The sequence below is a fragment of the Vallitalea pronyensis genome (assembly GCF_018141445.1).
Lineage (GTDB): Bacteria > Bacillota > Clostridia > Lachnospirales > Vallitaleaceae > Vallitalea > Vallitalea pronyensis.
This window is the reverse complement of record NZ_CP058649.1, coordinates 493,358-608,700: the sequence shown is the minus strand read 5'-3', so window position 1 is coordinate 608,700 and position 115,343 is coordinate 493,358. Positions and strand designations below refer to the sequence as shown.

The window sequence follows — 115,343 nt, the reverse complement described above, 5'->3', positions numbered from 1 at the left end:
GGTTATACCCACCATACCGGCGAAGTTTTTATTAACGACCATGCATTATATGAGGTACCTACACTTGAACAAGTTCTCAAACCGGAAGAAGGTGACAACCCTGACCCTTGGTTTTCTTATAAATGGTTCTGTCAATCGGATAAAGCCACAACAACCATATGGGCAAATTTCCATGACATGAATCCAAATGAAACACTTGTTGAAATAAGTGTCAGACCCTATTGTTTCTGGCCAGAAAAGACAGGCGTAAACTATATTACGGTGTCAGGTTTCATTATGAAAAATGCTGCAACACAATGGGCTCCACCTACAGCGCTTCAGACCGGCTTAATCGGCACCCATTGGAGTAAAGGTTGGATCATTGAACATAACACCATTAGCAATTCTAAATGCAGTGGTATAAGTATTGGTAAAAAGCAAGACCCTTATGATAACGAATGGTCAAAAAATGCTTCTAAAGGTGGTGCGCAAACCTTTACCGAAGTGGTTTTTAATGCGCTGCGTGATGGTTGGCATAGGGATACAGTAGGAAGTCATATCATTAGACATAATGAAATTTTTGATTGTGGTCAAACAGGTATTGTTGGCAGTAAAGGCTGTATTTTTTCTCAGATATCCAACAATCATATCTATAATATTAATAGCAAAGGTGAATTCAGTGGTGCAGAACTTGCCGCAATTAAGTTACATTGCCCTATTGATACACAAATTATAGGGAATAGGTTACACCATAGTGCCAGAGGATTATGGCTTGATTGGGAAACACAAGGGACACGGATTTCGCAAAATATTATGTATGACAATAACATTCAAGATTTGTATATCGAAGTTTGTCATGGCCCATGTATTGTGGATAACAACATTTTCCTCTCGGAAGATAACCTCCGCTATCAATCCCAAGGAACCGCTTTCATTCATAACCTGTTTTGTGGAAAACTAACCATTTGCAATGAGCTACGCCGTTTTACACCTTATCATTTTCCACATGAAACAGATATTCTGGGGGTTATGGTCATTTTAGGTGGTGATGACCGTGTTTATAACAACATTTTTATGGGTAATCATAGTGATGATTCTGCTTTTGGTACAACAGAATATGATAAGTATATCACCGTTGATGAGTTAAACCAATCAAAAACTGATGATAAGCCTTTGTCAAATGATGTGACTTCCATACCAATTGAAGTGTCTAACAACATTTACCTTAACAATGCCAAGTGTTTTAGAAAAGAACATCATCCTACAATGATTAAAGATGCTCGTGGGTATGTTGACTTGATTGAAGATGCTAATGGTCTGTCTTTTAAAACCAATCTGGGAAACTATATGAAGAAGTCTCAACTAGGTATCATTAATACCGAAGGATTAAAACGATCTTTTCAGTCACAACAATTGTTTGAAAACCCTGATTTAACCCCCATTATTTTTGATCGTGACCTTCTTGGCGTCAAAAGAGATTCTGCTCCAACCGTTGGACCTTTTGAGAATCTTATGGAAGGTGAACATATAATAAGGATACCTTCTGTGTTAGTATAAATGTAATAAGTGGACTTGTGTCGATACCGTAGACACAAGTCCAAACAATTTTATTATATATAATTAATCTGACTATAGTTTTTCTTAATCTAAGCTCTTTTCAATGGGCCATTATATATCTTAATAACTTTAGCATATCCAGCAATCTTGCTTCCTTCATGAATATTAATTATTTTGCCTTCCTAAAGACAATTTTGATATGCTTCTGGAGTAATAAAGGTAATAGTGCCTAACGTTATTATACTTTAGCGTATCTATATTTATCTCTTACTTTCATCACAGGTAAAGTAACCTCTCCCTCTCTTACATCACCTACAAAACAAACGTGCTTTTTATAAACACAAAAGGCTGTATAAGCTGCGATCAAAGCATCTAGTTTATCTGATTTAGCGTCTTTAGACCCCGTAACTAATGTTTGAAATTTCTTAACACCTAGTTTTTTAAGTATATCTATTCGTTCATTTAATCCTCTGTCTGTTTTCTTATTAGCGGGAATGTATTCTAATGTTGTGACAAAACTTGCATGAGGAAAAACTTCTACAAATCCCTTATTTACAGAATTTATGTTTTCACTATGAATGAGTGAATACCCTAGCTTTTCTAGAGCATCATATAACTCAAATCCTTCTAGCATCCAACCATTCCAACCTGTAACGCCCTCTATTTTTCCTGGTGTAGAAAATGGTTGAATGTTTCTTCTGGATAACTCATATTCACATACTTTCTTATTAAAATGCCCCTTTAAGTTTGGTTTTAACTTCTCTCTATAATTATCATCATTCATAAATCCTTTATTGAGCTTATAGGGAGCATCAACAGCAATAATGGATGGAGCTGTTTCCTTTACAACATGCGTTAACTCTTTTCTATCCATAAACTCTATTCTATGAACATCTAATGTATCAGTAATGATTGCCACTGTATTATTACGTAGGTGGACATCAATTCCTATGAATTTCATCTATTTATCCTTTCACACTTTATTCAATTTCCATTTTCCTTCAAGGTTGATATTTTATCCTTAAGAAGACTAGTTATCTGAATACAATTACTACCACAAGCTTTATAAAAATTGAAATAATTATCATTATGCCTAACTTTTTTGATGGTACTCGCGTTCTACAAATTATCATAGTCGGTACACTAAATATGATTAGATCACCAATGATTAAATATGACATTACATTTCTATTAATAAAAAGCAATCCGATTAATGCATAAGATAAACAGCCAAAAAATGTTTCATAATGTTTTTTAACAAAACTCAAAAATTATATCCTCCATTCTTTTTTTATAACTATTAATTCATAATACCTATGAAATTTGTGTAAATTCTTTTGAATGCTCTTTGAGACATAATTAGTATAACATTGAATGACGTATTATTAAAAGATGTAATCTTTATTCTTTGGAAAATAATAAAATCATGGTTATGGATGAGACTTTACTCATCATTACCATGATTTTTAATAAAACTTTTCAATTTGCGAAAAACTTTATACTTTATGATAACAGTTTTCGTGTTTCACATGTTTTACCTTACCCTACAACACAATCCTACCTTCTAAAGCCCTCGATAACGTCACTTCATCCACATACTCCAAGTCCCCACCAATAGGTACACCATTAGCAATCCTTGATACCTTGACATCTAACGGCTTAATGATTTTACTGAGGTACATGGCTGTGGCTTCACCTTCTACGGTGGAATTGGTAGCCAAGATCACTTCTTCAATATCATCTGATGATAGCCTATTCAGAAGTTCCTTAATCTTAAGGTCTGACGGTCCAATACCAATCATAGGGGAAATGGCGCCATGAAGAATATGGTAAACGCCTTTGTATTGCTTGGTTCTTTCGTAAGCAGCCATGTCACGGGGGTCTTCTACCACCATAATGATACGATTATCTCTTTTTGGGCTGCTGCAAATGGGGCACAATTCGGAATCCGTCAATGTACAGCATTGGTTACAGTAATGAATATGTTTCTTAGCATCAATAATAGCTGTAGATAATCGCTCGGCATGCTCTATCGGCATGTCTATAATATGAAAGGCTAACCGCTGTGCTGTCTTGATGCCTACACCCGGTAACCGTGATAGTTCTTCAATTAACTTACCTATTTGATTACCAAAATAGTCCATATTGCCTCCTTACATAGCTCCCATAAACGATTAGCAGTCATGCCTAAGGATAGGGATGACTGCTTTTTCTCATTGTTTTATATGAATACGAGCAATGACGTCTAAATCTCTTAATGATTGTTCAGCGTTTAAAACAATCCTCCAGGCATGTTTAAGCCACCTGTTAATTTGGACATTTGTTGATTCACTTGCTCATCTGCAGTACGCATAGCTTCATTCACTGCTGCAAGAATAAGGTCTTCTAACATTTCAACATCGTCTTCATCGACAACTTCAGGATCAATGCTGACTTTTGTCACTTCTTTTTTCCCTGAAACAACGACTTTTACAGCCCCACCACCTGCAGATGCTTCAAATACTTGGGTATCTAAATCTTCCTGCATCTCTTGCATCTTCTTCTGCATCTTCTGAGCTTGCTTCATTAAGTTATTCATATTGTTAGGCATTCCGCCTCCAAAACCGCCTCTTTTTGCCATTGTAAATCCTCCTTCATAATAATCTTTGATAAATGGTAATTTATCATATATAAGCTATAACATCTTAATTTCTATTGTGTCTTATTCATGGTTACTAACCCACTGTATATTTTACTAATAAACGCAACTGATGACAAGTACTTTTTTACAATCACAATATAAGAGCATCATGCCATAAGTCTTACCTTATGGTTAGGTTGCACATGAACCTACTACAAAACCTAAGCGTATCATAATCATCATCTATTAAATTATATCACAAAAAGGCAAACATATTCCAAAAAGTAAATAATGGTTGACTTTACCCTATACTTTATCCATAATACGCATCACCGAATGTCTACCAAGTAATCCGTATCAATCTTTGCTGATTCAAATGTAACCATATTATTCATCATAGAAAGAGCTGATTCTATGATATGAAAGGCTAATGGACAACCTGTCCCCTCGCCTAAGCGCATGTTCATATGTAAAATGGGTTCTAATCCTAAAGCATCCATACCGCATTTGTACCCAGGCTCTAAAGAATAATGAGACGGAATCATATAAGCCTTTACCAGAGGATTCATGTGACTAGCAAGTAATGCCGCTGCAGATGATATAAAACCATCGATAACAATAGGCACTCTATAATAAGCCGCCCCAATAAAACAACCTACAAGACCAGCAATATCTAAACCACCGACTTTCGCTAATATGTCCAAAGGATCCTTCGGGTTGGGTTGATGAAAATCAACTGCTTGACGAATGACTCTTTTTTTATTCTCCAATGCTTCGTCCGTTAAGCCGCCGCCCTTGCCTACAGCTATATCCTCACTACATCCTGTTAGCACCATCAGTATAGCACTACTGGTACTGGTATTACCTATTCCCATTTCTCCTGTACCTAACAGGTTATACCCTTCATCCACTAATGTTTTGACTGTTTCTATACCAATATGTATGGCCTGAACGGCTTGTTCTCTATCCATGGCAGGACCTTTTGCAAAATTATGGGTGCCATGCATTATTTTTTTATGGATAAGCTTGGGATGTTCCAGAGCACCTTTTATACCCATATCAATGACTCTGATTTCTGCGCCTGCCTGTTGACTGAGTACACTGATACCCGTTAAACCATTTAACATGTTAATGGTTTGAATGGCTGTTACATTCTGAGGGGTGGAACTAACCCCTTCTTCAACTATACCATTGTCCGCTGCCATAACTACGGTACATTTTTTGTTAATGACATTATGCTGTTTACCTGTAATTCCTGCAATCTGGATAGCCATGTCTTCAAGTCTGCCTAAACTTCCAAGGGGCTTTGCTAAGCTATTCACCTTAATCTGTGCATCTTCTAGTGCTTTTTCATCCAGCTTATGAATGGATGCTAAGATATGCTTTAAATCAATCACCTTATATCTCCTTTTTATCAGCCATTAATGTATACCAAAATCAATTGTACTCTTTATGTCATCCCTTATTTTTCCATACCCTACCTACTTGTAATCAATAGAATCTTGTGTATTCTTTCTATACATTCTAAAACCCATACTATAAAATCTCAACATCCAGATTAACCTTTGATGTGATACCTTCATAATTATTCTGTACCTGATCTGTATGGGTGGATGACCCTTCACCACTTAACATCTTGTATTCTTCTGAATCGATGATTTTAAGATCAAATTGTTTATTTCCCATGGTTTCTAATGCTGTGTTTATCTTATCCATGACTTCCTCTTGGGACAGGTACTTTTTACCTACATCATCTTTACAAACAATATACAACCAGCCATCTTCCACAAAAGTAGGTTTAGCATCACGCATCAGCGCTTTGCCAATACCACTAAATTGCTCCACCAGATTCTCCCAGCGTTTAATGGCTTCTTTGATATCTTCTGGAACAGCTTTTGACAAAGGTTTTATGTTAGGCACCGTTTTTTTTTCTGGCTCCTTATGGGCTACTTGATGTTGTGTTTGAATAACCTGGACACCTTTTTCTAGTTTTTCTTCTAGATCTTTAATACGCTCCAGCAAGCCCATAGCCGAATTGTCCATGGATGGCTGACAGAGTTTCATCAGCTCTACTTCCAACAAAATCCGTTTGTTAGAAGCATATTTAATTTTTGCCTCTAACTCGGAAAAAATCTTAATATAATAGATAATGGATTCTTCCGATACATGATCGGCTTGTTCTTTAATGGCTGCCATGTTTTCTTTGGACATATCCAGTATCTGTGAACCATCTGTAACGGATTTCAAGACCAATATATTGCGCAAATGACCAATTAAATCCATGATAAATTGATTGATATCCCGACCTTGCCTAACCATTTGCTGAATAAATTCCATACATGTCTTAGCATCTTTCTGACCAATGGCATCCATCAGGTCGATAAAAATCTGTGTGTCCACTGCCCCCAGAATATCCAGAACTTTATCAAGGGTAATGGCCTGTCCCAGATAAAAGGCAATGCACTGATCCAATATACTAAGGGCATCACGCATGGAACCATCTGCCACTTTAGCAATATAGCGAATGGCTTTATCTTCTATGGTAATCTGCTCTTCCTGCATATAGTATGTCAAGGTCTCTGCGATGGTACTGATGCCGATCCGTTTGAAATCATAGCGCTGACAACGGGATAAAATAGTCGCTGGAATTTTATGAGGTTCTGTTGTAGCTAAGATGAAAATAACGTGACTAGGCGGCTCTTCCAAGGTCTTAAGCAAAGCATTAAATGCACCAGTAGAAAGCATATGAACCTCGTCAATAATATATACTTTGTACTTACCCTCTGTGGGTGTGTACTTGACTTCTTCTCTAATTTCTCGAATATTGTCTACGCCATTATTAGAGGCAGCATCTATCTCAATAATATTCATGCTTCTGTTTTCGTTAATAATCTCACATACAGCACACGTATTACAGGGACTCCCATCCACAGGAGATAAGCAGTTAACTGCTTTACCAAATAGCTTGGACATGGTTGTTTTACCTGTTCCTCGTGTACCGCAGAACAAATAGGCATGGGCGATTTTATCTGCCTTAATCTGATTTTTTATTGTTTGAACGATATGTTCTTGTCCCATGACACCCTCAAAGGCTTTTGGACGCCATTTTCGATATAGGGCTGTATATCCCATATTTACACTTCCTTCTCTAACGATTCAACGGATTCCTATATAGATTATAACACATAATAACTGTGAATTAAACATGTGTTCCCCATCTCATGATTTTCATTATAATCTATTTCTTGAATCAAGACCACCTTTTCCAAAAGCGCAATTTTGTTCATATAAACAGCAACATTGATACTACCAAATCACAGCCATCTTATTATAATAAACCTATAAGAACATGCTACTGGAACATGTGCTTCCACTATGACATGTCTAGAGTACAAAGCGACTATGTCGCGTCTTGCAAAGCAAGTTGTTGCGTTAGGAAAGTTTCCTTGACGCATATGAAAACGCTTCTATTTCATATGCTAAATTCAGAGGACTTTCCTATAAGATAAAGAAAGGATGAACACATCATGGAATTAACTTATCGGTTAGAAGATGAAAGTTACAAATACGTATATGGCAGTTATATGGTACCTAATAAAAAACAGTCTCCCCCCTTCCCCAAACAGTACTGTTGTAAAAACGACTGGGCTGTGGCCCAATTAATTTTACGAGCAGATGTAGCCATGCAAGTCAATGTCAGCGGCGAGGCTTGCTTTTATCCCAAAGGTGCTCTTGATGAAATACGTGTTGCTGTGGATGTACCCGGTATTGACCCATCCCAGATAAAAGTTCAATTGGTTGGACTTATAAAAGACGATGATCACCAATACAAGTCTGATTTACTCATGGATGAAGGCAACATATTTGTTGAAGCAGAAAAAGAACAAGCCATTTGGATTCAAATAAATGTAGGGGAAGATATAAAACCGGCTACTTACAACGCTTCCATTAAACTGTACCATAAAAACCTATTTGAAGATGAGACCTTAATGGGTGAGACATCCTTTGAACTAGACGTATTAGATATGGTACTTGATGATCCTAAGGATTATACGTTCCACTTGGACCTATGGCAGCACAACAGCAATATCGCTCGTAAATACCAAGTACCTCTTTGGAGTGACGCCCACTTTGCGATTATAGAAAACTATGTGAAGTCATTGGCCGAACTTGGTCAAAAAGCCGTTACCCTTGTTGTTTCCGAAGTCCCTTGGTCCGGTCAAGACTCCATGTACGATAAAATCAATCCATCCAATTTCTATGAATACAGCATGGTGCAACTTACACTTGAAGAGTCTGGTAACTGGGTTTATGACTTTAGTGTTTTAGATCGATATCTTGACCTATGCGCTGTTTATGGTATTGACAAAGAAATTGAAGTTTTTGGGCTAATCAATATCTGGTTAGCTGAAGATGCGGGCTTTGGTAAAGTCATAGAAGATGCTTCGGATGCCATTCGGCTACGTTATTACGATGCTGCACAAGGCACCTATCGGTACATGCGGAAAAAGGCTGATTTAGCAGCTTATGTTAAAGCTCTAGAAGGCTTCTTTAGAAAGAAAGGTGTCCTTGAGCGGGTAAGACTTCTAGCTGATGAACCATCTGATCTTGACGTTTTTATAGATAAAATCAACGAAATGAAAGCACTAGCCCCTGGATTCCATTATAAGGTTGCTATTAATCATATAGAATTTATGGGGAAAAACATTCCTCATGTGGTGGATTACTGTCCTTCCTTAACATGTGCCTGCGATAAATATGATGAACTGGTGGATGTACAAAAAAATGTTAATGGTTCAGTCACCTATTACGTCTGCTGCGTACAAGCCTATCCCAACACATTCCTTCGTTCGCCAGCCATTGAATCTAGAATTATACCTTGGATAGCATGGGTGCTGGGGCTGGATGGTTTCTTGCGGTGGAATTATACTGTATGGCCAGATAACCCAATCAATCACTTATCGGTCCATTATCCCAATTGGCCAGCAGGGGATACTAATTTTGTTTACCCTGGAAAAAATGGTTCCCCCATGTTAACCATACGGTATATGAACCTTAAGCGTGGGATAAGGGATTATGAAATTATTCGTCAATACGTGCATCAATACAATGCTCAAGAAGAAGTCAAAAACCTATTAAAAAAAGTTTTCTATTGGGAACATACAGCGGATATGAACCATAAGCAGCCAAAAGACCTCTATGCCTTTGACCAACAAGCATACAATAACATCATTCACCATATGCTCACCAAACTCAGTGCTGACTCTTAATACTTATAAAAGTACCTATGTTTAACCAGCTATTAATAACACTTGCATATCATAGAGAGCTGGACATCCATCGTCTATAATGGATGTTCCAGCTCTCTCTTTAATCGCTCATCTCTCTTCTATATTCAGAAGGTGTTTTACCTGTATACCGTTTGAAGGTTTTGCTAAAATATAGTGGATTCTTATAGCCAATGACATAAGCTATATCGGAAATCTGTACATCAGATTCCACAAGCATCTTCTTGGCTTTTTCAATTCGGATACAAGTAAGGTATTTCTGTGGCGACTGTCCACATATTTTTTTGAATTTGTGTATGAAATAATACGGTGATAGATTGCAACGACTTGCTAATGCTTCTGTTGTATGACTTTTATTATAATGCTCATGTAAGTAAATCATGACTCGATACACTTCTGACTCAAAATTTAGGCTAACCCCTTCCCTTACCCATCTTGAAAAAGATGATATGAGTTGAATAAGATAACCGCTGCATACATCATCATATGCTGTCCGACGCATCTGTAGGTCTCTAATCATCTGTGAAAATAAGTCTTCAATAAGAGGGTGCTTACCCACATAGTATACGTTATCCAATAATTGAAGTTTTTCAAGTAATGGAGGAACACCATACCCGGTAAAATGTACCCAATAAACCTCATGATATACTTTATCGGTATAATATATTTCATGGGGTTGGTGGGGTGGTATGAGAATCATATGCCCTTCTTTTACACGATAGCTAATGCCATTAATTGAACATAAAAGCTGTCCACTATTGACATATATTAAGTAATAATCTTTCCTACCGTTTTTTCGCCTTTGCCAAAAATTCTTATGGTGAAATTTATCATTTCCGCAACAATTAACTAAGAGATATTCTTCTAGGTCTTCATAGCCTGATGGCTCTGTACCATAAGATGCATATCCTGCTTGACTAATCATCCGCATCAACTCCCCGAATGGTGACGGTTTTAAAATAAGGTTCTAGTGCAACACGAAAATCTTTTAATGTATCAACGCTATGTGGATGTAACCCCCTTCCAATTTGTTTATCACTTTTAATATAAGATTGCAAAAAATACCTACCACTGCCTGCTAACCATTGTCCTATTTGAATCATGTCTTCATGAGTATGAAGTTCTTTCACAACGGTTGTCCTAAATTCATAATCTACACCACAACACTTAATATAATCAATGGATGTCTGAATCTGTTTCATATCCACCTGTTGATCACATGTTATAGGGTACTTGCTTTTTGCATTTTTAATGTCCATTGCAACATAGTCAATGAGCCCCTTCTCATAAGCCTCTTGAATAACCTCTGGATGTGTACCATTGGTATCTAATTTTACAAGAACGCCATACCCTTTAACTTCTTCTAAGAAATGTATTAAGTTTTTTTGCAGTGTGGGTTCCCCTCCGCTAATGCAGATACTTTTTACCATGTTTCTTCTTTTATAAATGTGGCTAAGTACCTTCTCGGTTGGCAAGGTCTCCATATCCTTATAATCCATAACTAAATCCTTATTATGGCAAAAAGGACAATTAAAATTACACCCACCAGTAAAAACAGTGGATGCAATATGACCTGGATAATCTAATAAAGTTGTCTTCGTAAATCCTTTTATGATCATCGTCAAGTAGCTCCTATGTCTATATGGCAGAATCTAATGAATCGTCATCTTCCATTTCTCCACTGGTTACTTCCAAAGTTGCATAAATACTATCAAGACTATTTAATAATTTATTTAATTCCTCTTCACTAAATGAAGCAGCGAATCGCTTAATAAAGGATGCATAGTCCTCTTCAAATTGGAACAGTTTGTCTTTTGATTCATGGATTTTTTCACGTACGCTTTGAAGTTTCTCAATCGCATCTTTCTCAATCTGCTGTGCCTGCTCTTTTGCTTGTTGTATGACATTCTTAGCTGAAACTTGTGCTTCTACCAAAGCTTGTGAAATGAACTGTTCTTTACTCTTATATTCAGCTAATTCTTTTTCTAATAGACTGATATATTCTTGTACTTCTTTTGGGTCGTAGCCTTTTTTTATCATGGTAAATGATGTTGCCATAGTAACCCTCCTAGTGAAAAATTATTCCTTCTTATCTTGTATTAACCGTATCTTTAATTTATAATAATGGTAGCATTAACGAAGCAAAAAAGCAAGAATAATAGGTGAATAAAATGGAAAACAAGGACTGTCATTACATGGGCATTGCTCTGGAAGAAGCAAAAAAGGCTTTTGATATGAATGAAGTACCCATTGGTGCTGTTATCGTTAGAGATGATGCCATTATTGCAAAGGCATTTAATAGAAGAAACACGGATAAGAATACATTGGCACATGCAGAAATGATGGCCATTGATCAAGCATCCAAAGTGGTAGGTGATTGGCGTTTAGATGATTGTACTATGTACATCACGTTAGAACCTTGCCCTATGTGTGCAGGAGCTATTGTTCAGGCACGTATTCCAAGGGTTGTTATTGGGGCTAATAATAAAAAAGCGGGTTGTGCAGGTTCTATTATCAATTTATTGGAGGAAGAGCGCTTTAATCATCAAGTGGATGTGACTCGATTTGTTTTCGAGCAAGAGAGCAGTGATCTTTTGAAAGATTTTTTTAAAAAATTGAGAACTTTACCACGAAAATAGATTTAACAACAGTCGTTCCAATAGTAAAGGGGAATATTACGTCAGCAGATTAAACGTCCATGTTTAAACTGCTGAACTCGCCGTCCGTGGCTCGTGGCTACATATTCCCCTTTACTATTTCCACTCGGTATTGTCATCATACATTGTGTTTGCACTTTATAGCGTTTCCTATTAAGAAAAACTAAATAGTTTAATACTAATTACTAAATAATTTTTTCTCATGTTATTATCTTATGAAAATCTTATAGTATCTAACCATCTCTATTGATGGCTGTTTCTTTTCAATATGAATATAAAAGGCATTAAAAAAAGATAAATGCATGTCCATTCTGTGAAAAGATAAAAATTGACATAGAGCCCATTTTATACCTAAAACAATGTAAGGAAATACAGGAAATACTAGTTGACATATTGCCCAAAAAGTTATATACTAGTCGTTGCACATAGTTATTATGTGATGGGTTATACTAGTTATATATGGATGATTTTGTCCAATATCTATACCATATAAAGTGAATAATCATATCTGTTTTTAGATATGAATTATATAAAGTTTCCGTGCAGCCGGGGAGTCAGCGGTGCCCTATACCTGCAATCCGCTATAGCAGGGGTGATGCCAATCGGAGGCAATTATTTTGTAAGGCTGCCCTTTACAAGTGGCGATGATAATTGGGTCTTACGCAACAGGAATCTATGAACCGTGTCAGGTCCGGAAGGAAGCAGCACTAAGTAGAATCTCCTGTGTGCCGTAAGGGTGCCTGATTTGAGTTAACTATAAAGGTAACGCTTATGAATAGTTGTCGAAGTGCGGCGCACGGTTAAATGATGCACTTTTTTAAGGACAGCATGTCTTTATTTCGGAACGTTTTTCGTCTTATTCAATCGGTAATTTGCTGGGGATATGCCTGTTATATCCTTGAATACCTTGGAAAAATAATTACTGTCTTTATACCCTAATTCATAAGCCATATGGGTAATGGCTATCTGCTCATCTTCCAGTAACATCTTTGCTTCTTCCACTCGTAATATATTGACATATGTTTTTAACGTAACACCTGTGTATTTTTTAAAATGATGACTGATATAGGAATTGGAACAGTGACAGTACTTGGCTAACTGTTTAAGTTTAATATCTTCTTTATAATGCTTTTGAATGTAGGCGATCGCATGAGACATGGTGTAGGTCTCTTGGCCCTTCGATACCACAATGCCTTTTTTCTTTGACCCGTGGACCGGTTCATAAGTAAGACTAATATATTCTGCTAAGATGCCTAAACGTTGATATAATCCCTCAGACGATATGCCTACCATTTCTGTACTTTCTTTATAATAATCCTGCAACATGGCTATATCTATCTGAGTATATCTCTTTAGTCCCCTTAATATATCTTCTAGTAACTTGTTCTCTAGGCGTCCAAAACCTACTGTAATGGCCCCTATCACTTGTTTTTTATGGATAATTGGCAACACATATTCCATAATCCCACCATAACATTGCCCTATAAAAGGCTTAGGGTTCTTCATTAATGTCTTATGCAATAATGCTTTCGTATATAAACAATACTTCCACAACCGATGGTTCTCTTTTATGGCCATGCAATAACTGGTTTTATGGATAATATAATCTTGTAATGCACGGTATAATGCCATGTCTTGTTCTAAGAATCCTACAAAATCTTTAATAACCAAATGTAACCCATAATCCATTACTAATGTATCTAAATAAGTTTTGAGCCCCTCATATACATGTTGCTTTTCGTCAGCTGTCATCCTATCACCACCTTCTTTATATGTATTGTATACGATTTTAATCCATAAAACCATACTTACTCCACATGTCATGCATTTTTTTTAAGGTCATAAGCTATTCTTTTAAGGCATCTCTGTTAAAAAACCGTTAAGATAAGCTTATGAAAGACTTCTTCACAAGCTGCTAATTGCATTAGGGTTTAATGCCCTTTTGTGAATGTGCGACGTGTAGTCATTATTCACCCTTGTTGTGACTTCGTCCATACAAGCAAATGGAGTCATAACGCAAAACATGTATAAGGAGAAATGCTATGATTAAAAAAGAAAAATCATATGATGTTGTTGTCGTCGGAGGAGGTATGTCTGGTATTTGTGCTGCCATAGCTGCTGCAAGACATGGTGCAAAGGTCGCTCTCATCCATAATCGCCCAGTTTTAGGTGGCAATGCTAGCTCAGAAATACGTATGCATATCTGTGGAGCAGATACCCATGGCAGCCGTCCTCATGCTAGAGAAACGGGTATTCTAGAAGAAATACTTTTAGAAAACAGATACCGTAATCCTCAGTATTCTTACCCAGTCTTTGATGGCGTACTGTGGGAGAAAGTTTATTTTCAAGATGGCTTAGACCTCTATCTCAATACACACTGTCATCAAGTTCATGTTAACAACGGGCATATTCAGTACATTGAAGCCATCCAACTAACATCTGAAACAACCTTCTTAATGACAGCAAATTATTTTGTGGATACAACGGGGGATGGTACTCTAGCTTATGATGCAGGTGCCGACTATATGATGGGCCGTGAAGGAAGTGATGTCTTCAATGAACCTCATGCCCCCCATAAAACGGACCCCTATACCATGGGTAACACGTTGCTTTTTACAACAAAAGATATGGGGCATCCGGTACCCTTTCATAAACCATTTTGGGCAAATACCTACACAGAAGAAGATCTTGCTCATCGCAGCCATGGTGCTACCGGCTACAACTACTGGTGGATTGAGCTAGGTGGCGACAAGCTTCATACCATTGAGGATAGTGAAACTATCCGCAACGAACTGGTAAAAGCTGTTTACGGTGTATGGGATCATGTGAAAAATGGTGGCAATCATGACGCAGACAACTATGTCCTTGATTGGGTAGGTTTCCTGCCAGGTAAACGGGAAAGTCGACGTATTGTTGGTGATTATGTGCTGACTGAAAATGACTTGGCATCTGCAAGAGCCTTTGAGGATGCTATTGGTTATGGGGGCTGGCCAATGGATATGCATGTGGTGGGTGGTCTTAATACCCAGCTAGAGCCTACGGAATGCATCTATCTACCAGAAGTCTATACCATTCCTTATGGGTCTATCTATGCTAAAGATATCGATAATCTGTATATTGGCGGTCGTGTGATCAGTGCTTCACATATGGCCTTTGGTTCCACAAGAGTCATGGCAACATGTGCCATCATAGGGCAAGCCATTGGTACCAGTGCGGCACTGGCTAATAAGCACCACATAACACCTAGGGAAGCCAGCACCTATATAAAAGACATACAACAACAATTACTCCGTGATGACGCCTATATCCCTCACATTACAAATGAAGATGACAGTGACCTTGCACGACAAGCAACCGTAACTTGTTCATCTGAACAATTAGGTTATGACGCAAACTTTGTCATCAATGGCATATCACGTACTGTGAAAGAAAATAGTAACGCATGGCATTCTGATGGTATGTCAGAAGATGGTGAATGGATAGCCTTGGATTTCACTCAAGCCATTCATCCCACATCTGTTGAAATAAAGTTTGATTCAAACCTTTCCAAACAGATTATGCTATCTGCCTTCCACAATGGTCTTGGTGATCAGGAAAAGATCACAGTACCTATTGAATTGGTGAAGGATTATACCATAACATGTTACCAAGGAACAACTTCTGTATACAAAAAGACCATAGAAAATAATTATCAGCGACTGAATAAAATTTCTATCCCACCATGTCAACCCATTGACCGTATATGCATTCACGTGCATGGCACCCATGGCTGTGACAATACCCATATATATGAAATAAGGGTTTACTAATTGACATAAAGCGGTCATGACTAGACGCCATATGCAATAGCATCCAATAAAAGTAGCTCATCTAAGCATATCTTCATCTTGAATGAGCTGCTTTATTAGCTTTTTATCCCTTAACACTACCTGCTGTGAGACCTTCAATCATGTATTTCTGTCCAATAAGGAATATAATAAGCATGGGAATTAACGCTACCATAGCACCTGCTATAATGAGGTTATCCATTGCCACTCCAGCTTCATCAATAAAGTTTGTTAGCCCAACAGTAAGGGTATATAGCTTCTTATCTGTTAAGAAAATAAGTGGCGCTTCATATTCATTCCATCGCCATACGAAGTTTAAAATAACAATGGTTGCCATGGCTGGCTTAGCAAGAGGCAATACAAGCTTCCAGAAGATTGTTGTTTCCTTTGCCCCATCAATACGTCCTGCTTCTATGATACTGTTAGGGATATCCACAAAGAATTGCCGCATTAGAAATGTACTCAGTGGCGAGAATACCCTTGGCAGAATCAATGCCCAGAGAGTATTGAAGATATGCACATATTTAAACAAGATGAATTGAGGTACCATCAGCACTTGAAAAGGTACCATCATGGTTATTAAATAGATTAAAAATAGCTGATTCCTTCCCTTGAACCTCATCTTAGCAAAAGCATAACCTGCCATAGATGACGTAAAAAGAGTCCCTACTACTGATACGACGGTGGTTATTGTGGTGTTCTTAAAATATAGCATAAATGATGGTGTCTGTTCAAAAAGTACTTCTTTAAGATTGTTTAACGACATGTTTTTCGATATTAACTTCATAGGAAACTCGTATACTTCAGCTAACGGCTTAAAAGAACTAGCGAACATCCAGATAAAGGGGTAGAGTATCATACCTGAGAAGACTAACATCATGATGGTTAGAAGAACTTTTTTTATTGTTTTCGGTGTACCCATCCTCTTTCCCTCCTAGAAATTATTTTCGTATCTTTTTTGTAGTTTCCATTGAAACAGTGTAATGCAGAATATAAAGATAAGTAATACCCAGGCCATTGCCGCAGCATAACCCATTTTATGGTACCGAAAGCCCGCCACATAAATATATTGAGCAATGACCGTACTTGCTTTCCCAGGCCCTCCATCTGTCATAATATTCACTGTTCCAAAGGTCTGAAAGGAACCAATAATGTTCGTAATCATTAAAAAGAAGGTGGTACTGCTTAGCATAGGCACTGTAATGTGTCTAAACATCTGAACGCCATTTGCACCATCAATCTGTGCCGACTCATATAATGCTCTATCGATGGTCTGCAAGCCTGCCATATAGACCACAATATTATAGCCAAGGCCCATCCAAATGCCAACTAGCATCAGTGCTGGCAAAGCCCAGGTTGTACTGGCTAACCAGCTAGGTGGATTATCCATACCAAACCACATCAGTAATTGATTAATCTGCCCTTTGGAAGGATTATAGAGTTTCATCCATACCACAGATATGGCCACGACACTTGAGATATAGGGTAAAAATACAATGGCTCTCATGGTATTCTTCAGGTATACCTTATTATTAAGAATGGTGGCTACAACCATGGATACCATAATGAGGACGGGTATTGTCCCTAGAATAAACAGAAGATTATTTTTCACTGCTGATGTAAACCAGACATCCGAAAACATCTCTTTGATGTTATCAAATCCAACGAAACGCATACCGCTTAGACCTTTAAAAATATTGAAATCAGTAAATGAAACAATCAATGAAAAGACAACCGGGATTAAGATAAATACGATGAACCCAATGTAATTAGGACCTATGAACAGCCATGCTGTCCAATTTATTTTTTTCTTTTTCTTTGTTTGACCCATTATAATGCCCCCTCCATATGTTATTGTGCTGTGTATTCAAGATTTCTTCACCCTTCCTTCCCTGAAACAAAGAGACTAGATGCTATCAGCATAATTAACGTAACAACATTCGTTCCAATAGTATTTTTATCATGTCTTGTATAGGTATTCCATGAGCTTTTCCTATAAGAACAAGAAAAATGGCTGCATCATGAGATTATGAAAACAGCCAATGTCAACCTATTGTTCTACACCTTACTTTAGGGCTTTTTTAATTTCTTGATCTGCACGTTTTTTTGTGTTGCTTAAGTATTCTTCCAAGGTGGTATTATTTAAGAAGTACATTTCACTTTCCTCTTTGTAAACTTCCAGTAATTGAGGATAAGCTACTGTGACTGTATCAATGATATACTGTGAATCAGGGTTAAACATGACTTTTTTATACGCTTCAACGTCAAATAATTGTTCTGCGTTATCACCTAAAATAGCTTTTGTTGCTTCTTCCGGGTCAGCCTCTTTCCATACAGACATCTTACCAGCTTTGTACATGTACTTAGAGCCTTCTGTTAGCCAGTATTTCATAAAAGCCATGGCTTCTTCTTTATGGGCTGATTTACTGTTCATACAGATAAAGTTATTGAGGAAAGCTTGATAGTTATTGGCTACACCTTTCTCCGTTGTTGGAAAGGTCGCAAATGTTGTCACAAAGTCATGTGGGTAGTTTTCTAAGTCTTTTACATAACGCAACATCCATGCTGAGAAGTGTGTCATGGCAATTTCACTGCCTAAATATGCAGGATGAGCATACGTATCTAATTTTCTTGAAAAGACTTCTTCATATGGCATGGCTGCTCCTGCATCCATTAATTCTTTTAGCTTTGCATTGGCTTTGAACGTTTCGTCATCAAAATTACTCTCATCCCCTGATGCTTTATAGAAATGGTCACCACCTAAAACAGCTTGTGAAATATCCAGTGGCAATCCCCCTTGAATAACAATGGATGCACCATAGACTTTTTTACCATCTTTTTCTGTTGTTAGTTGCTTTGCAATGTCCATAAACTCTTCCACAGTCCAGTTATCTGGAATCGTAATACCTGCTTCATCCAGCATCCCCTTATTTAACATGATCCCATATGGCTCTCTCACTGTTGGGATGGCATATAAACCACCATCAATGCGAACCATACCATCACCTTCACCGGCAATATGCTCCTTAATAAAAGCCGTTATTTCATCTGTATCCAAATTCTCTAACATACCACTGTCTACTCTCTTTTTCATTAAGTCTACACCGTATGTAAAAAATAGATCAATCTGCTCACCGGATAAAATGGCTGTATCCAGTTTTGTGTTACCTGTATCATCATTGACAAAACGTACATATTCCACTTGAATCTCTGGATGAGAAGCGTTCCAGGCGTCAACTAAATCTTGAGGTCCTGATTCCCCAGGTACACCACCCCATACAATTAACTTAACAGGGTCTTTATCATCTTTATTGGATGTTGATGCCTCACCACTGTTATTTTCTGTTGATGGATTCTTTTTTTCTTTCTCCCCACATCCTACAAGGAAACTACCTATCATGAAGCATACCATTAACACGGATAATACTTTTTTCATGCTTATACCTCCTCTTTTATGTATGCCCATCATACCATTTTCCATACCCATAATGAATGAACGATATTGAATCATACTTGCACTATTTTGCCCCATAAGAAAAAAATAGTACAAATCTGCATGAATTGTACTATTTTTACCTCTCCATTATATAGCGTATAGATACCTTCTACCTATCATTCTGACGTTGATAGGCTTTTGGGCTCATGCCCTCTACTTTCTTGAATATCCTGCTAAAATAACTTTCACTGTTGTAACCTACCATCTCAGCGATGAGATAGACAGGGTATTTTCCCTCTTTTAGAAGCTGTTTTGCCTTATTTATTTTAAGATGGTTAATATAGTCAATAAAGTTGCTTCCTGTCTCTTTTTTGAATAGCTTACATAGATAATTTTCATTTATACCTACATATTCAGCTACATCCCCTAGTTTAATGGTATCGTTAAAATGCTGATGGATATAGTTAATCGTCTTCTCTATTTCCATACCATACTGTTTTACACGCACACCCTTAAGATAAGACCAGTAGGCTTCTAGAAAAATAAACCAGCGCTCACGCATATGATAAATATTCCTGCTATCTTGCAAAAAAGTAACAGGTAATTTCTTATCACATGTTATTTCTTGGATATTCCCTCCTTGCTTCTTGGCAAAGGAGCTAAAAATCGCCAGTAATTCCTGCCACTCCATGAAGTTCCTTATCTGGACTTGATCTTTTTCAAGTGCATCAAATAGATGTTCAAGGCTAGATATAATCTTCTCTTTGTTTAATTCCACTAAACCGTTCATAATAGCCTTTTCCACACTTTTAGTCAGATAAACCTTAGGTTTACTAAGACTATCTTCTAATGCACCCTCAGAAAACTTGATAAGCTTTTTGCTCTTTTTAATAATGGCAGCCAATTCTTCTGTGCTGAGGGATAGCTTGGGAATATAGTCAACAGCTCCACCAAACTTCATGGCTTGTCTGACATAATCTGTATCGTTAATACAACTCAGTACAATAACAATGGTATCTGGACAATGGGCTTTAAGCTTCTCTATAAGCTCTAGACCATCCATTTTCGGCATTTTTATATCTGTAATGACCAACTGTGGCTCGTGTTCCATGGCATAGGCTAATGCTTCTACACCATTACTGGCTTCCTTAACATCATCAAAGCCAAGTTCATCCCAATCAATCCCCATGGATAAACCTTTTCGAACCAATATTTCATCGTCTACAATCAATACCTTCATACAACACCACCTTTATCCAGTTTATCTTTAATACGTATGGTTACAATGGTCCCTTGGTTGTTGCCAGACTTAATGGTCATACCACAATCATGCCCATAATATAATGTGATGCGTTCTTGTACATTTTTCAACCCGATAGAACTGTATTTGCTCTTTTTTTCATCCCTTAATTGATCCAGCTCAAGATAATTAAATCCCTTACCATTATCTCTTATGGTAATCAAAATATACGGTTCTTCCTCACGCACACTTATGGTAATAAGACCTTTTTCCTCTTTCTCATCAAAAGCATACAGGATACTGTTTTCTAGAATAGGCTGTAATAACAAGACTGGAATCTTTATATGCTTGTATTTTTCAGGCACGTGGTAGAGGACATCAAATAAACTGCCATAGCGCATTTTTTGTAATCTTACATAACTCTGTAAACACTTCACTTCATCTTCAATGGTAATAAACTCATTGAATTTCCCTAGAATCCCTTCTAATAAGATACCCAAGTCAAGGAGCATTTTCTCCGCTGTTTTGGCTTCTTCAATAACGCATAGCCATTTGATACCATTTAAAGTATTCAAGAGGAAATGGGGATTAATCTGAGCTTGTAAAGCTTCTAACTTAACTTGTTGACGAAGTTCTGATTCTTCTTTGATGGTCTTAATCAGGTCATCTATTTTATCCACCATGGCATTAAAACTATCGCTTAACATGTTGACCTCATAGCTACCTGTCACATTGGATTTTACAGAGAAATCCCCCTGTTGAACACGGTGCATTAAACGACTTAAATTGCGTATAGATTTCGAAAAATGTTCGGATATGAAAAAAGCTAGCACCACGATAACAACTAAGAAAATCACATTAATGGCTATGGTGAAATTTCGATAATTAATCTCTTCTGCCATCACCGATCCATAGGGCACTGTCTCGATAAGATACCAATCTGTTTTGGCAATAGGGTGTGTCAGCATGATCTTATCTATGCCATCAATGGTCACATGTTGTTGGTTGTTATTGAGATCATTTTTTAGTCCATTGGCATAAGCTTGAACATCTTGTAATTGACCTGTGTGTAGGATAACGTCTCCTTCTTGATTAAGTAATAGCTTATGGGTACCTTCCAGGGCTTGTTCCGATTCTAGCAGATGTTTCACTTTCTTCTCATTATAAACATGTAGAATCATGATACCACACGATTGGTAGTATCCTTTTCTTATGAGTCGCACCAAAGTCATACCATCCGCATTGGTATATGCTTTGAAATACGTGTCTGTAGGCGCTAACCATTTGAAGTGGCCTTTGGATTCAAGTGCTTCTTGGTACCACGTTTCTTGTATGACCTGGTCATAGTCATAACGTTTTATATCTCCTGTTGTATAGATATTGCCATGAAAGTCAATGAGTGTTGTTTCAACATTATAGGGGTAGAGGTTGCCTGCCTCAACCACCCTTAACTTAGACTCAACTTGTCGCATCTTATGATAGATCGCCTTCTCCTTATCCAATAATAAATCAATGATCGCCTCATCCAATACAATCACATTTGATGCAATAATCATATCATCAATGACATGGTTAATGCTGCTGGCAATTTGCTCCAGATTCTGATTCGTTAAGGTCACAAGTTTATCCTTGATAATTCTACTGGTATAAAAGTAACCTGTCAACGGCAGTATTAATAGATAAATAGCAGTGGTTATGAATATAGCTGCCAGAAATTTGTCCCGCATTTTCAACTGCTTTTTCATGTTATTCACCTCGCTGGTCTTTGGACCATACTTTCTTGATTTTTACATAAAAGAGGATGAATCAATAGGTATAATCTTTATTGTATAGACGAATAGCAGGTGTTTTTAATTGTCTCCAACATTTATTTCTTATCAATACCAACTACTTTATACTCGTAATCCTGATACACAAATCGTTCCTCTATTCGTCTGCCTAAAAGGTCTTTACAGAAAGGATTCATGGTATCTTTATGATAAGGATTAGGCTCCATTTCAATCTCAAACATTTCTTTGGACATGTTATCTTGAATGTAAGCTTTGTCCCCAAACCATATGGTCAATTCTGGATGAACAGGGGTTACCGCTTCCATGGTTGTTTTTTCTTGACCCTCTAAGGGTATCTTGTCAGAATGGGGTATGTCTTCATTCCCTAACTGCTCCTTGATCGCTTCTAACCCATCTTTAATATTCTGAATGACTTGTTCCGAATCTTTCCACCAATCAAGACTCCATATACGCATCAAATGCCAACCCCTGAAAGCCAAGAATCGCTTGCGATGAATATCCCTTTCTCTGGTAGAGGATTGTTCTCTATAGGATGTACCGTCACACTCTATGCCTAACAAGTAGCCACCCTTGTCCTCATCATACAGGGCTAAGTCAATTTTGTAATCCGATACCCCCACATGTTTTTTTACTTGATAGCCATCCTTTTTCAATCGTCTGTACATCTGTTCAATCAAACCATCTTCATGGAGGCCGCTTTCTCTCTTTTTATCTGACAACACTAATTGCTCCAGTACTTGTTTGGATGCCTTCTCGTCTCTTATAGCAATTTCTTTTGCATATTGCAGATACTGTTTGAAGAGCTTTGCTCCTCTATTCTTCGTCTCTTCAACCTTTAATGCCTCCGGCTCAATGGATGTGATGACATATACTTTTTGCTTAGCACGACTAATGGCTACATTCAGTCTGTTTTCGCCTCCATCTTGAGATAAAGCACCAAAATTCACAGATAGACGTCCTTCTTCATTGGGCGCATAGCCAATAGAGAAAATAATAATATCCCGTTCATCACCTTGGACATTTTCAATGTTCTTAACAAATAAACTGACATCTTCATTTCCTTTTTTTCTGTTAATTTCTTCTTGATAGCGTTTTCTAAAGTCTTTGTCGTAATTACCTCTTGCATCCAATAGATCACTAATCAAGTCTTTCTGAGTCACGTTAAAGGTAATGATGCCGATGGTTTCATCATGTTTTCTTGTTCGAAGAATGTCATCTACCAGATCGACAACTTTACTGGCTTCTGTGTTGTTTTTACGTTCAATCCACTTACCCTCTACTTTGATCCGTTCGATAGGTGATGGCCTATGGGTGCCACTGTTCTCAATGTTAGGGGATATGTTTAACTGGCCATTGTAAAAAGCATAATTGGAGAAGTTAATAAGTTCTTCATATCTGGAACGGTAGTGATAATTCAAGTGGACATCGGGATAATTCACTTTTGCAAGATCCAAAAGGCTTTCTTCTTCAAAAGCCGCCGCTGTTTCAATGGTGGTCATTTCCTCGTCATAATCATCATAACGGGACATAAAAGCGGCACTTGGTTTTAACTGTTTATCATCACCGGTAACCACCACTTTTTTACCTCGATAAATAGCAGGGATAGCATTTTCCACATACATCTGAGACGCTTCATCAAATATAACCATATCAAACATACCTTCTGCCAACGGCAAAATGTCTGACACCGTTTCTGGACTTAATAACCAACAAGGGAAAACGGTAAGCAGCAGTTCACGAAATTCGATCACATATTTACGAATAGGCCATAGCTTACGTTTTTTCTCTGCCTGTCGTTTAAATTCTTTGAAAACAGGTGTATCAATAAAAAGTTGTAACTGGTCATTCCACTTGCTTTTAATCAGCGCACTGGTGAGTCCGTTTTTCTCTTCCATCAGGTGATTAATAGCGCTTACCATATCGTCATACATGGAGAAATGGAGATAAAATTCATTGTATTCTTTCGTTTTTTCCACTTCATGGATAGCCATTAAAGTAGAAAATTCTACGATGTTCTCCAGTGTATCTTGTATTTTATCTTCTAGGGCTCTGCCATGTTCTATCTCTTGATCCCTTGTATTATCAGGGTCTTGTTCTTCAAGAACTTTTTCTTGGTCATGGATAAGCATGGCATAATCAAGCATCTTGACTTCAAGATGGGATAGACTGTCCACACGATTTTTTGAATGAATGTAGACGTCAAGATGCCCTGCTGCTGCTTGTACATCCTCAAGGGTCTTTGATATATCCCATTCTGTCACAAACCGATGGCGTAGCGTATTGAAGTCTTCTTCCCGTATCATGGCTTGAAGGGGCATCCATTTTTGTATGATAGCATTGTTCCACTGACCATACTGGCTAAACCGATTGGTCAATACGTCTTGATGTGCTGCATACTGCTTTGCGTTCTTTTCTCTTGTTTCTTTGATATCTCTGTGATGAAGCCAGAATCCTGGGTTCCACCACTTATTATCCTCATCTTCTTCCACCAGATGTCCATGCCTTTTATGATTCACGTCCTTGGCGTACTGTTCAATGTCTTTCTGGCTAACCTGAAAATGCTGCTGTTTATACAGTAAACCTAAGGTTTGATAATCTTCCATATCTATGTCGTCTTTATGCTGGTTAATCATGTCCAATATATCCATGATGTGATCTTGTAAATCTTGGATCTCCACAAAATCTAATAAACGATCAAAAGCAGCGTACATGGGGTTCTCTAATCGTTTATGCTGATAATCCATGTAAGCCTTAATATTGATTGTGTTCTGTACAAGATGGCTCTTGGCTTCATCAAGTTCATGAAAGGTATAGCCTTGGAATGGGTTTTCTTTTCGATACAGACGGTAGTCATGATAACGTGGGTCTTGGGTAGACGTAATGGCTTGGGTCTTCGTATACATCTCATAAAGGGATATACCAAATGCTCGTTCTTCATGAAGTGTTCCCCCAATCTTCTCAAGGTAGCTAACCTTCTCATCAATAGCTGTTGCTGTATCATCTATTTTTAGATTAAGTGATGGGTCATAGTCCATGGCTTTATGATCCACGCAATCGCATACTTTCTTATAGAAGTTCTTCTTATCCTTATTATGGTCATGAACCAACGCAATCTTCGTGTTGATGTCTGCTAATCGATTATAGATGACATCTAAAGCTGCTCTTTTTTGAGATACCATAAGGACTCTTTTACCCTTTGCCAGTGCATCACAGATAATGTTTGCAATGGTTTGGGATTTTCCGGTTCCAGGGGGTCCATAGATGACCATGTGATGTTGGTCGTTAACGCTCTGAACTGCATTTTCCTGGCTATGGTCAAGAGACGATAAAAAATAAACTTCCTTTTCGGAGATAGGTTTTGTCTTATTTTCTTTCATCCCATCTGTTTGGGTTTCAAAAGCTTCTGCATCTTTTACTTCCTTTTTGTTCATTAGCAATGATTCTAGGGCATGATTATACAAATCCTCCTGCTCCATGATTTGATAATCGGTATAGATGGAGTTGGATAGAGGAAATTGCCCCATAACCATATAATTTTTTAACTGCAATTCTCCTGCTTGGTACGTAGGGATGGTTGCATTGGTATAGTCCTTGAACGTTTCAATGGCTCTTGACCCTGAATTAACGATATGTATTTTGTTATCATCTAAGTAATGCAATAAGCCCGTTATCACATCTTCTGTAAAACATTCCAGTGAGGCGTATTCTGTCTCTATGTCTGTCACCTTTACATCATTAAACTTGGCATATGCAAAGATAAACACTTTATTAATCAACACTTCCTGCTCCACCATGTTGGATAATTGCCACCTGTTACTGACTTTTTCTAGCTTAATAGGAAACAGGAATAAGGGTGCTCTTACAAAAGATTGGTCGTTACACCGTCCCTCAACAAAAGGATAACCAAGGTACAACTCATATTTCCCTGTCTCTTTTTCCACTGCATTGATTTCTCTTAACAAATAATTAATATGATTGGAATAGGCCGTCATGGTATCAATCTTATCATCTAATGACTTCTTATCTGCAATCAGGTCCATATCATATTTTTCTTGAATGGCTTGCTTTCTATTTTGTAAAACTTGGTGTTCTTCTTCTGTCGCATCTGTTAAACCGTTCATGGTCTCCTCTAATGCTAACATTTCCTTTTTTCGTTCCTCTTGGTTACGCTTATCCAATGCTTTTAATGCTTCGTTTCTCACACGATAAGGATCTTGTAAAATAATCTTCTTGTTTTTTTCTCGATTCAGTAAGAAATCAATTAACGTCTTGTCCAAATCCTCTATAAAAGGTAACAGTCTTCCTAAGTCAAAGGATCGTTTCTTATGTATTTTACGTAATACAAGACTTCGATTGCGACCACTTAGATTAATTAATCGATCTCTATAGGTTTGTAATATAGCTTTCATGGTATGTACCCCCTATAATAATGTGACATGTCCCTTAATTTTCGACACTTCATATGTTTTTCATTATATCAAAATTTAAAATGAATACAATGTAAAAATATGAAAAACTGCCATATGTTAGGGATTGTTAACATTTACGATAAAAAGAATTCATAGTCTTTGTTAACCATTAAAAAAATGGTAATAAAACACACAAATTCATAAGATTGGATTGAATAAGGTATTGTCATGGTCTAGTTTATTCTTCCTTAGTTGAAGTTACTAAAAAAAGATTGAATAACCGCCGGATCATAAGATCCGCATTATTTCAGCTATGTATGGCTAAATTCTTTCATAGAAACAGACATAATAGGTGTCAATATGGTTAAACTAATGGTAGACGAACTCATATTTTAAGCTTTTTCTTCTAATATACACAGCCATCGGTATCTTATCAATTTCTGTGAAAGGGAGATGATTTATGCTCAATAGCATTTTTGAGACACGCACTCGCTTAAAAGACGGCTATCACATTTCATTATCTTTGCCAAGGGACGAATATCAACTTATCTACGGAAATCAAGTCAATAACACTGCTGCTAAGGATATTTTAAACGAGTACTTAGAATATCGTGATGATGACGGACGACCAGACTACATCAAAGCCTACGACCATGATATCAGTAACATTGTCGAAATTGAAGCTCACCTCAACTACGAGGGAAATGAACACAGGGATTATTCAACATCGCCTATTGGATTGTTTGATAGTTTACGAAGTACTGAAGGATAACATGAAAAACCGCTTAATAAGCGGTTTTTCTGTTGTTACCATATTTTAGTTTTTTTTTGATTATTTTAGGGCATGTTTATTTAAGATTTTAAAGAATATGTTTATTATGATATACTTTGTTTGCAAATAATGGAACAAGTTTGAATCCATATCCGTCTAATCAATCAAACATATTTTTCTTTCTTATGGAAGATATCCAAATAAAAGATTTAGGAGGGGTTGTATAAATGAAAAAATATTTAAGCATCCTTTTGTGTGTATTTTTATCTGTTAACCTAACATCATGTATAGGCAATCAAAAAACTTCTATAAACAATAATGAAAAAGGTCTGGTTGCAAAAGCGTTATACCCTAACAGTGTAGCATTTGACGATTTTGATGCAAATAAAAAAATACGTGCTGACAATGAAGTCAGTATGGATTATATAGAAGCTATTCAAGACTTTACTTATCACTCCACCTCTTCCATATTCCATACGAACAATCACCATGAGAATATGGTGTACTCACCCTTAAGTTTATACATGGCATTAGCTTTATCCGCGTCCGGGTCTAGGGGTCAGACCCAAACAGAGTTTCTATCGGCTATGTATATAGACAAATTAAGTATACAAGAACTCCAGAGGGAGTCTGGTAATCTTCATCGCTTACTTTATACGGATAACACCATTGGGAAGCTGTGGTTAGCTAACGCATTATGGTTAGATCAAGATATTGTTTTTAAAGAGGACTACATAAACAATGCTTTAGAGCATTACTATGCATCTACGTATTCCGTTGATTTTAGTGAAGAAGAAACGAGTAAGCTCATGTCAGATTGGGTGTTTGAGAATACACGAGGGACTCTTAATGTAACCCTTCCTATTAAGTCTAATCAACTCATGTCCATTATCAATACGCTATATTTCTATGATGAATGGCAAAGTAAATTTGATGAAGATAAGACTAAAGAAGACGTGTTTTATTGCCTTGATGGTACAGAGGTCACCTGTGATTTTATGAACAAAACATACGCTAGTCACCGTTTTATTGAGGGAGATGGTTACACAAGTGCAAGCCTGAATTTCAAAAATAGTGCATCCATGACCTTCTATTTACCTGACCATGGTATAGACATCTACGACCTTGTTTCAACAAAGGATAAAATTGCCTCACTTTTAAGTATAGATAGCTCATCTAAAGTTGTTAAGAATGGGGAAGTCATTTTCCAAGTGCCAACATTTAGCTTCGGGTCCACATTACCTTTAAAAGAAACGCTTATATCCATGGGCTTAGAGAAAGCTTTTGAATCAGATGCTGATTTTTCCAATATAACTGACGACATGGCTTTTATTTCAGATGTCTTACAATCCACACATATCGCTATTAATGAGAAGGGTTGCGAAGCTTCTGCTTACACCCAAATAGATTATTGTGGCAGTGCACTCCCAAAAGATAAAGCTGAAATGATATTGGATAGACCTTTTCTCTTCACCATCACATCCCAAATGGGTGTGGTATTGTTTATTGGTATTGTGAACAATCCTTTACTTTAGTGAGAAAGCCTTGTATGTTAGAAAAATGACATATGTTTATCATTACCTCTACTATTCATTCACCGTAATAGTAGAGGTTTTTTATTAAGAAATGATACTTGTCATGATGACTTTCTAAAAAAGGAATATAATTCCTTAATGGAGTCATAATAAAAGTAATCGTATTCCTAATAAACGCATGATGATCGCAAAAAAGAAGGGTCTAAAATATGTTTAGAAAATTGTCAAAGGTATATCATTATTATCGATTAAGGTTAGAAAATGATAAGCAAACACATGACGAAGATAATCTTAGTGGCGTTTCTAATATCCCACAAAATATACCCACTTCACTGGAAGAACTCATAGAGTATTTAAATAAAACATTTGAAGATTATGGTGATCTGGTCTTAAGAAAAGTTCAATTAGGTGATGACGCCAATAAAATTGTTGTGGTCTATATTAATGGGTTAATTAATAAGCAAAGGTTAAACGCCGATATATTAAAACCCATTATGATCTATTCAAGAACAACAGATTTGGATAAAACTATTAATCAACGTACTTTACCCCAGATATTAATGGAAAACTTACTTCCTACCTTTCAAATCAAAGAAGTTACGCATTTGGAACAATCAATTAATGGTATTCTTGATGGGTATGCATTGATATACATTGAAGGAAATGCCATGGCTCTTCAAGTAGATACAAAAGGATGGAGTGAAAGAAATGTTGATAAACCCATTACAGAATCAACTGTTAGGGGACCCAGGGAATCCTTCATTGAATCATTGGAAACCAATATTTCTCTGCTTCGCAGAAAGATTAAGAACCCTAATTTAAAAATTGAAAATTATCGGATTGGGGAGCAAAGTCATACCAACGTTGTGATTTGTTATCTGAAAGGTATTGTTGATGATAACATTATAAAGACTGTAAGAAGTCGATTAAAAAAGATTAAAATCGATGCCATATTGGATTCAGGGTATGTGGAGCAATTTATTGAAGATAATCCTTTTTCAATCTTTCCAACGATAGGGAACTCGGAAAAACCGGATAGAATAGCAGCCAAAATATTAGAAGGAAGAGTAGCTATTTTTTGTGATGGGACACCTACTGTTCTAACTGTGCCTTATTTATTTACAGAAACAATTCAAGCCAGTGACGATTATTATTCAAGATTCTTTTTAGGATCCCTTAATAGAATTCTTAGAACACTAGCCTTTATCATCACCATATCTGCACCAGGGGTATATATAGCACTCATCACCTTTCATTCCAATTCAATACCATTAAAACTGTTATTATCCATAGCTGCTTCCGTAGAAGGTCTACCTTTCTCACCGTTCATAGAAGCACTATTTATGACAACAGCTTTTGAATTATTAAAAGAAGCAGGTATTCGAATGCCGCGACCATTTGGACAATCAATCAGTATTGTTGGTGCTCTCATTATCGGTGAAGCTGCTGTTAATGCAAGCCTTGTAAGCAATATAATGGTCATTATTATTGCATTAACAGGTATCTGTAGTTTTATTATACCCCCTATACAAGATTCTGTGCATTTGATTCGTTTAACCATCATGCTTGCTGCTAATATATTAGGCTTTTTAGGCATTATTATCATACTCATGCTGCTGTCTATACAAATGTGCTCCATAAGTTCATTTGGTGTACCCTATATGTCGCCTTTAGCACCTTTTCATAAAAATGAGTTAAAGGATTCCGTGATTAAGTTACCCATATGGATGATGACTAAGCGGCCCAAGTCTCTGATTGGGGATAATCCTAATAAAACACGCATGAAAAAACGTCAATAGAAAAAGAGGGTTCATTATGCATAATACGTTTAAAAAGTTACTATTACTCCTTATGATTCCTTTTCTTATGTTCATGGTAACTGGATGTTGGGATAATGTAGAATTAACGGAAAGAGCTTTTATTTCTGGGGTAGGGCTGGATAAAACTGCTGATGATGAAATAGAACTTACATTACAGCTAACCAAGCCTTCGGAAGTGAGTCAAGAACAAGATAGCAAAACAGGTAAAGAACCCGTATGGACCAATACTTCCAGAGGTGAAACCCTTCATGAAGCCGTTAGGAATCAATTTACAACAGTCAATAGAAAACCCTATTACAGCCATATTCAGATAATCGTTATTGGTGAAACACTGGCAAAAGATGGCATCAAGGATGTACTGGATTTCTTTGAAAGAGACCATGAAACAAGCTTAACACCAATGGTTATCATTGCCAAAGGAACAACTGCTAAGAATATTATCAATGCCAAAAGCGATCTAGAGAATGTTCCAGCATCTCATATCCGACAAATCGTTGAGGCCTCCAGTGTCAATCTTGCCATTCTAAAATCCCAGTTAATCGATGTTCTAAAACAACTTAGTTCAGCAGGACATGATTTAACCACAAGTGTGATAGAGATTGTTAATGAAGACACAGACCTTAACATAAAAGATATGAAAATAGAAGGCGCTGCTGTTTTTGAGAAAGATACGTTGATTGGATGGCTAAGCCCTTGTGAAACGAAAGGATTGAAATACCTACTCAACAAATCCGGAAGCGGTATTATCAATATTGAGAATCCACTTGATAGAGAAAAAATGATAGCCATTGAACAACTACGAGCTAAAAGTAAAATAGATGTGCGCATAAAGGATGAAAACACCTTACTGTTAGTAGAAGTAAAATCAGAAGGAACCATTGGAAACCAAGAAGGTATTGGGGATCTATCAACCCAGGAGATGATTGATATCTTAGAAGAAGAAACCGCAGACGTCATTAAACAAGAAATACATCAAGTGATCACGAAGGCACAAAAGGAGTATAAAAACGATATTTTTGGTTTTGGAGAAGTTGTTCACAGGAAATATTTAGGTGCTTGGCGGCAAATAAAAAACAATTGGGATGAGGTTTTTAGCACCACCCCTATTAAAATAGAGGTTACATTTAAACTAAACAACACAGGTATTATTGAAAAAACTTTAGAAGTTAGATAGAAAGAGGTTCTTCCCATGACAATCATCATGATTATTTATTTTATTGTCCTTATAGTCGATATCGTAGAATTAATGAAATCTCATACACAAGGTAAGATATGGATTACTTATATCTTTCTGCTCGGTATAGGTTTATCCATTATACAATTGCAAAGGTTAGATCAAACACTCAATCCATCTAGAGTAATCGAGAATATCGTACGCGTCTTTTTATGAGGTGATGCCATGGTTAAAAACACAAAAATATCCGGTTATCAATTATCCATGTTAATTGGTACATTCATATTTGGAACGTCACATGTTATCAATATAAGTAAGCATGTCTATCAAGATGTATGGATTTCTTATCTATTAGGATGGGCAGGAGGTTTTTTATTAATTAGCATATATGTTGCTATAAGTGTATTACATCCATCCAAGAACCTTATTAACATCTTAAAAGATACTTTTGGAAAATATCTAGGCAGTGTTATCGGCTTATTCTATATGGGTTATTTTATTCATCTAGCAGCTCTTGTGCTTCGAGACCTTGGGGAATACCTAACCAACATAGATTTTCATGAAACACCCCTTATTTTCATTGTCTGTTGTCTAAGCATACCCGCTATTTATGCTGTAAAAAAAGGGCTGATCGTTATAGCTAGAACCAATCAACTATTAACCTTAGCATTATGTATTACCCTTGTTGTTTTAATCATCATTCCTTTAAAATACCTTGATTTTAATAATGTTTTACCCGTTTTTGAAAGTAACTTTTCTGATATTACAAACATCGGTTTTTTATATTTAACCTATACGTTTGGTGAGACCGTCATCTTTTTAATGATATTTGATAAAGTCAATAAATCAAAATATTTATTTAAATCCTCGTATATCGCCCTTGCAATAGTCGGTCTCCTTTTATTCACGTTGCTCTTACAAAATCTAATGGTACTGGGGCCAGACAAATTTTCAAGGAATATATACGCCATTAATACAACAATAAGCCGTGTTACAAATCTATCCATTGGCCCACTTATTTTAATCACGTTAATCATTGGAGGAACATTTAAATATATTATATGTATATACGCATCTGTGAAAGGAATCGCTCAACTTTTAAATGTCGATGACCACAAGCCATTTGTATTACCATTGATTACAATCGTTGTACCATTATCGATATGGTTACATGAAAATTTGCTGGATAAGCTGAACTGGACGACGGAGATATACCCCTATTATGTTATCCCTTTTCAGATTGTCATTCCTTTGGTATTGCTCATCCTTTCATACAAGAAGTATGGGAAAAAAATCAAAGTTCATCATAAGGAAAAATCCCTTGCATAACAGAAAAAAATCCTCCCTAATATAACAGGAGGATTTTTTTATATGTATATTTTTATAGTAGAGGAGTAAGCTATTTAATCATCCAAAAGCGTTATTTCAGTGACATTTGCATCATCACCTACAGTCACTTCTGTTATCTTAACATCATCATTAATAGCGATGTCATCAATGGTTATTGTCTCATTTGAATCTTCTCGCTTCATGACCACGTCTTCGCCAACGGCAAAGGTTTTTTCCACGTTAGCTACACGAATGGTTATAAGATATTCCGTGGTTGTCTCTGCAAGGGAAATAACTTGTCCTTCATAGTATTGGGTAACAGGTTCTTCCACTTGTATTTCAATTTCTGTCACAGTTACGGCATCATGGTCTTCCACTTCTGTAATTTTCACAGTATCGCCAATGTTGATGTCACTGACTTCAACGGTTTCATCTTTACCTTCCACTTTAATCACCGTTTCATCCTTAATGACAAATGTTTTTTCTTTATTATCCTTTAGAATGGTGATTAACTTATCGGTTGTTGTTTCAGTCAAAGCATACACTGGACCTTCGTATACTGTGGTGATAGGTTCACTCACTTGTATTTCAACCTCTGTAATCATCACATGGTTTCCTTCTGTGATTTCAATGATTTTTACCATGTCGTTAATTTTAATGTCACTCACTTGTAACACACCGCTGTGACCTTCTTTTTTAATCACGGTTTCATTACCCAATACAAATGATCTAGTTACGCCATCATCTAGAATGGTTATGATGCTTTCATTGGCAGCTTCTACCACCTTGATAACATTGCCATCATACATCTGTAAAATCTTATCCGTTTCTTTCTCTATGGTTTCTATGTAAACCACTTTATGGTCATAAAACTCAAGTTGTAATGTAGAACCCACTTGAAGGTCACTAATTGCAATTTCTTTGCCATCCATATCATAAATCAGCACATTCTCACTGAGTAAATAGCGTTCTTGTCCGCCATCCTTTGTGATTGTGATAATACCATTGACAACTTGTACATATTCACCCATCTCTACTTTATCATCTTCACTTTCTATTTTATCATCTAATCTAGAAAAAAGTGTTGCCATCTCAGCTCTTGAAAAAATAGCATTAGGTCTAAATTTGTTTTTATAACCTGACATTAATTCCAGCTTACTAATTAAGTAGATGTAACCACTGTTTCCTAGTGGTATGGAACCTGCATCTTTATAGTCAAGGGGTTTATCCATACTCGCTAGTGCTTCTTCTTCCATCCCTAAAGCTCTTATTATATATTTTGCAACCACATAGCGTTTAATGGATTCATCAGCATTAAAAAACTCAATCTCAGCATCATTAATGAGGCCTTTTTTGTATGCTAAGACAATGTATCCAATGGACCATTTAGGTACTTTTAAATGTTTGAAACCATCTGGAAGTTTTTTAATGGCTTTTGCCTCATCTTCCCATCCCATAATACGAATAATCATGGCAATGGCTTCAATATTTTTGGTTGATTGATAGGGGTTAAATCTACCGTTGCCATCACCCATAATAAGATTTTTGGCAGCCATTCTTTCAATGTATTGATTTGCCCAATACTGCTTGTCCACATCATCAAATCTTTTTGTATTCTTGTGTTCCCACTTCTTATTCCAACTTGTATAACTACTCTTATCTCTTCCTTTGTTGTCGTCTCTCTTTGCCATGGCTACATTTGATAATAGTAATGACACTACCAGTATCAATCCAATTATTCTCATGCTTCTAAACTTCTTCACTATAATACCTCCTAAGTTTTTATGTTTGGGCATTATATCTATTCGTACAATATTTTACCAATATAGGGGTATTTTTATATTTTATTTATTTTTTTCTCTTTTGGTGTCTTAATCCTTTTTTCTCTCCTGCTGATTCTGTTTGTTTCTGGGATTTCTCTTGTTGCCTTTATTGTATCTGGTTTTTATATGATCATCATCTTCATGATCATCGTCTTCATGATCTTCCCTATCTTCTTCCCACTCTTCAACCCTTTCTTTTCTTCTATTATTGTCTTTACTCTCATTATATTTACTGTTTTGCTTTCTGTCTTCTTTGGTGTCTTCATCATCATCTTCTTCTTCATCTTCTTCATCTTTCTCACGGACTCTTTTACTTTTATTCTTATCCTTTCCTTTTTCTTCTTCATCTGCTCTTTCTTTGAGACGGCTATCTTTTTTAGATTTTTTATTACTTTGCTCTAGGACCTCTTTTTTATCCTTATCTTTATCGTCCTCATCATCTTCACTAAACGCTTTCTGGCGTCTATTAGGTGTCTCTATTTCTTCTAATATATCCTCTGATTCAACCTTTATGGTATCCTTAGCCTGCTTATTTACTTTGTTTTTATCCGTTTTTTTATCCAAACGTCTACTATCTTCTTTCATCTTTTCCTTAGATTTATCTTCTTTCTGCTTATTAGGCTGAGGCTCAAGAATGGATTCTTCTTCCATGGTGTCTTTTTCCTTTTCAACAATATCCTCAGCTATTTCAATAAGTGCTTCTATTGGTTTCTGCTCCAATTCTTTTGGTTCATAATCTGTATGATTTCCCATGATATTTTCTATTAAGATAGCTTTTCCTAGTGATTCTCCTCTATTTTTCACTTCTTCATAGTCATTGGTTGACATCCTTATTGTATGGACATCTACTTGACTATCCTCTTCTAAAGCCTCTTTCAATATATCCATTGTATGATGGTCCATGTGATCATAGGTGATGAGGACATGACTATCTTCTACCTGCTCTTCTTCAAAGGTTTTATGGATAATTTTACTCATGGTGTCTTCCACTTTTGTATATTTATAGCGGGTCATGTTATTGACAAGATTTTTCCCATCTTCATTTAAGCCATTCATCTTCAATACCCGATTAAATCGATTATAGATGATTTCAATGTTAGGGTTTATATCCAGATTAACATAGCCATAAGGTGTATAATATGCATAGGCACTAACACCCAATCCGCTCATTAAGATGACAATAACAAGAATGGCTGCTATTCTTCGAATATTCTGCTGTACCCCTACTGGAAGGGTTATCTCCATACCGATGATAAGGTTCTCTTGAGGCTTCTTTATTTTCTTGAATTGACCATCACGGGTCATGACGATAACATGTTTATCTTTTATTTCCATGACAACGGCTCGCATATTGTCACCTCCTATATGTATTCTTTTAACAATTGGTAGTCCCCTACTTGGATGATGATCAGGGCTATTATATATATTCGACCACGTTCTACTTTCTTTCGGTGTACTTTCATTTTCTCTACGATTTTTTGTATGGGTAAGCGTTTATGATGATGTATGTACGTCATGAGGGTGGAATCCAACGTGACGTATGCTGCTATGTCTTTATACAATCTTCTGGTCTTTTTATGTTTAGGTGAGTGCCGAACCAACTGTTCAAAGTCAATGCCCCACCGTTTTAATTCTTCTTGGTACTGGATAATTTCTAATTGTCTTAATTCGTTTTGTGATTTCATGTTATAGGCTTCTATACTTTTCTGATTGTATACATCAATGGCTGTTGGCATATCCTGTTTTTCTAATAGAATCTCACCATCTTCATGGTGTTTTTTTCTTGCATAGTCAATGAGTCTTCGACTAATGACCAGTTTGCCAAAGGAAAGAAAGCTGCCTTTACTTGTATCGTAACTGTCAATGGCTTCATTAAATGCCATTAAAGCAATGGATAATTCCTCATCCCTGCCATATGCCACATAACGGCCTATTTTTTGTTGAACAGTTGAGGCTATAAAAGGCTTATATTGTTCAATAAGTTCATTTCTTATATGTATATTTTTTTTTGCTAACATTACAGATTCATCTAACGACTTATTATGTTCCAATATAATCACCTCCCCATTTATAGTATAAGATTCTTGAGGGTCTATCAAATAGTAATATTATCCTATCTTATGGATTAACAAAGAAAACAATTAAAAAACCATATCTTATCATATTTAATTAAAATAATCTTTTATTTGTTTAATTTAAAACATTGTTGACTATTGCATATGGACATTTGGTTCATTTTTGTATATAATACATGTGTATTGTAGCAGAGTAGATATTGCGCGTTAAGTGTTAGAGGATGGGAAGTTGCCTCTAAACGAAAAGCAGTAAGCTTGCGGTGTAATATTGCTTCCGCTGTTGCATAGAGAAAAAGATGATAGAACCTTTTTTCTTTTTATGTAACCAATACGATTATATAAAAAGAAGGGAGGTTTTTTGTTGATGCATAAATATACAAAAAACGATGTGGTGTTGCTCCTTTAGCCGAAGTAGCTTTATTGAATGACATTAAAAGGAGGACATATCATTGAATAAAAAATACGCAACACGCGATTTGATTGCTATTATCGTACAGACAGGTTTACTTATTGCTATTGCTCAAGTTGTTAAACTGATTAGCAGCACTTATATTTATATAGCCGGTGCACCAGCTATCCGCATCAGTTTCTCTGGACCATTTACTGGGATGCCAGGTATCTTATTCGGCCCTTTAGTTGGTGGTATTGCAGGCGGTTTAGGGGATATTATTGGGTATTTACTTAGACCTCAAGGGGCATATATCCCATGGTTTACTGTGACAGCTATCCTTGGTGGTGTTTTAACGCCTATTTTTTGGATAACCTTTCGAAAAGTTAATGTGAAGCGTTTACAGACAACCTGTATCGTCCTATTTGGTGCTATGGGTATGCTTGGTATATTTAATCATATCATGGTTACTTTCTTACCTGATAACGGATATGCCAGCTATTTACTTGGTTTAGGTAAAAACAAAGCTTTTACCACACTAGGACTAGAAGTAACTGCTGCTGTGGGTTTCTTACTTTTATTTGTTGATTATGTGATGAAAAAAAAGTTAACAGCTAATTATGTGCACGATAATTTTCTGAAACTGCTGATATCTGTTGGTATATCAGGTCTTATCGTCACAACCCTTAATACACAGATTCTACGGATATTTATACCAGCATTATCACAAAAAGCATTTATAGCATTTTGGATTCCACGGGTCATTGAAGAATTATTTATGTCTGTCTATATTGCTTATATGCTTTCATTCTTGCTTCATTTGTACCATAAGGTTTTTAAGCCTAATCGGTTCATGTAATACCAGCCCCTTTAACATAATAGACATGTTAAGGGGGTTTTTTAGATAACGGGGCAGCTAAATCTTTTCAATTATGGAAGAATATACTATAATAATATAATAAATCTGTACATGAAGGGAGAGAATGGTACATGGCAACTATACACGATATCTCTAACACCTTGCATCAGTTAGAGGTAACATATAGCCAGTTATCTTGGGTGGCTTATACAACAGGGTTTGATCAAGGGGTAAACGAAGCTTATGAAGCGATTGTGAAGCATTTAGAAAACAAGGCTCATTATGACACCATCCTAAAAGCTCTTGAGGGGGAAGTAACACCAAAAGAAAAACGGGAACTGATGTTGTTAAAAAAAGAATTTCAGCCCTTTCATCAATCGGAAGCTGTTAATGCTTTACAATTAAAAATCAGCAAGAAACAAAATGAGCTCATGCAGGTCATCAATACCCATAGAAGTGTTTTAAATGGCCGTGAGATATCCAGTGTGGAGATTCAACAGATACTCACCACGGAAGAGGATCGTGAGAAAAGAAAAGCCGCATACATGGCTTATAATCAAATTAACGAACCCCTCTATGAAGCTGGCTTTTTAGACTTAATCAACATGCGGAAAGAATTAGCCTCACTCAATGGTTTCAAAGATTTTGTTGATTATAAATTGGATGAATGTGAACTGGAACCAACCTTATTTGATAGTTGGCGAGAAGAACTAAACGAACTTCTACCAGAAATCAAAAAAAATCGAGAAGACATGGCTAAAAAGTATCTAAAGGATACCGTCATCTACCCATGGGACGAAGCTTATGTCTTATCAAAGATTGCACCAACCCTTAATACACCAACCAATATGACTCACTTTTATACGCATTTGGTGAACTTCTTTGATAAGTTTGGTATTGACTTAACGTCTTATAACATCACATATGATGTATTTCCTAGAACGAATAAATCGGAATGGGGTTATAACTTTCCAATCGAAACGGGAAAGGATTCCCGTATATTAGCCAATGTAAAAGATAAATATAATGAATATAATGTACTATTACACGAAACAGGTCATGGTATTCATTCTTTCTTATTAAGTCCAGATGACATCATGCTAAACCGAGGTGTCAGTGGCATTATATCGGAAGGTATTGCTAACCTGTTTCAGGGCTTTATTACGGATAAACTATTTTATGACGATTTATTAAGTCAAGAAGGTATTGAAGAAGAATTCCATGGACTAAAAGCCTATAATAGACTTAATAGATTTAGAGATATTTTTCGTATACTTTTTGATCAGGAATTTTATCGTTCAGAATTGACATCTCTTCATGATATATACGGTATGTACTGGCGTATCTACAAAGAGTTGTTCGATGAAGAACCATTTATGGATACGCCACCTTGGGCTTATATCATCCATTTTACATCACACCCTATCTATCTTCACAATTACTTCATGGGCGATGTGACATGTGCCATGCTGAAAAAAGTATTTAAGAAGCGATACGGTGTTAAGAACGTTGCAGATAATCCCAAAGCCTTTGGTGAATTTTTAAAAGATGAAGTCATATCCCCATCAGGACGTTATCCATACGGTGAGTTATTTGAACGTATTAGTGGTGAGAAGTTTAGGTTAAGTTTTTTATTGGAGTCATGAGAGGAAAGATATGAAAAGAATATATGAAACCGACCGACTAATTTTAAGAACCATTGACACAACGTTTACAAAGCAAGTACTGAACTATTATTCTCGTAATAAAGAATTTTTGAAGGCCTTTGAACCAGAGCGCCCTCCTGTTTTTTATGAGTCTATCTATCACAAGAAATCCATAAAAAAAGAAATGGATCTGATCAATGAGTTGTCCATGCTTCGATTATGGTTGTTTAAGAAAGAGGATACGCTGTATCACAAGACAATTGGCACACTTGCCTTTACTAATATTGTGAGGGGCTGCTTTAAATCATGCTTTTTAGGCTATAAACTGGATAAGGATGAGCTGAGAAAAGGGTATATGACAGAAGCACTTCAAAAAGGCATCTCTATTATATTTGATGAATACAAACTTCACCGTATTGAAGCCAACATTATGCCAAGGAATCTTCCTTCTATTGGTTTAGTAAAAGGTCTGGGCTTCGAGAACGAAGGGATATCCAAAAAATACCTTCAGATAAACGGTGTATGGGAAGATCATTGTCACATGGTGCTACTGAACAAAGACTTAGAATAATAGGGAACGGGTATATGAGATATCTGTTAACATAAAAGCTTTACCATTGTTTGTTCACATAATGTTAACAGTATCAACATGTCTTATACATATTTTTATATTATTATAGTTATTGTAAGATACCTCTTACATATAAATACTCCCCCCTCATCCTTTATATAAGCATCGATATACACTATATCGATGCTTTTTATTTGGCCAACCTCTAGGATGATAGGTCTACAATTTTTCTAGACAATTTCCTTATAAAAGTTAACATAAAGCTTCGCTCCCTCATGTTTGAAGCACCTTACTTTGAAAAAACAACCTCAAAAATGGAACGATAAATGCTGAATTTACAAAAATAGATTGACAGACCCCATTTCATTCTGTATAATCTTTAATAATTCAACTCATTAACCCAATGAAGGGTGTTCAGCTTGATGACACAGCTGGTGAGCATGGATGTATTTCGTGAGCAATGAAGTTCACGCGTCATAGAATGACGTGTGGACTTTTTTTGTTGTATGGCTAACATGTCTAAGACATATGACAGATTGTATACATGATTAGGTGGTTGTATTCCGGAGACAACCGATTGAGATGCAGTAACTCGACATTTTATTTCGAAAGGATGACTATTAAGATGGATGTAACGTATATCATAAACTCCATGTGGGTTCTTGTTGCAGGTATTTTTGTATTTCTTATGCATGCTGGTTTTGCTATGGTGGAGGTAGGTTTTACCCAATCTAAAAATGCGGTCAATATCATCATGAAAAACTTTATCACCGTTTCTATTGGTGTTCTGTGTTATTTTATTATTGGCTATGCCATTATGTTCGGATCAGATGTAGGCGGTATTATTGGCTCTGATATGTTCATGCTCATTGGTCGACCTGAAACCATAAATGGTATTGCTTTTGAATCTTTTTTCTTTTTTCAAGCCATTTTTGCTGCTACTTGTGCTACAATTGTATCAGGAGCTATGGCAGAAAGAACCAAGTTTACCTCGTATATTCTCTTTTGTTTTGTAGCTACCATTGTGATTTATCCGCTCATTGGCCATTGGATATGGGGTGGCGGTTTCTTATCCCAGTTAGGCTTTAGAGATTTTGCAGGTGGAACAGCCGTACATACAGTGGGTGGCATGAGTGCTCTTATAGGTGCTTATATGGTTGGCCCTCGATCTGGAAAATACAAAAAAGACAAAATCATTGCCATACCTGGTCACAATATACCACTAGGTGCTTTAGGGGTTTTGATTCTCTGGTTTGGCTGGTTCGGTTTTAATCCAGGTAGTACCTTGGATATTACAGACGGTACCACCATCCATGCTGCCATAACAACACTACTCAGTGGTGCAGCAGCTACTTTTTCCAGCTTAGTCTTTAGTTTAATACGTTATAAAAATCCAGATGTCCCTCTTACCCTTAATGGTGCTTTAGCCGGTTTAGTGGGTATTACGGCAGGAGCTAATGAAGTCTCTTATATTGCCAGTATTATTATTGGTATAACAAGCGGTGTGGTCATGATTTTATCCGTAGAATTTTTTGAGCAAAAGATGAAAATAGACGACCCTGTTGGGGCAATATCCGTGCATGGCATATGCGGTGCGCTGGGTACCATTGCTGTTGGTCTATTTTCTGTAAAGGACGGTCTATTCTATGGTGGTGGGTTCAGTCAATTGGGCATTCAAGTGATTGGTGTTGGTACAAGCATCGCTACTGCACTTATGCTTTCCTTCATTACCTTTAGTGTTATTAAGAAACTCATCGGTCTGAGGGTAAAAGAACATACAGAGATAAACGGTCTTGATGCTATGGAACATGGTATTTCAGCTTATATTAACCTATAAAAATCAGCTTAAACAATGAAAAGGATGATAAGGAGGTAGTACCTTGAGTAACATGACTAAGATTGATATCATTACACGACCATCAAAATTTGAAGAATTGAAAGATGCGTTACATGACATTGGTATAACAGGCATGACCGTAACACACGTCCTTGGCTGTGGTATGCAAAAAGGTATCACTGAAACCTATAGAGGCGTTCCACTAACGGTGAATTTGCTTCCAAAAGTAAAAATAGAAATTGTGGTGTGCGAAGTACCTGTAGAAGATGTGGTTGATACGACGAAGAAGGTACTTAAGACGGGTCAAATAGGTGATGGCAAGATTTTCATCTATCCTGTAGAAAATGTAATAAAGATTCGCACCGGTGAAGAAGGCGTACAAGCGCTATAACCTTAACATGGAGATGGGTTGTCTTATGAAACATAGAATTAGGGATAGTTTCTTAACGTCGTAAGATGACCCTTATCTTGTTAGGCTAGTCACCAAATTCAACAATATGTTGGCGATACCGTACAGGTACAAATTGCCGCTGTAATCTTAGATTTTCTCTTTCTTTAATACTGATATGTTCAAAATAGCCCTTCCACATGTCCTGGAATTGCTTCTCCCGCTCAGATACTTTCACTTCTTCTTCATAAGTAAATTCTGTAATAAACCATGCCTTGGTATTGTATATAACGGCTTTGTTCCTTTTTCGGTCATGAATAATGAATTGCTCATGTTTCAAGCGGTCTGCAAAATGACTAGCTAATAATTCAATGATGTCATGATCTGGAGCCAATGGTGCATAGAGGCCTTTACCCACTTCTTGAAAACGTAAAGTACCAAGAAAAAGGTGCCGTTCTTTTGTGACTTTTGCAGACAATTTATGAACCATGATCACATCTTGATGGGTGCGATGGTAATCAATCTTATACCCCATCTTAAATCCTAATTGAAGATATCTTAAAAGATAACAATCCTTATGATAGTCAGAGGATAAAAAAGTATGATAGACATGACTCATAGCCTCATCAGAAATCTTCGTCATAATGGCGTTATAGACCTTCTTGGCCTTATCTACATCTGTCACTAGACGTTTCTTATCATCAACGAGGCTTAGTTCATAAGTCCCTTCACTATAAATGCCTTCTGCTGCTTTATCATAATAATGGGCATACACACACGTTAATAACCCATTAAATGTACCATCATGCAAATAGATCATGATTATCCCATCCATTCATGTTATCAATCTAATCATAAGCGTGCTAACGTCTTATGGCAGCTGTAATTGTAGTTGCTCAAAAGGCTGAGCAGGTCTTAGGATCTCTTTTATAGAATCGGGTTCCATACTCTTAACACCATAGAACTGACCATTACAGGTGATGAAAAACTTTGCACGTTTTAAAACAACGCCAATTTTCTTAAGGTCGTCATAGGTAATGGCACGTACCTTACGTTGTTTGAAAATACGTTTAGCTGATGTCATCCCAAGACCTGGTATACGCAGTAGTTCATTATAAGGAACCGTATTAATTTCTTTTGGAAATTCATGAATGTGGCGTAATGCCCAAATCATCTTAGGATCAAAATCCAAATCAAAGTTGGGCTCCCTTTCATCGAGCAGCTCCTTTGCGTCAAACTGATAAAAACGTAATAGCCAATCTGCTTGATACAACCGATGTTCCCTTAACATAGGAGGTGCTGTACTTAATGCTGGCAGATTACCTCCCCGATTAACAGGCACATAAGCAGAAAAATACACCCGTTTAAGGGAAAAATTCTGATAGAGTTGGTCGGTGATGGTAAGCATGGATAAATCGCTTTCATTGGTAGCACCCACAATCATCTGAGTGGATTGTCCAGCAGGAACGAATCGTTTGGCATGCCTAAAATGCATGCGTTCTTCTTTTGACTGTGTTATTTGATCTTTTATCTGTTTCATGGGTAGAAACATCTTTTTCATGGACTTCTGAGGGGCTAATAACTGAAGCCCCTTTTCTGTAGGCAATTCAATATTGACACTCATACGGTCCGCCAGCTCCCCAGCCTGTTGAACCAATAATTTGTCCGCTCCTGGTATAGCCTTCACATGAATATACCCTGAAAACTTGTATTGATGCCGAAGAATAAGCAGCGTCTTTACAATCTTCTCCATGGTATGATTAGGATTCTTCTCGACTGCCGAACTTAAAAATAACCCTTCAATGTAGTTGCGTCGATAGAATTCAATGGTCAGCTCAGCTACTTCTTCAGCGGTAAAACTGGCTCTAGCCACATCATTACTCAATCGGTTAACGCAATACTCACAATCATATACACAATAATTCGTCAGTAATATTTTAAGCAAAGATACACAACGCCCATCGGCAGACCATGTATGACAAATACCTGCTGCTGATGAATTGCCTATTGTACCTGTATTATTCTTACTAACACCGCTTGATGCACAAGAGACATCATACTTAGCTGCATCCGCCAAAACTTGTAACTTTCTTAAAACATTATCTTTCATTAATATCACCCATACCAATTATACCAAATGAACAAAAAGAATGCAAACATATGTTCGCATTTTCTTGAAATCATTAACATCTTATGAAGCTTGTAATATGAAAAGCCTCCTTATTGCTACATCATGTCTATCATACTGCTGGTTGATTTTTTATTGCAAAACGATTATTTATTTTTAGAATGGCTTTCAAGTTGTTTATGTTAACTATTATTTATTTTTTTCCGTATTATATACAAGTTTTCTTAAGACTTTTTACATGAAGTCTAAGGTTCTAGAACAAGCTTAAATCTATCATCACTGACTCCCATTAAAGCTAGTCATATATCTACCTCATTAAAGATTGCTTACCCTAATGATACAGATGTAGTGTAAATACACTTGGGTTTGATGCTTACCTAACTTCCTCATATCATCACCACATGAACAAATAGAACTTTGACCTTGACAAATAAAATAACTCTTGATACTATAACATTATCTTGAAAAAAGAAAAGGAGAATAAGATGATTAATATATTTTTAGCTTAGTCAGATGAACTGAATATAAAATTTCTTGATAGAAATTTTGAAAATGTATACACGCTTATCCTAGTCTTATATCGGATTATAGGTATGTTTGTGCATGCATGGCTAAAAATAATGAATGGAAATCATCCTACATCGTATCTTACGGTGACCCTTAATATTGGCATATTACGCATATCCCTCCAAGTGGGATTATTTATAGAATAATAAGCTATAGGTTGACTCGATCAACTTATGGCTTTTTTTAATGGTGAGGTCTGTAAATGCTGTATGATTAGCCCTGTATGTCTACCATCAAATACTTGGATAAGTCATTGTTAGGAGGAAAACCATATGTCGTTATTATTAAAAGCCAATCATATTAAAAAAGAATACCAAGACCGTCTCATTTTAAAAGACGTGAATTTTCATATTGTAACAGGTGAATGTGTGGGGATTGTTGGAAATAATGGGGCTGGTAAAACAACCCTTGTGAACATCATAGCTGATGACATATCCATGGATGATGGCCAACTTATGTGGCACGATAAAACCCATACTATTGGGTATCTTCGTCAATCATCCTATTACACGGAAGAATCTTTCAATGCTTTAGTGAACGCACATGATGCCAGCCATATTCAGAATTTCTTTGAAACCTCTCATAAATTGGGGATGGATACAACCATGGACATGAATCAGACTAGACTATCCAAACTGAGTGGTGGCGAAAAAACCAAACTGGTGCTCTCTCAGATTTGGGCAACCAACCCAAGTGTCCTAATCTTAGATGAACCCACCAACCACATGGATTATGATGGGGTACAATGGCTGATTAAAGCCCTTCACCAGTTTGTTGGAACCGTTATTCTTATATCCCATGACCGCTATTTTATGGACCAGGTTTGTCAAAGAATCATTGAAATTGAAGAAGGGTTGACCACATCCTACAAAGGGAACTATACCGCTTACTATGAAGAAAAGAAGTTCAGACGTGAAAGCCAGCTTCGTCAATACCAAGAAGAAGAAAAATACCGAAAAGCCCTTGATCGGGATATTAAACAATTACATGAGTGGGCCGAAAAAGGTCATCGGGATTCCACGAAGAAACAAAAGAATAGTACCTCCTCTAAAATGGGATTAAAAGAAAAATTTCGTGCACGTGCTAAGAAAAAAGATAAAGCCGTTAAATCCCGTGTTAAAAAACTCGAAAAATCTCGGGTAGAGGGTGTTGTTAAACCAAAGGAAGAACAGACCATTACCTTCCATTTTAACCCTACATCTAAAAGTGCAAAAGTTCTTGAAGCAGATAATTTAGCCATGACCTTTCATGACAAAGTCCTTTTTTCCAATAGTTCATTTTATGTAAAATCCGGAGAAAAAATTGCACTCTTTGGGAAGAATGGCTGTGGTAAAACAACGCTGATTAAGCTTATATTAGATGAGATAGTACCAACATCAGGTCATCTTAGGGTAAATCCAAATCTGAAAGTTGCTTACCTCAGTCAAGATGTGGGTGACATGGATAAAGATCTTAGGGTTGTTGAGTATTTTTCCTACCATAACAATAAAGAACAAGGCTTAACAAGAACCTTGCTCACCAATATGGGTTTCACCAAAAAAATGATGGTTACCAAGGTAAAAGACCTGAGCGTGGGCGAAAAAACCCGTTTAAAAATTGCAAGTATGGTCTTATCGGATAATAATATCCTTATACTGGATGAACCCACTAATCATCTGGACCTACACACCAGGGAAATGCTTGAAAAGACTCTTAGTGATTACAACGGTACCATTATCATGGTTTCACACGACCGCTATTTATTAGAAAAACTATGTGATAAGGTGCTCTACTTCAAAGATAACCGCATCATGCGTTCAGAGTACACCTTTAAGGCATATATGACCCGCAAAGAAACCAAAAGCATACCCCAAGAACAGATAGACCAAGACTTAACAAAACGGCGTATGATTATCGAAAATCGTATCACCACCATCTTGGGTGAATTAAGCCACTTGGCCTCTGATAGTGAAGCTTATCAAAACCTTGATAAAGAGTTCAAACGCTTAATCAAAGAAAAACAGAGCTTGAACCCATAAGCTGATATGTGATGCTTGGGCAAATAAAAGACCTACTCTTTTCTTGTGTGGCGAAGACCTCTACATCAAAACACTATTTCTCATTTTGTAAAGTGAATTTATCGGTAGAAAGTTTCCTTAGCTCAAATGAGAAAGCTCCTACTTCATTTGTTAATTTGAGAACTTTCCTAAAGGACAAGAAAAGAGTACGGTTTTAACGAGTAATATAACATTTAGATTTGTTTCACCACTATGATGGACGATAACTTACTAACTTCCAACATTCCCATCTTATTATCTGCTTATAAATGGGGTACGTTCGTTGCATATAATTTCGTATTATGCTTCAATTGCAGCCTTCTGCTGGTTAATTTCTTTAATAATCTCTGGATCAAATTTCGGCTGCCTATGTGCATAGGTATACAATCCATTAACTTCTTGCTCCACATCGTACAACTGGGTGTAGCAGAAAGCACAAACACCTTTATTGAATAATAATGCTTCTGTGAGGCCTTTGTATCTTTCAATAAATGCATCTTTTGTTTTGGGTGCATCACCGTATCCCCATCCATTATCTTCACCTACAGCCCACTTTATGCCTCCGTACTCACTCATAAAAAATGGCATGCCTGGCTTATACTGTTGTTTTTCTCTATTTTCTTCAGGAATACCGTCATGGTTTAATGGCTCAAGAAACGTCTTAAATATTTCCACATCTTGGGTATAGTCATGGACATCATAGATATCGGTCATCACATGATGCCATCCACTAGTATCAATAACAGGTCGTGTTGTATCATACTGTTTGGTCATCTTATACATGAGGGCAACCACATCATCATCTTGGTTGTTTTCGGTTTCATTATAGAAACACCAGCCTATAATTGATGGATGGTTAAAATCTCTTTCTAATGCTTCCATCCACTCACCTAACGAATGTTTAAGCCCCTCTCCAGAAGATATGTCTAGACCCCAATTAGGGTACTCTCCCCATACCATATAACCCATACGGTCTGCCCAATATAAAAATAGGGGTTCAAAGATTTTTTCATGTAAACGTGCGCCATTAAAACCCATATCCATGGCTATCTGTATATCTTGTTTTAAATGATCTTCTGTAGGGGCTGTGTAAATACCATCTGCATAAAAACCTTGATCCAATACCAGTCGCTGAAAAACAGATTGATGATTAAGATGTATCTGATTTTTTATAACGTCTATTTGCCTCAATCCGAAATAACTAAACACTTCATCCACTACTTCACCATGGTTTACGATCTGAATGGTCATATCATAGAGACGGCCATGACCGGGTTCCCACACATGTTTTTCTGACAAAGGCACATCTAGCGTAAAAGTGGAACCGCTAAGACGCTTTACTGCTTCCCCTACTTCTTTGCCTTCATAAGAAGCTTTGACTCTTATTTCCTTATCCTTACTCATACCACATATGGTGCCTTTAATCCCTACACATACGTCATGAACATTGGGGTATACTTTCATCCCTTTTATATACGTTAGGGGTACACATTCCAACCAGACGGTTTGCCAAATACCTGTTGTCCTTGTGTAAAAGCAACTAAAGGATTCGTAATAAGCACTTTGTTTTCCAGAAGGCTGAGTCTGTGATCTTGTATCGTCTTCTACGTAGACCATCAGGTCATTATCGCCTTCTTGTACATAATCGGTTATATCCCATGAAAAGGAACTGTAACCGCCTTTATGTTTTCCAACTTTATGACCATTAACCCAAACCTGTGTGTCATAATCAGCAGCTCCAAAATGTAAGATTACCCGTTTCTCTACCCATGCCTCTGGTAACACAAACTCCCGTTGATACCATACGGCAGGGATAAAATCCGTATAACCTATTCTTGATAAAGGGCTTTCTGGACAAAAAGGTACTGTAATTTGTCCTGATAAGCTTTTACTTTCGTATTGTTTTCTATCCATGCCACTTTTACTAAAATCCATCTCAAAACCCCACGTACCATTTAGATTCATCCATTGCTCCCGCTTAAAATCAGGTCTTGGATGCTCTGGACGAGGTACTTTTTCCTTTAAAGTCATGGTATAACCTCCTTTTATAAACTTATTAGTTCATTAATTAATGTTTTAGTTATGCTATTATCATAATATGAAACCATGGATTTGTCAATAAAAATGTAAAACACGTATCACCTCTTTCATCATAGGCTTCTTAACTCTATTATGCTATAATGAGGACATGTATGCGCTACGTAAACCATATAAAAAAAAGATAACACGTTGTCACCATTACGGTAGCAAAACATCTGTGATACGTCTCATAAATTGACGTAAAACCATCTGCGTCATATAATAAGTGCTATAGGATGTTAAGAAAAAGGAGAGCCTTATGAAGATACATGTTTCATCCAAGAATCTAAAATTTTTTCAATGTTTTTCTTCTGAAACAAAACTAAAGATCGTGGAATTACTGGCTATACAACCAAGAAATATTGGGGAGCTTGCTTCTATGCTGAGTGTTTCATCAACCATTATTACACGGCATATTAACGCTCTAGAAGATGCCCATGTTATAAAAAGTGAGTTAAGTCCAGGCAAAAGAGGTTTGCAAAAAAAGTGTTCCCTTGCAGTCAATGAAATATCCCTTCTTTTTGATTCAAAAGAGAAAGCGTCCATGCCCACATCATCCATAGCCATACCTGTAGGCCAATTCACCAACTATCAGGTGGCACCTACATGTGGCATGGCATCTCCAGAACAACTTATAGGCATGGTGGACGATCCCCGATACTTCAGCGATCCTAATCATGTCCATGCTCATTTACTTTGGTTTGCACAGGGCTTTGTAGAATACACCATACCTGGCTATATCTTCTCACACAACAGTCCCGTGACATCCCTTATGATATCACTGGAATTATGCTCTGAGTTTCCTGGGTATAAAGCAGATTACCCTTCGGATATTTATTTCTATTTAGATGATGTATCCCTTGGTTTCTGGACAAGCCCTGGGGATTTTGGCGGTAAAAAGGGCATCTATACACCTGATTGGTGGACAAGAGGAACCGAATATGGTTTATTAAAAACCATCTGCATTAATCAAACAGGCACTTATGTTGATGGTACCAAAATGTCTGATGTTACGTTGGATGCTTTGCCTATAAGCGCTAACCATAACCTAACACTACGAATAGCTGTTCCTGAGGACGCTAATCATGTAGGTGGTATCACCCTTTTTGGTAAAGGTTTTGGCAATTATAATCAAGACATCATGGTTGAAGTGACTTATAACAAGTAAAGTATAGAGAGTAACTATTTCTAAAAAACAATACAAAAGGTACGCGATAAAAGTTATCCTTCTATCGCGTACCTTTATGCTACATGACTATTTAATTTTCAACTTATGGAAAATGATCTATTATATTTCTCTATAACACAGGGCTGTCGTTTCTAGCCTTTAATCTTTCCCATCTTCCATCCACTTCTTGTTGGATTTCTTTTAGCAGTTCTTCATATTGAGGCTTCACTAAATGCTTGGTTCTGCCCATCATCTTGAAGAAATCACCCATAGGGATGCGCTTATCCTTATCTTCAGGGTTATAGGTAATGGTGGTAATACCATTCTCAATTTCGTAAAGTGGATGATAACAGCTATTTACACCGGCTTCAATAACACTTCGTTCATAACGAGGTTCGTCACCCCAATTGAGTGGACAAGCGGATAAAGCTTTTATAAATGCTAGGCCATGCTCGGTGGCATACTTCTGAGCCTTAGCTGCCTTTTTAATAAAATCAGCTGGCAAGAATTCTGCAACGGTAGCCACATATGGAATACCCGTTGCTGCAAAAAGCATGGGTGTATCTTTATTGGTAAAAGATTTCCCTGCTTGTGCAGGCCCCACATGGGATGTGGATGTCTTAGCACCTTTTGGCGTTGAGTAGGACAGCTGGTAACCTGTATTCATATAACCACCATTATCGTACTCCATAATAATCATTCTATGGTTACGAAGTGCTGCTCCCAGGGCTGGTCCCATACCAATATCAAGACCACCATCACCACTAATCATGATAAATGTGAAATCATCACCTTCTGGTATTTCGCCCCTTCTTTGCTTCTCATGGAACATTTCAACAAGTCCAGATAATGTTGCACCACCATTTTGGAAGAGGTTGTGAACATAACTTACTCTAAATGCTGTCTGAGGATAAGCCGTTGTAACAACCATACCGCAGCCTGTTTGGAACAGCAATACCACATTGCCTTCAATACCTTTTAGTAATAAATTAACATTAACGGGAATACCACAACCTGGACATGCACCATGACCTGGTCCCCATCTTTTTGGCATCTTGGTAGCATTCTTTGGCACGCCGCCTTTTACTTTGTATTGACCTGTCTTTTCATCTTCTATGACGGTAGTCACACCAGGAGAAGACTGTTCTTTGGTAATGGGGTCAAATAACTGTGTAGGTTCGTAATCTTCTTTCCCTGGATAGTTCCCAAAATAATCAAATCGATTTTCTACTTTCTGACTCTTGGCTATATCCAGTGCACGATTGAGCATATCCACAGCATCTTCTATATAGAAATCTTTACCACTTAGACCATAAACCAATGTTGCCACTTCAATATTGGATTTAAAATCTTGAAGGGTTGCTTTTAACTCAATAGATAAATTTCCACCATTACCACCATAACTATCTTGACGATCCGCTACGACGATGGCTTTGGTGTTTTTCACCATATCATAGATGTCCTCTTTGTACCAAGGTCTTAGGGCATTAACTGCAAATACACCTACTTTTTTACCTTCTTTTCTTAGCTCATCAACAGCAGCAATGGCTGTATCATAACTGGAACCTATAATAAATAATGCGGCTTCTGCATCTTCCATCTTATAGCCTTCAACAACGTCATAGGCTCTGCCGGATAGTTCGCCGTATTCCTTAAGTACGTCTTTTATGACACCTCTTGCTTCTTCCATGGCTTCATGCAATTGGAATTTATTATTAATCAGGTCAGGCTCATTCATGTATGAACCCATGGTAACGGGTTTATCAGGGTCAAGCAAATGATGTTCTGCATGGTATTCACCAATAAACTTTTGCACATCCTCATCATGAGCAAATACGTTTGCTCTTCTTTTCTGATGGCTTGTAAAGAAACCATCGAAAGCAACGATAACAGGCAGTTTTACTTTTTCAGCAATTTTTAATGCACAGATATTCATGTCGTACACCCTTTGAGGGTCTTTTGCAAATAGAATAACCCAGCCCGCATTGAGGGTATACATAATATCGCTATGATCACCTTTTATAGAAAGGGGACCGGACACCGTCCGACATACAACGTTAAGTACCATGGGTAATCGTGTACCTGACTGTACAGGTAATTGCTCCAAAGCATATAATAAACCATTGGCAGATGTGGCATTAAAAACACGTCCACCACCAGCAGTAGCACCATAACAAATACCTGCTGCACCATGTTCACCATCACCTGGTATCATGACAACCTCATGCTCGCCTTCTGCTTTTAATAAATCAAGATGTTCTGCAATTTTTGTTGATGGGGTTATGGGATAATAACCCATGACATGGTAATTTATCTGTTTAGCAGCATAAGCCGCCAGCTCATTTCCACTATCAAAAACAATGTTCTGTTCTACCATTCTTGGATCCTCCTTCATGTATTATCTTATTCGATTCACTAGCTTTTATCCATTATCTATCAGGTATCTTGCTTAATTGCCGCTTTCCGTATTCACGATGGAATTCGCCCCAGTATCTTCAAATTCCATGGACTCTACAATCAAATCTTTATTTCGCACATGTATGTTCCATATATCGTGGTCTCTCTCCAGTTCTGCTGTAAGGGCAGCTGTTGGACAGACCTCAACACATCTTAGACAGCCTTTACAATGGTGATAATCAGGACCTTTATTCACCATGGATGGTTTTCCCCTGTACTCGCCTTCTACAAATTGATATACCATATCTGGACATGTGGTATCACATAGACCACAATTGATACATTTTTCAACGTGGAATAAAGGCACATACCCTTCACGACTAGCGGTTAAATCATTGGATGCTGTGCTGCCGGGTACGGTATTCACACCGCCGATGGGTGCATTGGCATATCCCCAATCTCTTTTTACTTCTTCATATTCTCTATAGGGATACTTGCCATCATTGTCATATTTGGTTAAGCTTAATTCTTCATAACCACGTTTCACACCAGCTAGATTACCTTTTAATGCTGCTGGGTATTTTTTACCGATGGTATTTCGAACGGCTTCCTCAAGCACATCTAAAGGAATGAATCCAGCTACTTTGGCAATGGCACCTAACATCACCATATTAATTCGGGTGTTTTCTTCCAATGCAATTTGTAAAGCATCAATACAAGCTAATGTGCCTGCATGCATTTTAAGATGATCCCTTACGTAATCTGGGTCATCGTTGGTATTAATCACCACCATTGTTTGTTCATCAACACCTGCCATGACTGGTATTTTGCCAGCTAATCTTTCATGAAAGATACCCAATACATGAGGTTTCTCCACAGGACTGTTGATTCTTATTACTTTTTCTGGATCGCAATATCTTACAAAAGATTTGACTGGTGTGCCTCTTTTTTCTGAGCCATAGCTTGCGAAGTTTGAACTGTTAAGTCCAAGATATAGCGCCCCTAGCTCACCCAAAATTTTACCGCAAAGATTGGCTCCCAAACCGCCAATACTTTCAAGCCTAAACTCAAAAAAGCCATGATCGTTTGTAACAGGTAGATTTACACGCATCTTTTTTCCTCCTTATGAATTAGTTCATTATTTACCATATATAGTTAACGCAATATGTTACACAAATCTAGCGTGTCTTTGTTATCATCATGGGACAATATACCAAAAACACCTACAACAATTATTATAACATGATAATTATTATTATCAAGTATTAATTGTCTATTATTTACTGTTTTACTATTTTTTATCGGTCGTACCAATTTAAGTATAAGTAAAAGCATCTTAGAATATACCGTTTAACTTAAACTCCATTTATTTTTTTATTTTCTAGAACAAGGCGACTACGTGGCGACTTGTGAAGTAAATTGTTTCGTTAAGAAAGTATCCTTGCCACTATCTCATTTATTAAATTAAGAACGATCCTATAAAGTAACAAAAATACCGTGCATAGCACGGCATTTACGGCTTTTCAGTAATTGTATGCCTATCACTTAAGACATTAATTCTTTGATAACATCATCAAGAAAATCCTCATCCATTACGGATTTATTGGCTCTTTTTTTTGAAACTTTTGCACTTGGTCGTAGATATTCAACCCGAGAGTCGCCATGTTCATGGCTAGTTTTAAGACCTTTAAAAAGCCCTTTGCGAATCTTACGAATCTTTTTATCTTTCTTATTTTTACCATAACCTTCATTAGCAATCTTAACTCCATCCATAACAATTTTTAACTCGTTATCAAGATGATTACACATGTATATGGTAGCAATTTCTTTCTTATCTTCCAACCGACATACCATACGAACACCTAATAACAAGACTCCTAGTATAAGTCCTACTATACCACATAACAGCACACTTTGTAACTGCTTAACTTCCATTTTACTCATCAAAGCTATTTCCAAAAAAGTAAAGGTCAACCCAACTAAGATTGTACAATAGAGGGTATTAACAGCTAGATCTTCTAGAATATAAATCGGTACTTTATTCACCTTAATACCATAAAGATTTTTCTCAACAAAAATCTTAGTATTCAGCGGCTTTCTACCTGATACCACAAGATGACGGTATGTATGTTCAATCATTAATACATCCTTGTCCATAAATTTTCCATCAACCGTTTTGAGTATGCCATTGTATTTATTATTTGCCGTTAGACAACTAAATACCCCCACAAGAAATATGACTAGTAACCCTATACATACAATATTGTTAATTAATGTATACATGAAAAGATCCCCCTCTTCCAATTATTTACAATTATTATACATCAAACTTGTCCTATTGGAAAGGGATATATGTAAATTTTTTACAATTATAGTAAATGAAGCATGCCTTCGATCATTTTCGTGGAATTATGTACTGCTACCTCTACAAATTCGGCATAATTCATCTCTGCTGATTGATCCGCTTTATCCGATATAGAACGTATGACCACATAAGGCATCTTATTAAGATAGCAAACTTGACCGATAGACGCACCCTCCATCTCTGTGCAAAACCCTCCAAAAGTCTTAATCAGAGCTTCTTTTTTATCTGAATCAGAAATAAATTGATCCCCCGTTACAATCCGTTCCACAAAAACATTAGTCTCCGTATCAATGCTTTCCGAAGCCTTTTGTGCTAACGCAACCAAGCAAGCATCTGCTACAAAACAACTCTCATCCATACGGGGGATTTCCCCTAGCTTATAACCAAAGCCAGTGGCGTCCATATCATATTGCAACGTATCTTTTGATATAACAATGTCGCCAATATTTAATGTATGGCTTAAGGCTCCTGCTACCCCTGTATTAATGACCATATCCACATTGAACTTATCAATCATAATCTGGGTACATATGGCTGCATTAACTTTCCCAATACCACAACGTACCACAACAGCTTGTTGTCCAAATAATTTACCCACGTAGAAGGCCAAACTGGCTTGTTCCTCAATGCACGCCACTTCCATTTGCTCCTTCAACACATCTACTTCCTCATCCATAGCACCTATAATACCAACTATTCTCATCACTTTCCTCCATATCCTTCATGACACGGGGACGTTTCCCTTGTCATCAAATTCCTTCTTTCGTATGACACGGGGACGTTTCCTTTGTCATCTTATATTCCTTCTTCTACAAAAAAAATATGAATATCTACTCTTCATTTATATGTAGTCATTATGCTCTAATACCAAAATATGTACTTCGCCCATGACACAGGAAACGTCCCCTTGTCATTTTTATTAGTCGTACCTATATTATACTACAGTTGGGAATTTTTTTATATTGACTTTTTCACTAGTCTCCAAACGACTCCTTATCATTTAATTGATTATTTTGATGGGTGGTATACGATAGCTTTTGTACATGTATAGCCATTGATTATGACAAGGGTATGATGACAAGGGGACGTTTCGTTTGTCATATTACTCCTATTTCTTCAAATAATGAGTATAGTTTTTTTATTATTAATAGTACGTTTTGCTTGTTATCCTTTTCCCTCTCCAGCAAAAAGATTAGTATATCTAGTTATTAGCTACTTAAATATAAGCATTATGTTCTAATACCATGATATGTACATAGAATATGACACGCGAAACGTCCCCTTGTCATGCTACTTCTTCAAAAAACAAGTATAGTATTTTTATTATGAATAGTACGTTTTGTTTGTTATCCTTTTCCCTCTCCAGCAAAAAGACTAGTATATCTAGTTATTAGTTACTTGAATATAAACATTATGTTCTAATACCATGATATGTACATAGAATATGACGCGCGAAACGTCCCCTTGTCATAATGGGAAACACACGCTTAACTTGCTTACCATTAACCACAACATTTAATAACCTACCAAAAACATGACAAACGAAACGTCCCCTTGTCATTTGATTGATTATGGGGATGTGTGGTATACTGAATTGATTTTGAATTGGATGTAGCAGTGGATTAAGTAAGGAAGGACGATACATATGTATGAATATAAAACATCAGGAACATGTGCTAAGCAAATCGCATTTGAAGTGGAAGACCGTAAGGTTAAGAATGTTCAATTCACGGCTGGCTGTGCAGGTAACCTTTCTGGCATCAGCAGCTTAATTGAAGGAATGGATATTGACGACGTCATCAAGCGTCTGGATGGTTTATCCTGTGGGCCAAGACTCACTTCATGTCCAGACCAATTAGCAAAAGCCCTTAAAGCATATAAGGATAAGCATATATGATTAGCTTCATAGACAATTGAAGCTTTGAAAAGAAGTTCATTCATGATGGCTAGAAAGTATGGAGAACAAAGCGACTACGTGGCGTCTTGCGAAGCAAGTTGTTGCGTTAGGAAAGTTTCCTTGACGCATATGAAAACGCTTCTATTTCATATGCTAAACTTAGAGGACTTTCCGATAAGAATAAAAATAGCCCACTGTAAGTTTCTATTAACTTACGTGGGCCTATAAAAAAATGGGATTAGGTTGGCAAATTCAGAACAAAATAATTAACACTATCTTATTATAACCCTTTTGCAACATTTTTGAAATATATTTTCAATAAAAATATAATTTTTTAATTTTTTATTTCTTCAAAAATTGACAGTCTTTAACATTTATTCCCTTTTTCGCTAAATATTCCCTAAAACCAAATTTAAATGGTTATTTAAAATGAGTATATGATTTTAATGATTACATTCCATAATTAACAAAAAACCCTTCTACAATATCGTCATATGATATCATAAAAAGGTTTTTAGCAAGAGAAAATTTTACTTTTTACGCCTTATACCTCTTTCCAAATAAGTTTACCTGTGCGCATACCTACTTCGGAACCCATGATACAATCTTCTAATCCTTCGAACTCAACAGATATATACCCGTCATATCCGGATTCTTTGATTGTGGCTAATGATTCCCATAGGTCCAAATCCCCTTGGCCAATAATGGCACCTCTTAAAAGATTACCGCAGTAGGTCTTGAACCAATGACCGGAATCACATCGGAATAGGCCTCCCATACCTGGCATCCTAGATACCTTTCTTGTATAAAAATCTTTTAAATGAACCATCTTGGCATAATTTACTGCTTTCTTAACCCCCACTTCTGAGGGTTCATCCACACAGAGGAAATTGCCTACATCAAGGGTCATACCAAAATTAGGTCGATCAACGGCTTCAATTAATCGTATCACCCGGTCACTACCATTCACATAAAAACCATGGTTTTCCACTGTGGTTGTTATACCATATTGTGCGGCATAATCAGCAATTCGCCTGCAAGCTTCAACCATCCTAGGGAAATCTTTTTCAAAATAAGATACCGTACATGTATCAAGGGGCCGTCTAAAGGATGAGACATCATGGCGCATCAACTTAACCCCCAAACGGTTTGCAATGTCCACTTCACCCATAACCCGAGCAATCTCTTTTTCATAGGCTTCTTCTGTTTCAGGTACTAAATTCGCTAAAATAGCATAATTAGAAATATCAATACCTACTTCTTTCGCTTTTTCACGTATATCGTCAATAAGGGATGGGTTGTTCACAAGGTCAAAACCAAAAGGTACGATTTCAACATGCTCACCCCCATGAGCCCCAATCCAATCAATGGCTTCTAGAATGGTCATCTCCCCACTATTAATTAAAGAAACTAAACTATAACTACTTAAACCGATTTTCATATTTTCCCTCCAATTTTTTACAGTTAACCCCTATCTTGTATAACTTAGGATAAGAATAATAGACAGTGATACGTAACTCTATCCTGTTATCCATTGCTTATTTCTATAACCATCATGAATAAACTTTATGTTAGAATGATGATTTTCTTTATAATAACGTTATTTTATCACATACTGGGATAAATAATAAGCTCTACCTCATACAACAGCACGATTCTCCAACCCTTTAGCAATTATTTCTTATATGGTCAATGATATCGTCCACGTAACCATAAGCAATGGCAGTGGATGTATCTGCTGCACCATAATAGATGGCGATACGATTGGTGTCCGAATCAACCAAAGCCGCACAGGGGAAGGTTACATTGGGTACATCTCCCATGAGCTCGTATTGTTTCTGAGGGGACAGCAGGTATGCCTTCCCTCGAGCAAGTACCTTCCATGGCTCATCAAGATCAAGTAAAGCGGCTCCAAAACTATACACATAACCATTACAGGACGTTAAGACACCATGATAAATCAGCAGCCAGCCTTCTGATGTTTCGATGGGTACGGGGCCTGCTCCAATTTTAGTACTCTCCCAAGCATGTCGCCTTCCCATCACATGCCGGTGTTTTCCCCAATAAACCATATCGGGGCTTTCACTATAGAAGATATCACCAAAAGGCGTATGTCCTGTATCGCTGGGTCGGCTCAACATGGCAAACTTACCATTGATTTTTCTTGGGAACATGACACCGTTGCGATTATAAGGTAAAAATGCATTTTCTAGCTGGTGAAAGGTCTTAAAATCATGGGTATACGCTACACCAATGGTAGGTCCATGATAGCCATTGCACCATGTGACATAGTAACGGTCTTCAATAAAACATACCCTTGGGTCGTAGGCATACTGGAAAAGACCTATTTCAGGGTCATCACATTGGAACGTAATGGGTTTCTCATCAATGTCCCAATGAATACCATCCTTACTTCTACCACTATGTATGCGCATTTCCCTGTTGGTATTATCACATCTGAACACACCTGCATAGGCACCTTCATAGGGTACAACAGCGCTGTTAAATATACTATTGGATGTTGGCAGTAAGTCTCTTGGTATAATGGGATTATGAGGCGAACGCCATATAACACCTTTTTCACCTTCTGGACGGTCTTCCCACGGTATATTCCTTAAAGCACTGCCTTTGATTTGATATTTCATTGTTTCTTCCTCCTCTATTATCAATCAGGTTGCAATCGTTACTGTTATTTGAATGTGTCAACCCTTAATGCCTGATTTTTCAATACCGGTTACAAATTGTTTTTGAGCAAATAAATATAGTATAAGTAATGGCAAAACAACCAGCAGAATGGCTGCATTGGCTACCAAGGACTCTAAAACAGGGCTTACCTTCATATCATCTCCCACGACAATCTTAAGAACAGACAATATTGCCCCTTTTAAGTGTGTGCCAAGCTTCCCAAGCTTTAAAGAAAGTAAATTGCCTTTACCATAAAAGAGGGAAGAGAAGAAGGTATCATTCCATTGCCACACAAAGGAGAATAACATGACCGTTATGGCAGGGGATTTGGCGCAAGGTACCATGATGTGAAAAAATGTTTTGACCACGCCTGCTCCATCAATTAATGCCGCTTCTTCAAGGGCTTTTGGTAAGCCTTTAAAAAACTGCCTGAAAATATAAATGTACAAGCCCGATTTAATACCCATACCCGTCATGGCCAAAACCACCATGGACCAAGGTGAATTAAGCAGGTTCACTTTTGATCCTGTAAATAATTGAAATAACCCTAATATATCAAAGTCCTTAAAATTCAAATACATGGGTAAAATAATGGTTTGAGGCGGCACCAATATGGTTGCAATGACACCAGCAAACAAGAGATGGCTCCCTCGAAACGTCAACCTGGCAAAACCGTAACCTGCTAACCCACAAATAATGGTCTGTAACACCATCATCACCAATGAAAAAACAAATGTGGTGGCTAAGGATGTAGGATAATCCAATATCTCCATGGCCAGTTTAACATTGGTTAAGGTTAAGTTCTTGGGAATCCATATAATCCTTGGGTTATTGGCATCTCCTAAATCCATAAACACTAAGGATAAAAGCTGAATCAAAGGATACATGATGATAAAACATAAGCCTATGAGAAGGACACCTCGAATGATATTGACCAAACACCTTTTGATGAAGGAAAGTTGACCAAACTTCCTCATGAACCTCTTTAACTTATTCATCATAGAACACCCCCTTGGATAAGATGTACATGACGATACCTAATAAAATGCCAATAGCGACAAAATAAATCCAAGCCATGGAAGCACCTAGCCCAAAATTACTGCCAGAAAAAGCCGTATTCTCGATGGTTTCTGTTACGGTGCTTCTTACAAATAGTTCAACAATGGTAAAAACCGTATTGGTTAATATCAAGGGCGACACCATGGGTAACGTAATCTTCCAGAAAATTTCATAGCTGGTTGCACCTTCTATTCTAGATGCTTCATACAACTCTGGCGATATGGCTTGTAAGCCTGATAAGAAAATTAAAATCTGTACACCCGAGTATGAAACCACTTCATGTATGGTATCCACCACACTTTTTAAGAAGTCAATAAACAGATGGGGCATACCTGAACGTATCAAGAATTCACTCATCTGAAATATACTGGACCCTGAGCTTGATTCGGACATAACACCTCTCAAAAACTCGCCGCCACCGGACAAGGTTGTGGCAACAGAACCTGAGGTGATGATGACAGGGATGAAGAAAATGGCTCGGGCTATACCCCTCCCTGGAAACTTGCCATTAAGAAGCACAGCCACCAGTAAACTAAAAATAAGAATGACAGGCAGGTTCACCAGTACTTCCATGATGGATTCCACTAACCGCCGGTTAAAATCCACATGTTCAAACAACGCTTTCCCATAATTCCCCCACCCAATCCATGTGATATCCATACCTGATGTGGAGGGGTTAATGACTGAAAAACTATAGATAAAGGATTGGATCATGGGCTTCACAAAGAAATAAATAAAGCCTAGAAGCCATGGGGCTACAAAGAGCACACCCCACAACTGTTTCTTAGTCCGATATGGTAATGCCTTGATACGACTAATCATGTGCCCCCTCCTTTCCTATGATTTTATATGCTTTTGACTTAATGGTGTGTCCATTATATGTTAATGGTTGATGGGTATAATTAAACACAATGGCTGTACCATCCTGATACACGGTCATACGTAAGCCATTATCTAACAAACGATGTTCTTTTAGCCCTGTATCCTGTATCTGATCCATGACGGCTTCATATCTGCTATATAAATCTACAGCTTGATCAAAAGACTGTTTATAATAGGTTGAATGATACCTATTAAAAGCCGTTTGCTTTAATGCATGGGTATTGTCATATGTCCATGTAAAATGCAACCCAGAACCGGACTCCAAACATCGCATAAAATAGGTGTCTATAGGTATATGATTGTTCATATTGGCTGATGGTGCTGCGTAAGGTATATAACCGTTAATCACCAGTTGATAAAACGGAATATCCGCATCCACAATATTAAACCCGCTGCTCTTAAAAGGGATATTCACCCCATACTTGGTAAATGGAAGGGCATAGCTATTGGGATAATCCATTAAGAGATTGAACTTATGACTTAATTCCTCCATAGCATCTTCATCCACGGCTACTGATGCATCCCTCAATCCATCCTTATTTCTAAAATCCGTATGTAACGCACGGCCTAAATCCCTTAACGCTAGGTTCTGGATTTTTAACTTGGAAAATGCTTTAGTAAAACCATCGACTACGTTGCCTATGATCCTAGGAGCAATATACCAAAAAGCTTCCCCTGTAGGGTCTTGATACTGACTGGCTAGGTTATAGGGATACCCCATGGCAATGCGACCGTCTAAAAATCTCGCCCCATCTTTTCTTGGACTAAAGTACCAATTATCATGATAAACAACTTTGAAAGCTACATCGGGATAGATAGTGGTGCCATGTGCTTGCCCATAAGCCAGAAGGTCTTTCAAACCTTTTGTACCTCCTAAAACACGGTCCACCTTCACCTTCTTAGGCATGGTATGATGCATGCCTTTATTAAACCATCCCTTATAGCGTAAAACGATGTCTTCAACACCTTGGTCCGTTAATTGTTCTAATAGGCTTTTCGCTTCCTTAAACGTTGTCAAGGATTTTACCGCTTGATAGGGAATACCTAAGAAGAATGACTTTTTCGTATAGGAACCAAGGATATCGAGGAAAAAAGGCGGTTTTGTCTGTTTCTGGACAGGCTGCAAATGATGTTCCTCCACCAAATACGCCTGATAGACCTTAGCCATCTCACTATAGTTGGCCTGGCTGCTATCCAAGAAAAAATAGCGTAACTGGATGTCTTGCTCATAGGTTTGCTTACTCCAAACAAATAATTCTTGCTTACTTTCTTTGCCGACTAAGGCCATAATACCCGTATTTTTATAATGAAACTGGCTGGATATCCTATTGCATAAATCCAAACGCCCACTTACATCTGCATGGATGGTCGCCATGGAAGCGCCTTGTTCAATCACACCTAGAAAGCCACCTTCGGTTGTACATGTGCCGAATATGGGAAGGGATGCCTTCTCTGTTATAGGCGCTTTTTCTGGTTCATCCAGCCCTTCATCCACACCAAAAAGCTTCTGACTGTAACGGCGTTCAGTGGATTTACCATTATTCAAATAAATTAAAGCACCTGAGCCATCGGGTATAACCATATACCCTTCATCGGCTAGGGTCGTTGCGCCAAAATAATCCAGTAACCCAATGGACTCTATGGGATACTTCTCATCAAAAGTGGTCTCTTGGTTAAGGACACGGACCACCAGACCTTCATCGTCTAATATATAGGCCAGCGTTATGGTAAACTGGGGCCTGCTTGGTATGGCTTCTTCACCATGTTCTATATTATCCTTCGCAAGTTCTTCTAGGGTATAACCTGCTCTATCATACATGATGGCTGATAATTTCTTAATTTCTATCCGAGACATGGTATTCACTTGCTCACCGGTTTTACGGGCATAATATCTGTCTTCCCCTTCGTCATAACGGTATAAACGATGGATGTATTTCTGATCTTTTTCATCCACTTTATCCAAGATAAGTCCTCGCATCCGTTCACCTGACATTTTCTTTGGGAAAGAGTCAATGGTTTTATTATGGTCACCAATGGCATAACGTACTTGAACACCACCTGGAATAACTTCATAGGTAAACTGTTTGCCTTTCACACTATAGGTATAATTATCAATGGGAATGACCTGGCCTTTATCCGTCAGATAGTTGATAATCACCTGTGACTTCATATAATCAGCTGCTTTACCAGAAGGCTTCTTGCCCGTATACTCTGGATTGGAATACCAGCGGTAACCGCTTGCCTTATGTTCCACCACGATTTCTGTCGTTAGGGGATTAAAATATAAACGTACGGATGCATTACTGCCCACCTCCATCATCGGTTGAAGGGATTTCTCCTTTATCATGACTTCTTGTTGGGTATTATCACTACCATAAGCCATCATTGGCATGGATAACATGACCACCATGATGATACATAGGGCCGTCATACCCCGTTGTTTCCATCTCATATGTAAAACACCTTCTTTCCTTCCTTGACTGAACATCCATCACCTCACATGGCCGCTACATCCTTAATGTAAGTTCTTTATAGATGGAATACATAAAACCTTGGATCTGCTGAATGACACTAAAGAATAAAAGTGCCACAAATATAATCACAGCCATGGCAATTAAAGTCAGTATTACCGTAACCATTTCCCGCTTTACAGTAAATTCATGAATCACCATGGTCCCTGTAAATAATAGAAACAGCATGATGCCATAAGCAAATGTCCTAAAAAAGTAATAAAAAGCGGCTTCACTGGGGGTAATAAAATTACTGTAGACCATGTTCAGGATGGTCACGATGAGATATGGAAATGCAGCATAACCAACAACCATGACGATTTCTTTAAATTTTCCTTTTCCATCCACTAACGTTGTAATGGACCAATTACCGATACAAAATAACAGCAATGGCATGATGGTATAGATAATCTGCATGATACTGTTCATAAAAAAGGGGTTATAATGATTCACCATAAAACCTGTGTAGAGAAGCCCGAATATATTCACCAGTGCCATGAGGCCAATGAAGGTTAAAGCAACTGTTAAACGTCCCTTTTTTTCAAATTTCATGTCATAAAAACCTTCAATGGGATGGGTCACAATGTACCATGGAAACTGAATAAAATCTTTTAGCATTGTCTACTTCCCCTCCTTTTAAATAGCCGCCATAACAACCCTAGCAAAATCCCAAGGATAACCAGGGTCATAACAGGTCCAAACCATCTTCTAAGCACTTCTTTTCGGTACTTCTGATAGGCCATCCCATAATACTCTTTTTGACTGCCCTGTTTAAAATAGTAACAGGCTTCCTTATATTGCTTATTGCGGTATAGGGCTTTCCCTATGCCCACATAAGCTAAATCATAATTCGTATCTAAGGCATTCACTTTTTCCCAATAGGAAGCCGCTTCTTCATAATTGCCAACATATTGGTGACGTGTGGCTGCATTGACATGTAAACCAAAGGCTGTAGGCTCAAAGACGGTTATGGTATTGGACGTACCATCCATAACAAGGATATCCTGCCCATGATAAGCCAGTGCTACAGGCCGTGTGAATGTACCCATCTGATTGCCTAAGCCCCCAAATATGTATAATAAATTCCCATCATCATCATAGGTGAAGATACGGCCTCGTGTTGCATCTAATCCACTATAACGACCAGAATCATCCACAACCACGTCAACAAAAGATGTCATTTTCTCCGTACCTACATGGATATCACCCACAACCCCTACATAACCTTCTCGCCTCAGCACGTCTTCCCCTTTAGGATTAATCCGTTTAATGGGGTCTTTAGTTATTGTTTTTAATTCTTCTTTATTAGGTAAGGAAATGGTATAGAGAAAACCCGTCGGGTCAATATCGATATTTCTAAATTCTGTGGGTATGTATAAGGCCATCTGTTCCTTCTGTTTCTGGGTACCGATTACTTTCCAGAAATAATCCACAGGATTAACGGATACTTTATTCACCCCTGTAAATCGGTTGAATGCTCCTCCTGAATCAAGTTCAATAATACCCTCATAGATACCTTTTGCAATGACGTAGATACGGTCTGCTTTATCCACTGCCAATTTTGTCGGCACAAAGGGTAAGTCTTCTAAAAAAGAGGACGGCGGTTTCCTTATCTCATGTATAACATCAAAGTTTTCGTCAAAGATGAGGATACGCTCATTGCCTGAATCCGCAACATAGATTTTATCCTTTTGTGATATAAAAATGCCCTGAGGTTTATTAAAGGAATCGCCCCCATCCTTACCAAAGGTCTTAATCTCCTTCACCATTTGCCACTGATGGTCACAGATGATAACCCGATTGGAACCTGCATCCACCAGATAAATCTTTCCATCTAAAACGGCTACATCACTCAGTTCTACAAATGGCTCCACACCTATATCTGCACCTCTTAGTATGCGAGAGGGTGTATACGCCGCTGTGGACGGCATGGCCCTTCCCCAGAAAGAATAAATGTAGGTATCATAAGTTGTTGCATAGGCCTCCATGGTTGTTATGAACAACAAGAACATCATGCTAAACGCCAACATTGCTTTTTTTGCCCTGCTCACTGCTTTCACCTCTTTCTCTATTCTTTCATACCTGAAGTACTCATGGTTTCAATGACTCGACTCTGAGATAACACAAATAAAATCATGGGAATCATGATCATGATTAAGGCCGCCGCAGCTACCACGCCGGAACGTGCAACGCCCCCTTTACCCCCAAGGACAATCTGACCAAATATATAACTCAAAGGTTTTAACTGCTCACTATATAAAAACTGATCCCCTGTACTGCCCCACAACTGTTGAAAAACTAAGATAATCAGTGTCAACCAAGCAGGTTTAACAAGGGGCATAATCAACTGCCAATAAATACGGTACTCACTTGCGCCATCAATTTTCCCCGATTCAATAAGGGAGTCGGGTATCTGCTCCATAAATTGCTTCATTAAATACAGCCCAAGAGGGTATGCGAAAGCTGGCAATATAAGGGCAGCATACTGATCAACTAAACCTATTTTAGACATAACGATATAATTGGGTATGCCTGTTACCCGATTAGAAAACATCAAAGACAGTACAATCATACTAAACAGTAGCTTATGCCCAGGCATTTTATGTTTAGCCAGTGGATACGCTGCCATGGATGCTAAAAGAACATGGCCAATAGTGCCGCCCACTGTAATGATGAGGGTGTTAAACATGTATCTGGAAAAAGGCACCCACGAGCTTCTCATGATTTGTCCTAAATCCGCAAAGTTATCCCATGTGGGGTTCTGAACCCATAACTTAGGCGGAAAAATAAATATTTCACTTAAGGGTTTAAAAGCATTACATACTGTAAAAACAAGGGGCCATATACTAAATAACCCAAAGAGTATTAAGATAAAGGTTAGAAAAATGGTGCCTGCCTTGGAACGATTTAATCGTTTCTTTTTTCTTGATCGAAGTACCACTATGTGCCCACCCTTCTTAATATTTTTTGTACGAGAAGATTCGTTAACAGCATGGCAAAAAACAGAACGGTAGCTATGGCGGAAGCATACCCCATTTCAAACCGAATGGTGCCATAATCAATGAGATGAGTAACAACCGTATGTCCTGCGTATTGAACACTTGGAAATCCTGCCAGTTGAATGGATACATCCGCTATGGCTAATGACGTTGTAATCTGTATAACGGCACCAAATAACAGCTGAGGCCGCATGCTTGGCAAAGTAATGAACCATAACTCCTGCCATCGATTACGTACCCCGTCAATTGCGGCAGCTTCATATAAGTTCCGGTCCACGTTCTGAAGTCCTGCTATAAAGGCTAAGAAACTTACCCCTAAGCTGAGCCATAACTGAACGAGAATAATAATGGGTAGTACCCAATTGGTACTTTGCAGCCATTGAATGGGCTCATGGAGAACACCGATGCGCATGAAGAAGGCATTGGCATAGCCATACATGTCTCCTGAGAATACCAGCATCCAGATAAGGTAGGCATTACCTGATATAGAGGGTGCATAGAAGACCAAGGTCATGACTGCTCTCACTTTCGGGGATAACTCATTAATCAGCCAAGCAAATAAGAAGGCTAATAAATAGCTGACAGGGCCTGTTATGGTGGCTAAAAGAAATGTATTTTTTACAGCAATCAAGAACACATCATCTTCTAAAAATAACCGGATATAGTTATACCACCCAATAAAACGTGGCGATTCCAAAATATTAAAATAGGTAAAGCTTAGCACCATGGACATGACAACAGGTACCACTGTAAACATAAAGAATAAAATCATGTAAGGTGCCATCAACACATAACTTTGCTTATGCTTTTTGATTATTGCTAATTTATCCTTGAATTTTTTATGGATAGGAAGGTTTTTTTTCATCCTGTTAATCACCTTTCTCCAAATTCTTTTCGCTTAATCACCATTTCGGTGTTAATCATATCCACATATTCGTATAAACTATCTCTTGGATTCGTTCCTTCATCAATGACTTTTTTAAGGGCATTATCCACATAGCGACCTGTGAGATACCCACCAGGTACTTCTGGTATACCTTTTACCCATTTCCATTGCTCATTAAGAGCTTTCAGGTCTTTTGCCGGCCAAGGTAATTCTTGTAAAGCCTCTACATTAGCCGTAGGATACCTTGCGGCTGCTCCTAAGATGCCTTCCATTTCTCTACCAAAACGGACTTGTGTATCTTTCTCTGTCCACCACTTCATAAAGGCCCATGATGCTTCTTTGTATTTGGAATGCTCTAATAAAATGGTGCCTAAACCACTACCGCCTATGCTTCTGTCTATCTGCCCATTAGGCTTTATGGTACCCGGTATCGGTGCAAAATCCCAATCGCCTCTAATATCTGGTGCGAACACCACCAAACTATTGTAATAGGAATAATCCACGATACCGATGGGTATTTCCCCTGTACGGAATCGGTTATAGAAGTTGGCTTGGAGAGGCAGTTTATAACTGGTATAGAAATCTGACCATTGTTTAAAGGCTTCCATGGCTATTTTTGAATCCAAAGCACTCTTTCTAGCATCCCCTGTATAGAGGTTGCCTCCATGTTGATAGAGTAATGCAGAAAATATGCTGTTAACAGGCAATACCATCATTTGCCGCTGTACCCGATCCATATCGGATTCTAATTGGAGGGCAATCTCCAAGTTATTCTTTTGTAATGCAGGAATCAGGTTGATGAGATCGTCCCAGGTCTGTGGAATGTCAATGTCTAATTCCTCTAAAATGCTTTTGCGATAGAATAACATAGGAAACCATTGCTGATCCGGCAAGGCATAGACGCCGTCTTTATAGGTATAGGGTACAAGACTGCTTGCCAGGAATCGCTCCTTCACCTCATCAAAATCATCAAACTTGGAAATATCATACACCGCTCGACGCATGGCATAATTGACAGGAATATCATTGGTTAATAACATGGCTACATCTGGTCCTCTACCACCTAAGGTAGCCGGTAAGAGTACCGTTTGGCCTACCAACTGCAAATCCACTTGAATACCCGTTACAGGTGTAAACATTTCATCAATCATAAGCCGTAATATATTGGCTTGGTCTCTTCCGCCACTCATCCATACCTTAATCTTCTCCTTGGACTGTAATTCTTTCGTTAAACCGAGCGCAGTATAGTCCTCTGAAAAAGAAGCAAAAAAGCCCATCACCAGATGTTTGGCCTTTTCCCAAAAAGTGGCTTTGGTACGAGGCATCTCTTGTTCTGGGGAAGAAAGCATTAAGTAATCAATTTCAAGGGGCTGTTCCTTGGCACTAACCACCCAAGCCCCAAGACCTGTTATGTTATTTTTAAACACATCCAATCGTGAAGGAATACTGTCAACATGCTCACTAAAATCCTTGGTTTGATAGTGAAGTTTACTGAGTATGACCGTTTGATCACTTTTTTCTCCCGTTACCCGTTCCAGTTCAGATGTGATGGTATGCAGGGCTTCCGATTGTGTTTTGAGGGTTTCTACCAGCTCAGGAATCTGTTTATCTAATTGATAATCTCTAAATTTATCCGGCACATTCCCTGTAATCATGATAATTTTGCGATATAGCTCATTCAGCTCTTCAAGGGAATGTTCTGCCTTCTGAAAGATAAGCCCCAGATCACCTAATCCAATGTCTAATGTCATGTCATGCGTACCCTTGGTTAGGTAGAATAAATAAGGCTCTTCTTCATTTCCAAAATGATAGATGTCCCAATCTTTTTTATAATAAAACTTAAATTGTTCGGCTTCTTTAAAAGGCTTTTTGCCATCAATCATTAAACGTCTTGTAGCATAAATACCTCTTAGAAAGTTTTGACGACAACGCATAGACAGCTTATAGAGTCCGTCTTTAGGCACTTCTACTTTCCAAGTCATCCAATCCCCTGGAATACGCCAGTTATAGCCGCCTATTGTATTCATTCTTATCTTTGTATGATGATAAGGGCTGGTCAGTGGACTGGTGCGATCGTTTAGGGGGTACAGTGTTGGGGAAGATTTCTCCACAGCAGATTCCCCTTCTATGACCATATGCACATCTTCTACCGGCTTATAGCCCATTTCCTTATAATCAGCTGCTACTTCGTCATAGCTTTTAAACTGCTCTAATGGTTCAAATACCATATAATCAATTACCATAGGTTCTCGGATTGATTCTAATGTCATGTGATGCTGACCTTTCGTGAGATAAAACACATAAGGTTCTGAATAATAGCCTTGTGTATCTTGCACATAAGTATCACGCCAACGGGGTTTTTCTATCTGAAGGGGTCTTAGATCATTATTGTTAATGTCTTTTACAATGGTATCAGATTTATTGCCCCATACTCGGCTAAAGATGATGTTACCGGCTTCTTTAAATGGGATTTTACCATCAATACGTAATTGTCGTTCAATGGATGCACTTTTTCCTTCAATGGGATAATAGTGAACCCTTAGGGCATATAGGCCATCTTCTGGCACAACAAATGCCCAGTGGCCATTACTGGTTGCATCCATTAAAATGGCTTTTCCTGTAAGACCTCTATATTGATGCAATACGGTATGTCCCCTTGAAAGTTCATCTTCACCCTGAATGGTTATGGATGCAGAGGCATGGGGCTTCTCTTGATGTGCTTTTAAATAGTCGCCATACGTCACGTTCTCCGCCGCATGACTTGTTGTGCCTATACCCATTAGAAATAGTAACGCTAAAAACCCTATTAATGTTTTACCCACCCATAACGACCTCCTTATATTATTAAAATGGACCATTTGTTTTAAGAAAACAGGGCTGTCTTATCAAAAGCATAGCCATGATAAAACGCGAACCAACGATTATGCTTCTGAGACAGCCCTTTTCATCTGTATTACTGTTCACCAGTTGCTTGTTTGACAACGGATTCTACTTCACTTGCAATACTCTCTAACGTTGATCTGACGGATAAACCTTCTTCTGCAATACCTCTTATTGATTTTCCATAAAAGCTATAGGCACTTGTATCTGCCGTTCTAAACATGGTGATCCGTTCAATATAAGCCCGTTCCCTTGCCCAATTCATGGCTTCAATGGATTCTTCTTCTGGGAATATGGATTCATTGTTTAGAGCGAATTCTTCTTTTGCTTCATCTAATGTTGGATAATGGTCTAGCCACATTAAATCGTGCCAGATTCTCAATACCATTTCAGGGTCTTTCGAACCTTTTAAGATAACCTTAGCGCCGCTGTCAAATACCGCTGTATGGTAATTGCTAAAATCAGATTTTACGTTAGGTCCATAGGGGAAAGGTACATAGCCCCATTCATCTTCTAGGTCATTGTTATAGCCATATGCCGCTTCCCAGATGTGACCATGGGTGAATACGGATTGACCTTGTTTAAAAGCATCTCTTGGTCCACTCCAGTAAGATTTCTCCCCTTCAGCATCTGTTGGAACAGGCATAACCAGTCCTTCTTGATAGAATTTCTGTAAGTATTCAATGGCTTCGATGGACTCAGGACGTGTAAAGGCCACTTCATTTGTATCTGGATCGAGAATGGAGCCACCATTAGCACCCACAATGAATAAGCCAAAATATGCAGGGTCCATGCTGATGGGATGGATATCTTCTGGCAGTACTTGCTTTAATTCACGTGCGTATTCCATAAAGGTATCAAATGTCCACTCACCACGTTTATGAACCGCTGTGGGATTTTCAAGACCTGCTTCTTCCACTAATCGTTTATTAAAAAATAGACCTTGGTCCCCACCCATAAATGCTGTATCAAAACCAAAATGTTTTCCTTTAAAGGCACCTACCTGCAACGAAAAATCCGGTAGCTGAATATCATCTAAATAAGCGTCAATAGGCTCTAAGAAATCACCTGCGGCTAATTGACTCACATAGTAGGAGCTGATTCTTGCAATATCCGCAATGGGCTCACCGGCAAGAACGGAGGTCATAATTTCTTCTGCTCTTTCTTCTTCTGGCTTTTGATAGGCCACATATTCAATCTTCACATTATATTTTTCTTCCACTTGCTTATGTATTTTTTGTCTGTTTTCAGTATCCTCATTTTGTGGCGCTTCCTCATGGAAAGGGTTATCTTCATTTAGGTTTTGTGTGACAAAACGGATAACACGACCACCTAAATCATAGGTTTCTTCAACGACTTCGGGTTCTTTTTCTTCTTCTTGCTGGTCATCCTTTTCTTCCTGTTTATCATCCTGTTGCTCTACCTGCTGATGATCACCCTCATTATCCTTGGCAGGTGTATCTGTCTTCTCTGCCTTACTGCATGCGCTCAATACAGCTACCATGGCTAGTATTAAGCATAGACACATCATTTTTTTAACGCATTTCATGTAAAACCCTCCCTTTGTTTTTCATAGATTGACAATTACCCTCTTCTTTTTACACATTATCACCATATTACCAATATGTAAAATAGTGATAATTCATTAGTACGTTATTGATTTTACCATATTTTTCATGAATGGTCAATATGGATTTCCCCGTTTTTTACCAGTACAAGCTATTTTTAACAGCCTTTTTTGTGATATTTGTTTAAATAAAATAATGTTTAAATGACTTAACATGTAATGCATTTATGTATTTTTCACCATATTACACATAATATTATTATTTTACATGATTTTATCTTTATAATTTTTGACAATGTGATGGGTAAGCTTGATAATATGTTGGGTAAAACACGCTAATAAAATCTATTTTTGCACATAAAAAAGCCATATAGGGTTACAAGCACTTTTGGCCACTACCGTTATCATGTTATAACATGGTAACCATCTGACAAGTGTCTATCACCCTATATGGCTTTCTGTTTCAATTAGCAAATACTTGACTTTCTAATCTTCACTTTTGTATGCATCCGAATCACTTCGTAGGGATAGTTTGGATTCTTAATGCGCCAGATTAACTCATCCATGGTACGTCGACCCAAATCCCGTTTACAGATATTTACTGTGGTCAAAGAAGGTTCTATAATTTTGGCTTCATCTATGTTATCAAAACCAACAATGGCAACATCTTCCGGTACCCTTATGCCTTTCCTTTTAATATCTCTGATGACATTAATGGCAACACGATCATTGGCGCAAACCAACGCCCTAGGCAACTTAACCATCTTCTGCATCTCTTCTTCAACAGCTTCTCGATGTTGATAGTGAAAAGCTTCATTGTGAATAATACAGTAATCGCTGTTCACAGGCACATTGGCCTCCTGCATGGCTCTAAGAAAGCCTTCCCAACGTTCTCGAAAACTCTTAGAATAGGTAATATCACCAATAAACCCGATATCTGTAATGCCTTGCTCCAGAAGATGCTCTGTTAACATCCTTGTACTTTCTTCATTGTTCACCATGATGATATCCGCCCCTATTTGACCGTAATATTTCTCTGCAAAGGTGTCAATGAGAACCGTCGGTATGTCGCCACCAATAACCTTCTTTACATAATCCTTTTTTAAGGACCCCATTAAAACAATGCCATCAATGGCCCCGTTGCTGACGCAATTAGGTAATATTAAATGCTCCTCATCCTCTTCGCTAATACTACCTAAGATCACGTTGTACCCCTGTTCTCTTGCTACTTCCTCGATCCCGTTTAATATGTGGGACCAATAGGAACCTTCTACTTGAAGACCATAGCTCAGAAAGGCAATATTTTTATTGATATCCTTCTTGGCTTCTTCTTCTCTTTGTTTCTGTATATGTAATTCTTTCTTCTGTAATATCCCAATCTTTTTATATCCCAATTCTACCGCCGTGCTGTATATTAATTGTTTGGTCTCTTCAGCAACATCCGCGTGGTCGTTCAAAGCTTTTGACACAGTATTCCTAGATACTTGCAACTTATCGGCTATGGTCTGTAAGGTTACCTTACTTTTTTTAGAACGTTCCATGGTTTTCCTCCTAAGTTTTTCTCTCTACCATGGTATCACTTTATGAGCATTTCGTAAAGTGCAATATGTAATTTTACATATACGTATATGTACTTTTCATCATCCAAAACCCAACCCTTTATTAAAGGACCAATTATTTTTATTTATTAACAAAAATATAAAAATCCCAAGGGCCAAGTTGAAGGGTCTTACCTTCTTCAAGTACTATTTCTTCTTCATTAAAATAGTTGGTATAAGAGCCGCTTACATCCATCTTTTTTAGAGAGAACGTGTTTTCTTTGCTGGTAAAGTTGCCGATAAATATCACTTTATTCTTGCCCTTTACCCTAGCGTAAGCAAGAACAGGTTTTTCTGTTGTTTCAATAAAGGTTATATTTCCCCCTGCCGAACCATTCCATAAGGCTTCATTATCCTTCTTAAGGGTGACCAGCTGCTTATAAAATTCTTGTTCTGTAAGGTCAGACCAATCAATGTTATCTTTTTCAAAAAATTGCAGTCGCTTATTGAGTGAAGCCTCTTGTCCTGAGTAAATAAGCGGCATACCTGGAGCGGTAAAAATAAGTGCATTCATCAGGTCTTTAGCATCGCCTAGCCTTTCTTTTGTTGTGCCATTCCATGAATTTTCATCATGATTTGTAATAAAATTCATGGGAAATGAGCCTTTTGGATAAGCCGATACCCCTCTTCTTATATCTGAACGAATACGGCTTACGGTGCTGCCTTCTTTAGCCGTTTTATTGATAGAGCCTAACAAATGCCAGTTATAATTAGCATCAAAGGCATTATCCATTAGTGAATAATCAGCTCCATCTTCCGCTAACATAAATACAGGCTTTATTTTATGTAAAGCTGTGGATACATCTTCCCAGAAGTCCACAGGTACACTACCAGCTACATCACATCGATACCCATCAATATCTAACTCTTTCACCCAGAAAACCATGGCGTCTTTCATGGCCTTTCTCATCTCTTTATTCTTATAATTAAGATCCGCTACATCGGACCAATCGGTTCCAGGGGGCTTAATAATCCTTCCATTGGATTGGGTATACCATTCTGGATGTTCGCTAATCCACTTATTATCCCAACCCGTATGATTGGCCACCCAATCAAGTATTACTTTGAACCCCATATCATGACATGCTTTTACTAAGTCCTTAAAATCTTCCATGGTCCCAAACTCCGGGTTAACAGCCTTATAATCTGTAACAGCATAATAAGATCCCAATGTCCCTTTTCTTTTTGTTTCAGAGATAGGATGAATAGGCATAAACCATAAAATCTTTACACCTAATTCTTGTAATCTTGGCAAATGCTCCTGAAAGGCTTCAAAGGTTCCTTCTTCTGTATATTGCCTTAGATTCACTTCATAAATCGTCGCATCGTCTATCCATTTGACTTTCTTGTTATGGCTACAAGCTGTCAATAAGAGGTTCATACTTAATAAGATAAGAAAACTTTTAAATATGTTACTTGCTTTTATTGGCATCTTTTCACTCCTAACCTCGATTCTCTTACATAACCTTTATCCATATGGGTTCATTGATAAGCTGGATGACTTGATTTTCCACGGCTATATCTTCCATGGTGTAATAATTAACATAAGATCCATCTTCTATAACAGGTAAGGGCATATGGCTTTCCTCTTGACTTACAAGTTTTAATTGACCTGTTTTCAGTCCAACATTAAAGATACCAATGGCCCACTCATTCTGTTCAACATAGGTGACGACAATAATATCTTTTTTCGTCATTGTGTGAATCTTATAATGTCCATACGCAAATATGGATTCTTTTTTGAAGGTGGCTAATCGACTAAGGAATTGACTAAACTCATGGTCAAGACCTTGCCAATTAATCAGCTCCCGATCAAATAACGACTGGGATAGATCTTCTTTTGCTTCTTGACCCCCATATAAAAGTGTTGTACCCTTCTCAAAAAACATAAAAGCAGTCCACATCTTCAATTGTTGATCATCCTTTATAAGAGAAGCAATTCGTGGCTGATCATGATTTTCTAAGAATCTTAACTTCACATAATTATCTGGGTAAATATACTCCTGCATACGCTTTTTTTCTAGAAGTGATTCTAAATCAATGTCTCCTGAGAGATATTTTAAAAATTCACCATGTGTATCATAATCATAACAGATATCAAACGCTTCATAGGTTTCACTATCCGACGCAATGGGGAATCCTTGACTTCTTACATGTTCTATAAAATGAGGATGGACCGTTTCCGCAAGTAAGATACTCTCTGGATTAACCTGCTTAATTCTTTTTCTTGCTTCCACCCAAAATGCCATGGGCACTAAAGGGGCAACATCACATCGAAAGCCGTCAACACCTAACTCCGTCCAATATTCAAGTGCCTTTATTTGTTCTTCCCACAGGCTTTTATGTTGATAATCAAGGTCTATAATGTCCGACCAGTCCGCTATTTTATTGCCTAATTCACCATCTGCTTTTCGGTAATAATATTCTGGGTATTGGTCCAAATAAACACTATCATGAGCCGTATGGTTATAGACCACATCCATCATGATTAACATATCCAGATCATGAATCTTTTCAATCAGCCTTATGAAATCTTCTAAGCTGCCATATTCGTCATTCACTTTTCTATAATCTGAGATGGAATACGGGCAGCCAAGAGGTCCTTTTTTATTTTTCTTGCCGATAGGATGTATGGGCATAAGCCATACAACGTCAACACCAAGCCCTTTTATTCTCTCCAAATCATGCATTACATCATCAAAATTACCATGAGGGCCATGGCTTCTTACATATACTTCGTAAATAACCTTGTTCCTAAGTGTTTTTTGTGTATCGATTGCCATAACTATCACTTTCCCTTCCTTCATTTAACCTTTATTCGCACCTGCTGAAAGTCCTTCTACTAGATATTTTTGTAAGAATAAGTATAAAATTGCAACAGGACCTGCTACAAGAACAGAGCCAGCGGCAAACATGGTGAAATTGTTATTGGCCTGGCCATTAATGAGCTCATACAAACCCACGGCAAGCGTTTTCTTATCGCTGGATGTAATTAAGAAGCTGGGGAGAATAAAGTCAAACCAAGGCACCATAAATTGTGTCACAGCTACAAATGTCAAGATGGGGAACATCACAGGCAGAATAATTTTAATATAGGTTTGAAGTTTATTGGCACCATCAATATAAGCAGCTTCGTCTAGAGATAGAGGTACGTTTTTAAGATATCCCTTAACCAGCCAAGTATTATAAGGGATTTGTCCTGCACCATATATAATCACCAATGCTAATGGCTGGTTTAATAACCCAAAATTCAAAAATAATACGTATATAGCAATAAGCCCCATAAAAGAAGGAAACATCTGCAATATAAGAATGGATAAGAGTCCAAACCTTTTACCTGCAAATTTTAACCTTGCAAACACATAACCCATGGTACCTGTGAGTATCACCGATGCAATCATATTAAGCACGGCTATCATTAACGTGTTCATGTACCACTTTTTATAGTCTGTTTCTTCAAATAACCGAACAAAATTATGTAATGTTGGATGCCTTGGTATGGCTGTTGATGAAGCCAATGAAGAGCCTTCGTTAAAAGCAGACCCGACAATCCAAATCACAGGATACAAGATGGCTACTGCTACCAACAATAATAACATGTATATGCCTGTATATAATATTATTTCTTTTATCCGTTCCATATGACCCATTGTCTTCCATTTATATATTCCCATCCTTATTCCTCCTTAAATGCATCGGTTCTCATAAAGTTCCAAGTCGAAATACCACCTATGATTAAAAAGATGAGGATGGACATTATGGATGCCATGTTGTACATCTGGAAGTCTTTCGTCATTTTATAAATCCACGTAATAAGAATATCCGTGTGGCCAGCATATTCATAAGCAACATTTCTTGGACTGCCATTGGTTAAAAAGAATACCGCACCAAAGTTATTAAAGTTGGCAGCAAAAGACATAATCAGTAAAGGCATGACTTGAGACAAGAGTATGGGGAAGGTGACCTTCCAGAACATCTGTTGACGATTAGCACCATCCACTTTTGCTGCATCGTAAATGGTTTTATCAAAACTGGTTAATATGCCTGTCATTAACATCATAAAGTAAGGCACACCCAGCCAAAAATTAATGGCGATTAGGGTAACCTTTGCTAACATGGGATCATTCAACCATGGTATATTAAGCCCTAGCATTTGATTAAGAGGCCCATAAGTCTGGTTAAAGAAGTTCTTAAAAACTAATAAGGATACCATACCGGGTATTGCCCAAGGTAAAATAAAGATGGTTCGCCAGATTTTCTTACACACAATGCGATGATTATTGACCAAGACCGCTAGAAAAAGACCTCCAAAAAAAGTAGTAAAAGTGGCCAAGGTAGCCCAAATAATGGTCCACGATGCAACCCCAACAAAGGTTGTTCGCCAACCTGGAAGATTCACTATTTTCCCAAAATTAGCGAATCCCACCCAATCGATTAAATCAGCTGGTGGACTATGATAAGCATCATAATTGGTAAACGCTATGAAAAAAGCAAAGAAAATAGGCATAATCGCTACAAATAGTAAGAGTATGAGTGACGGGGTACTTACCACATAAGCAAAGCTTGACTCACCGATTTCTTTAAAATACGCTTTTGAAGATTGTCGCTGACCTGTCAAGTTATACATCAATGCGGTGTTATTAGCGTCTTTCACATTATAGATCCAAATAAACACCAAAAAGCTCAGTAACAAAATAGCTATGAGTCCTTCAATCATAAGTACTGGCGAATTATCTCTAAAACGACCACCTGTTGTTTCTCCAAGGGTTATAAAACCCCAAATCCCCCTCATAAAAAATCCATATCCCCATGCTCTAGGCTGACCTTGCAGGCTGCCTTGCACCAAGCTGCTGGTTAGAATCTCAACCATGATATACGTCAGTTGAATGCTGAGAAAGAGAAAGCCTTTTCCCTTTTGTCTGTTTCTAAACTGACCAAGCCCCATGACAAAAACGGATAACCAACCGGCTCTACTCATTTCATACCCTATGATTTTTTGCCGTCGTGTAGCATTCTTTTTATAATATAAAAGTTCCATGATCTGACCTCCTTTTATGATAAAACACGTCATAGATGAACTGGTATTGAAGTCCTATCCCCAATACCAGCTCTACGATGGATTCCCTTATTTTACTCTTTAATTTGTTTGCCTGAATCTTGTAAAATACGTTCATAATCGTCTTGTGCTTTTTTTTGTGCTTCTTCAATGGACATGGCTTCATCAAAAATATTGGTCCATATATCCCTGAGAGGGTCCCACATATAATTACCTTCTTGAATGACAGGCATAGGATGGGAATAAGCCGCTTGTGATAAGAAGCCTTGAGAAATAGCATCTGCATTAAGCCCAGGTATATGATCAGAATTTTTTACAGCTGGGATTCTACCTAGAATTTCATAAGATGCTTTCATGACTTCTTCACTTGCAAGAAACCGAAGGAGGTTCATGGATGCATTGGGATAATCCGTATAGATATTGAGACCTGTTACTCTTACGCCTGAAAAGGTGATGGGGTTTTGATCGTTACTAAATTTAGGAAGGATTTTAACACCGTAGATATCCGATATATCCGTGTCTTTTGTTATACCAAAACGGCCTTCTTCTTCCCATGTTTTCCAATTTGATTTAATATCTGACATGACCCAAGGTCCTGTAATGGTGATGGCCACCTGACCTTTTTGAAAACGAGAAGGCCCTTGATCCCATACCATGTCTTGAATGGTTGCAAGTCCTGGGAACAGCTTGGATTCTTCTTTGTTGCCATACCAATCCCCTGTAACGGCTTTAATGGAAGACGCAACTTCCTTGGATATCATATCAAATCGTGCTGGGTCATTATTATCCTCACCAAAAATCCGATACCCATCCCGTGTTAACAAGGGGTAATTGTGGTAAGAGTCGTATAACTGCCATGCTAATATGGTGTGCTTATCTTCAGACCCTGCTTCACCTTCTACTTCAGCCGTATAAAAGCGGTCTTCTAAGTAAGGAATCAGTACGCCTGTTCCCTTATAGGTATTGCCCCAATCAGCTACCCCAGCAAACAGCTCTTCTAAGTAAATCTCTTCCTTTTCAATTTGCTCAAGCAGATTAGCTGCATCTGTACTAAGGACCGTTGGTAGTGCTGGCAAGGCTGCTAATACTTGTTTGTTATAGGCTAAAGCGATATTTTCAACGGAATCGGGTACAGCGTACATATGCCCTTCATACATGGTTACTTTGTAAGACGATTCTTGCATGATCGCCATGAATTGCTCTTGGTCTCTTTCTGGTAATTGAAAGAGTATACCTGCTTCTCTTGCATCAACCACTGCATTATGAGGCATATAGAAAACATCCGCACCAAGACCTGCTGGTCCGTCTAATTTCAGCTTGGTTACATTTTCATTGATATCTGTTTTTTCATACGTTAGCTCAACCTCTGGGTATATTTCATGCCAAAGCTCAACAAGTTTATCGCCATAATCCTCATTATCAATCCATATGGAAAGTGTTGCTTTTTCTTCATTGACATAATGCCCTTTTTCTTCATCCCACTTTAAATCTTCTGTGAATTTAGCTGTCACAGCAGTCTTTTTACAGCCTGTTATGGATACAGTCATCATGAACACGATGATAATGATTAAGATTTTTTTCATCTTATTCCTCCTACAATTTAGAAATAGTTTCATGCTATAACCCCTTAGAAATTTTTATGTAGTGGCTCTTTTAATCAAATTAACGGATACTTTTGCTTGACTTCCCCATGACTCATGATTATATAGGGTATCCACTGCTAACTCCCCTTTTTTGATGACATTCTGATTAATGGTCGTCAAAGGCAGCCAATTTTCTCTACTCCGACTCATGTTGTCAAATCCTATAACACCCAAGTCTGTAGGCACCTGAACGCCTAGACTTCTAAGCCCATCAATAAGTCCTAAGGCTAGACTATCCGAGGTACAAAAAGCACCATCGATGCCCATTGACTTCACTTCATAACTAATATCAAAGCCCTCTTGATAGTTGGTTGTACTGACAACAATAAGGGATTCTTCATAGCCTGCTTGCTGCACACCTTTCTTAAACCCTCTGTAGCGATAATAATCAACGGTTTCTTCCGTAATGCTGGATGTTAGAATACATAAATGTTTATAGCCTTGTTCTAATAGATGCCTTGCTGCAATAAGACCTCCATATTCATCCATGGTATTAATATAGTGAATATTCTTTAGTTTAAAGGCGGTATAATTATCAACCAAGGCTATGGGCATATTTAACTTATTTAAGCCCAAAATAAGACACTTGCTAATTTCACCTACACTGACAATGCCGTGTAAACATCTGCCTCTTGCCCATGCCACCAGTGCTTCTACTGTTTCATTTGCTTTAATAAACCGGATAATGATATCAAGCCCTCTTGCATGGGCTCCATTTTTAATGCCGCTAATGAGATAGAAATAAAAGGGACATTCCTGTAAGCTGCCATAGGTATAATGGGGTAAAAGAACCGCCATCATATTCGGCTGCTGTGTTGCAAGGGCTTTAGCAGCAAGATTTGGTTCATAATTTAGTGCTTCTGCAATTTTTAGAATTTGTTGCTTTCTTTTTTCGGAATAACTTGTAATATTTTTATTATTCAGAACGTTAGAAACGGTTGTTATGGATACGCCAACCTCATTTGCTATATCTTTCAGTGTTACTTTATTCATCCTATCATTCCCTTTAGTCAAACGTTTAACTGTAATAATTATAATACTGTACAGTTAACAAAATCAATGGTTTACTGCATTTTCATGATATTACTTAGTTTATTTTTGATTTTTTTGTGCACTTTCAATAATTGAATTTTTACCTTTATTGACATCAATTAAAAAAACTACGGTTTTCAATCTATCAACCTGTCCCTCCTTTCCTATGAAATAAGTTCTTAATAATAAGAAGAATTCCTTGAAAATTATCAACAAAAAAACGCTTGATAGGACGAACCCTATCAAACGTTATGATAGATGTGCATAAGTACACTAACATGTAACCATCATGCACCATAAAAACTAAAAAAGTTTAATTTTAAACACTTGCTGTTTGAAAAGAAATATAGTAATATCTTATTAGACAATTACCTCATATATCTTAACAGATATATAAGATGATAGAATAGAGGAGAAAGGCGGGGTGTAACGTGACGTTGAAATTTGATTTAAAAAGTATCGTACTCATCTTGTTCATTATGAGTATTTATATCTATAAGTATCCCATGATCAACCACATAACCAATCAAGGAGTTACATCGGAAGTTGATTTAAATGAGCTTCTCATGACCATCATGGGCTTATTTATTCTTCTATCAATCTTACCTGTCTTTGATAAGAATAAAGTGCTCATCAAGCGAATAAATGCCTATAACGATATTGTTTTTTCCGTCATTCTTATACTGGCAACACCATTTTTGCTCATACTTATTCGTAGTACAGGTACCCACATTAACCCACAACGATTTTTCGGTCTCATCATAGCTGTTGCCTTTATCATCATGAGTAATTATTTACCCAAGTTAAGCATGAATACCATTGCAGGTATTCGCACACCATGGTCCATGACAAGTGAAGCTGTTTGGAAGAAAACCCATCACATAAGTGGTATTATTGGTGTTATCCTCGGGGCTATACTTTTTGTCATCCATGCTTTAGTTGCTAACAAAGAACTGCTGTCAATGACCATCTATGTCATTGTTGGCTGGTTAGTATTAACTGTTGTGATATCCTATTTTGTATGTAGGCATACGTCATCAAAGTAAATATGAAACATGTAAAAAGCCGATAAGACCTCTAAAATCCTATCGGCAATACTTTATTTATATCAACTAACTTATTTCTAATAATACGTAATCTTTTACCATGTTCTTAACCAATATAACGTAAAACATTACATATTTTTCTCAGCAACTTTTGCCAGTGGACTACGTTCTACTCGCTTCAATGCCACATGTCCGGTAATGGTAAAATCTTTCATCTTCTCGACGGTATACACAAGCCCATTGGACTTGGAGTCCACATAGTTGTTATCAATTTGATTATCGCTGGGATCACCTATAAATACAAATTTAGAATGTTCACCTGCTCTTGTCAGCATTAACTTAGCAAGATGAGGTGTCATTTCCTGAGCTTCATCAACAATAATAAGTGCATTGGTAAAGGTTCTTCCACGCATGTACGTAAACGTCTTGGTCTCGATAACGCCCCTTTGACGAAACTGTTCGATAAAATCTTCTACGGTAAAAGTAGGTTTTCCGCCATGGTTTTTCCCTGACTCTTTGATGTCCGATAAGTTTTCTATGGCATCATAGAAGCTGCCCATCCATGGTTTTAATTTTTCACGTTCTGTACCAGGTAAAAAACCAATATCGTTGCCTGCGGCTACCACTGGTCTTACAAAAACAATCTTACGGTATTTATTGGTCTCGATAACATTCTGCAAGGCTGTAGCCGTTGCCAGTATGGTTTTACCGGAACCTGCACCACCTATAATGGTAACAAAATGGATCTCTGGGTTCATTAATAATTCAAAAGCCATCTTCTGCTCGCGATTGATAGGTGTTAGACCCCATGCACTATCATGTACATATTTTAAGGGCACAAGCTTCTGGCCATCGTATCTTGCTAGAATTTCATGGGTCACTTGGTCTTTGCTTTTGATGTGGAAAAACTCATTAGGGTAGATAGGTTCTGTCATCTCAGGTACTTCCAGTCCACCTTCATAGATTTGGTCAATGTCTTTTGACAAAAGATGAATCTCTGTATATCCTTTGTAAATGGTATCGATATCAATGCGGTCACTCTGGTAGTCTTCTACCTCAATACCTAGTGACCTACCTTTTATAGCCATGTACAAATCTTTTGTTACCAGTATAACACGCATATCCTTGTACACTTTCTTGAGACTAAGTACAACCGCCAGTATCCTCGAGTCATTTTTATGCACATCAAAGCCATTCGGCAGCTCATTGGTATCCATATGATTAAGTTCTACTCTTAAGACGCTTGCATTCGGCAGCGTAATACCTGTTTCAATATCACCTAGTTCCATCAATTCTTTAATCTCTTTGGCTACACGTCTAGCATGAAATCCAACTAAACCTTCTCTTTTTTTAAGATTGTCAAGTTCCTCTATACAAAGCAACGGTATTATAATATGACTATTTGGAAAGTGATGCATGAATTCTGGATCATGAATCATAACATTGGTATCAATAATATAGTTTTTAACCATATAGCGCCTCCTCTAAGAGCTTTATTTCTCTATGTCTATGAGTCACCAACACCTCCTATGATTAAATGTCACCCTATAATTAAATGTTACCCTATAATTTATTATATTCTCTACTCCTTTATAATAACCCATAATTTATATAAAATCTTGGTCATTCAGGTAAAATTATTGTAAAATTATTGCACCGTCTGCAATTAATCGAATAGCATGTTTGATCATCCCTTTTACAATAGGGTGCATATCCGGTACCTTATTAAAAATATAGTATTTCATGGCTTCTATATCATCTATTAATGGTATCACATATTCCCCTGTTCCTTTTGTTTGATACAAGCCTATGTGTGCATGAATGGTATCGCCAATAGCTACCCTTCCTCTTGCATAACCACCAATGGCTATCTCTCCAGCTATGGCACACCCACCAAAAGCCATATACCCTCCTATAGCTACGCCACCACAAGCAAACAGCCCTGCAATGGCTATGCCGCCAAAGGATATGCCACAAGATAGGCCAATGGCTCCAAGGCTTATTAAGAGTCCTAAACATAATACGCCAAGGGATAAAACGCCTACTGAACATAACCCCAAGCTAATTATACCAATGGCCACTGGACCAATAGCTATAATGCCTTTTGCTACGCCAAATGGGTTTCGATTAATGTGTACAAGGGGTATCCCAAAAAGCTTTCTTTCAGACTTGTATTCGCCTCCTCTATTCATACCACTTTTTACTTGTATTAACGGCATTCCCAAAAAGGTATTTTCAGATACATAGGCATACCTACTATGGTATACATCATCCATGTTATCCATAAACTCATCTGCTACATCTTCAGGCTCCCCTAGCAATTGATAAGGGTCCATCTCATGAAGTTCTGAAGATTTTTCTTCCAGCATGCAGTAGAGGTCATAGCGTATGCGTTTTTTTACTCTAGGCTTACATGGTATTCTTCTTAAAACCTGGTTAACATATTTTTTATACGTCTTATTCATGGCCTATTCCTCCCCTATTCTCAAAATTTTATTGGTCACATGAACAAATTCTTTCCAGCCACTTATATAACTCTGTATCTGGTTAGCTCCTGCTTCTGTAATACGATAATATTTTCTTGCGACTCTTCGTTTACCTTCTTGCTGATACGTATAACTCTCAATCAGTCCACTATCCTCTAATCGATAGAGAACCGGATATAGCGAACCTTCCTTTAAGGTATAAAAGCCATCGCTTGCTTGTTCTAGCTTTTGAATAATTTCATAACCATACATCTCTTTTCTATTAATAAGGCTTAGAATAATAATCTCTAAGGTACCTTTTTTTAATTGTTTTTTTATGCGGTCCACAGAAGTTTCACCCCTTTACTAAGTATTTAGTATTACTAAGTATATGATAACGCTAGGTATATATTTTGTCAAGTCTATCCCTAGAGAAAGTGTTGTTAACTTGTGATAATGTCACCTTAAGATTAATTTTAGAAAATGTCACCTTTGAACACACTCTAATTATGAAAACAGGAATGATTACATTGTCACAAAAACAATTGAAAACCTATAAAGTCATAAATAGCTTTATTGACAAATCCATTACAAGACAGCAAGCTGCTGAGCTTTTGAATCTTTCTACACGCCAGATCTCACGCTTAAAGAAAGGAATGATTGATACTGGTGCTGAATCTCTGATTCATAAAAATACAGGTAGAAAGCCTCCTCATGCTTTTTCAGATGAAAAGAAGGAAATGATTCTTGGAATCCACTCTTCACAAGAATTCCAATCAGTCAATTTCCTTCACTTTAAAGATATACTAGCAGAAAAGTACAAGCTCCACATCTCATACTCTTCTCTTTCTAGTATACTCAAAAATGCAGGCATTCAAAGCCCTAAACGAAAAAAAGTTTCTCCACGTACCCATAGACGCAAACGTAAAGCTCATCCCGGAGAACTTATTCAGATCGATGCTACACCTTATGAATGGTTTGGGGACAATAAAAAATATGCTTTACATGGAGCAATCGATGATGCTACCGGACAAATCGTTGGGTTATATATGACGCAAAATGAATGCCTCTATGGCTACCTTGAAATGATGCGCCAGTGTTGTTTGGCTTTTGGGGTTCCTCAAACCATCTATTCCGATAACCATACCATCTTTCGTTCACCAAAGACTGGAAAGCTTACTGTAGAAGAGCTAATAGCTGGTAAATCCGTTAATCTAACACAGTTCGGACGCTCTATGCACGAGCTTGGTATCGATATGATTTATGCCAAAACACCTCAAGCTAAGGGACGTGTGGAACGCTTGTGGGTAACTCTACAAAGCCGTTTACCCGTTGAGCTTGCAATGCGAAACATTACTACTGTTGAAGCTGCTAATGAATTTTTAAACCATGAGTATAAGGCTATCTTTAATTCTAAGTTCAAAGTAACATCTGAAGCTCATTCGCTCTTTATACCTCTTAAAGATTCTATTGATATCGATACTGTACTATGTGTTAAACATACACGTAAAACAGATAATGCAGGGGTATTTTCCTTTAAAGGCAGATGTTTTCAAATCTTGAATGAAGGATACCCTATTGTTTCAGCTAAAAAAATATCAAAGTCCTTATCAATCCTCGATATGGCATTAAAGTACAGTGTAAAAACAAGATATTTGATACTATACGCTACTTAAAACCAGCAAGAAAAGATGCCTCAAAAGCGATTAGCAAAAAAGCGATTAAAAATGTTAAACCCCACCTTATTCATAGTTCAGAGGCATGGAAAAAAATATGGTGGGCTGAAGATTTCAATCAATCACTCAAGTTTCTTTATGAAGTCTTCTTCCAAAAACAACAATCTGCAATATAAATACTTTAGGGGTGTACACAGGGTGCAGAGTCCACAAGAGTCAATAGAATCGTGGAATAAATGTGCTCCATAAAAAAGGGACATTTTGTCACGATAATAACTACTTTAAAAAGGGACATTTTCAAAAGTTATTGACAGTCTATCCCTAGAGAAAGATGATGTTACAACTTTACCCATATGTTAATTGAGAACTTTTTCATCAAAATATAAGGTAGTAAACAGGCTTTTTACAATCACCTCTCTGATCGTTGATTATACGTTGTCCATGACTTTTTAAGATAAAAAAATCAAGTCCTTAACGTATTTTTACGAAAGCACTTGATTAACTATCAGTTATTCCATCAACTCTTTGGTATATATATTTGCCCACCAACTATCCCTACTAGCATCATGGAACAAAAAATGGCTAGTATGATTGAAAGCAACCAGATAAGGGCTTGCCTATGGTAATTATCCATGTCATTTTTTTCTTGATAATACATCCAATTTTTCGGAAATAGTGGTAAACGGGTTGCATATTTTTTATTGATTTTATATCGCCCTAATGCATAAAATATCATGGCAAATAAAGGCGTTCCCAATGCCATTATGGTGATTTGAAAATCATTCATTTTTTCTTACTCATTTCTTCAACTTTATTTGAGGAATGGCATGTATAATGGCATCGATAATCTCTTCAACGCTTTGCTCCTGCCAATTAACTTTTACATCATGATACTTCTCATATAAGGGTGAGCGTTCTTCAAAAACATCCCTTAATGAATACCCTTTCTTTTTAGCAATGCCTCTGGTTGTTATATTCTGTACCCTGCGCTTAATTTCTTCATAGGGTACATGAAGATACACCATGATTCCATTTTGTTTTAAATGTGCCATGGCATCTTCTCGAAACACCACGCTGCCACCAGTAGCAATAACCGCTCCTTCATTCTGTATGCTTTTAATACTCTTTCTTTCGATATCAAGAAATTTATCCATGCCTACTTCATCAATGAGATCTTGCAACAAACGATTCTCACGATGTTGAATGATGAGATCCGAATCTATGAAATCCATACCTAAGGTTTTGGCAAGAACAACACCAATGGTACTCTTTCCTGCTCCTGGCATGCCAATTAGTACAATATTTTTCATTTATTTTCTCTCCTAGTTTATAATGATTTAAGTTTCTTCAACAAAATATTTTATTCATCTTTATACCTTTCTATTATGCTCTATATTATATTAGATAAGAATAGGTCATTCGATGCATAATTTCAAGCACTTTTATTTATTTAGTAGATTCTCTTTATGGATTTGATCATATTTTTAGATACATGTACAACCTTATAAAGCAACTGCATAAAAAAATAAATCTATTTTATATAATATTAGAAATTGATTAAATATACCAAATAGTATTTACAATACAATGTATGTTATTGTATTATTTTATGTATACATTTTTATTATAAGAATTATTTATAATTAAGTACATCATATTCCTTATTAAAATACAAATTATCTTCGAGTCGATAATAGAATTAAAATCTTTTAAAATAAGGCTTAAAAGATTCTAGAAAAATAAACGTTTAGGTAGCTTTAGCATTATTCCGAAAAAATTTTTATAAGAAAGGAGGAAATTAAATGAAATTGACAAATTTAGCCAAGATATTAATGATCCCAATACTAGCTGTAGTATTAACCTTAAACATTACCAGTACATATGCTGCCTCTACTATATCTGACAGTGAAAAAGAAAACTATTATGCACAGTATGTAAATATTGCTGCTGAAGTTTCTGAGGAAACTGGTCACAAGGTTTGGGTTCTACCAATTGATGAATTTACGGATAGCGATTGGGTAACTACAAGTAAATTTAGAGAACAGGCATTTGCATTCGCAAATTTACAAGTGAAACCAGTAGTAAACGATGGTACCATTAGTCGATCTACAGGTAGTGATACCAACCAAACAACTATTACTGTAGGTAGTATTACAGAAACTTTATATATTTATGGTTCCTTTGAAACTCAATATAATTCATCCCACGACCGTCAAATATTCTCAGGCGTAAATGTAATAAGTTCATACTTATCTAGTAGTAGTAATGGTACTTGGAAGCAAATTGACTATGACCATGATTTGTTAGATGGAGGTAGAACATACTATATTACAGTTTCTGGTACATATACAAGACTTGGGTTAGCTACTAATTTATATGCATCAACTTATTTTTATTGTAGTTCAACTGGTGGTATTTCTTAGATTTAATTTAACAACATTTTACATTAAATAGGAATATTTAGTGAAGTACCTATTCATATCATCATATTTTTTTAAGCCTTATTTTAAAAGTATTTTAAACCTATTATTAAATTACTGATACCTAATGATTTATCCATTTTTTATGAACTATATAATAATGCCATTTATATATGTTCTTTTTTTTTGAGCATTATAGTGAAATACGTACAAAAGAGTTTCTGTTGGAAAGTAGACAATAACTTATTATCTAACTACTAAAAATTCAGTCTACTCTTTGTTAATTTATACTTTCCATTATTTCCCATTTACTGGCAAAAAATACCCCTTTACCTCGAACATGTGTTCGTGTATACTTGATTTAGAGGTGTTATTTATGGAACGTACAATTTTTCATATTGATGTTAATTCGGCTTATCTCAGTTGGTCCGCAGCTTACCAGTTACAACAGAAAATATCGTGTATCGATCTTCGTACCGTACCATCCATTGTTGGTGGTGATGAGTCGAAACGTCACGGTATTGTGTTAGCCAAATCCATCCCTGCTAAAAAATTTGGTATTGTTACAGGAGAATCTCTGTTTAGCGCTAGAGGAAAATGCTCATCTCTTGTGATTGTGCCGCCTAACTACAAATTGTTTATGCAGTGTAGTGACTATATGGTAGCTATTTTTAAAGAGTTTTTTCCATTAGTGGAACGCTATAGTGTGGATGAATGTTTTCTGGATTATACCACCATGGAACATCACCACGGCTCACCTGTACAATTTGCCCATTATCTCAAAAACAGAATTGCCAAAGAGCTAGGTTTCACCGTTAATATTGGTATTTCCAGTAATAAACTTCTTGCCAAGATGGCATCCGATTTCCAAAAACCCGATAGAGTTCACACTCTCTATCCTCATGAAATACAGAAGAAAATGTGGCCTCTGCCTGTTGGGAACTTATTCATGGTTGGTCGTGCTACCAGAAGAAAACTCCATGCACTGGGTATCTATACCATTGGTCAATTGGCTTGCACCGACCCGGAGTTACTTCATGGCCATTTTAAAAGTCATGGCTACGTCATTCATGCTTTTGCTAACGGCTTAGATGATTCTACCGTGAAACCCTGTGCACCAAAGGCTAAAGGCATGGGTAATTCAACCACCATTGCTTTTGATGTAGAAGATGCCCGAACTGCTAAATTGGTCCTTCTCTCATTAACGGAAACCGTTTGTATGCGCCTACGAGATGCTCAAATGCTGGCTGGCTTAGTAAGTATCAGCATAAAATCCAATGAATTTGTTGCTCTTTCTCATCAAATGCAACTGCCAGAAGCCACTGCCATCACCCATAAGATTTACCAAGCCGCCTGTAGATTATTTGATGAAGCTTGGAACAAAGAGCCTATACGTCACCTTGGTGTTCGGGTATCTGCTCTTGTTTCCAATGAAAACACGCAACTGAGTTTATTTGATTTTGAAAAACATGAGAAACTGTCTGCACTAGATGCATCCATTGATGAAATACGCCTCAAATATGGCAAGACTTCTGTGATTAGGGCGTCCTTTTTACACAGTGGGCTTAGACCTCTTAATGGCGGTATGCCTGAAGAGAATTACCCCATTATGTCGAGTCTTTTATAAAAAAATGAATGTTGTTTTAAAGCAAGGAAGGATGATTCCATGAAAGTCATTATGGAACCCGTAGAAATGATTGGCTGGTTTGACTTAAAAGGTGTGCTGATGCCTATTAAATTCAGACTAGAAACAAAAGATCACGAACTAAAAACCGTAAAGGTAAATAAAGTCTTATACCATACAGAAGAAAAAATCGCAGGTAATCCCATTAGAACCTTTGCTTGTACCGTGGTGGTTAATGGTGTGGAAAAATCTTGTGAATTAAAATACGAACTAGGTACCTGTAAATGGGTACTGTTTAAAATATAACCGTAAGGGGTTATCCTCATGAAAACATGCTTTATTGACTAATGTTTAGTCCCTAAACAAGTATATGTTTTCCCAGGATAACCCCTTATTATAGTAGAGTATACTACTTACTCTAAAATAGTATGCTTATAATATTGTTATTGAGATATGTACTTACGCATCTTTAGGAGGCTCTGTAAAGCAGTGATAACAAACAGGCACGTATTTTTCAAGTCCGCCAATATCAATGGATTCCCCTTCGTAAACTGGGTTCCCATCTACCAGCTTTAGATTATGGGTTGCTTTGTGATTACAGTACCAGCAAACCGTTTTAATCTCTTCTAATTTGTCCGCAAGTTCAAATAAGCGTTTAGACGCATCAAATAACTGCAAGGTATAGCTGACACGAAGGCCATAACAGATAACAGGTGTATGATACACATTAACGATTTTTCGAAGCTGATCAATATGCTTGGGTAACAGCATGTGACACTCATCCACTAGAATACAGTCAATCTTTTCCTTGTGTTTAAGATATGCTTCGTACAGGTCAAAGATATCTGTATCATCATTAATTAACTCTGCAGGCATTTTAAACCCAGCTCGGGTGGCAACATGTCCATCACTACGGGTATCAATCTCAGGAATTAACAAGATGACTTCTTTTCCCTGGGTTTGATAATTATGTGCTGTGGCAATTAGATTTAATGATTTTGCCGAAAAAACCGTACCGTACTTAAAAAATAACTTAGCCATATGTATTCTCCTAACCATTCATTCAATGATGTAATAGACGGGAGCCTATTTGATAAAAGCATCAACCGCTCCTGTCTCATATAAGTCATACTTCTATTATTACATACAATAATTTGTAACTCAATCAAATTATGTTAGTTCATGGGACCTGTTGATTATGTGCAATATAGGTCTTTAGTACTAATTTATATTTTTTTTCATTTTTGTGTAACCTTTTTGGGTGTTTTACATCTTATATAATAGAGGGAGTATTTCTAATACATACTCATTAAATTTTTATATACATTAGAGCAATTGCCCTTGCTCTTGGTACCGCTTAGGTACACTTTATTTGAAGCAATACATATATTGCTATTCCAAAATAGAACCATGAGGTTGCCCTGCCTCATGGTTCTATTTGTAGATTAATAAGAAAAGGCTTTGGGAGAATGCATCATGAACTCATTCTCCAACAGCCTTTATTTTAATAATACGTATTTACTTATAATCAACCCATGCTGACCCATTATCCGCAGAACGTACACAATTCTCAATAAAACGTACACCTTCTAAGCCCGCATGAATATCTGGGAACCATGTGTTCTCTACGGTTTCTTTGTCGCCCCCAATCATGGCATCAATAGCAATCGCGTAACGTTGGTAGAGATTAGCCCAGGATTCAAATAAGCCTTCTGCGTGGCCACAGCCAATCCGGTCACATGTTACAGCCATATCGTCATGGTATAAATAGCCATGACCACGATCCAGTAGCTGCTTTGGTTTTCCTTGCACTTCATACACCAATTGATTGGGATGTTCATCCCACCACTCAATGGAGGCCTTAGAACCGACAACCCGAATTCTTTGTTCATGAATAGCTCCTGCATTCACAGCTGATACCCATAGATTGCCTACTGCTCCATTGTTAAAATTCATGAGGACAACAGCATTATCTTCCAAAGGTGCTCGTGAAGCAATAAAGCTCTGTCTTGAACACATTAATTGTTCTATTTTAAGTTCTGGCATCATCACTTCTGCGAGATACAGGGCATGTGTGCCGATATCTCCTAATACATATGTTGGACCTGACTGTTCAGGTGTCACACGCCATTTTAATCCTGGATCATTCTTCTCAACTTCCTCAGAATGCCAGCCGTGAGCAAAAGACATGTTAATGATACGAATATCACCTAAGTCGCCGTTCTCAATCATTTTTCTTGCTTGGTGAATCATCTGATAGCCTGTATAACCATACGTCACACCAATAATAAGCTTGTTTTTTTCAGCAATGGTTTTTAATGTTTCTGCTTCAGCAACTGTAAAGCAAAGGGGTTTTTCACAGATCACATGAAGTCCTGCTTCTAGTGCAGCTTTTGCCATCTCATAATGGAACTTGTTAGGTGTAGCTATGGATACAACTTGTATACCATCATGTCGCTTAGCTTCTTCTTCCAGCATCATTTTGTAATCTGGATAACATCTCGCCTTGTCCAGACCAATATGGGTTCCAAAATCTTCACATCGCTCTGGGTCAATGTCAAAAGCACCTGCAACCAATGTAAATAAACCATCTCTTAAAGCCGCTGACCGATGGATATAGCCAATCTGACTGCCTCTACCGCCGCCAATCATGCCCCAACGTAATGGTTTTTCTAATCTTAATTCTTCATTAAACACGATAATCTCCTCCTATATGTCCATTCTATAAACCATAACCACGCGCATTCAGATAAGCGATACTTTTCTTAGCATCCTCTAAACTGCCATCCGCTAGTAAAGGGTCTCTTTCCTGCTCAATGGTAATCCATCCACGATATTCAATAGCGATTAATGCTTCTCTTACCTTTTCATAATCAACAATGCCTGAGCCAATAGGGCACATGACACCTTGTTCACACCCTTTAAAAAAACCTGTATGGCTCTTTAGCACTTGTGTATATACTTCTTGGTTAATATCTTTAAAATGGACATAATCCAAGCGATGTGCATATTTCTTTAACCATGCATCAGGTTGCATGTTTGAATAATAAAGATGTCCTGTATCCAAGCATAAACCTGCTTCATCTGCTGATATATCTTTCATCATACGATCAATTTCATCGGCAAATTCAATATAGCCTCCTGCATGAGGATGGATAACAACCCGTACACCATATTCTTTAGCTACAACACTAATCCCTTTAATATGTTCCACTAACTGATTCCAATGTACATCATTAAGGCGCTCAGCTTCCTCTGGATGTCCTGCAACGGTATCACGGCGTTTATTAACTGCATCAATGACCACCAAATAGGGGGTTTTATAACGTTGGCCTGCCACCTGTTCCGCTTTAGGTAATTGGGAAAGGAGCTTACAGGTAATACGGTTTTTTTCCATGACCTTTTCTACATTTATTTCAGAAACCAAATCATCATATAAGGTGCCTGCTACAATGGTCAGCTTCCGCTTCTCCAGTGCCTCTTGTAAAGCATTGATCTCTTGGGGTAAATAACCATAAGGACCAAGTTCAATGCCCTTATAGCCAGCCAAAGCTGCATCGTCTAAAACTTTTTCATAGGGTGGGTTATGGGGATGATGGGCATCTTCAACACCCCATGCGCCTGGCGCGCCTGCTATCTTCCAATTCATAACCTATCCTTCCTTCCCCAAATAATTATACTGCATATTTTCAACAATAACCGCTGAGCCTAGACCACCACCGATACATAATGCAGCCACACCGTATCTTAGATTCCTTCTTTTTAAGGCATGTAGTAATGTCACAAGAATACGTGCACCTGATGCGCCTATGGGATGTCCTATTGCAATGGCTCCTCCATTCACATTGACTTTATCTAAATCAATGCCTAACTCTCTTATAACAGCAATGGATTGGGAAGCAAATGCTTCGTTAATTTCAAAAAGATCAATATCCTCTATGGACAAGTCGGTTTTCTTAAGTGCCCGATTGATAGCGCCGATAGGTCCAAGTCCCATCATCTTAGGGTCTAATCCAAAATCACCATATCCGATGACTTTAGCAAGGGGTTCTAATTGGTTTTCCCTGGCGTACTGCCATGTGGACAGCAAGAGTGCTGCTGCGCCATCATTGATACCCGATGCATTACCAGCTGTCACTGTACCATCTTTTAAAAAGGCTGGTCGCAGTTTTTCCAATTTACTGATATCCGAACCATGTCGTAAGTATTCATCTTGGTCAAAAACGGTGACAGCACCTTTTCGTCCCTTGATCTCTACAGGTACAATCTCTTCGTTAAAATACCCAGCCTTTTGGGCTTTTTCTGCTTTGTTCTGGGAATATACAGCGAAGGTATCTTGCTCTTCTCTGGTAATCTGATAGGCTTTCGCTACATTTTCAGCTGTAACGCCCATGTGATAATCATTCATGGCGTCCCATAGTCCATCCCGAATCATGGCATCAATCATCGGTTGATGTCCCATACGGTACCCGAACCTTGCACCTTCAAGCAGATATTTACCTTGACTCATGTTTTCTGTACCACCGACAAGGACAACCTGATTGTCACCTGCCTTGATGGTTTGTGTCCCCAGACTGACCGTTCGAAGTCCTGACCCACATACTTTGTTGATGGTCATGGCTGGTATAGCTTCAGGTATACCTGCTTTTAAGCTGCATTGTCTTGCTACATTCTGTCCCAGCCCGCCTTGTAAAACACAGCCGAATAAGACTTCATCGATATCTTTTGAAGGAATACCTGCACGCCGAATGCTTTCTTCCATGACAATCTTTCCTAAATCCGAGGGGTGCATGTCTTTTAATGCGCCGCCATAATTCCCAACAGCTGTACGCACAGCTGAAAGTATTACAATCGATTCCATTTAGCTCTCCTTCCAGATTTTCACATCATCATCTATGATCAACTTAGCTTCTGTTAGCGCTTTTACGTCCTCTATGGTTGTGCTTTCATGTACTTCTAATAACTTCAGACCATCCTTGGTTACTTTCATAACTGCTAATTCTGTAACAATGGTATCTACTTTACCTGCTGCCGTTAGAGGCAATGTACACTTTTCTAGAATCTTTGCTTTTCCTTTATTGGTGTGTAATGTGGATATAATGACTCTTTTTGCACCCGTTACCAAATCCATAGCACCACCCATACCTGGCACCATTTTCCCAGGTATAATCCAATTGGCAAGATTACCGTATCCATCCACTTGCAATGCCCCTAGAACACAGACATCAATATGACCTCCTCGAATCATGCCAAAAGACATGGCACTGTCAAAAAAAGCCCCATGAGATAAAACACTGGCATACTGGGCACCTGCATCGACAATATCGAAGGTTTCGTAACCTTCTTTTGGTGATTTACCCATACAGATCATGCCGTTTTCCGATTGGAAAAACACCTGGGTACCTTCTGGTATATAATTGGCTACTTTGGTTGGTAACCCGATGCCTAGATTAACCACATGGCGGTCATGAAATTCTCTGGCAATACGTTTTGCAATACGTTCTTTCAATACGCTTGTGTTAGTAGACATTATCTCCACCTCCACGAATAATATAATCCACAAAAATACTGGGTGTTGCAATGCTTTCTTTATTCAGTGCTCCGGCTGGTACCAATTTTTCTGTCTCAACAATAACCGTTTCACCAGCTGTAGCCATCATTTGATTAAAATTGTTGCTTGTTCCTCTGTAAATGATATTTCCATAGCAATCGGATAAGCTGCCACGAATGAGGCTCACATCTGCCTTCAAGGGCTTTTCTAATAAAAATTCCTGCCCATCTACTTCAATAATAGGTTTTCCTTCTGCAACGATGGTACCAAGTCCTGTTGGTGTTAAAACGCCTCCAAGACCAAATCCGCCTGCACGAATTCTTTCCACTAATGTACCTTGTGGTACTAATTCAACATCTAATGTACCTGCATTCATTTGTTTTCCTGTCTCTGGGTTCAGACCAATATGGGAAGCATATAATTTCTTAATTCTATTGGCTACAATTAAACGACCAACGCCCCGGTCAGTGGTTGCCGTATCTGTGCATATGAGAGTGATGTCTTTTATACCCATATCAAGTACCATATCAATGAGCAATTCAGGTGTTCCACATCCCATAAAACCACCAACCATTAAGGTCATACCATCAAAAAAACAATGTTTTATTTTCTCCTGATTAACCACTTTTCTCATAATAGACGTCATAAGCTGAGCTTATGAAAAACACCACCTTCTGTTTATATTCTTCATGACCAGCCAAGAAGATTGTATTTATCACGAATGACTTTCTTCATTTCTTCCATTGGTTTTTGTACCAATTCTATACGATCAAATACATTGGGGTTTTGTATTGTAAATTCTCTTAAAGTATGACCAAAAGCCATACGAACGGCTGTACCCACATTCATTTTGCCAATACCATACTGCCGCATCTTAATAATCTGTTCATCGGGTATGCCTGTGGTGCCGTGAATAACTAAGGGTACATCGCTGACGTCATAGATATTTTTTAACCTTACAAAATCAATGACCGCCTTTTGCTCTTGCATTTTGTGAACATTACCCACTGCCACAGCAATACCGTCCACTTCTACACCCTCAATCATTTTTTCCATGTCTTCGACTTCTGTCAAGCGTTCTTCCACTTTTAGGTGAGGCTCATTATAAGAGACACAACCTACTTCCACTTCAAGGGATACGTCACAAGCCCTACAGATATCCGCTATTACTTTTGAATGTTGAATATTCTCTTCTATGGGTAATGCGGACCCATCGTACATCACCGATGTATAACCAGCTTGTATGGCTTTTACCACTTCTTCTTTTGATTTCCCATGATCTAGGTGTATACACACCTGAGTGGTGGATTCTTGGGCCATTATCTTGTACAATGCGCCATAATATTTTAAATCCATAAAACCAGCTGCATCTCTGTTGGTCATAAGAAGAGCAGGTGCTCCAAGCTCTTCAGCCACCTCTATCACAATCTTAGCATCTTCATAGCCAAATACATTGAAACCAGGGACAATCTGCTGATTAGATGCTGCATCACGCAACATATTTTTCATATTGACTAACATCTAATCCCTCCCGCCTCTATAACTAGCAATAAAATCATGTATCTCTTTTTCTGTGGGCATGGCTTCGGAACAACTATTTTTCTGTACAACGATAGCCGCTGCACCTGCTCCATAACGCATGGCCTCTACGATATCTTTTCCTTTGATTAATGAACTGATAACGCCTCCAGCAAATGAGTCACCAGCACCTTGGGTCTTCAAGGCTTCTACTGGAAATACTTCACCTACAAAAGATTCACCAGACTTCAAATAGGCTGTAGAACCTTCACGGCCACGTTTAACAATGATTAACTGTGGCTGCTCTGCAAGCCAATAATCAGCTGTCACTTGGTCATCCTGATTATCTGGTATATCCACACCTTCAATCACATCAAACTCTTCACGTGTACCGATAATCACATCGCACATACTGGCTGCCATGGAGCAGTACAGTGATGTTTCCTTCATGGAATGCCATGTGTAAGGCCGGTAATCCACGTCAAATACGGTAATGGTTTTGTGTTTTTTAGCAAGCTTTATGGCTAAAAATACCGCCTCACGTGAAGGACTTGCTGCCAGTGCTGTTCCAGATATGACCAATGCTTTTGTTTCTTTAATATAATCTTCACGGATATCATCCATGGTCAATTGTAAATCAACAGCCCCTGACCGATACATAATAATATCACTATCATTGGGACTTTTTATCTCAACAAATGCAAGACCTGTTTTGTGATGATGGGAATCAACAACAAGACCACCTGTATCGATGCCTTTTGCTTTAAAATATTGAACAATATATCGTCCAAATGCATCGTCTGCAATTCTTCCGATAAAACCTGTTTTAATACCATAGCGGGAGGTTGCCACAGCAATATTTGCAGGGGACCCTCCTACTGTTTTTGTGAAAGTCAGCGTGTCTTCCAATGGTCGGTTATATTCATTTGGGTTAAGATCAATCCCTATCCGACCAATAGCAACAACATCCATCTCCCGGTTTTCTTGAAATATGATTTCTTTCATCACACATAGCTCCTTTTCATATTCACTATAAATTAATAAGCATTATTTTCCACCCTTTTGTCGATAGGAATCAAGGACAACTGCACCAACGATGATAATTGCTTTAATGATTTGCTGCCAGTCAGGAGAAACACCTACCAATGTGAGACCATTGTTTAAAACACCAATGATTAACGCACCAATAATTGTTCCAGATATGTAGCCTACCCCACCTGTCAAACTGGTTCCACCAATAACCGCTGAAGCAATGGCATCCAGCTCATAAGATAATCCTGCTGTTGGGTTACCAGAACTGACACGAGCAGTAAGGATAATACCGGCAACTGCTGACATTAAGCCAGCAAAACCATAAACAATAATGATGGCTTTTTTTACATTGATACCACATACCTTTGCTGCTTGCTCATTACCGCCAATGGCATAAATACTTTTTCCAAATCGTGTTTTTCTTAGAAGAATATGCGTAAGAATACCCATACTTAAGAAAATAATAACGGGTACGGGGATAATACCAACGGTTCCAGAACCTATTGTTAGAAAAGATTCCGATAGATTACTGACAGGTCGACCACCTGTGAATAAAAGCGCTGCCCCTCGAGCTGCTGTCATCATACCCAGTGTGACAATAAAGGGGGGTATACCCGTCACTGCTAGAACCGTTCCATTAAACAACCCACAAGCGGCTCCAATAAGCAATCCAATAAGTACTGCTATAAAGACATTTTGACCAGGAGCTGCGAAGGATGCTGTAATAACACCTACCAGTGCAACAACAGAACCTGATGATAAATCAATACCACCTGTGATGATAATTAATGTGACACCAAATGCAATGGTTCCAATAACGGATACCTGCCGAAAAATATTGATGATGTTAGCCGATCTAAAAAAAACAGGCTTAACAACTGTAAAACCAACTACCATTAATAGTAGAATTAATACCATACCATAACGTTTTAACAATTCGCCGTTTCTACTGTAATGAATCAAACGAGCTGCTCTTGATCTCATGCTATACCCTCCTATATACTACTTTGTAGCATATTCCATTATTTTTTCTTGTGTTGCTTCAATACCAGCTACTTCACCCGTCAGTTTACCTTCATGCATCACCATAATTCGATCACTCATCCCCATGACCTCTGGTAATTCGGAAGAAACCATGATAATGGCTTTCCCATTCTTAGATAACTCAGACATAATCTTATGGATTTCTGATTTAGCACCTACATCAATACCTCGGGTAGGTTCATCGATAATTAATATGTCTGGGTCCATTAATAACCATCTTGCAATCAGTACTTTTTGCTGATTACCACCACTTAGATTATTAATGATTTGTTGGATACTGGGGGTCTTAATTTTTAAAATCTCCCTTTGGGATTCACAATTATGATTAATGCGCTTTTCATCTAGCAGCTTAACCTTGTTATCATATGTTTTTAGATCAGACATAATGGTATTGTCCGCTACAGATAATGGTAGAAATAAGCCCGTTCTTTTTCGATCTTCTGTAAGAAATCCTATACCATGATTAATGGCATGTTTGGGAGAATTAATCTCTACTTTCTTACCTTGTATATAGATGTCACCGCTTGTTTTGGGTGTCATACCAAATATGGTTTCCATGACTTCTGAACGTCCTGCGCCCATTAGCCCTGCAAACCCAAGTATTTCGCCTCTTCTTACTTGAAAACTCACATTCTCAAACTTACCTTTGCAGGATAAATTTTTAACTTCTAAGATCACATCGCCAAAATTATTATGGTTATCTTTCGGGAATATCTGATTCACTTCACGTCCTACCATCATGGTAATGAGGTCTTGGCTTGTCAGATTCTCTGATTGCTCGTTACCCACATAATGGCCATCACGAAAGATCGTGCATTCATCTGTTATCTCAAATACTTCATCCATCTTATGTGTAATATAGATAATGGCTACACCTTTTTCTTTTAAGTGTTTTATCATCTTAAACAGCTGAGCTACTTCTCGGTCCGTAATGGCAGAAGTAGGTTCATCCATAATAATCAAATCTGAATCGTATGAAATCGCTTTTGCAATCTCAACCATTTGTATATAGGCCGTACTCAAATCCTTCATCTTCGTATGGGGATTAATATGAATCTCTAAATCTCTTAGTAATTTTTCTGTTTGCTCATATAACCGTGCCTCATTCACAATACCAAATCGACGGGGTTCTCTTCCTAAAAAAATATTTTCAGCAACGGTCATCTCTGGTATGGGACTTAATTCTTGATGAATCATTGAAATACCAGCATTTAAAGCGTCCGCCGTGTTGTTAATATGCAAAGGTTTTCCTTTGTACTCTATGTCGCCTGAATCTGGTTGAAAAATACCAATAATAATCTTCATCAATGTTGACTTTCCAGCACCATTCTCACCCATAAGCCCATGAACGGTACCTTTTCTCACTTCAAAATGAACATTATCCAGCGCTTTTACACCAGGGAATGTTTTCGTAATGTTTTTTAAACGTAAAACAACTTCTGAATTCATAGACCTGCTCCTTTAACGATGCCGGGTTGTCAACCCGGCACAATTTTTTCAAAACTGGAAAGTTCTCTTATTTCCTTGGTTATCTCATCCTAACCATGACGCTTATCTACTTCCATATTTCCAAATATTTATCCACGTTATCAATGGTTACTTTTTCAAAAGGTACATCAACGTATTCAGGTACTTCTTCACCATTAATTAATTTAAGTGCAGACTCAACGCCTGTGCCACCTTGACCAAATGGACTTTGGAATACAGTTACTTCTAACGTACCATCTTTTACATACTCAAGGGCATCAGGTGTTGCATCAACACCGGCAACAATCACATCGTCATTTTTATCAATGGCTGTTAAAGCACGAATAGCACCAATAGCCATCTCATCATTATTGGCTACGATAGCATGAATGGTTTCACCGGATTGTAACCAGTTCTCAGAGATTTCCATACCTTTTGCACGGTCCCACTTACCAGAATCTTGGAAAACAACTTTTAGATCAGGGTAATCTTTCATGTATTCTGTGTTTCCTTCTGTACGTTTGATGGATGAATTCTGCCCAATCTCGCCTTCTAGAATGGCTATGTTTCCTTTTCCACCTAAGGCTTCAGCTACATATTCCATCTGAATATTACCAGCTTTGATGTCATCTGAACCAACAAATACATCTGCTCCTTCGAACTTTCGATTAACAGCTATTAATGGAATACCTGCATCATCACAAGCTTTAATAAATGGTGCTGGAGCTGATGGGTCAACCATAACGATAAGTACAGCATCCACACCCTCAACAATGAAATTCTCAACATTTGCTAATTGCGTCGCTGGGTCATTTTTACCATCACCAAAAACAACTTTAATACCAAGATCTAGACATTTTTGCTTAACTGCATCATTTAAATATGTTTGCCATTTGTCTGAGAAACTATTGGATGCAAAACCTATAACGATATCTTTGTCACTGCTTTCCTCTTGTTTTTTTCCATCATCTTTTACCTCTCCTGATGTATCATCCTTTTTTTCACTACACCCTGCAAACAATACGGTTAACATCATCATAACCATTAAAAATGATAAAATCTTTTTCATGATATGCCTCCTAGATAATCGGATTATTTTCATACGTATCTTGTATAGACATTAGGTTGGGGAAAAACAAACTGGTCAATTGTTTTTTCTTACCTTGTAGAAACTGTAAAACCCTCCATACAGTTTTAATCTATCAAAGGTTCGTTATGAATGGTTATATTATATTCCGTTTAATTACATTTGTCAATATTTTTTCGATTTCTTTTAGTTATTTTGTATATTATTCCTCAAATATTTATTTTAATATTGACATTTTAACAAGATGCGTTATACTATTCATAAGTAAACGTAACTATTCATAACAGTTTCGTAACCATATAAATTAAAAAAGCAAACCATTTTATTCATATTTTAAGGAGGATTCTTCATGAAAACAAAGCGCTTAACAATGGCTCAAGCTCTACTTGAATTTCTTGATCATCAATATGTAGAGATTGATGGCGTTGAAACGAAGTTTGTCCAAGGTGTCATGGGAATATTTGGACATGGTAATGTGGTGGGTCTAGGTCAGGCACTGGATCAGTATAAGGATCGTATCAAATATTACGCAGGAAAAAACGAACAAGAAATTACACATGTTGCTATCGCTTATGCGAAGCAAAAGAGAAGAAAACAGATATTTGCTTGCACGGCATCTATTGGACCCGGTTCATTAAATATGGTAACAGCTGCTGGTACAGCTACGGTTAACCGGATACCCGTTCTTCTATTACCATCAGATGCTTACTCAGACCGTCAGCCAGACCCTGTTTTACAACAGGTTGAACAATCTTATGACCCATCCATAACAGCTAATGATGCTTTTCGTTCCGTGAGCAAATACTGGGATCGTATACAGCGACCTGAACAACTGATGTCATCTGCTATTCATGCCATGCGTGTATTGACAAGTCCAGCAGATACGGGTGCTGTTACACTGTGTTTACCTCAAGACGTACAAGGGGAAGCTTATGATTATCCTGTTTCCTTCTTTAAGAAGCGGGTACATCGTATAAGAAGAAGAGAGATAGACCCTTATGATTTAGAACAGGTATTGTCCATCATGAAAGATAAGAAAAAACCTTTGGTCATCTGCGGTGGTGGTGTACGTTATAGTGACGCTGAACAGGCGTTAGTGGACTTTTGTGAAACATTTAACATCCCCTTCTCCGAAACCCAAGCAGGTAAAGGTATTATCCCTTGGACCCATGATTTAAACCTTGGGGGCGGTGGTGTCTGCGGTACTCTAGCTGCTAATCGTTTAGCTAAAGAAGCCGATGTCATCTTAGCTGTTGGTACAAGATTAAATGATTTTGTGACCTCCTCTAAGTTTGCTTATCAAAACCCTGATGTGACCCTTATCACATTAAATATTAATGACACGGATGCTTATAAAATGGAAGCTGTATCTGTTGTTGCTGATGCCAAGAAGGGTCTTATACAACTTAAAGAATCCTTGTTGAAAAACCACTATAAGAGTACGTATGGCCATGAAATCAAACAAGCCAAAGAGGATTGGCAATTAGAGCTTGATAAGATGGATAACGCTACCTCAAAAGATGGCTTCTGCCAAACAACAGCACTGGGTATCATCAACAAAATCATTGATCCAGATGCCATTATTGTATCTGCATCGGGCAGTTTACCTTCTGACTTGGAACGTGTGTGGCGACCTATTAAGCCCGATACCTATCACTTAGAGTACGGTTTCTCATGTATGGGCTACGAAGTAAGCGGCGCTCTTGGAACTAAATTAGCATCACCAGATGTAGAGAGCTATTGTTTTGTAGGTGATGGGGGCTTCTTAATGGGCCATTCAGATTTATTTACGTCTTTACAAGAAGATCAAAAAATCAATGTTCTCTTATTTGATAACCACGGTCATCAATGCATTCATAACTTACAACGTTCTCAAGGCATCCACACCTTTGGCACAGAGTTCAGGTATCGTAATGACGAGGGTAATGCTTTACTTGGTCAATATACCCATATTGATTTTGCTAAAATTGCAGAAGGTTATGGTGCTGTTGCCTACCGTGTAAGCGACGCTGAAGAACTCGTTGCAGCCCTTGAAGATGCCAAGAAGCAAACACGCTCTACCCTCATTGATATCAAAGTACTGCCAGGAACCATGACCGATGGTTTTGAACATTTCTGGCGTGTAGGCACTGCTCAAGTTGCTACAGACTCAGCCGTTGAAAAAGCAGCAATTAACATGAACACAACTGTAAAAGACAAATGCTTCCCTTACTAATAAGTAACGGTAAGAAAAAAATATAGACCCATAAAAGGAGAATGGAACAATGAGAAAAACAGGAAGTAATATGGACCTTAGCAAACACTTTATTAAGCTTGGCTGTGCACCCATTAACTGGACCAACGATGACTTGCCTGAGCTCGGAGGAGAACTGACTTACCAACAATGTCTGAGCGAAATGGCATTAGCAGGATTTGAGGGCAGTGAAATTGGTAATAAGTATCCCACAGATGTAGCCACATTAGCTTATGAATGTGATATACGCAACATGCAGATTTGTAATCAATGGTTTAGTTGTGAGTTTACAACCAAGCCAGAAGAAGAAACCCTAAAGCGATTTGAAACCCTTACTAACTTCTTATATGCCTTAGGGGCAAGAGTTGTTGGTGTATGTGAAACAGGTGTAACCATTCAAGGAGATATCACCAAGAAAATGTTCGATGATGCCCCTATTCTAACGGATGAGCAATTCCATAAAATTGCGAAAGGTCTTAATAAGTTAGGACAGATGGCCAAGAACAAAGGTATGAAAATAGGGTATCACTATCACATGGGGACAGGTGTACAATCCATGGAAGAATTTGAAAAACTCATGTCTTTAATTGATCCCGATTTAGTTGGTGTTCTGTTTGATACAGGTCACGCCACTTTTGCTGGAGAAGATGCTGTTGAGGTTTTAAGAACATACATTGACCGTGTGGTGCACATCCACCTAAAAGATGTACGCAGTGACGTCTTAAAGCGGGTAAAAGAAGAGAAATTAAGCTTTTTGCAAGCTGTAAAAGAGGGTATCTATACCGTACCTGGTGATGGGGATATGGTTGATTGGGACAATATCTTCAAAATCATTAGTCAGAGCAATTATTCTGGATGGATTGTCATAGAAGCCGAACAAGACCCAGCTAAGGCTAATCCTCTTGAATATGCTAAAAAAGCTCGCCGATTTATTACTGAAAAAACAGGGCTATAATACACATTTAGGTTGGAACAAAGGTACTACATGGAGAGTCAATCAAAATAAATCATAACACGATAAAAGTAAATAAAACAAAAAAATATTGAACAAAGGGGTTTTTTTATACTATAATAGAATAAGAAAAACCGACATGATACGATAAAGGAGATTATCATGAAAATAAAACAACCTGGCGATTTTTTAAACGGTGTGAATAAAATCGTTGATATTAACGGTCCTCATCGGGATTATCTGATGGACTTTGAGATACTAAAACTCAATCAAGGTGATACGTACAGCAATAAACAGCCATTGGAGAGAGCTTATCTGCTCATTCAAGGTGAAGTGACAGCATCCTATGCAGATGAAACCGCAACCATGACACGTCCCAATTACTATGATCACAACCCTGTCACACTACAATTGGCTCCATCTACACTTGTGGAACTCCTATGTACGGAAGATGAAACAGAAATAGCTATTTTTAAATCTGAAAATGATAACCTTCAACATAATTGTTTGAGAAAGCCAGAAGATACCGTTGTAGAAGAACGTGGAAAAGGTTTCATGAATGAGTCTGGAACACGGATTACCCGTACCATTATTGATAAATCCATTGATCCAGATTCCAACCTGATGTTAGGTGAAGATATGCACTACCCAGGAAAATGGGCGGGGTTCCCTTCCCACCACCACCAGCAACCAGAAATATATTTTTATAAGTTTCATCCCGTGAATCAAAAAGGGTTTGGTTTACTTAAGCTTGGGGATGACGCTATTCTCTTAGAGGAGAATGATACGGTGCTTATTCCACCAGGTATGGATCATCCTCAAGTAGCGGCACCAGGTTATGCCATGTACTTTATCTTTGCCATCCGCCATTTGGAGAATAATCCTTATATTCGCCCAACATTTATTGAAGAACATCTCTGGGTAGAAGAGCCTGACGCTATCTTGTGGCCGGATAAAAAGTAACTTTGTCACCTAAAAGATGTCAAAGAAAATAAAAATGAAACTTTCTCACACAATAAGAAATAATTGAATTGTAAATCCATAAGCTTTATGCTAAACTATCAACGAATATAATAATTAGAAGGTGCTAATATGTTTGCTATACAACGTTCAGAAAAAATTCTCGAATTACTTGAGAAAAAAGGGATTGTCCATGTGAATAATCTTGTTGATCTATTCCAAGTAAGCGATGTGACCATTCGCAAGGATCTTAATAAACTGCAAGAACAAGGTCTTATAACGAAGACCCATGGTGGAGCTGTGCTTAATAAGAAGCATAACACCTTGGTGACACCACCTAAAAATTCATCATCCCCTACAAGCATCACATTGAAGAAGGAAAAGCTGGCTGCAGCCGCCTATCCTTACATACAAAAGGGTGATACCATATTTTTAGGTTCAGGCTATACCTGTGCTGCTTTAGCAAGACATATTAAAAGAAGCGATGATATCTCAGTCATTACCAATAACCTAGAAGCGGCTCTTATCTTAAAAGAAAAATGTAGAACCTTGATATTAATGGGTGGTGAAGTCATTGTCTATGATAATTACACCTTTACCACGAACCCACAAATGAGTGAATATCTTAAAACTTTTAATATCAATAAGACCATTACCAGCTGCTCCGCTATTGATAAGAACTTTGGGATATCTGTCTCAACAGAAGTGAATCATAAGATTATTACTTCTGTTCTTGAAGTGGCTTATAATTGGTACTTATTAGTGGACGAATCCAAATTTAATCAGGTATCACCTTATAAGGTAGCAGATGTCAGCAGTGTAGACATGATTCTTAGCGACATAAAATCTGACGAATATAGCACTTTTAAGAATATAATAACCATATAAATAGGGTTATCCACATTTTCCCTGTTGATAACCCCATTTTCTTGGGGATAACTTTATTCACTATCCACAAAGCTGTCGTATCCAGCATTCAAAAAATGTATAAACCTTTTACAGGTGTTATTTTGTCATTTTTTGAAATGTGGATAATCATTTTGTGGATAAATGACCTTTTCATTTTTTACCAGTATAAATTTCCCGCCATATTCCAAAATAATAATGGAGTTTATTATGGAAGGAGAAATATTTCATGAAATTTTCAACTGGTATTATTTTAGGTAGCGTTATTGGCGCGTCTTCTTTAGCGCTTATGAACATGGATAAGCGAGAAGTGCGTAAAATGCAACGAAAAGGGAAAAAAATGATGCATAAAGCAGAACGTCTTATGGACGATCTAAAAGGTATGATGTAACGACAAAGGAAACTCCGTGGAGTTTCCTTTTTTTGAATTCCTATTACGCCTAATCCTCTTTGTCCATCCCTCATATGGATTCAATAGACGTAATAAGCCTTATTATATTTTTATGATTCCTGCATATCCATTTGCAGCATTTTAATCAGGTAACGATAGATGGTCTGCACATTCTTCTCATCGTCATCAATGGCAATATGTTGTGTCTTTACAAATTCATCCACACCAGAAAATTCAAATGCAAGGGTAACCAATAAGTTCTGCCACACAATAAGAAACATCTTATCATGGGGTTTCTTAACAATGCCTTCTTCCTGGCCTAAGGTCAAAATAGCTTCTAGTATATCAAGTAATTTTAACCGAAAGCCCATCACAATACTTTTCACTTTCACATGGGCATTGATTTTATTGCCTGTTGGTTTCTTACACTCACTCATCATAAACAGATAATGGCTATTACCTTTTCTAATACCTTTCATCACCAGTTTTATAAGGGTTTTCATGGTGCTTTCAAAATCCCGATGACTTTCCAAAAGGGTTTTCTTGATGGTATCCATATATACCTCACCCACATATTGAACCGTTTGCTGAATGAGCTGTTCTTTGTTTTCAAAGTATTCATAAACTGTGCTTTTACCAATATTAGCTTCTGTGGCTACTTTTGCTATGGTAATACCATGAATGCTTTCACGATTAATAATAGCTGCTGCTGCATCTAATATATTCTTTCGTTTACTCATTTCTATTCCTTCTCCAATTATTTTATTTGCCCATATAAATCTAATTACTACGCTTTAATCGATTCTTTAAACCATAGAATAGTGAGTAAATAACCGGCACAATAACCAGTGTTAGGAACGTTGACATGAGTAATCCACCGATGACGGTAACACCAAGTGGTGCAATCATCTCTGCCCCATCCCCCGGAACAAGTGCTAATGGTACCAGCGCCAAGATGGTTGTCAGGGCTGTCATAAGGATTGGACGTAATCGAACACTTCCTGCTTCTATGATCGCATCTTTTAGGGATTTTCCAGCAACTATCAGCTTATTCATATAGTCTACCAGAACAATGCCATTATTAACAACAATACCTGTTAATACAATCATACCTAAGAATCCTACAATACTCAGGGGTGTGCCAGTAATGAATAACGCTGCAAAGGCACCTGTAAAGGCTAATGGCACACTAAACATAATGACAAATGGATATAAGAACGACTCAAACTGAGATGCCATGATCATATAAACCAGAACCACACCTAGTAGTAACGCTAAAAACAAACTTCTGAAGGAGTCTTGAATTTCTTTATTCTCTCCAGATAGGTCAATTCTGTAACCATCTGGCACCTTAATATCCTTTAATTTTTCTTCCAGTATGTCGCCTACTTTACCACTGCTTTTACCTTCTTCTAATTGAGCAGTAACACTGATGATACGTTTTTGATTGTTCCTATTAATGGTGGAATATCCAGCTGTTTCTTCAATATCTGCAATGTCTGATAGTACCACTTCTTGACCTTTCATAGAAGGGAATGTTAATGCATTCAGCGCATCCACAGTAAGTTCCGTATTGGATGATTCATTGATATAGACATCCATTTGCTGCCCATCCAGTTCAAGGGTTGTGACCTTTGTATCTTGTAATCTTTCTCGAATGGTTCCTGCAATCTGACCTACCGTTACACCAAGAGGTCCTGTGATGGCATTCTCCGTTGTAATGCGAATTTCAGGGGAACCCTTTTCTATACCGTTATCAACCTCTACGGTTCCTTCTATACTCTTAACGGCTTCTTCCACTTCAAGAGCTAAGCGTTCTAACTCCTCAAAGTCTTCACCTGTTATATCCACTTGCACCGGTACGGTACCAAATGCCATTCGGTTAGAGGATACAGCGGTTACTTCAAGGTCAGCATCTATTTTATCTGAAATACGTTCTCTTAAGTCGTCTGTCATTTCTTTTGTGGTTTTATCCCGTTCATCTTTTGGTACAAGAACCAGGTTTATTCTTCCTGAGCCAGCGCCACCGCCGCCCATCATACTGGCAAAACCATTGCCGCCACCAACAGAAGCACTGACGGTTTCTATTTCTTCATAGTCTTCTAAAATAGCTTCAATTTCTTTTACCATATCTACGGTTACTTGGAATGTGGCTCCTTTTTTAGATGCGGTAATTTCAATTTGACCTTCATCCGATGCTGGAATAAGCTCTGTTCCAATGGTCATGGCACCAAATATACTGGCGAAAAATAGAATAATGGTTAGTACAAGTACCACAAAACGATGACGCAAAGCTCCTTTTAACACACGGACATAAAAACGGTTGAATGAATCCATCAGTTTATGATGGGTGCTTGTGTCTGGACGCTTAATTAAACGTGATGACATCATGGGCACTAATGTTAAGGCAACTAATAAACTGGCAACCAATGTTAAGGCAACCGTTATGGCTAATTCCTTAAATAATTGAGCTGTCATACCTTGAACAAAGATAACAGGTAGAAAAACAGCAATGGTTGTAAGGGTGGAAGCTGTTACTGCACCTGCAACCTGCTTACTCCCTATAATGGCAGCTTCAATTCTGCTTTTACCTTCTTTTCGAATACGATAGATGTTTTCTAGAACAACCACCGCATTATCCACCAGCATACCAATCCCTAGGGCTAATCCACCTAATGATACCACATTAAGGCTTATGCCGCTTAGCCAAATAAACGTAAAGGCTACTATAATACTAATTGGAATAGCTACACCGATAATCACTGTTGGACGAACATCTTTCAAGAAGATAAATAGGATGACAATGGCAAGGAGTGCGCCAATAAGGGCATTTAAACTCACAGAAGATACCATGTCTTTTATATATTTTGATTGATCAAGGGTCGTAATGATGTTAATGCCCTCATAATCTTCTTTAATATCATCAATGGCTGCATTTACTTTATCGGCAACATCTGTTGTATTGTATTCAGACTGTCTTTGAATCATAATGGATATACTGTCTTGGCCGTTTACTTTTGTATAGGTATTGGCATTTGCTTCCACTTCATTGACAGTAGCAATATCCTTTAATTTTATGGTCATCATGGAAACAGCACCTGGAGTAGGGGTTTGACCATCTGTTGCTGCTGGGTTCGGATTATCCGTCGTTGCAGCAGGATTTTCACCAGCCTGTGGGTTTTGATTGGTTGTATTCGCTAAAGGATTTTGGTTCGTTGTGCCTTCACCTGTATTCTCACTGTCTGCTCCTGGCATTTGAAAGTTTGCACCTGGCATCGGTACAGGTATTTCCATGAGAATAAAATCTTCTAATGCCTCAATACTATCAATTTTGGCTGTTGTACGGATGGTATAATCCTTATCCTTATCTGTTATACTTCCGATGGGCATATCTAAATTAGAAGCTTTTATAAGATTGGCTACCATATCAGGTTCTAAGCCAAAACCGCTAATTTTCTCAGAGTCTAGGGTAATCTCAATTTGCTTCTCGCTGCCACCAGTAATGGTTACAGAGGCAACACCTTCTATTCTTTCAAGCTTTGGTTTAAGGGTTTCTTCTGCGAAATCGGTGATTTCACTCATGTTACTGCCTTCTTGTGTAACGGAAAATCCCATAATAGGCATCATGTTGGGATTAAACTTAATAATCATAGGTGACGTAACGGATTCTGGTAAGAAGCTCTGTATCTGGTCAAGCTTCTCCCGCATATCCATCATGGCAGCATCCATGTTGGCGGATTCCACAAATTCAACAATGACAAGGGAATGATGTTCTGATGAAATGGACTGTATGTTCTTAACATTCTGTACCGTTGCAAGAGCACTTTCAACTGTCCCAGTCACCATACCTTCTACTTCTGCAGGGCTAGCTCCAATATAGGTGGTGGATACTGCTGCATAAGGTATATTCATATCTGGAAATAAATCCATGGTTAATTTTGAAGAGGATACTGCTCCAAATATCACAAATATAAGTACAATCATCACAATAGTAACGGGTTTTTTTACACTAAATTTTGATAGCATGTTTGCTCCTTTCTTGCGTCTTGTTTAGGTTTCACACACCGACCGAACGTTCGGTCGGAGCTATTATTTATCATAATTTCTTTTATCTTATTTGTCAATAGAAAAAAAGCAGAAGATACTTATTTTAGAAAAGTTTTATAAATTGTTTATAATTTGTTCATTTTTAATGCTATACTTTTCAGCATCCCTATTTTTTAGGGATGTTATACCATTATCTTGATTAAAATAGATAGAAACATACTAGCATACGTAAAAAGGCCATCACATCAAAACAATCTATCCATTCATGGTTTTAAAAATAGGATAACTTCTTCCATTTTCTATACCATGAAAGTTTTTTTGACATGATAGCCTTTATCATTATTTATTAATCATTAACTTTGAAACTGGAGATATTCTCCAACAACGCATCGGCCATATGGGCTAACTGATCCGCTGATTTAGCGATTTCTTCGGATGTTGATGTTTGCTCTTCTGTTGTCGCTGTTACTTGCTCTGCACCTGCTGCTGATTCTGTAACAACTTCTACAATATTGCCAACAGCTTGGGATACCTTGGTACTGGAACCCTTTGTTTCTTCTATGAGCGTCACAACATCTTGTATGTACTGACCCACTTCTTCAATATTTTCGTTAATGGTATTAAAGGCCTGCTCTGATTCTTTTACAGATTGTATACCTTTATCCACTTTCTCGTTTTCTTCAAGAATGAGTCGGTTAGCTGTAGCAATCTCGCTCTGTATTTCCATGATTAACTTTTGTATACCTTGAGCAGATTCCCCAGATTGGAAAGCTAGCTTTCTAATCTCTTCTGCTACAACTGCAAAACCTTTCCCTTGTTCACCTGCCCTTGCAGCTTCTATGGCAGCATTCAAGGCTAAGAGGTTGGTTTGTTCTGCTAATTGTGTAATGACTTCATTAATGCTACCGATTTCATCGGATTGTGTGTTAAGGGCTTCCATTACCTTCACTGTTTGTTCTGAACTTAACTTGATGCTATGCATATGATCAATGGTATTGGTGATCACTTTTTGTTCTCTAATGGATGTTTCTTGAACATTATAGGCTTTCTCAGCCATCTGCTGAGTAGCTGAACTGGACTGACTTAGCTTCTGGTCCATCTGTTCTACAAGTTGATTGGTTTCCGATACATTGGTCACTTGGGTTTCTACCCCATCTGTCATGGCTGACATATTTTTTGCAATTTCTTCAGCTGCAACACTGCTTTCTTCCGATGCAGTGGATAACTCCTGGCTGGACGCTGATAGATCTAAAGAAACCTTTTTAATGTTCGTCAGCATTTCTTTAAGGCTGGAAACCATGGTATTAATGCTTCGGCTAATCTGTTGAAGCTCGTCACCCTCAGACATTTCATAGACATTGCACTTGGTACACTTGTCAATCTTAGATATAATGCCTTCCTGCATTTCACCATCACATAAAGTATCTGGCATATCCCAACATTTTAGATTATCACTTTGATAAGCTGGACAGTCTGCCTTATTACATTTTTTGACTTCCCAGCATTTTTTCATTTTTCCTTCATCTAAAGTGACGGTTAAATCACCTGCTGCTGCCGTACGAATTGCCTTTTTCATACGGGTAATCTTTCTTACCATTCGCACGCTATTATACCCACCAGCCAATAATCCGATTAGGGTAAAGATCGAAGCATACAAGAAAAGATTGTTCTGCATGTCCTTAACAGGTGCTAAATAAACATGCTGACTGGCATTAATGGATAGGGACATGTCACCTATAGGCATATACATATTGAGTTTTGTTATACCCTCAAAATTATAGATAAGCTTATCTGTTTTTCCATTTGCCATGGCTTCTACATGATCATTTAATTCAGGGATATTAAACGCTGTAACATGTTGACCCACATAGGAAGTATTCGTATGGTATAGAATGATACCTTCTTTATTTAATAAATAGGCCGTGCTACCATCTAATAGCTCTACCTGATCCAACATCTTTTTATAGACCTCAAACTTATTACAAGCTGCAAGAACGCCTATTACTTGATTATTTCGGTCTTTTATGGGACTACTTACCACTTGTACTTTATTACCTGTAAAAGGAGATTCCTTCACTTGACTCATGTATACATCACCTTTTAAACTGGCTTGAAAATAGTCCTGATCGGATAAATCTTTTCCTTTACTATTAAGCACATCATACATAACCTTCCCATTGGCATCCAGAATATACGCATTTTCCAAGTGGTTTTGTTGTTCTATGTATTCTTGTAAAAACTGTTTTACCGTATAATCATTTTCTAATAAAACACCTTTTCGTATGTTATTCATATGACTCATTAAGGTAATCTCTTTTGTAATATTTTCTTGTTCCGTTAATATGGACCGACTAACGCTTTCTAATTGGTAGTGTAATTGTTTTTCAATTTCAACGGTTATGGCATCTCTACTTTGATAAGTACTTATACCCGTTAGTAGTATGGCTACTAAGATAATGAGAAGTGAATT

Annotated in this window: 89 protein-coding genes, 1 other RNA gene, 1 pseudogene and 1 riboswitch (2 of these 92 running past the window's edge); of the genes and pseudogenes, 29 read left to right on the top strand and 62 right to left on the bottom strand. The window is 37.7% G+C overall.

Annotation, left to right across the window (positions count from 1 at the left end):
• Positions 1-1,536: the 3' portion of a right-handed parallel beta-helix repeat-containing protein gene (locus tag HZI73_RS02530; RefSeq protein WP_246552331.1), read on the top strand. Its footprint begins 354 nt before the window's first position; the window shows 1,536 of its 1,890 coding nt (coding positions 355-1,890); its start codon lies off the left edge, out of view; it ends in the stop codon at positions 1,534-1,536.
• 238 nt (positions 1,537-1,774) lie between these two features.
• On the opposite strand, the gene HZI73_RS02525 is transcribed toward HZI73_RS02530, so the two are convergent.
• The 5 genes from HZI73_RS02525 to dnaX all read right to left on the bottom strand — a co-directional run bounded on the left by HZI73_RS02525 (position 1,775) and on the right by dnaX (position 7,288).
• Complete coding sequence (locus tag HZI73_RS02525) at positions 1,775-2,497, bottom strand: DUF429 domain-containing protein (RefSeq protein WP_212696690.1); 723 nt, start codon at positions 2,495-2,497, stop codon at positions 1,775-1,777.
• Between the two features lie 583 nt (positions 2,498-3,080).
• Positions 3,081-3,680, bottom strand: coding sequence for a recombination mediator RecR (recR, locus tag HZI73_RS02520; protein WP_212696689.1), 600 nt, complete (start codon positions 3,678-3,680; stop codon positions 3,081-3,083).
• A gap of 128 nt (positions 3,681-3,808) precedes the next feature.
• On the bottom strand, positions 3,809-4,156 hold the full coding sequence (locus tag HZI73_RS02515; protein ID WP_212696688.1) for a YbaB/EbfC family nucleoid-associated protein: 348 nt from the start codon (positions 4,154-4,156) through the stop codon (positions 3,809-3,811).
• Positions 4,157-4,485: 329 nt separating this feature from the next.
• Positions 4,486-5,553: a nicotinate-nucleotide--dimethylbenzimidazole phosphoribosyltransferase gene (gene cobT, locus HZI73_RS02510; protein ID WP_212696687.1), complete on the bottom strand. Its 1,068-nt coding sequence runs from the start codon at positions 5,551-5,553 to the stop codon at positions 4,486-4,488.
• A gap of 139 nt (positions 5,554-5,692) precedes the next feature.
• On the bottom strand, positions 5,693-7,288 hold the full coding sequence (dnaX, locus tag HZI73_RS02505; protein WP_212696686.1) for a DNA polymerase III subunit gamma/tau: 1,596 nt from the start codon (positions 7,286-7,288) through the stop codon (positions 5,693-5,695).
• Between the two features lie 395 nt (positions 7,289-7,683).
• Here dnaX and HZI73_RS02500 point away from each other — a divergent pair, with 395 nt between their 5' ends.
• Positions 7,684-9,426: a DUF4091 domain-containing protein gene (locus HZI73_RS02500; RefSeq protein ID WP_212696685.1), complete on the top strand. Its 1,743-nt coding sequence runs from the start codon at positions 7,684-7,686 to the stop codon at positions 9,424-9,426.
• A gap of 100 nt (positions 9,427-9,526) precedes the next feature.
• On the opposite strand, the gene HZI73_RS02495 is transcribed toward HZI73_RS02500, so the two are convergent.
• From HZI73_RS02495 to HZI73_RS02485, 3 genes are read right to left on the bottom strand one after another with little or no spacing between them, the layout of a single operon-like run.
• Positions 9,527-10,369, bottom strand: a complete 843-nt coding sequence (locus HZI73_RS02495) for an AraC family transcriptional regulator (RefSeq protein ID WP_212696684.1) — start codon at positions 10,367-10,369, stop codon at positions 9,527-9,529.
• On the bottom strand, positions 10,362-11,063 hold the full coding sequence (locus HZI73_RS02490; RefSeq protein ID WP_212696683.1) for an anaerobic ribonucleoside-triphosphate reductase activating protein: 702 nt from the start codon (positions 11,061-11,063) through the stop codon (positions 10,362-10,364). The genes HZI73_RS02495 and HZI73_RS02490 overlap by 8 nt, the downstream gene beginning before the upstream one ends.
• 19 nt (positions 11,064-11,082) lie before the next feature.
• Entirely contained in the window at positions 11,083-11,502 is a 420-nt protein-coding gene (locus tag HZI73_RS02485) for a DivIVA domain-containing protein (RefSeq protein ID WP_212696682.1), read from the bottom strand.
• 113 nt (positions 11,503-11,615) lie between these two features.
• Between HZI73_RS02485 and tadA the strand changes: the two genes are divergently transcribed.
• Both tadA and ffs read left to right on the top strand, forming a co-directional pair.
• Positions 11,616-12,083 carry a tRNA adenosine(34) deaminase TadA gene (tadA, locus tag HZI73_RS02480; RefSeq protein ID WP_212696681.1) on the top strand — a complete coding sequence of 156 codons (468 nt, stop codon included), beginning with the start codon at positions 11,616-11,618 and terminating at the stop codon, positions 12,081-12,083.
• 556 nt (positions 12,084-12,639) lie between these two features.
• Positions 12,640-12,901: signal recognition particle sRNA large type (ffs, locus tag HZI73_RS02475), an RNA gene on the top strand.
• 34 nt (positions 12,902-12,935) lie between these two features.
• On the opposite strand, the gene HZI73_RS02470 is transcribed toward ffs, so the two are convergent.
• Positions 12,936-13,853, bottom strand: a complete 918-nt coding sequence (locus HZI73_RS02470) for a helix-turn-helix domain-containing protein (protein ID WP_212696680.1) — start codon at positions 13,851-13,853, stop codon at positions 12,936-12,938.
• 275 nt (positions 13,854-14,128) lie between these two features.
• Between HZI73_RS02470 and HZI73_RS02465 the strand changes: the two genes are divergently transcribed.
• The gene (locus HZI73_RS02465; RefSeq protein WP_330619749.1) at positions 14,129-15,910 is read left to right on the top strand and encodes an FAD-dependent oxidoreductase; all 1,782 of its coding nucleotides are present in this window, start codon (positions 14,129-14,131) and stop codon (positions 15,908-15,910) included.
• Positions 15,911-16,013: 103 nt separating this feature from the next.
• Here HZI73_RS02465 and HZI73_RS02460 read toward each other — a convergent pair whose 3' ends face one another.
• From HZI73_RS02460 to HZI73_RS02435, 6 genes are all read right to left on the bottom strand, one after another.
• Positions 16,014-16,850 (bottom strand): carbohydrate ABC transporter permease, encoded by an 837-nt coding sequence (locus HZI73_RS02460; RefSeq protein WP_212696678.1) that lies wholly within the window; start codon positions 16,848-16,850, stop codon positions 16,014-16,016.
• Between the two features lie 12 nt (positions 16,851-16,862).
• On the bottom strand, positions 16,863-17,759 hold the full coding sequence (locus tag HZI73_RS02455; RefSeq protein ID WP_212696677.1) for a carbohydrate ABC transporter permease: 897 nt from the start codon (positions 17,757-17,759) through the stop codon (positions 16,863-16,865).
• 234 nt (positions 17,760-17,993) lie between these two features.
• A complete protein-coding gene (locus HZI73_RS02450) occupies positions 17,994-19,364 on the bottom strand; it encodes an ABC transporter substrate-binding protein (protein WP_212696676.1) in 1,371 nt (456 codons plus the stop codon).
• Between the two features lie 169 nt (positions 19,365-19,533).
• The gene (locus tag HZI73_RS02445) at positions 19,534-20,604 is read right to left on the bottom strand and encodes a response regulator transcription factor (protein ID WP_212696675.1); all 1,071 of its coding nucleotides are present in this window, start codon (positions 20,602-20,604) and stop codon (positions 19,534-19,536) included.
• Positions 20,601-22,349, bottom strand: a complete 1,749-nt coding sequence (locus HZI73_RS02440) for a cache domain-containing sensor histidine kinase (RefSeq protein ID WP_212696674.1) — start codon at positions 22,347-22,349, stop codon at positions 20,601-20,603. Before HZI73_RS02440 ends, HZI73_RS02445 begins: the two co-directional genes overlap by 4 nt.
• Before the next feature lie 122 nt (positions 22,350-22,471).
• Positions 22,472-26,803 carry an AAA domain-containing protein gene (locus HZI73_RS02435; RefSeq protein WP_212696673.1) on the bottom strand — a complete coding sequence of 1,444 codons (4,332 nt, stop codon included), beginning with the start codon at positions 26,801-26,803 and terminating at the stop codon, positions 22,472-22,474.
• 523 nt (positions 26,804-27,326) lie between these two features.
• Here HZI73_RS02435 and HZI73_RS02430 point away from each other — a divergent pair.
• From HZI73_RS02430 to HZI73_RS02405, 6 genes are all read left to right on the top strand, one after another.
• A complete protein-coding gene (locus HZI73_RS02430) occupies positions 27,327-27,575 on the top strand; it encodes a hypothetical protein (protein WP_212696672.1) in 249 nt (82 codons plus the stop codon).
• Positions 27,576-27,802: 227 nt separating this feature from the next.
• Positions 27,803-29,110, top strand: coding sequence for a serpin family protein (locus HZI73_RS02425; protein ID WP_212696671.1), 1,308 nt, complete (start codon positions 27,803-27,805; stop codon positions 29,108-29,110).
• A 209-nt stretch (positions 29,111-29,319) separates the two neighbouring features.
• Entirely contained in the window at positions 29,320-30,909 is a 1,590-nt protein-coding gene (locus HZI73_RS02420) for a spore germination protein (RefSeq protein ID WP_212696670.1), read from the top strand.
• A 16-nt stretch (positions 30,910-30,925) separates the two neighbouring features.
• Entirely contained in the window at positions 30,926-32,104 is a 1,179-nt protein-coding gene (locus HZI73_RS02415) for a Ger(x)C family spore germination protein (protein WP_212696669.1), read from the top strand.
• A 15-nt stretch (positions 32,105-32,119) separates the two neighbouring features.
• Complete coding sequence (locus HZI73_RS02410; protein WP_212696668.1) at positions 32,120-32,320, top strand: hypothetical protein; 201 nt, start codon at positions 32,120-32,122, stop codon at positions 32,318-32,320.
• A gap of 9 nt (positions 32,321-32,329) precedes the next feature.
• Positions 32,330-33,433 (top strand): GerAB/ArcD/ProY family transporter, encoded by a 1,104-nt coding sequence (locus HZI73_RS02405; RefSeq protein WP_212696667.1) that lies wholly within the window; start codon positions 32,330-32,332, stop codon positions 33,431-33,433.
• 74 nt (positions 33,434-33,507) lie between these two features.
• Here the strand turns inward: HZI73_RS02405 and HZI73_RS02400 are convergent, their stop codons facing one another.
• The 3 genes from HZI73_RS02400 to sigI form a co-directional block, all read right to left on the bottom strand.
• On the bottom strand, positions 33,508-35,196 hold the full coding sequence (locus tag HZI73_RS02400) for an S-layer homology domain-containing protein (RefSeq protein ID WP_212696666.1): 1,689 nt from the start codon (positions 35,194-35,196) through the stop codon (positions 33,508-33,510).
• Positions 35,197-35,304: 108 nt separating this feature from the next.
• The gene (locus tag HZI73_RS02395) at positions 35,305-36,606 is read right to left on the bottom strand and encodes an anti-sigma factor domain-containing protein (RefSeq protein ID WP_212696665.1); all 1,302 of its coding nucleotides are present in this window, start codon (positions 36,604-36,606) and stop codon (positions 35,305-35,307) included.
• An 11-nt stretch (positions 36,607-36,617) separates the two neighbouring features.
• Complete coding sequence (gene sigI, locus HZI73_RS02390) at positions 36,618-37,307, bottom strand: RNA polymerase sigma-I factor (protein WP_212696664.1); 690 nt, start codon at positions 37,305-37,307, stop codon at positions 36,618-36,620.
• Positions 37,308-37,518: 211 nt separating this feature from the next.
• A riboswitch (THF riboswitch) is annotated at positions 37,519-37,613 on the top strand.
• Between the two features lie 167 nt (positions 37,614-37,780).
• On the opposite strand from sigI, the gene HZI73_RS02385 reads away from it, so the two are divergent.
• From HZI73_RS02385 to HZI73_RS02365, 5 genes are all read left to right on the top strand, one after another.
• A complete protein-coding gene (locus HZI73_RS02385) occupies positions 37,781-38,578 on the top strand; it encodes an ECF transporter S component (protein WP_212696663.1) in 798 nt (265 codons plus the stop codon).
• Between the two features lie 131 nt (positions 38,579-38,709).
• Positions 38,710-40,224, top strand: coding sequence for a M3 family metallopeptidase (locus tag HZI73_RS02380; RefSeq protein ID WP_212696662.1), 1,515 nt, complete (start codon positions 38,710-38,712; stop codon positions 40,222-40,224).
• A gap of 10 nt (positions 40,225-40,234) precedes the next feature.
• A complete protein-coding gene (locus HZI73_RS02375) occupies positions 40,235-40,795 on the top strand; it encodes a GNAT family N-acetyltransferase (protein ID WP_212696661.1) in 561 nt (186 codons plus the stop codon).
• Between the two features lie 625 nt (positions 40,796-41,420).
• Positions 41,421-42,632: an ammonium transporter gene (locus tag HZI73_RS02370; protein ID WP_212696660.1), complete on the top strand. Its 1,212-nt coding sequence runs from the start codon at positions 41,421-41,423 to the stop codon at positions 42,630-42,632.
• Between the two features lie 52 nt (positions 42,633-42,684).
• On the top strand, positions 42,685-43,023 hold the full coding sequence (locus HZI73_RS02365; protein ID WP_212698681.1) for a P-II family nitrogen regulator: 339 nt from the start codon (positions 42,685-42,687) through the stop codon (positions 43,021-43,023).
• Positions 43,024-43,108: 85 nt separating this feature from the next.
• On the opposite strand, the gene HZI73_RS02360 is transcribed toward HZI73_RS02365, so the two are convergent.
• Complete coding sequence (locus tag HZI73_RS02360) at positions 43,109-43,840, bottom strand: TIGR03915 family putative DNA repair protein (protein WP_212696659.1); 732 nt, start codon at positions 43,838-43,840, stop codon at positions 43,109-43,111.
• A gap of 51 nt (positions 43,841-43,891) precedes the next feature.
• Entirely contained in the window at positions 43,892-45,130 is a 1,239-nt protein-coding gene (locus HZI73_RS02355) for a putative DNA modification/repair radical SAM protein (RefSeq protein WP_212696658.1), read from the bottom strand.
• 857 nt (positions 45,131-45,987) lie between these two features.
• Here HZI73_RS02355 and abc-f point away from each other — a divergent pair.
• Entirely contained in the window at positions 45,988-47,733 is a 1,746-nt protein-coding gene (abc-f, locus tag HZI73_RS02350) for a ribosomal protection-like ABC-F family protein (RefSeq protein ID WP_212696657.1), read from the top strand.
• Between the two features lie 318 nt (positions 47,734-48,051).
• On the opposite strand, the gene HZI73_RS02345 is transcribed toward abc-f, so the two are convergent.
• Positions 48,052-49,782, bottom strand: a complete 1,731-nt coding sequence (locus HZI73_RS02345; RefSeq protein WP_212696656.1) for a glycoside hydrolase family 2 protein — start codon at positions 49,780-49,782, stop codon at positions 48,052-48,054.
• A 307-nt stretch (positions 49,783-50,089) separates the two neighbouring features.
• Between HZI73_RS02345 and HZI73_RS02340 the strand changes: the two genes are divergently transcribed.
• Positions 50,090-50,998: an ArsR/SmtB family transcription factor gene (locus HZI73_RS02340; RefSeq protein ID WP_212696655.1), complete on the top strand. Its 909-nt coding sequence runs from the start codon at positions 50,090-50,092 to the stop codon at positions 50,996-50,998.
• Between the two features lie 130 nt (positions 50,999-51,128).
• On the opposite strand, the gene HZI73_RS02335 is transcribed toward HZI73_RS02340, so the two are convergent.
• From HZI73_RS02335 to HZI73_RS02320, 4 genes are all read right to left on the bottom strand, one after another.
• Positions 51,129-53,375 carry a thiamine pyrophosphate-dependent enzyme gene (locus HZI73_RS02335; protein WP_212696654.1) on the bottom strand — a complete coding sequence of 749 codons (2,247 nt, stop codon included), beginning with the start codon at positions 53,373-53,375 and terminating at the stop codon, positions 51,129-51,131.
• Positions 53,376-53,447: 72 nt separating this feature from the next.
• On the bottom strand, positions 53,448-54,506 hold the full coding sequence (locus HZI73_RS02330; RefSeq protein ID WP_212696653.1) for a 2-oxoacid:acceptor oxidoreductase family protein: 1,059 nt from the start codon (positions 54,504-54,506) through the stop codon (positions 53,448-53,450).
• Between the two features lie 434 nt (positions 54,507-54,940).
• Positions 54,941-55,678: a hypothetical protein gene (locus HZI73_RS02325; RefSeq protein ID WP_212696652.1), complete on the bottom strand. Its 738-nt coding sequence runs from the start codon at positions 55,676-55,678 to the stop codon at positions 54,941-54,943.
• Between the two features lie 86 nt (positions 55,679-55,764).
• Positions 55,765-56,457 (bottom strand): 5'-methylthioadenosine/adenosylhomocysteine nucleosidase, encoded by a 693-nt coding sequence (locus HZI73_RS02320; RefSeq protein ID WP_212698680.1) that lies wholly within the window; start codon positions 56,455-56,457, stop codon positions 55,765-55,767.
• 948 nt (positions 56,458-57,405) lie between these two features.
• On the opposite strand from HZI73_RS02320, the gene HZI73_RS02315 reads away from it, so the two are divergent.
• Positions 57,406-57,657 carry a TIGR03905 family TSCPD domain-containing protein gene (locus HZI73_RS02315; protein ID WP_212696651.1) on the top strand — a complete coding sequence of 84 codons (252 nt, stop codon included), beginning with the start codon at positions 57,406-57,408 and terminating at the stop codon, positions 57,655-57,657.
• Positions 57,658-58,201: 544 nt separating this feature from the next.
• Here the strand turns inward: HZI73_RS02315 and HZI73_RS02310 are convergent.
• The 18 genes from HZI73_RS02310 to HZI73_RS02225 all read right to left on the bottom strand — a co-directional run bounded on the left by HZI73_RS02310 (position 58,202) and on the right by HZI73_RS02225 (position 82,415).
• A complete protein-coding gene (locus HZI73_RS02310; protein WP_212696650.1) occupies positions 58,202-59,098 on the bottom strand; it encodes a sugar phosphate isomerase/epimerase family protein in 897 nt (298 codons plus the stop codon).
• Between the two features lie 226 nt (positions 59,099-59,324).
• Positions 59,325-60,302, bottom strand: coding sequence for a glycoside hydrolase family 130 protein (locus tag HZI73_RS02305; RefSeq protein WP_212696649.1), 978 nt, complete (start codon positions 60,300-60,302; stop codon positions 59,325-59,327).
• A gap of 57 nt (positions 60,303-60,359) precedes the next feature.
• Complete coding sequence (locus tag HZI73_RS02300) at positions 60,360-61,343, bottom strand: carbohydrate ABC transporter permease (RefSeq protein WP_212696648.1); 984 nt, start codon at positions 61,341-61,343, stop codon at positions 60,360-60,362.
• A complete protein-coding gene (locus tag HZI73_RS02295) occupies positions 61,333-62,223 on the bottom strand; it encodes a carbohydrate ABC transporter permease (RefSeq protein WP_212696647.1) in 891 nt (296 codons plus the stop codon). Before HZI73_RS02295 ends, HZI73_RS02300 begins: the two co-directional genes overlap by 11 nt.
• Positions 62,216-64,735, bottom strand: coding sequence for a DUF5696 domain-containing protein (locus HZI73_RS02290; protein WP_212696646.1), 2,520 nt, complete (start codon positions 64,733-64,735; stop codon positions 62,216-62,218). The genes HZI73_RS02295 and HZI73_RS02290 overlap by 8 nt, the downstream gene beginning before the upstream one ends.
• A 55-nt stretch (positions 64,736-64,790) precedes the next feature.
• Positions 64,791-65,411: a Yip1 family protein gene (locus HZI73_RS02285; RefSeq protein ID WP_212696645.1), complete on the bottom strand. Its 621-nt coding sequence runs from the start codon at positions 65,409-65,411 to the stop codon at positions 64,791-64,793.
• Positions 65,405-66,844: a 6-bladed beta-propeller gene (locus HZI73_RS02280; protein WP_212696644.1), complete on the bottom strand. Its 1,440-nt coding sequence runs from the start codon at positions 66,842-66,844 to the stop codon at positions 65,405-65,407. Before HZI73_RS02280 ends, HZI73_RS02285 begins: the two co-directional genes overlap by 7 nt.
• Positions 66,845-66,861: 17 nt before the next feature.
• Positions 66,862-67,734, bottom strand: a complete 873-nt coding sequence (locus HZI73_RS02275; protein WP_246552329.1) for a carbohydrate ABC transporter permease — start codon at positions 67,732-67,734, stop codon at positions 66,862-66,864.
• Complete coding sequence (locus tag HZI73_RS02270; RefSeq protein ID WP_212696643.1) at positions 67,734-68,657, bottom strand: carbohydrate ABC transporter permease; 924 nt, start codon at positions 68,655-68,657, stop codon at positions 67,734-67,736. The genes HZI73_RS02275 and HZI73_RS02270 overlap by 1 nt, the downstream gene beginning before the upstream one ends.
• Before the next feature lie 8 nt (positions 68,658-68,665).
• Positions 68,666-71,500, bottom strand: coding sequence for an extracellular solute-binding protein (locus tag HZI73_RS02265; protein WP_212696642.1), 2,835 nt, complete (start codon positions 71,498-71,500; stop codon positions 68,666-68,668).
• A 131-nt stretch (positions 71,501-71,631) separates the two neighbouring features.
• On the bottom strand, positions 71,632-73,107 hold the full coding sequence (locus HZI73_RS02260; protein WP_212696641.1) for an ABC transporter substrate-binding protein: 1,476 nt from the start codon (positions 73,105-73,107) through the stop codon (positions 71,632-71,634).
• A 485-nt stretch (positions 73,108-73,592) separates the two neighbouring features.
• Positions 73,593-74,666 (bottom strand): LacI family DNA-binding transcriptional regulator, encoded by a 1,074-nt coding sequence (locus HZI73_RS02255; protein WP_212696640.1) that lies wholly within the window; start codon positions 74,664-74,666, stop codon positions 73,593-73,595.
• A gap of 139 nt (positions 74,667-74,805) precedes the next feature.
• Complete coding sequence (locus HZI73_RS02250; protein WP_212696639.1) at positions 74,806-76,155, bottom strand: alpha-amylase family glycosyl hydrolase; 1,350 nt, start codon at positions 76,153-76,155, stop codon at positions 74,806-74,808.
• 25 nt (positions 76,156-76,180) lie between these two features.
• Complete coding sequence (locus tag HZI73_RS02245) at positions 76,181-77,506, bottom strand: alpha-amylase family glycosyl hydrolase (protein ID WP_246552511.1); 1,326 nt, start codon at positions 77,504-77,506, stop codon at positions 76,181-76,183.
• A gap of 24 nt (positions 77,507-77,530) precedes the next feature.
• Positions 77,531-78,397, bottom strand: a complete 867-nt coding sequence (locus tag HZI73_RS02240) for a sugar ABC transporter permease (protein WP_246552327.1) — start codon at positions 78,395-78,397, stop codon at positions 77,531-77,533.
• A 2-nt stretch (positions 78,398-78,399) separates the two neighbouring features.
• Positions 78,400-79,761, bottom strand: coding sequence for an ABC transporter permease subunit (locus HZI73_RS02235; protein WP_212696637.1), 1,362 nt, complete (start codon positions 79,759-79,761; stop codon positions 78,400-78,402).
• A gap of 92 nt (positions 79,762-79,853) precedes the next feature.
• The gene (locus HZI73_RS02230; RefSeq protein WP_212696636.1) at positions 79,854-81,362 is read right to left on the bottom strand and encodes a sugar ABC transporter substrate-binding protein; all 1,509 of its coding nucleotides are present in this window, start codon (positions 81,360-81,362) and stop codon (positions 79,854-79,856) included.
• A gap of 54 nt (positions 81,363-81,416) precedes the next feature.
• Positions 81,417-82,415, bottom strand: a complete 999-nt coding sequence (locus HZI73_RS02225; RefSeq protein ID WP_212696635.1) for a LacI family DNA-binding transcriptional regulator — start codon at positions 82,413-82,415, stop codon at positions 81,417-81,419.
• 470 nt (positions 82,416-82,885) lie between these two features.
• On the opposite strand from HZI73_RS02225, the gene HZI73_RS02220 reads away from it, so the two are divergent.
• Complete coding sequence (locus HZI73_RS02220) at positions 82,886-83,500, top strand: SdpI family protein (protein ID WP_212696634.1); 615 nt, start codon at positions 82,886-82,888, stop codon at positions 83,498-83,500.
• A 128-nt stretch (positions 83,501-83,628) separates the two neighbouring features.
• Here the strand turns inward: HZI73_RS02220 and HZI73_RS02215 are convergent, their stop codons facing one another.
• The 3 genes from HZI73_RS02215 to HZI73_RS02205 all read right to left on the bottom strand — a co-directional run bounded on the left by HZI73_RS02215 (position 83,629) and on the right by HZI73_RS02205 (position 86,313).
• Positions 83,629-84,972 carry a PhoH family protein gene (locus tag HZI73_RS02215; protein ID WP_212696633.1) on the bottom strand — a complete coding sequence of 448 codons (1,344 nt, stop codon included), beginning with the start codon at positions 84,970-84,972 and terminating at the stop codon, positions 83,629-83,631.
• 165 nt (positions 84,973-85,137) lie between these two features.
• The gene (locus HZI73_RS02210) at positions 85,138-85,965 is read right to left on the bottom strand and encodes a hypothetical protein (protein ID WP_212696632.1); all 828 of its coding nucleotides are present in this window, start codon (positions 85,963-85,965) and stop codon (positions 85,138-85,140) included.
• A 3-nt stretch (positions 85,966-85,968) separates the two neighbouring features.
• Positions 85,969-86,313, bottom strand: a complete 345-nt coding sequence (locus tag HZI73_RS02205) for a PadR family transcriptional regulator (protein WP_212696631.1) — start codon at positions 86,311-86,313, stop codon at positions 85,969-85,971.
• Positions 86,314-86,474: 161 nt separating this feature from the next.
• Here HZI73_RS02205 and HZI73_RS02200 point away from each other — a divergent pair.
• Positions 86,475-87,817: pseudogene (locus HZI73_RS02200) on the top strand (ISNCY family transposase).
• A 341-nt stretch (positions 87,818-88,158) separates the two neighbouring features.
• Here HZI73_RS02200 and HZI73_RS02195 read toward each other — a convergent pair.
• Positions 88,159-88,428, bottom strand: coding sequence for a hypothetical protein (locus tag HZI73_RS02195; protein WP_212696630.1), 270 nt, complete (start codon positions 88,426-88,428; stop codon positions 88,159-88,161).
• Positions 88,429-88,438: 10 nt separating this feature from the next.
• The gene (locus HZI73_RS02190) at positions 88,439-88,951 is read right to left on the bottom strand and encodes a shikimate kinase (protein ID WP_212696629.1); all 513 of its coding nucleotides are present in this window, start codon (positions 88,949-88,951) and stop codon (positions 88,439-88,441) included.
• A gap of 492 nt (positions 88,952-89,443) precedes the next feature.
• Here HZI73_RS02190 and HZI73_RS02185 point away from each other — a divergent pair, with 492 nt between their 5' ends.
• From HZI73_RS02185 to HZI73_RS02175, 3 genes are all read left to right on the top strand, one after another.
• Entirely contained in the window at positions 89,444-90,064 is a 621-nt protein-coding gene (locus tag HZI73_RS02185) for a hypothetical protein (RefSeq protein WP_212696628.1), read from the top strand.
• 373 nt (positions 90,065-90,437) lie between these two features.
• A complete protein-coding gene (locus tag HZI73_RS02180) occupies positions 90,438-91,688 on the top strand; it encodes a Y-family DNA polymerase (protein ID WP_212696627.1) in 1,251 nt (416 codons plus the stop codon).
• A gap of 39 nt (positions 91,689-91,727) precedes the next feature.
• On the top strand, positions 91,728-91,991 hold the full coding sequence (locus HZI73_RS02175) for a hypothetical protein (protein ID WP_212696626.1): 264 nt from the start codon (positions 91,728-91,730) through the stop codon (positions 91,989-91,991).
• A 153-nt stretch (positions 91,992-92,144) separates the two neighbouring features.
• Here the strand turns inward: HZI73_RS02175 and HZI73_RS02170 are convergent, their stop codons facing one another.
• The 11 genes from HZI73_RS02170 to HZI73_RS02120 all read right to left on the bottom strand — a co-directional run bounded on the left by HZI73_RS02170 (position 92,145) and on the right by HZI73_RS02120 (position 103,366).
• On the bottom strand, positions 92,145-92,726 hold the full coding sequence (locus HZI73_RS02170; protein WP_212696625.1) for a thymidine kinase: 582 nt from the start codon (positions 92,724-92,726) through the stop codon (positions 92,145-92,147).
• A 477-nt stretch (positions 92,727-93,203) separates the two neighbouring features.
• Positions 93,204-94,382 (bottom strand): Gfo/Idh/MocA family protein, encoded by a 1,179-nt coding sequence (locus HZI73_RS02165; protein ID WP_246552324.1) that lies wholly within the window; start codon positions 94,380-94,382, stop codon positions 93,204-93,206.
• Between the two features lie 25 nt (positions 94,383-94,407).
• On the bottom strand, positions 94,408-95,334 hold the full coding sequence (locus HZI73_RS02160) for a TIM barrel protein (RefSeq protein WP_212696624.1): 927 nt from the start codon (positions 95,332-95,334) through the stop codon (positions 94,408-94,410).
• Positions 95,335-95,337: 3 nt separating this feature from the next.
• The gene (locus HZI73_RS02155; RefSeq protein WP_212696623.1) at positions 95,338-96,546 is read right to left on the bottom strand and encodes an acetyl-CoA C-acetyltransferase; all 1,209 of its coding nucleotides are present in this window, start codon (positions 96,544-96,546) and stop codon (positions 95,338-95,340) included.
• Positions 96,547-97,215 carry a 3-oxoacid CoA-transferase subunit B gene (locus HZI73_RS02150; protein ID WP_212696622.1) on the bottom strand — a complete coding sequence of 223 codons (669 nt, stop codon included), beginning with the start codon at positions 97,213-97,215 and terminating at the stop codon, positions 96,547-96,549. It abuts the gene before it with no gap.
• Entirely contained in the window at positions 97,205-97,870 is a 666-nt protein-coding gene (locus tag HZI73_RS02145) for a CoA transferase subunit A (protein ID WP_281418848.1), read from the bottom strand. Before HZI73_RS02145 ends, HZI73_RS02150 begins: the two co-directional genes overlap by 11 nt.
• Positions 97,871-97,923: 53 nt before the next feature.
• The gene (locus HZI73_RS02140) at positions 97,924-98,757 is read right to left on the bottom strand and encodes a class II fructose-bisphosphate aldolase (protein ID WP_212696621.1); all 834 of its coding nucleotides are present in this window, start codon (positions 98,755-98,757) and stop codon (positions 97,924-97,926) included.
• Positions 98,758-99,759 (bottom strand): 5-dehydro-2-deoxygluconokinase, encoded by a 1,002-nt coding sequence (gene iolC / locus HZI73_RS02135; protein ID WP_212696620.1) that lies wholly within the window; start codon positions 99,757-99,759, stop codon positions 98,758-98,760.
• Positions 99,760-99,801: 42 nt separating this feature from the next.
• Entirely contained in the window at positions 99,802-100,770 is a 969-nt protein-coding gene (locus tag HZI73_RS02130; protein WP_212696619.1) for an ABC transporter permease, read from the bottom strand.
• Positions 100,771-100,788: 18 nt separating this feature from the next.
• A complete protein-coding gene (locus HZI73_RS02125; RefSeq protein WP_212696618.1) occupies positions 100,789-102,279 on the bottom strand; it encodes a sugar ABC transporter ATP-binding protein in 1,491 nt (496 codons plus the stop codon).
• A 106-nt stretch (positions 102,280-102,385) separates the two neighbouring features.
• Positions 102,386-103,366, bottom strand: coding sequence for a sugar ABC transporter substrate-binding protein (locus HZI73_RS02120; RefSeq protein WP_212696617.1), 981 nt, complete (start codon positions 103,364-103,366; stop codon positions 102,386-102,388).
• A 367-nt stretch (positions 103,367-103,733) separates the two neighbouring features.
• Between HZI73_RS02120 and iolD the strand changes: the two genes are divergently transcribed.
• From iolD to HZI73_RS02095, 5 genes are all read left to right on the top strand, one after another.
• Entirely contained in the window at positions 103,734-105,599 is a 1,866-nt protein-coding gene (gene iolD, locus HZI73_RS02115; protein WP_212696616.1) for a 3D-(3,5/4)-trihydroxycyclohexane-1,2-dione acylhydrolase (decyclizing), read from the top strand.
• Positions 105,600-105,648: 49 nt separating this feature from the next.
• Positions 105,649-106,572 (top strand): myo-inosose-2 dehydratase, encoded by a 924-nt coding sequence (iolE, locus tag HZI73_RS02110; RefSeq protein WP_246552321.1) that lies wholly within the window; start codon positions 105,649-105,651, stop codon positions 106,570-106,572.
• 159 nt (positions 106,573-106,731) lie between these two features.
• The gene (locus HZI73_RS02105) at positions 106,732-107,532 is read left to right on the top strand and encodes a 5-deoxy-glucuronate isomerase (RefSeq protein ID WP_212696615.1); all 801 of its coding nucleotides are present in this window, start codon (positions 106,732-106,734) and stop codon (positions 107,530-107,532) included.
• 129 nt (positions 107,533-107,661) lie between these two features.
• Entirely contained in the window at positions 107,662-108,417 is a 756-nt protein-coding gene (locus HZI73_RS02100) for a DeoR/GlpR family DNA-binding transcription regulator (protein ID WP_212696614.1), read from the top strand.
• Between the two features lie 247 nt (positions 108,418-108,664).
• Positions 108,665-108,826 carry a hypothetical protein gene (locus HZI73_RS02095; RefSeq protein ID WP_212696613.1) on the top strand — a complete coding sequence of 54 codons (162 nt, stop codon included), beginning with the start codon at positions 108,665-108,667 and terminating at the stop codon, positions 108,824-108,826.
• 110 nt (positions 108,827-108,936) lie between these two features.
• On the opposite strand, the gene HZI73_RS02090 is transcribed toward HZI73_RS02095, so the two are convergent.
• The 3 genes from HZI73_RS02090 to HZI73_RS02080 form a co-directional block, all read right to left on the bottom strand.
• Positions 108,937-109,566: a TetR/AcrR family transcriptional regulator gene (locus HZI73_RS02090; protein ID WP_212696612.1), complete on the bottom strand. Its 630-nt coding sequence runs from the start codon at positions 109,564-109,566 to the stop codon at positions 108,937-108,939.
• Between the two features lie 40 nt (positions 109,567-109,606).
• Positions 109,607-112,852 carry an efflux RND transporter permease subunit gene (locus HZI73_RS02085; RefSeq protein ID WP_212696611.1) on the bottom strand — a complete coding sequence of 1,082 codons (3,246 nt, stop codon included), beginning with the start codon at positions 112,850-112,852 and terminating at the stop codon, positions 109,607-109,609.
• Between the two features lie 367 nt (positions 112,853-113,219).
• Positions 113,220-115,343, bottom strand: partial view of a methyl-accepting chemotaxis protein gene (locus tag HZI73_RS02080; protein ID WP_212696610.1) — the 3' portion only. Its footprint extends 96 nt past the window's final position; the window shows 2,124 of its 2,220 coding nt (coding positions 97-2,220); its start codon lies beyond the right edge, outside the window; it ends in the stop codon at positions 113,220-113,222.

Bases quoted from the DNA above. Each gene is read 5' to 3' on its own strand.
- HZI73_RS02255 (WP_212696640.1), bottom strand. From the start codon at position 74,666: ATGGAACGTTCTAAAAAAAGTAAGGTAACCTTACAGACCATAGCCGAT.
- HZI73_RS02310 (WP_212696650.1), bottom strand. From the start codon at position 59,098: ATGAAAATCGGTTTAAGTAGTTATAGTTTAGTTTCTTTAATTAATAGT.
- HZI73_RS02405 (WP_212696667.1), top strand. From the start codon at position 32,330: ATGGTTAAAAACACAAAAATATCCGGTTATCAATTATCCATGTTAATT.
- HZI73_RS02420 (WP_212696670.1), top strand. From the start codon at position 29,320: ATGTTTAGAAAATTGTCAAAGGTATATCATTATTATCGATTAAGGTTA.
- HZI73_RS02450 (WP_212696676.1), bottom strand. From the start codon at position 19,364: ATGAAAAAAGTATTATCCGTGTTAATGGTATGCTTCATGATAGGTAGT.
- HZI73_RS02435 (WP_212696673.1), bottom strand. From the start codon at position 26,803: ATGAAAGCTATATTACAAACCTATAGAGATCGATTAATTAATCTAAGT.
- HZI73_RS02455 (WP_212696677.1), bottom strand. From the start codon at position 17,759: ATGGGTCAAACAAAGAAAAAGAAAAAAATAAATTGGACAGCATGGCTG.
- HZI73_RS02270 (WP_212696643.1), bottom strand. From the start codon at position 68,657: ATGAAAAAAAACCTTCCTATCCATAAAAAATTCAAGGATAAATTAGCA.
- HZI73_RS02305 (WP_212696649.1), bottom strand. From the start codon at position 60,302: ATGAAATATCAAATCAAAGGCAGTGCTTTAAGGAATATACCGTGGGAA.
- HZI73_RS02380 (WP_212696662.1), top strand. From the start codon at position 38,710: ATGGCAACTATACACGATATCTCTAACACCTTGCATCAGTTAGAGGTA.
- HZI73_RS02105 (WP_212696615.1), top strand. From the start codon at position 106,732: ATGAAAATAAAACAACCTGGCGATTTTTTAAACGGTGTGAATAAAATC.
- HZI73_RS02340 (WP_212696655.1), top strand. From the start codon at position 50,090: ATGAAGATACATGTTTCATCCAAGAATCTAAAATTTTTTCAATGTTTT.
- iolD (WP_212696616.1), top strand. From the start codon at position 103,734: ATGAAAACAAAGCGCTTAACAATGGCTCAAGCTCTACTTGAATTTCTT.
- HZI73_RS02185 (WP_212696628.1), top strand. From the start codon at position 89,444: ATGAAATTGACAAATTTAGCCAAGATATTAATGATCCCAATACTAGCT.
- dnaX (WP_212696686.1), bottom strand. From the start codon at position 7,288: ATGGGATATACAGCCCTATATCGAAAATGGCGTCCAAAAGCCTTTGAG.
- HZI73_RS02460 (WP_212696678.1), bottom strand. From the start codon at position 16,850: ATGGGTACACCGAAAACAATAAAAAAAGTTCTTCTAACCATCATGATG.
- HZI73_RS02315 (WP_212696651.1), top strand. From the start codon at position 57,406: ATGTATGAATATAAAACATCAGGAACATGTGCTAAGCAAATCGCATTT.
- HZI73_RS02370 (WP_212696660.1), top strand. From the start codon at position 41,421: ATGGATGTAACGTATATCATAAACTCCATGTGGGTTCTTGTTGCAGGT.
- HZI73_RS02470 (WP_212696680.1), bottom strand. From the start codon at position 13,853: ATGACAGCTGACGAAAAGCAACATGTATATGAGGGGCTCAAAACTTAT.
- HZI73_RS02210 (WP_212696632.1), bottom strand. From the start codon at position 85,965: ATGAATAAGACGTATAAAAAATATGTTAACCAGGTTTTAAGAAGAATA.
- HZI73_RS02140 (WP_212696621.1), bottom strand. From the start codon at position 98,757: ATGTTAGTCAATATGAAAAATATGTTGCGTGATGCAGCATCTAATCAG.
- HZI73_RS02285 (WP_212696645.1), bottom strand. From the start codon at position 65,411: ATGCTAAAAGATTTTATTCAGTTTCCATGGTACATTGTGACCCATCCC.
- HZI73_RS02195 (WP_212696630.1), bottom strand. From the start codon at position 88,428: ATGAATGATTTTCAAATCACCATAATGGCATTGGGAACGCCTTTATTT.
- HZI73_RS02495 (WP_212696684.1), bottom strand. From the start codon at position 10,369: ATGATTAGTCAAGCAGGATATGCATCTTATGGTACAGAGCCATCAGGC.
- HZI73_RS02485 (WP_212696682.1), bottom strand. From the start codon at position 11,502: ATGGCAACATCATTTACCATGATAAAAAAAGGCTACGACCCAAAAGAA.
- HZI73_RS02225 (WP_212696635.1), bottom strand. From the start codon at position 82,415: ATGAATAAAGTAACACTGAAAGATATAGCAAATGAGGTTGGCGTATCC.
- HZI73_RS02515 (WP_212696688.1), bottom strand. From the start codon at position 4,156: ATGGCAAAAAGAGGCGGTTTTGGAGGCGGAATGCCTAACAATATGAAT.
- HZI73_RS02085 (WP_212696611.1), bottom strand. From the start codon at position 112,852: ATGCTATCAAAATTTAGTGTAAAAAAACCCGTTACTATTGTGATGATT.
- tadA (WP_212696681.1), top strand. From the start codon at position 11,616: ATGGAAAACAAGGACTGTCATTACATGGGCATTGCTCTGGAAGAAGCA.
- HZI73_RS02295 (WP_212696647.1), bottom strand. From the start codon at position 62,223: ATGATTAGTCGTATCAAGGCATTACCATATCGGACTAAGAAACAGTTG.
- HZI73_RS02245 (WP_246552511.1), bottom strand. From the start codon at position 77,506: ATGGCAATCGATACACAAAAAACACTTAGGAACAAGGTTATTTACGAA.
- recR (WP_212696689.1), bottom strand. From the start codon at position 3,680: ATGGACTATTTTGGTAATCAAATAGGTAAGTTAATTGAAGAACTATCA.
- abc-f (WP_212696657.1), top strand. From the start codon at position 45,988: ATGTCGTTATTATTAAAAGCCAATCATATTAAAAAAGAATACCAAGAC.
- HZI73_RS02095 (WP_212696613.1), top strand. From the start codon at position 108,665: ATGAAATTTTCAACTGGTATTATTTTAGGTAGCGTTATTGGCGCGTCT.
- HZI73_RS02335 (WP_212696654.1), bottom strand. From the start codon at position 53,375: ATGGTAGAACAGAACATTGTTTTTGATAGTGGAAATGAGCTGGCGGCT.
- HZI73_RS02090 (WP_212696612.1), bottom strand. From the start codon at position 109,566: ATGAGTAAACGAAAGAATATATTAGATGCAGCAGCAGCTATTATTAAT.
- HZI73_RS02125 (WP_212696618.1), bottom strand. From the start codon at position 102,279: ATGAATTCAGAAGTTGTTTTACGTTTAAAAAACATTACGAAAACATTC.
- HZI73_RS02300 (WP_212696648.1), bottom strand. From the start codon at position 61,343: ATGATGAATAAGTTAAAGAGGTTCATGAGGAAGTTTGGTCAACTTTCC.
- HZI73_RS02525 (WP_212696690.1), bottom strand. From the start codon at position 2,497: ATGAAATTCATAGGAATTGATGTCCACCTACGTAATAATACAGTGGCA.
- HZI73_RS02230 (WP_212696636.1), bottom strand. From the start codon at position 81,362: ATGAAAAAAATCTTAATCATTATCATCGTGTTCATGATGACTGTATCC.
- HZI73_RS02235 (WP_212696637.1), bottom strand. From the start codon at position 79,761: ATGGAACTTTTATATTATAAAAAGAATGCTACACGACGGCAAAAAATC.
- HZI73_RS02360 (WP_212696659.1), bottom strand. From the start codon at position 43,840: ATGATCTATTTGCATGATGGTACATTTAATGGGTTATTAACGTGTGTG.
- HZI73_RS02355 (WP_212696658.1), bottom strand. From the start codon at position 45,130: ATGAAAGATAATGTTTTAAGAAAGTTACAAGTTTTGGCGGATGCAGCT.
- HZI73_RS02170 (WP_212696625.1), bottom strand. From the start codon at position 92,726: ATGGCTAAGTTATTTTTTAAGTACGGTACGGTTTTTTCGGCAAAATCA.
- HZI73_RS02250 (WP_212696639.1), bottom strand. From the start codon at position 76,155: ATGCCAATAAAAGCAAGTAACATATTTAAAAGTTTTCTTATCTTATTA.
- HZI73_RS02155 (WP_212696623.1), bottom strand. From the start codon at position 96,546: ATGGAATCGATTGTAATACTTTCAGCTGTGCGTACAGCTGTTGGGAAT.
- HZI73_RS02160 (WP_212696624.1), bottom strand. From the start codon at position 95,334: ATGAATTGGAAGATAGCAGGCGCGCCAGGCGCATGGGGTGTTGAAGAT.
- HZI73_RS02215 (WP_212696633.1), bottom strand. From the start codon at position 84,972: ATGGTTAAAAACTATATTATTGATACCAATGTTATGATTCATGATCCA.
- HZI73_RS02395 (WP_212696665.1), bottom strand. From the start codon at position 36,606: ATGCGAGCCGTTGTCATGGAAATAAAAGATAAACATGTTATCGTCATG.
- HZI73_RS02490 (WP_212696683.1), bottom strand. From the start codon at position 11,063: ATGATCATAAAAGGATTTACGAAGACAACTTTATTAGATTATCCAGGT.
- HZI73_RS02425 (WP_212696671.1), top strand. From the start codon at position 27,803: ATGAAAAAATATTTAAGCATCCTTTTGTGTGTATTTTTATCTGTTAAC.
- HZI73_RS02410 (WP_212696668.1), top strand. From the start codon at position 32,120: ATGACAATCATCATGATTATTTATTTTATTGTCCTTATAGTCGATATC.
- HZI73_RS02150 (WP_212696622.1), bottom strand. From the start codon at position 97,215: ATGTCTACTAACACAAGCGTATTGAAAGAACGTATTGCAAAACGTATT.
- HZI73_RS02145 (WP_281418848.1), bottom strand. From the start codon at position 97,870: ATGAGAAAAGTGGTTAATCAGGAGAAAATAAAACATTGTTTTTTTGAT.
- HZI73_RS02240 (WP_246552327.1), bottom strand. From the start codon at position 78,397: ATGGGAATATATAAATGGAAGACAATGGGTCATATGGAACGGATAAAA.
- HZI73_RS02260 (WP_212696641.1), bottom strand. From the start codon at position 73,107: ATGAAATGCGTTAAAAAAATGATGTGTCTATGCTTAATACTAGCCATG.
- iolE (WP_246552321.1), top strand. From the start codon at position 105,649: ATGAGAAAAACAGGAAGTAATATGGACCTTAGCAAACACTTTATTAAG.
- HZI73_RS02190 (WP_212696629.1), bottom strand. From the start codon at position 88,951: ATGAAAAATATTGTACTAATTGGCATGCCAGGAGCAGGAAAGAGTACC.
- HZI73_RS02325 (WP_212696652.1), bottom strand. From the start codon at position 55,678: ATGTATACATTAATTAACAATATTGTATGTATAGGGTTACTAGTCATA.
- HZI73_RS02175 (WP_212696626.1), top strand. From the start codon at position 91,728: ATGAAAGTCATTATGGAACCCGTAGAAATGATTGGCTGGTTTGACTTA.
- HZI73_RS02445 (WP_212696675.1), bottom strand. From the start codon at position 20,604: ATGAAGGTATTGATTGTAGACGATGAAATATTGGTTCGAAAAGGTTTA.
- HZI73_RS02100 (WP_212696614.1), top strand. From the start codon at position 107,662: ATGTTTGCTATACAACGTTCAGAAAAAATTCTCGAATTACTTGAGAAA.
- HZI73_RS02440 (WP_212696674.1), bottom strand. From the start codon at position 22,349: ATGAAAAAGCAGTTGAAAATGCGGGACAAATTTCTGGCAGCTATATTC.
- HZI73_RS02345 (WP_212696656.1), bottom strand. From the start codon at position 49,782: ATGACTTTAAAGGAAAAAGTACCTCGTCCAGAGCATCCAAGACCTGAT.
- HZI73_RS02290 (WP_212696646.1), bottom strand. From the start codon at position 64,735: ATGAGATGGAAACAACGGGGTATGACGGCCCTATGTATCATCATGGTG.
- HZI73_RS02375 (WP_212696661.1), top strand. From the start codon at position 40,235: ATGAAAAGAATATATGAAACCGACCGACTAATTTTAAGAACCATTGAC.
- HZI73_RS02120 (WP_212696617.1), bottom strand. From the start codon at position 103,366: ATGAAAAAGATTTTATCATTTTTAATGGTTATGATGATGTTAACCGTA.
- HZI73_RS02330 (WP_212696653.1), bottom strand. From the start codon at position 54,506: ATGCGTGTAAATCTACCTGTTACAAACGATCATGGCTTTTTTGAGTTT.
- HZI73_RS02415 (WP_212696669.1), top strand. From the start codon at position 30,926: ATGCATAATACGTTTAAAAAGTTACTATTACTCCTTATGATTCCTTTT.
- HZI73_RS02180 (WP_212696627.1), top strand. From the start codon at position 90,438: ATGGAACGTACAATTTTTCATATTGATGTTAATTCGGCTTATCTCAGT.
- HZI73_RS02130 (WP_212696619.1), bottom strand. From the start codon at position 100,770: ATGAGATCAAGAGCAGCTCGTTTGATTCATTACAGTAGAAACGGCGAA.
- HZI73_RS02500 (WP_212696685.1), top strand. From the start codon at position 7,684: ATGGAATTAACTTATCGGTTAGAAGATGAAAGTTACAAATACGTATAT.
- iolC (WP_212696620.1), bottom strand. From the start codon at position 99,759: ATGAAAGAAATCATATTTCAAGAAAACCGGGAGATGGATGTTGTTGCT.
- HZI73_RS02365 (WP_212698681.1), top strand. From the start codon at position 42,685: ATGACTAAGATTGATATCATTACACGACCATCAAAATTTGAAGAATTG.